This window comes from Helicobacter pylori HUP-B14 (assembly GCF_000259235.1).
Lineage (GTDB): Bacteria > Campylobacterota > Campylobacteria > Campylobacterales > Helicobacteraceae > Helicobacter > Helicobacter pylori_CU.
On record NC_017733.1, the window covers coordinates 980,182 to 1,095,524 of the forward strand.

Below are 115,343 nucleotides of genomic sequence, written 5' to 3' on the forward strand. Positions count from 1 at the left end.
ATGCATGCTAAAGCAAACCCCTGAAGTCAAAATGACGCCATTTTTGATTGCTTTTTCAAAAATCTCTCGTTGGTTAGAGTAGTTTTCAATCAATTTTCCCATGATATTATTCAATTGAGATGAAAGGGATTTTTGTGCGTTTTCAAAGGCTGTAGGGAGGTGTTGGTTGGATTTTTCCACTTCACTCATAGAGCCAACAGCGCTGTCGGCTTGGCTTGCCACAAAATAAATTTCTTGAAGGCCTTCTTTGTTAGAAACCCTGTCAAACAAACTCATATCGCTCTCCGTTAAAAACTGACCAGAAGGGCTTACAATAAACACCACATCGCAATCTTTCAATAAGGCTTTAGTGCGCTCTTCTCTGGAAGCGATGGGATCATTCACTCCCGGGGTGTCAATCACTTCCAAATCTTTAAGGTTGGGGTTATTCAAAGAAATTCGCACCGCTTTAGTGTAGGGCATATACTTCCCGTCCGCGCCCACGAATTGGAGCAATTTTTGATTCAGCTCTTGTAAATTATTGGCTTGAATGCGCGGATCCAAGTTTTTCGTGTTGAGCGATCCGCTTTTTTTCATTTTTTCGTATTGATCGTATGATGAAACGAGTCTCGCATCCTTTTCTAACTCGTTTTTAGCGATCCTTTCAGCCTTTTCGTTGATTTCTTCATCGCTTAAAACCCTCTCTTTGGGCGCTACTTCAGTGCTTTTGTTTCTGCTAAACTTGTTGCTAAGATTCTTAAATCCCTCTTTAGCCCTATTTGACAAACTCTGTTTTTCTTTTTGTTTTTTGACTTCTTCATCAACAATCCTATTAAATTCCCTTACATACCTTTCATGTTCGTTCTTAAGCTCTAAAATATCCTTTGGGCTATAAAACTCCACTTCAGCGCTCAGGGTATCAGCGTATTTTAAAATGGTAAGGCTAGCGGTCATGGGCGTTGCCGCTTTGGGTAAAACCTCTACACCCTCAAAAATCAAAGCGTTCAAAAGCGAGCTTTTGCCCGCTTTCACGCGCCCGATGATACCAACTTTAAGATCCCTATTTGTATCTTGCAACTCTTTTAGCGTTTTCTCTAACTCTTCGGTTTTGATCACAGCGTTTTCGCTCATAAAAGGCCTCGCTCTTTCTTGCAAGCCTTGTTCTTTTAGAACCTTTTCAATTAAAGCGCTTTTTTTGATGAGTTCTTGAGCGTTCATTATTAATCCTTTAAATATTGTTGTTCTAGATCGCTTAAAGCGTTGATCTTGTTTTCTAAGATTTGTTTTTGATCTTCTAAATCGTTTAAGTGTTTTTCTTTTTCCTTTTGAGCGAGCGCGATTTCTTGTTTTTTATGCGTGATTTCTAATTCGCACCGATCTTTTAAACCTTTTAGGGAATTTTCCAAGCATTCATTAAACAAGCCCGGTAAAACTTTTTTAAGCTTGTATTGAACCTCTGGTATCACTTTGACTTCAATCAGATTTTCTAATTTCGCCCGCTCTTTTTCCTCATTTCTAAAGAATGAAGCGATGATATTAGGCAACAAGGTTAATAAATCTTTTAAAAGAGGTTTCAACCCTTGTAAGATCAGCGCGAAGGGTCTTGTAACCGGATTCTTGGATAAAATCACGCTTAAGGCGTTGATCCCTAATTCAAGGCTATGCTCTAAATTTACAGAAAAACCGCTAGAAAGCTGCGTGTTGTTCAAGCTTGCAAATTCCGTGCAAAAATCTTTTGAAAAAGAAAGGTTGATCTTTTCAATCTCTAATTTAGCGTTTTTGATCAAGCTTTGTTGCATGATGCTTTCTATTTCGCTATTGAACTCGTTAGGCTTGTTGATTAAAGAGGCTAAATAGGGTTTTGCTCCCTGACCTCTTCTATGACTTTTTTAACCACCGATCCCACAGCCACGCTAGAATATTCTTCTTCTAAATTAGCCCTTAATTTTTCATAGGTTTTTTCAATGTCTTTAACGCCCAAATCCAAAGCTTGTATTTCTTCTAAAGCCTTTTCTTTAGAGTAATCAAAGCTTTCCATCACGCTTTTTAGGCTGTTTTGTAACTGGGAATTTAAAAACTTCAATCGTTTCAAATACAAAGCGCTAAAAAGCTTTTCAGCGTCTATTTTATCCGCCACCTCTAAAAGAGCGTTATTGTCTTTATTAGAATAAATAAGATGCGTTGTCAAATCAAGGTGATCCTGGATTTGATCTTGAATGTAGCGAGAGATTTCTTCCACTTGCGAGGGCGTCCTTAAATTCGTTTTACTCAAAATAAAGCTAAGGCCTTTGTCAAACTCTAAAAGGTTTTTCAATTCCCTAACCATGCGTTTGGTAAGGTTACCCTCTTCTACGCTTGTGAGAATGACAAAATGCACGCCCCTTTCCAAATATTCCAAAATGGCATGGGTGTGGCTTGAAATGGGGCTATCAAAGCCTGGCATATCCACAAACACTAAAGGCGCACTATCTTTTAGGGCTTCATTATTCAAATAAACCTTAAGGTAGGAATACTTCGTGGCATTGTCTTTAATCGCTTCAAAACTTTGCTCATTCAATTCAAAACTCTCTGCTTTTTCATCATTGTTTGAAAAAGCCTCTATGCGTTCATTAGCGCTATAGTGTAATTCAGTGGCTAAAGAAGTCTCTGGCGTGATACCGGTAGGCAAAACGCTACTGCCTAAAAAGCGGTTTAATAGCGTGCTTTTGCCTGCGCTAAAATTCCCCACAACGGGTATCACAAGCTGTTGTTTTTGAATGCTTGCTAAAAGAGTAGAGCATTCTGTTTTATCAATCTCTACTTCTTTTAAAACTTCTAAAACCTGTTCTAAAAACTCCACAAAATTCGTCTGTGCGCGTAAAATCATTACCAATCCTTTAAAATTAAAAACTAAAATCTAAACAAGACGCAAAAATCCCTAAAATATAGATAGGGTTTATATGGGTATGGGTTTATATGGGGGTGAAAAGATAAAGCGGCTGACTAGAGAGAGAGAGAGAGAAGCGAATTTTTAAGAATAACAACCATTACAAACTCCTAGCACCATTTAATGGCTCTCATTATACTCAATTTTGATACTCTATTCAAGGTTCTTTTTATTAATCAAAAACTCGTTTTTTCTTTCATTTTGATATGGTCAAACTTCTTTCCTTAAGGGGATGAGGGGGGATTTTGCGATAACCCCCCCTTAACCCCCTTAAAAACCCCCCTATCCCCCAAGACCGCTTAAAGAATTATCGCTTGATTAACATCAAGCTCTTTTGATATTTGATTGCAAAAAATGCTTCAAGCATTTTTATTGCCTTACATTTTATTTGATTGTAGAAATTTTTTATAAAGCCCGATTTCTTTCTTTTTAGCTCAAACCCTTCCCCCACTTTAAGAAACTATCGCTTAAACAAGTATTCTACAACCCATGCGTTTGAGAATAAAACAATTTCATTTCTTTAGAAGCGAACTGGTTTTTTAAAGCTTGAGCCAAAGATAAAGCCACTTCATCGCTTAAAAAAAGCTTGAATTTAGCGTAGTCTTTACGCCCGCTCACCTGCTCTTTTTGGCTTAAAAGCAGCGAAGAAGCGGCGTATTTATAGCATTCCACATAAAAAAAATCATCAAAGCCTTTTTCAAACAAATAATCTATTAAAGCGTCTTTCAAGCAAATATCAATATAAATTTCTAAAGCGAGCATGTGAAATCCCTTAATTGATTTTAATCTTTTTAGCGATGAGCATGAACATGGGCGGCAGTAGGAGTAAGGTTAGAGCGCTTGAGGTAACCAAGCCTCCAAGCACCACGATCGCTAAAGGTTTTTGGACTTCTGATCCCACGCTATGAGAAAATAATAAAGGGAGCAAACCCAAACCGGCAATGCAAGCGGTCATTAAAACCGGCCTCAAACGCCTTTTAGCGCCCAATAAAACGCATTCTTCTACGCTTTTTCCTTGCAAGAGAAGCTCTTTAAAATAGCCTATCATCACCACACCGTTTAAAACCGCAATCCCAAAAAGAGCGATAAAGCCCACGCTCGCTGGCACGGAAATATACTCCCCGACCGCAAACAACGCAATAAGCCCTCCAGTAACCGCAAAAGGGATATTCAAAAGAATGAGCAAGGCTAAAGGAATGCTTTTAAAAGTGAAAAAAAGAATGAAAAAAATCGCTAAGATGCTTAAAGGGATAACGGTGGAAAGCCTTTTATTGGCCCGTTGCTGGTTTTCAAACTGCCCCCCATAAGTGATATAGTAGCTAGGAGGGAGCTTGATGTTTTGAGCGATCACTTTTTTAGCCTCTTCTACAAAAGAGTTCAAATCGCGCCCCACCACATTACTGCGAACCACGCTCATGCGCATTGAATTTTCACGCACGATAGAAACAGGGCCATCCACTTCTTCAATCTTAGCGATAGAAGTGATAGGCACTAAAACGCCATATTTTGAAGTCAAGGCCAAACTTTTGATTTTAGTGATAGAGCTTGCAAAATCGCTCTCTTGGCGGATCATCACCGGGGTTCGTGAAATCCCTGTAGGGATCACATCCACGATCAAACCCTCTAAAGCGGATTTTAAAAACTTGGAAAATTCATCGCTAGTGATCCCCACATCCGCCATCGATTCTTTATTAGGGGTTACATACAAATAATTCACGCCCTCATTAAGCGTGGTTAAAACTTCACTAGATCCTTTAATCCCTTTTAAAGCTTGCGCGATTTGAAAACTCAATTCATTCAATTCGCTAATATCATCTCCAAAAATCTTAACCGCTAAATCCCCCCTAACCCCTGTCAGCATTTCAGAAATCCTCATTTCAATGGGTTGGGTGAAAGAAAAGTTAATCCCCTTAAAGTCTTTTAAAGAATCCATGATTTTTTCTAATAATTCATCTTTATTTTTCACGCTCCATTCTTTTTTAGGGATGAAAGAAATAAAAGTATCGGTTTGATTCAATCCCCCTAAATCCAGCCCCAATTCATCGCTCCCTGTGCGCGCGACAATGGTTTTGACTTCTTTGACATGCTTTTTAATCGCGCTCTCAATGTTTAACATGAGATCTTTAGATTGATCTAAAGAAATAGAAGGGGTGGTTTCCACGCTCAAAACCACATCGCCCTCATCTAAAGCGGGCATGAAATTCTTCCCCACAAAAGGGAATAAAGAAAGGCTTGCGATTAAAAAAACAAACGCTCCTAAAATCACTTTTTTAGGGTTATGCACAAAAAATTCCAATAAAGGGGCGTAGATTCTGTTTAAAAACCTCGTTAAAAAGGTTTCGCTATGGGGCGTGGCTTTTAAGACAAGAGAGCTCACTACAGGAATGATAGTGATGGATAAAACTAAAGTGCCTAAAAGTGCATACACAATGCTTTGCGCTAAAGGCCTAAACATCTTGCCCTCTAACCCCTGTAAGGTTAGAATCGGCACAAAAAACACAATAATAATCACCACCCCGCTCACCACTGAAACAGCGATTTCTTTGCATGAGCGATAGATCGCATGGAGTTTAGTGGTTTTAGTGTTAGCGCTCAATTTTTCAAAAGCGTTTTCCACCACCACCACGGCTGAATCAATGAGCATCCCTATAGCGATAATCAACCCCCCTAAGCTCATCAAGTTTAAAGTCAGATCGCTAAACTTGATAAAAATAAACGCCACAGACAAGCTTAAGGGTAAGATCACCCCCACAGCCACGCTCGCCCTCAAATTCCCTAAAAATAAAAAGAGCGTGATGATGATTAAAACAACGGCTTCAATGAGGGTTTTAGAAACGGTGGCAATGGCTTTTTGCGTGAATTCAGAGCGATCATAAAAAACATTAATGGACACGCCGCTCGGTAAAAGGGGTTTTAATTCTTCTAATTTTTGATACACTTGAGTGATGATTTCTTTGGTGTTAGCGTCTTTTAAAGAAAGCACCAAGCCCTCTGTGGTTTCGCCCACGCCATCTTTAGTAACAAACCCCAAGCGGGTGCGAGACTGGCTGATGACTTTCGCAAAATCCTTAATGTGCAAATGCCCTAAATTCGTGGAAACGGTGATTTTGCCAATGTCTTCTAAACTCAAAGAAGCGGTTTGGATTTTGACTAAAAAGGTTTCGCCATCTCTATCCACGCGCCCCGCTCCGCTGTTTCTTAAATTCACTCTCACAGCCGATTCTAAATCAGAAATGCTCACCCCAAGCCTTGCCATGTCGTTAAAATCCGGCACAATCACAAACGCCCTGCTAAAGCCTCCAATGGAATTGACATCCGCCACACCGCTAATCATTCTTAATTGTGGGCGGATCACAAAGTCTAAAAGCTGTCGTTTTTCTATCTCGGTGATATTGCCATCAATGGTGAACATAAAGATGTCTGATAGCGGCGTAACAATGGGCGCCATGCCCCCTTCAACCCCCACGGGTAAATCTTTCATCACGCTGCTCAAGCGCTCATTGACAATGTTTCTCGCTAAATAAATATCCACGCTGTCATCAAAATCTATCGTGATGTCTGAAATAGAATATTTTGAAATACTTCTTAAAGATTTTTGCCCCTTTAAGCCTAAAAGCTCCAATTCTAAAGGGCGCACGATGTTGTTTTCCATTTCTTCAGGGCTAGAGCCGGGGAGTTTTAAAATGATTTTAACTTGAGTGGGCGAAATATCTGGGAAAGCGTCCACTGGAGTGTTGATAAAACTATAAGTCCCAAAAAATAAAATAAGAATCGCGCCAACAATCACGATCACTCTTTGGCGTAAGGAAAATTCAATGATAGAAGCGAGCATCATTCTTCCCCTAAATTGTTGATCATGCCTTTTAACCCTATCAATGACCCCACTGCCACGCTGTCATTAGGGTGTAAATTTTGAGCGTTCACGATAAAAATCTTGCTGCGCTCTTCTAAAACTTGAACCACCACAGGCCTAAAACCTTTAGGCGTTCTCACAAACACTAAGTAATCTTTCCCGTTTCTGATTAAAGCGTTTGAAGGGATTAAAACCGAGTCTTTGGGTTGAGAGCCTTGAATATACATTTCTACCATTTCCCCCACATGGTAATTGCCCTCATCTAATAAAGCGGTGGCTAAAATCGTGTTAGAGCCTTTGTCTAACACCACCGAAACGCTTTGGATTTTCCCGATTTTTTCCCCCTCTTCATTATAGACTGGTGAATCCCTTTTAATGGATTTAGAAACGCCTACAGGCAATTTGATTTGAGCGATTAAATCATCGCTTTTTGAAATACGCACATAACTAGTGAAAGCTAAAATCTTCTCGCCCACATTTTTAGGCGCTAACGCTAAAAGACCGCCATCTCTAGCCACAATCCTAAAACCATACTGCCCTTTAGGGTTTTTAGGATCCACGCCAAAGCTTTTAAAAGTGGATTCTAGTTGATTGACTTTTAAGCCCATTTCTTCACTGGCTAGAAAGCTCGTTTGATACTCCCTTTTAGGGATCACCCCCGCCCTATAAAGCTCTAAATCTTTTTTAGTAATATCTTTAGCGATTTTTAATTTATTTTGGTTGTTTTGCAATTCAAAATACAAATTGCTCAAATCAATAGAGCTCACTTCACAGATCGCATCTCCAGCCTTCACCTGCTCGCCCTCTCTTTTATAAACAGCGACCACAGACGCATCAAAACTCAAACTCTGCACTACAGAGCTTTTACTATCAAAATCAATATAAGCGTTAAAAGGAAGCCCTTTACTAAAGATTTCTTTATCTAATTTAATCACCTTTAACCCCATGGGTTGCAAGTTTTTTTCTTCTAAAACGATTTCTGGATACTCTTTGGCTTTTAAAGAAACACCCATTAAAAAAACGCTTATCAACGTAAGCCACCATAACGCCCGCTTCAATGCAATTCTCCTAATCTGGTCAAGCTCTCCCCTAAAGTCTCTTCTAAAAGCGCGCTAATATCAATGTATTCAATCTTGGCTTCCGCTAGAGTGATGAGGGCGTCCATGTAAGAATTTTGATAAATCAAGTATTCAAAAAGCCCGATTTTTTGGGCTTCATAAGCGATGCGCCCCATTTCCATCAAACGCTTCTTATTGGCAATGGCTTCTTTTTGGGTTTCAATGTATGCTTCTTTGGTTTTGAGCTGGTTTAAGTAGGAGTTGGCGTTGATTCTAATGTTTCGTTTCATCACTTCATTTTGCGCGAGCGTCCCGCTTTGCAAATCCAAGAATTTACGCTTTTGATAGATGTTTTTAGGCGTTACCGGCAAAGGGATACGCACTTCTACAGAAAGATTAGTGGAAGAGTTATAGCTTTCAGAGCCAATCCCGAATTCAAATGCATTAAACACATCTCTATTAGCCAATTTCGCGTTCACCTGATAATCTTTAGCCGTTAGATCCAAAATATCCACATACAACGAGCGATCCAATTTAAACTTTAAAGCTTCAGGCTCTAATCGCACATATTCAAAATCCAAACCGATCACCTTGACATCATGCAAATGGTCTAAATAAGTGTCAAAATGCGCCCCCTCTTTGACCGGCTCCATAATCGCTAGCATCGTGTCTAGCATTTTTTCTAAATCTATGAGTTTGGTTTCCACATTGGTTTTAGCGAGTTTGGATTCCAAATAAGAATTATTGAAGTTGATATAATCTTTTTCGCTCATGCTGCCGGCTTTGACTTTTTCTTTAGCGATTTTGAGCTGCGAATAAAAGTTCGCTTCTCGTTGCACATACACCTGATACTTTTCTTTAGTCATCACATAAGTCAAATAAAGGCGTTTAGCGCCAATAAAAGCGAGATTTTTATTCAATTGATAGCTTTTATCGTATTGAATGGTTTTAATAGAAAGGCTTTTGGATAAAAGCGAACTCACCCATGGGAGCTTGGGTCTTACCACTAAAAGGGTTCTGGGTTGCGCTTCTACAATGCCTTGGAAGTTTTTCACCATAGAAGTTTCATTCTCAATGTAAGGGAAATCCCAAGCATTCACGGAGCGTTGCTCATTCAAACGGCTTTTAAAATCGGCTTTTTTGCCGATCAGCTCCATAGAGTTGGTTTCCACTTCTTTAAAAAACTCTTGCAGGGTAAAGATTTTCGCGCTAAGCATGCCCGCACTAAACATGCTCATTAAAAAAGTTACCCCCAAAAAACGCTGGACTTTGCGTTTGATAGCATTAAATCGCAATTTCTTTAATATCCCCAATTTCTAAGAAACTTTGATACACGCCCCACAAGAAATTTTTACGATTTTTTTGGATTTCTATATCTTTATCCATCACTAACACGCTTTTAAAATATTCTTCCAAAGGCGCATGCAAACTGAAATAAGCCTCTATTTTGCTATCCAAACTCTCAAAAGCGCTCATTTTGATCGCGTTGAACGCTTCAAAAAGGGCATGCTCTTGCGATTCTTTGAAAAGATGGGTAGAAAACTCGCTTTTCTCGTTAGGGTTTCTGTCTTTATTGATATTGGCTAAGCGTTTGAAAGCGCTAAAAAGCAACTCTTTTTTTTGAGCGTTCTTGGGATCGTCTAAAAAGCGTTTTAAGGCTTTGACTTTTTGAATGATTTTAACAATGTCTCGCTCGTTGGTGTTTAACACGCTCCTTATAATAGAGGGGTTACAATCTATTAAATTATGAAAGCGTTCCAGTAAAAACTTTTCTAAAACCTCTAAATCAAAGCTTTGATAAACGGCCACTTTTTGAAAAAGGTTTTTTAAATCCGCTTTTAAATCAAATTCTAACCCGTAATGCACGATGATTTTCAATAGCCCAAAACTCAAGCGCCTTAAAGCAAAAGGATCTTTAGATCCGCTAGGGATTTTACCCACGCTAAAAAGAGAAAACAGGCTGTCTAATTTCAAGCTCAAAGCCACGATTGCACTAAAAACGCTAGAGGGCAAGGGGGCGTTTTCGCTTGCGGGCAGATACTGCTCTTTCAAGCTCAAAGCGACTAACTCGTTTTCATTTTGTTTCAAAGCGTAGTAATAGCCCATGATCCCTTGAAGTTCGCTAAATTCATACACCACTTCACTGAGTAAATCCGCCTTAGCGATTTGAACGGCTCTTTTAACCAACTCAAGGGCTTTTTCTAAAGGCATGTTTAAAGATGAAAGGTATTTTTGCGTCAAGTATTGAGCGATGATTGATTCTCGCTCCATTTTATCTTTTAAAGTCCCTAAACCTTGCACAAAAACCACGCTCTCTAAAGGGGCGTTATCTAAAGGCTTTTTAAGATCGTTTTCATAAAAGAAAACCGCATCGCTCAAACGGGCTTTTAAAACCTTTTGATTGCCTAAAATGATTTTTTGCTTGTCTTTATTGATAGCGTTGCTCACCACAATAAAGCCGTTATGCAATGTTGGGCTTTCTTCTTGGCTTTTTTGACAAAAGGCTGCAAAATAGCGCTGGTTTTCTTTCATGGAGGTGGTGATGATTTCACTGGGTAATTTTAAAAACGCCTTGTCAAACTCCCCAAAAAGCGCGCTGGGGTATTCCGTGATCGCTACAATCTCATCTAATAGATCTTTGTCTATTTCTACGATGATGTGGTGCTTTGTTTCTAGCTCTTTGATTTCTTGTAAGATTTTAGCTTCGCGCTTTTTAGGGTCTAAAATGACATGGTTTTTTTCTAAAACTTCAAAATACGCCTTAGGGCTATCCACCTGGATAAAATCAAAACCCTCTTGTCGGTGCGCTTTGGTGGCTTGCTTAGTTTTAAAACCATACTCTTTAACTTCAATATCGTTAAAATTTTCCCCATTAAACAACACGCAAATATTATGAATGGGCCTGATAAAGCTTTTTTCCACATTGCCCCAACGCATGGACTTCCCGAAATTCAAACCCTCTAAAAACTCTAACACAATGGGCATGATCAGATCTTTTGTGGGCTCTTTTTCATGGATTTTAGCGTGATAAAGCACTTCTTTATTGTTTTTAAACGCCGTTTGGAAATTTTGGGGATCCTTTAGTCCTAATTTTTGATAAAACCCTAAACCTAGAGCGTTCAGCCCTTGCGTTTTATCTTGATGATTGCATGCGATTTTAACCGGAGGCCCAAAAAATTCCTCTTTAGTTTCTTGGGTTAAAAGAGGAAAGTCTTTGATAAACAAACACAAGCGCCTAGGGGTGTAAAAAACCTCTATATTTCCCACTTCTAAAGCGCGTTTTTGAAAAAGAGCGTGGAGTTTTTTAGGCATTTCTTTATATTCATTCAACAACGCTTGCGCGGGCAATTCTTCAACTAAAATCTCTACTAACAATTCATCTGAATGCAAAATCTCAATTCTCCCTAAAAAACAAAATCACTTTTAAGACTAAATCATGTTAGAATTATACTTGAATTTATTTTTAGTTTAGTTTATTTTTTAAATACAAAAGGTAGGCGTTTTGAAACATTTAACCCCACTCACTCACACCCTTTTTAAAGCCTTATGGCTAGGTGTAGCTTTAAGCACATCTTTAAGCTTAGTTGCAGCAGAAAGCCCCACTAAAACAGATCCTAAGTCCGCTAAGGGGGTTAAAAACAAACCCAAATCGCCCATTACTAAAGTCATGATGACCAATTGCGACAATCTTAAAGATTTTAACGCTAAGCAAAAAGAAGTCTTAAAATCCGCTTATCAATTCGGATCTAAAGAAAATTTAGGCTATGAAATGGCAGGCATCGCATGGAAAGAATCATGCGCAGGGGTTTATAAAATCAATTTTTCGGATCCGAGTGCGGGCATTTACCATGCGTATATCCCTAGCGTTTTAAAAAGCTATGGGCATAATAACAGCCCCTTTTTGCGTAACGTGATGGGGGAATTGCTCATTAAAGACGATATGTTTGCTTCTGAAGTGGCCCTAAAAGAGTTACTCTATTGGAAAACGCGCTACCACGACAATCTAAAAGACATGATTAAATCTTACAACAAGGGCAGTCGTTGGGAAAAAAACGAGAAAGCTAACGCTGATGCTGAGAAATATTACGAAGAGATACAAGATAGAATCAGGCGTTTGAAAGAATCTAAAATCTTTGACTCGCAGTCTAGTAATGACCAAGAATTGCAAAAAAGCGCTAATAGCAACTTGGATTTAGACCCTATCGGCAACGCCATGCCCCAAACTTTAGCTAAAACAGAGACCAAAGAAACTCAAATAGAGGAAGCTCAAACACAAAAACCCCAAGAAATGAAAGAGGCAGCTAGCGAGCAAGCCATTAAGAAGCCGCTAGAAAAAGAAAAAGATAAACCCATGTATTTCGCTCAAATCAATAGCGCTGATTTCACACCCGCTAAAAAAAGCCCCAAAAAACCGGCTAAAGCGAGTCCAAAACGCTCCTCTAAAAATAACACTAAAAGCCACGCTAAAACCGCTTCCAAAAATTCCAAAAATAAAGAAATGTGCAAAAATTGCTCTCCAGGGCAAAGGAACGCGATTTTAGCCAACCATATCACTCTCATGCAAGAGCTTTAAAAAGTCCTAAAAATGGCGCAAAAAACTCTTTTGATTATCACTGATGGTATTGGGTATCGTAAAGATAGCGATCATAACGCATTCTTTCATGCCAAAAAACCCACTTATGACTTGATGTTTAAGACCTTGCCTTATAGCTTGATTGATACGCATGGCTTGAGCGTGGGCTTACCTAAGGGGCAAATGGGAAATTCTGAAGTGGGGCATATGTGTATTGGGGCTGGTAGGGTGCTGTATCAGGATTTAGTCAAAATTTCTTTAAGCCTTCAAAACGATGAATTAAAAAACAACCCCGCTTTTTTAAACACGATCCAAAAAAGCCATGTGGTGCATCTTATGGGTTTAATGAGCGATGGAGGCGTGCATTCACACATTGAGCATTTTATCGCTCTGGCTTTAGAGTGTGAAAAATCCCATAAAAAAGTCTGTCTGCATTTAATCACCGATGGGCGCGATGTCGCTCCTAAAAGCGCTTTAACTTATTTAGAAACCATGCAAAATATCTGCAATGAAAACATTCAAATCGCTACTATAAGCGGTCGTTTTTATGCCATGGATAGGGATAAGCGCTTTGAAAGGATTGAACTTGCATATCATAGCTTAATGGGGCTTAATCACACTCCTTTAAGCCCTAGCGAATATATCCAAAGCCAATACGATAAAAATATCACTGATGAATTTATCATGCCCGCTTGTTTTAAAGATTATTGTGGCATGCAAGATGATGAAAGCTTCATTTTTATCAATTTCAGGAATGATAGGGCTAGAGAAATCGTGAGCGCTTTAGGTCAAAAGGAATTCAGTGGTTTTAAGCGTCAAGCTTTTAAAAAACTCCATATCGCTACCATGACCCCTTATGACAACACTTTCCCCTACCCTATTTTATTCCCTAAAGAAAGCGTTCAAAACACGCTCGCTGAAGTGGTGTCTCAACACAACCTGACCCAAAGCCATATCGCTGAAACTGAAAAATACGCGCATGTAACCTTTTTCATCAACGGCGGAGTGGAGACGCCTTTTAAAAATGAAAACCGAGTGCTTATCCAAAGCCCTAAAGTTACCACTTATGATTTAAAGCCTGAAATGAGCGCTAAAGAAGTAACCCTTGCGGTGTTAGAGCAAATGAAACTGGGCACGGATTTGATCATTGTGAATTTTGCCAATGGCGACATGGTGGGGCATACAGGGAATTTTGAAGCGAGTATTAAAGCGGTAGAAGCAGTGGATAAATGCTTAGGGGAAATCCTTTCACTGGCTAAAAAATTGGATTACGCCATGCTTTTAACAAGCGATCATGGGAATTGCGAGCGCATGAAAGATGAAAACCAAAACCCCTTAACCAACCACACTGCCGGTAGCGTGTATTGCTTTGTTTTAGGGAATGGAGTCAAATCCATTAAAAACGGAGCCTTAAACAATATCGCTAGCAGCGTGTTAAAACTCATGGGCCTTAAAGCCCCAGCAACGATGGACGAACCCCTATTTTAAACTAAAGGAAAAGAATGCAAATTGATGACATGTTATTGCAACGCTTGGAAAAATTGAGCATGCTAGAGATTAAAGACGAGCGTAAAGAGAGCGTTAAAGGCCATTTAGCGGAGGTTTTAGGCTTTGTGGAAAACATCTTCGCTTTAGAAACTCATGATTTAAAAACAGATGCAGAGCTATGCACCCCCTTAAGAGAAGACGAACCCAAAAGCCAACCTAACATTGCCAAAGAGATTTTAAGCCACAACAAACACAGCCAAGATCATTACTTCGTTGTGCCTAAAATCATTGAATAGGTTTGATTGAATAGGCTTAATATCAAGTGAAAAGCTTGATTTTTAAAATCAAAGAGAAAAAGAGGTTATCTCTTGACTAAAATTCAAGCTCTTTACTATTTGTTTTCAGCCTTTTTTAATTCATCAATCACTTCCACTAACCCCGCAACCGCCTTTTTGATTTCTTCATGCGTGATAATATAAGGGGGCATGAGGTAGATCGTGTTGTTTAAAGGGCGCAACAACAAACCTTTTTTTAGAGCTTTTTTAAAAACCGCCAAACTCAAACGCTCTTTAGTTTGAATAAAGACTTCAAAGGCAAAGACCATGCCCAAACGCCTTAGATTAGACACCACTTGTCGCTCTATCAAGGGTTTTAATGCGTTTTGGAGCGTATTAAAAATAAACTCGCTTAAAGCCTTGTTTTTTTCAATAACATTTTCTTTTTCAAAAATATCCAGCGTGGCGTTCGCGCATGCGCATGCTAGGGCGTTTCCTGTGTAACTGTGCGAATGCAAAAACGCTTTATTTTCTTCATAGGGAGCGTAAAATTGGTTATAGATTTCATTGCGGGTTAATAGTGCGCTTAAAGGCAAATACCCCCCGCTAATCCCTTTAGACAAGCATAAAAAATCAGGCTCAATTTCGCATTGTTCATAAGCAAACATGCTCCCTGTGCGCCCAAACCCGGTAGCGATTTCATCAAAAATAATGTGGATATTTTTTTGCTTGCATAATAAAACGGCTTGTTTTAAATACTTCGCGCTATAAATATGCATATTCCCTGCGCATTGCAAAAGCGGCTCTGCAATGAAGGCGCAAATTTCTCCACCATGTTTATCTAACAAACGCTTTAAAGCGTTCAAACTATTTTCTATCTCGCTGTCGTTTTTAGGAACGGGCGTGATGAGATTCTTGAGCAATAAGGGGGTGTAAGTGTCTTTATAAAGTTTCACATCGCCCACGCTTAACGCTCCCAAAGTCTCGCCATGATAGGAATTAGAAAGCGATAAAAAAAGCTTTTTAGGGCGTGTTTGATTCTTTAAAAAATGGGCGTGATAGCTCATTTTCAAAGCGATTTCAATACAAGATGAGCCGTTATCCGCATAAAAGCATTTATCCATACCGGTGAGCTGGCAAAGCCTTTGAGAGAGCGTGATAATGGGCTTATGGCTAAAAGAAGCCAAAAGGACATGCTCTAAATTATCAATTTGATTTTTGAGCTGCTGGCTGATGTAGGCGTTATTATGCCCAAAAAGATTCACCCACCATGAGCTGATTAAATCCATGTAAGCGTTATCATTAAAATCATAGAGATAAATCCCTTGAGCCTTTTTAATGGGGATAATGGGGAAATTTTGATGCTCTTGCATTTGCGAACAAGGGTGCCAAAGATACTCCAAATCCAAAGCGGCTAAATTTTCTTGAAAATTCATGTTAAAAACTCTCTATAATAAGGATAATTTTAATAACCTTTGGTTAAAATAAGGTTATTTGATTTTACTATAAGGTTGTTTAAACCTGAATTTCACATTTTTGATTTTTTAAAAGGGATTAGAGTTCTTATGATTGAATGGATGCAAAATCATAGAAAGTATTTAGTGGTTACAATATGGATAAGCACGATCGCTTTTATTGCCGCTGGGATGATAGGCTGGGGGCAATACAGCTTTTCTTTAGATAGCGATAGCGCTGCCAAAGTGGGACAGATTAAGATTTCTCAAGAAGAATTAGCCCAAGAATACCGCCGCCTTAAAGACGCCTATGCTGAGTCTATCCCTGATTTTAAAGAACTCACTGAAGATCAAATCAAAGCCATGCATTTAGAAAAAAGCGCTCTAGATTCGCTCATCAATCAAGCCTTATTGAGGAATCTCGCTTTAGATTTAGGGCTTGGCGCTACGAAGCAAGAAGTGGCCAAAGAGATCAGAAAAACGAGCGTTTTTCAAAAAGATGGCGTTTTTGATGAAGAATTGTATAAGAATATCTTAAAACAAAGCCATTACCGCCCCAAGCATTTTGAAGAAAGCGTTGAAAAGCTTTTAATCCTTCAAAAAATCAGCGCTTTATTCCCCAAAACCACCACCCCTTTGGAGCAATCCAGTTTATCGCTTTGGGCAAAATTGCAAGACAAATTAGACATTCTTATTCTAAACCCTAGTGATGTTAAAATCTCTCTTAATGAAGAAGAGATGAAAAAATATTACGAGTCCCATAAAAAGGATTTTAAAAAGCCCATAAGCTTTAAAACACGCTCTTTATATTTTGACGCCAGTTTAGAAAAAACTGATTTGAAGGAGTTGGAGGAATACTACCATAAAAACAAGGTGTCTTATTTGGATAAAGAGGGGAAATTACAGGATTTTAAAAGCGTTCAAGAGCAAGTCAAGCATGATTTAAGCATGCAAAAAGCGAATGAAAAAGCCTTAAGGAGCTATATCGCTCTAAAAAAAGCGAACGCGCAAAACTACACCACGCAAGATTTTGAAGAGAACAACTCCCCCTATACTGCTGAAATCACGCAAAAACTCACCGCTCTCAAACCCCTTGAAATCCTAAAGCCAGAGCCTTTTAAAGATGGTTTTATTGTGGTGCAGCTTGTCTCTCAAATTAAAGACGAATTACAAAATTTTAATGAAGCTAAAAGCGCTCTTAAAACCCGCCTAACTCAAGAAAAAACCCTTATGGCGTTGCAAGCTTTAGCTAAAGAAAAGCTTAAGGATTTTAAAGGCAAAAGCGTGGGCTATGTAAGCCCTAATTTTGGAGGCACTATTAGCGAACTCAACCAAGAAGAAAGCGCTAAGTTTATCAACACCCTTTTTAACCGCCAAGAAAAAAAAGGGTTTGTTACTATAGGCGATAAAGTGGTGCTCTACCAAATCACAGAACAAAATTTCAACCACTCCTTTAGCGCAGAAGAAAGCCAGTATATGCAGCGTTTAGTCAATAACACTAAAACGGATTTTTTTGATAAAGCGTTGATAGAAGAATTGAAAAAACGCTATAAGATAGTCAAATACATTCAATAAATGCAAGGGGAAATCATGGAACATAAAGAAATCGTTATAGGGGTTGATATAGGCTCTAGAAAGATTTGTGCGATAGTGGCTGAATTTAAAGAAGGGATTTTGCGCATCATTGGCACAGCCCATCAAGACTCCAAAGAAATCAATTCAAAAGCCATTAAAAGAGGGCGTATCAATAGCCTTGCTCACGCTTCTAACGCCATTAAGGAAGTGATTAATAGCGCTAAAAAAATGGCAGGTTTGAACGCTGATGAAGACAGAAATAACCCCATTTCCTCCTTTAGAGAATCGTATCACCCTAAAACTAAGGCGATCGTTTCTTTTTCTGGGGCTTATACTGAAAGCATTAGAGATGTTACCGGTGTGGCCAGCACTAAAGACAATGTGGTTACTATAGATGAAATCAATCGCGCTATCAATAACGCATGCGCTAAAGCAGGCTTAGATAATGATAAACATATTTTGCATGCCCTCCCTTATCGCTTCACTTTAGACAAACAAGAAGTGAATGACCCCTTAGGGATGAGCGGGACTCGCTTAGAAGTCTTTATCCACATTGTCTATACAGAAAAAAACAACATTGAAAATTTAGAAAAAATCATGATCCAATCTGGGGTGGAGATTGAAAACATCGTGATCAATTCTTATGCAGCCTCGATTGCCACCTTGTCTAATGACGAAAGGGAATTGGGCGTGGCTTGCGTGGATATGGGCGGAGAGACATGCAACCTTACGATTTATAGCGGCAATTCCATACGCTATAACAAATACTTACCCGTAGGCTCTCACCATTTAACCACGGATTTATCGCACATGCTCAACACCCCATTCCCTTACGCTGAAGAAGTTAAGATCAAATACGGGGATCTTTCTTTTGAAAGCGGAGAAGAAACGCCCTCTCAAAATGTCCAAATCCCTACCACCGGCTCTGATGGCCATGAAAGCCATATTGTGCCGCTTAGTGAAATCCAAACTATCATGAGGGAAAGGGCTTTAGAAACTTTTAAAATCATCCACAGGAGCATTCAAGATAGCGGATTAGAAGAGCATTTGGGCGGGGGCGTTGTGTTAACCGGTGGGATGGCTTTAATGAAAGGGATCAAAGAACTAGCCAGAACCCATTTCACTAATTACCCGGTGCGTTTGGCGGCCCCTGTGGAAAAATACAATATCATGGGCATGTTTGAAGACTTGAAAGATCCTCGCTTTTCAGTCGTGGTTGGCTTGATTTTATACAAAGCAGGGGGGCATACCAATTATGAAAGAGACTCTAAAGGGGTTATCCGCTACCATGAAAGCGATGATTACACAAGAACAGCCCATCAATCAAGCCCTACCCCCCATATCCATTCATCGCCCACAGAAAGGAATTTGAGCGATTTAAAAACCCCTAACGCTCCTTTAAACACCGCTAAAAACGATGACTTCTTGCCTATAAAACCCACCGAACAAAAAGGTTTTTTTAAAAGTTTCCTTGATAAGATTTCTAAACTCTTTTAAGATACAGCCATTTCTTTATGCGATAAAAACGCCTTGATAGTTATCAAAAGCCAGAAAACATGGTATAATCCTTTAGCTATTTATCAAAGTTTAAGATTTGCAAAAATCGTATCTCAAGGGGAATGTGGCTATGGTTCATCAATCAGAGATGGAAAATTATAATATTGGTCAAGCGAGCATTGAAGAAGTAAGCGATCCAGCTTATAAAGGGGCTAAGATTGTCGTTATCGGTGTTGGAGGTGGGGGGTCTAACATGATTAAACACTTGGTTGAATACGGCGTGCATCAAGATGTTACCCCCATTGCAACGAACACTGATGGCCAACACCTCAAAAACAATCCCGCCCCAGTTAAAATCCTTTTAGGCAAAGAATCTACCGGAGGTCTAGGCGCTGGAGGGGTTCCTGATATTGGTAAAAAAGCCGCTGAAGAAAGCGCTGATGAAATTAGAGAAGCGATTAAAGACGCGAAATTAGTCATTGTCTCTACAGGACTTGGAGGAGGGACTGGGACTGGAGCCACCCCTACTATCGTTAAAATCGCAAAAGAAGTGGGAGCGCTCACGATTGCTATCGTTACTAAGCCTTTCAAATACGAAGGATCTCAAAAAAGCAAGAAAGCCGAAGAGGGGTTAAAGGAGTTGGAGCAATCTAGCGATTCTATTTTGGTTATCCCTAATGATAAAATTCTTTTGACCATGAAAAAAAACGCCAGCACCAAAGAATGCTATAAGGAAGTTGATGATGTCTTGGTTAGGGCTGTGAGCGGCATTTCTACGATCATCACTAAACCCGGTGATATTAATGTTGATTTTTCCGATTTAAAAAGCGCTCTTGGTTTTAAAGGCTTTGCGTTAATGGGTATTGGTGAGGCCACTGGCGAAGAATCCGCTAAATTAGCAGTGGAAAATGCGATCCAATCGCCTCTTCTTGATGACGCTTCTATTGATGGGGCTAAGAGCATTATTGTCTTTTTTGAGCACCACCCTGATTATCCTATGTATGCTTATTCTCAAGCTTGCATATCTATTCAAGAACGAGCCAATCAAGATGTTGATGTTAAGTTTGGCCAACACACGAGCGAGAGTATCCCCATTGATCATGTGCGCGTTACTATCATTGCAACCGGTGCTGAAAGAAACAGCGGTGGAGCGGGTTTGGAATCTATCGCTACGCCTTCTCAGCCTGTGGTGAAACAAACAAGAAAAGTGGGTAATAGCGATTTTTTAAGAATCCCTACTGAAGAAGAACTATCCACACCCACAGCCATAAGGATCCAGCAAGATTAATTGCAGATCTCGCTTTTTCCCCTATTTTTATAGGGTCATAATAAAGCGGTTTGTTGAGTTTGCTCTCATTTAGAATAAAATTAGGAGGCTTTGATTTTGGTGTGCTGACTTTTAGGGCGTTTGGGGGTTTTTAAAAACACTTAGAGGGGAATATCCCAAAGCACCCCTTGGTTAATGAAACTCTAGAAACCCATTTGGCAAAAACCAAGAGCTTTCATGCTTGCGTAAATTCATAAGCTCCGTTATAGATTTGAGAAATCAATGCATTTTTAACTTGATTGAGCTTCGCATCTCATCAAATACAGATAATATTTTTCCTATCAAAATAATTGATAGCAACAGTGATTTTATCAGGCAAGTCATCACTTGCTTTGATAATCTTTTTCAAAAGATCGCGTGCATCAGTGAAAAATTCTCGCTTATTAGCTTTACTTCTAACATGCTCGCAATAAGGCCAACGCTCACGCTCTTACCTTGTGATAGAGCGTTAGAGATTTTAATGATTTCAAGGTTTTGTTTCGCGCTCAATCTATACCTTACTCAAATTCCGCTTCTCATAGTCTCGGCTTTTAATGGTTTCTTTTTCTTATTTACTCATCTCATCAATGGCTCTGACTTTTTAGAGCCTTCAATTCTTTCTAAAAATCATAGTTTAGTAACAATTTGCTAGAGCTAACCACTCTACCACTTGCACTATACTTTAACACTGACTTTTTCTTATCATACTCGTTTAATTGAGCGGATAGGGGTTGGTTAGAGTTGACAGAGATTTTAAAGAGAGGTAGTTGGCTTTTAGCTTCCTTGTATTCCTTAAAGGCGGGCATCAATGAGAGATGATAACGAGTTAGAATGGATAGGGTTTTTTTCGCTATTAAGCTAATTTGGTGCGTTTAGAATTATTAGCACCGATGAAAAGGTTTTTAAAATCGCTTGACACAAGGTCTCCTTTAAATTTTAAGTATCACTGCAATCAATGCATCTCACACCAATCACTTAGAAGAGTCTTGATTTTTAATGGCAATATCTAGCTTGTTGAAAGGGATTTCAATGTGGTTAGCGTCTAGGGCGTTTTTGATGCGTTCAATGAGTTCGCTCCTCACATTAAAGATCCCATCTTCAATCTTTGCCCAAACCCTAATGGTGAAATTCAATGAACTTTGTCCAAAATCCGTGATCCCAATAAAAGTGGGCATGTTTTTATCAATTTTTTCCATTGCGTCAATAACATCTTTTATAGTCTTATGCACCAGTTCAATATCACTCCCATATCCTACTCCACAAACCCATTCAATGCGCCGACACGCCGTGTTATTGCTATTGATAATATTAGAATTAGCGACACTTCTATTAGGCAAAACCGCCAAGCGTCCGTCATGCAAGCGTAAAGAAGTGTTAAAAAAATTAAGCGCTTCTACTTTGCCCTCTAGGCCAGAGATTTCAATGATGTCTCCTTTTTTGAAAGGGTGTAAAATAATAAGGATTATCCCTCCAGCAATGCTTGAAAGGTAATCTTTTAAAGCCAACGCCACCGCAATCCCCACCGTTCCTAAAACAGTGATAATAGAAGTGGTTTGCACGCCTAGCGTGCTGAGCGCAATGATTGTGGTGATGATAAGGATTAAGATAAAAGTAACCTGTGCGACAAAATTCGCTAAAATCTCATCCTTTTTGGATAAAAGTTTCATGGTTTTGTTCCGTAAGAAAAACGAAAAATAAAAACCGATACAAAAGACAACAATAGCCTTGATTAAGATTATCCCAAAATGCTTTGCCTGCGGGAAAAAATCCACTAACAGCGTTTTAATTTCATCCATAAATCTTTCCTTGCAAATCACAAAATCGCTAAAAGAGACAAGATAACTTACCCTTATGTAGCTAATTTTGACATGTTAGCATGTTTAGGACTAACCTTATTACCACAACTCAAACGCTCAATCCGGTGCCAGTGTCAAAGGGATTGGCTTTTAGCACGCTATCTAATGAAAAAGGGTTTTTGAGTGTTGAACCTAGAGATTACTTTACGCACACCCCCTACTTGATGACTACCGCTCACTTTATGTCAATGGTTTTTCCCTAGCTTGGCTTTAATGGATTTTATCGTTACGCTATCAGCAGATACCGCTCTATAAGATTTTCGCATAAAAGCTATGGTGTGTTTAAAAGCCTCTGAGTAATTCTTTAAGAATTTAGGGGAGTTGGGGCTTTCTCAATTTTGGTCAATATTGATGTGGTTAGCAATCTTAATTTTTTGACCCCTTTTATAAGGCTTATAACCTTCACCCTTCCTTTTTCTCAAAGAATGCGGATTTTAAAGGGTAGTGAAATACAACCACGCTTCAGAGCTGTTGCTAGTAGAATACACCACGCTATCTTGTTTGTATTGGTATCCAAGCTCTCTAATGGTTGTCAATAAATCCACACCTAATGCGTAGATAAGAAAGCTAGGTTCTTTACTGCCTTGATAAACGCCATTGACTTTAATATAACCGATTTTTGGGTATAGCTTTTTAATATCCGCTTCTCATTCCTTGTTTCTTTGGACATTCTCTGCATCGCTCATTAGGTATTTAGAAAGGATAGTACCAACAGACCCACTTATAATAATCCACAACCATATCAGCGGCGGTATCAAATCCGTAATCTTGCCATAAGCTCAACTTAAACCCTCTGTTAGCTGAAAGACACCCATACTTATATAGGTGTTTATACAACCTAGAAAGACCTGAAGCACTCAAGTCAGCTTCTTCTCTTCTGTGAAAGCTATTGTTCTTTTTAAGTTAGGGTTACTCGCTCTCAATTTAGCGAATTTTTCAGCCGTCCCATAATGATTAATTCAGGTTCAGTGCCATTCTTTAACTCTGACTTTTTAACATTTTAAAACCACTAGACATTAGCTACCCTTTCAAACTTATTTATTATAGTTGTTATCTTACACTAATTATATAGGGATAAAAACCCAAAAAACTAAAAAATAGCGATACTATATAAAAAAAACTTCTTAAACAAAGCAAAACATACCAATGCGTGTTATCAAACCATTAAAAACAATAAAAAAACTTAAACAAAATAAGCAAACAAAAACCTTTGAACAAAACAATAAAACCCCAAATCAAAACAACTAAAAATAAAAAAAAATGAAAAAAACAACAGAAAAATAAAGCACTAAAATATAATCAATGATGAAATTAAATAAAAAAGCAAGACTAAAAAACATTTCCCTATCCCTGCACCGACCTACATTCCCACTCTTGAAAAGAGCAGTATTATCAGCGATGAAGAGCTTGACTTCCAGGTTCGGAATGGTTAACTGGGTAGTTCCTCTTCTCTAAAGGCACAAGGAAAAGGGAGCTAAAGATAAATCGCATTTACCCTTAACTCCCCTTTCTCTTTAATAGGGAGCTGTTTTTCAACAAAGAAGATTGTTAATAACCTTTAACTTTAAAAAGAATGGATAGTCTCTCATTCCTCATTAAAGTTTAATCCTATAAAAGTCTTTATAAAACTCCAACTCTCTTACACTCAGTAAGGCAGTGGTAACTTATTCGCACTCTATTGTCGTTATCTTATCAAAAAGCAAAAAACAAGCCAAACGCTCTATTAGTAGTAGTCAGCTAAACGCATTACTGCGCTCACACATCTACCCTATCAAGCACATAGTCTTTGTGCGAGCTTCAGGGAAAGTTCATCTTGGAGTTGGCTTCCTGCTTAGATGCTTTCAGCAGTTATCACATCCGTGTGTAGCTACCCAGCGATGCTCTTGGCAGAACAACTGGTGCACCAGTGACACGTCCATCCCGGTCCTCTCGTACTAGGGACAGCTCTCCTCAACTTTCCTACGCCCACGGCAGATAGGGACCGAACTGTCTCACGACGTTCTGAACCCAGCTCGCGTACCGCTTTAAATGGCGAACAGCCATACCCTTGGGACCTGCTCCAGCCCCAGGATGCGATGAGCCGACATCGAGGTGCCAAACCTCCCCGTCGATGTGAGCTCTTGGGGGAGATCAGCCTGTTATCCCCGGGGTACCTTTTATCCTTTGAGCGATGGCCCTTCCACACAGAACCACCGGATCACTATGACCGACTTTCGTCTCTGCTTGACTTGTATGTCTTACAGTCAGGCTGGCTTGTGCCATTACACTCAACTTGCGATTTCCAACCGCAATGAGCCAACCTTTGCAAGCCTCCGTTACTTTTTAGGAGGCGACCGCCCCAGTCAAACTACCCACCAAGCATTGTCCTGCCTGTGGATAACACAGGCCAGTTAGCTAACAGAAACATCAAGGGTGGTATCTCAAGGATGGCTCCATAAGAGCCAAAGCCCTTACTTCAAAGCCTCCCACCTATCCTGCGCATGATATTCCCATTAGCAGTGCTAAGTTGTAGTAAAGGTCCACGGGGTCTTTCCGTCTTGCCGCGGGTAGGAGGAATTTTCACCTCCACTACAATTTCACTGAATCTCTGGTTGAGACAGCTCCCATCTCGTTACGCCATTCATGCAGGTCGGTATTTAACCGACAAGGAATTTCGCTACCTTAGGACCGTTATAGTTACGGCCGCCGTTTACTCGGGCTTCAATTCAACGCTTCATCTTGCGACTGACGCATCCTCTTAACCTTCGAGCACCGGGCAGGCGTCACACCTTATACTTCCTCTTACGAGTTGGCAAAGTGCTGTGTTTTTGGTAAACAGTCGGGAGGGACTCTTTGCTGAGACCGCATTGCTGCGGCACACCTTATCGCGAACTTACGGTGCTAGTTTGCAGAGTTCCTTAACCAGAGTTCTTTCACGCGCCTTAGAATACTCATCTCATCTACCTGTGTCGGTTTGCGGTACGGACGACTATGGATATGCTTAGAGGCTTTTCTTGGCACGACGGTATCAGCGATTCTCCCTTTGTCCTAAAAGGACTCAAAGAGCCTGTTTGGGTTTCAAATACAGAGGTGGATTTGCCTTCCCTCCAATCTACGCCCTTAGACTAGCGCTTCCATCAGCTAGCTCGCTTAACCCTATGCGTCCCCCCATCACGCTCCATAGTCGGTATTGGAATATTAACCAATTTGCCATCACCTACCCCTTTCGGACTCGGCTTAGGACCCGACTAACCCTACGATGACGACCATCGCGTAGGAAACCTTAGATTTACGGCGGATACAATTCTCATATATCTTATCGTTACTCATTCCTGCATGCTCACTTCATACCGCTCCAGCACTCCTTACCGGTATACCTTCAACGCTGGTATGAACGCTCTTCTACCACTGTGTTTAATACAATCTACAAATTCGGTGTCTATCTTAGCCCCGTTATATTTTCAGCGCATGACCACTAGACCAGTGAGCTGTTACGCTTTCTTTAAAGGATGGCTGCTTCTAAGCCAACCTCCTGGTTGTTTGAGTAGCCACACATCTTTTTCCACTCAGAATAGAACTTAGGGACCTTATTTGGTAGTCTGGGTTGTTCCCCTTTTGACGATTGATTTTATCACCCACCGCCTGACTCCCAAGATACGATAAAAGGTATTCGAAGTTTGATAGGGTTTGGTACCGCGGCGAGCAGCCCTAGCCCAATCAGGGCTCTACCCCCTTTTATTATCACTTGAGGCTATACCTAAATATATTTCGAAGAGAACCAGCTATCACTAAGTTTGTTTGGCCTTTCACCCCTATCCACAGCTCATCCCAACCCGTTTCAATGGGTACGAGTTCAGTCCTCCACGCGCTATTACACGCGTTTCAACTTGGCCATGGATAGATCACTTAGCTTCGGGTCTGCAGCATCTGACTTGTTCGCCCTATTAAGACTCGCTTTCGCTACGGCTTCGCATTCGCTTAACCTTGCCAGATACCACAACTCGCAGGATCATTATGCAAAAGGCAGTCCATCACCCTGATAAATCATAGGGCTCTGAATGATTGTAAGCAGATGGTTTCAGGTTCTATTTCACTCCGCTCACTGCGGTTCTTTTCACCTTTCCCTCACGGTACTTGTTCGCTATCGCTCAAAGAGTAGTATTTAGGGTTGGAGAGTGGTCTCCCCGGCTTCAACCTGGATTCCTCGTGTCCTGGCCTACTCTGGATACTGCTACCTAAGAACGCCTTGTCGCATACAAGGCTATCACTTTCTATGGCTTACCTTTCCAGGTAACTCTGCTAAAGCGTTCTCTTGGACGTTGCAGTCCTCAACCCCGAATGCAAGCACTCGGTTTGCCCTTTTCCCCGTTCGCTCGCCACTACTTAGGGAATCTCGTTGATTTCTTTTCCTCTAGTTACTGAGATGTTTCACTTCACTAGGTTCGCTCTCTAAATTAGAGTAACTAATATCTCTATTAGTTGGGTTACCCCATTCGGACATCTACGCATCAAAGCTCCTTGACAGCTCCGCATAGCTTATCGCAGTCTAGTACGTCCTTCATCGCCTCTCTTTGGCAAGGCATCCGCCATCTGCTCTTAAAAGCTTGTTTTAAATTTTAAAATATCCTTTAAAACCCGCCCTTTTATAATGAATAACGACAATTGCACGAATATTCTTCAGCGCTACCACTGCCTTAATGAATATAAGACAGAGTTATTGTAGTTTTACTTTACTTTTACATAGGCTATTAACAATATTAAATCAAATAACTTCGTTTTTCTTTAAAAACCCGCTATAATCACTCTTAATATTAAACCCTTTAAGAAGACTAAAAATGCTTGATCCCTAATCTTTTTTAATGCTCAAGTTTTACTAGCTGACGGGCTTTATATTTAAAGCTTTTAGCTTTTACAACTTGCTTGAGTGGTTTCAAATTAAAGAACTTTTTAAAGCTTGTCTTTAAAAACGAAATGTAATTATAGACATGCAATGCTTAAAGTTTGCTTAAAGTTTTGAGAGTTTGGAAGAAAATTTAGAGTTTGAAAGGAATTTTAAAGTTTGAAAGAAAATTTAGAGTTTGAAAGAAAATTGAGAGTTGGAAAGGAATTTTAGAGTTTGGAAGGAATGGATAAAAGTTATTGGAAATGATTGGGGAGTGATTGGAATTAGGGGGTAGCAAAATAAAGCTTTAAGATAAAAACACATTATTATAAAATAAGATAAAAACACATCATCATTAAATCAAATCAAACACATCATAAAATTAAATAAAATGCATCATTAAAAAATAAATACGCATCATTAACCATTGATTAAATACCACTAGATACAACACTCCAAGTCATCTTTTTTTCAAAAAAGGGGTAGAAATGGCATTCAATCATTCAATCATTCAATCATTCAATCATTCAATCATTCAATCATTCAATCATTCAATCATTCAATCATTCAATCATTCAATCATTCAATCATTCAATCATTCAATCATTCAATCATTCAATCATTCAAGCAATCAATCAATCATTCTATCAATCAATCATTCTATCATTCTATCATTCTATCATTCTATCATTCTATCATTCTATCATTCTATCATTCTATCATTCTATCATTCTATCATTCTATCAAGCAATCAAGCAATCAAGCAATCAAGCAATCAAGCAATCAAGCAATCAAGCAATCAAGCAATCAAGCAACGCTACCATAACTTTTATCGCTTTTACAAAAACCTATTTAAAAATCCCCTATTTTTTATTATTCCCCCTTTCATTAACCCTTTTATTCCCTCTTTTATTCCCCCTTGCATTAACCCGCACCACATTTTTAAAAAATTTGATTCCATAAGCCCCATTTTTAAACCAGTGGGGCTTACAGAGTTAAATTCAAAGGAGAAATGATGGCTCAGTTAGAAGATTTAAAAGTGCATGAAAAATACAATTTGTTGTTGTGCTTATTCAAAAGCGATTATTACAACGATCCAACAAATACGGATTTAGAAGGCAAGCCTTTCAAACAAGCTTGTGAGGAATGCACTTTGACTTTTTTTCGCCCAAGAAGGGATGAAGTGGCTCAAGAAGAGGATTTTCAAAAGGTGCGTAAAGCGGATTATGCTGTTGCTATTGTGTATGAGAAATCAACTAAAGAAGCTATAGTCCAACGGAGCGTTTTTGCCCTAAAGATTGACCATGACACTATCGGGACTGATGAAGAGGGAGCGTTAAAGGTTGAGGGCGTTTGCGCTCAAAAAGGGAGCCAAGAATACGAAGAATTAGTCAATAAAAACACTTGGCACTTCACGCACAGCACAAGACTTGGACAACCAAAATTGATTGAGCGAAAAAATTAAGGGGTTATGGGTTCTTAACCCATAAACTTATGAAAGGATTTTAATGGAATTGTTAAATTTAGACGGAGTGATTGAAAAAGGCGTGTTTGAAATCCCCAGCTATCAAAGGGGGTATGCATGGCAGGAAAGGCAATTGAAGGATTTTTGGAACGATTTAGAGCATGTCTCTAAGCTGGGAAACAAATTCCATTACATGCACAGCCTAACCTTAAGAGGGCTTGAAAATGAGCTTGAATATAGCGCTTTTGAAATCATAGACGGCCAGCAACGATTGGCTACAAGCCTGATTTTACTGAGCCTTTTAGCCAAAACCACTAAACATAAAGACCCAAAGTATTATTCAATGAATCTCGAACCCGTTCTGTCCTATAAGTATTATGGTTTGAGTGAAGCTTTTGGGGCGATCATGGGAGAAGAAAAAGATTTAGAAAGGTTTCAAACTTCTTTTTACGCTAAAAATTTGATTGACACTTGTGTGGTTTTTAAAGAAAAAATCAGCGATACGCCTATGGAAACGCTTGAAAAAATGTTTGACGCTCTCACTAAAAAAATGCTTTTTAGCGTGGTGGAATTGAACGATAACCGAATCGATCCGTTCAGCTCTTTTGAAACGATCAACAATCGTGGCAAGGATCTATCCACTTTAGAATTGTTAAAAAACCGCTTGCATTTTGTGGTGCACAAGATTTGCGATGAAGAAGATTTAGAAAATCTTCAACAAGAGATCAATGACACCTACACCAGGATTTATCACGATTTGAGATTCTTTAAAGACGATCATTTAGAGAGTTTTTTAAAGCATTTCGTGGAGTATTATTATGGCGAGAAAAGGGATTTTAAAAGGAGGTTATTGGAAATGGAGTTTAACGCTCATAAAAGATATACCCATAACACACCCTTTAGCGATGAATATGACAAAATAGACGAGCTGTTATTTTATCTTTCTTATTCTTCTAAGGTTTGGTATTTCTTGCACACGCTTGATGATGAAGAGCTTAGGATTGAAATCACGCCTAAAACGCTCATCTTGTTAGAAAAAATGCGGCGCTTAAACGCTTTGAGCGATAACGCTTTTCTGCCCTTATTGCTCTCTCTTTTAACCATACAGCTTGTTGGAAGGAGTGGCGATGAACAGCATTACACGACCAAAGAGTTGGAAGACCTATTAGAATATTTAGAGCGTTTTGGGTTTTTAATCTGTGGGGTTACTGGCAAGAATACGGCTAAAAAAGAATGGATTAGATTAGCCTTCAAAGCGATTCAAGCGTGTAGATTTTGGGGAGATAAAATAACCATTGAAGATCTTCCAACGCTAGAAAAAGATTTTTTCAAGGGAGATCATAGTGGCTTAAAACTGCTTGAGAATAATATTAATTTTAATAATGCTAAAAAATGGTATGAGTGGAAAAATGCACTGAATTACTTGCTTTATGAATACGAGCTATACCATAACCCTGAAACGACTCTGAATTTTGATAGCAGTATAGAAAGCATTGAGCATATCTTGCCCCAAAAACCCGATCAAGGCTATAGCACTAAAGAAAAAGATTGGGCTAAAAACCCCCATATCGTGCATGCTTTAGGGAACTTGCTCTTAATTGCTAAAAACGCTAACAGCTCTTTAAGCAACAAGCCTTTTGAGGAAAAAAGAAAGGCATACCTTAAAGGCTCTTATAGTGAAAAAGAAGTGGCTAAAAACGCTTCTTTTGGGGTTGTAGAGATTCAAGAAAGGAGCGAAAAATTATTAGACTTTTTAATCATGCGTTATAACATCGCTGAATTGGTAGGTGAAAGCGCCATTAAAGCTTTTAAAAACGCTCTTTTGAAAGAGATCAAATGAAGCGATCACTCAAAAATAAGGGGGCGTTTGAAAAGTGCTTCACCCCACCACAAGGAGGAACAAGCCATGCCAAAAAGATAAAAAACATTAAAAAACATTGAATGACCGATTATAGCGGAATTTAAAACAAATTTTACCAAGGAGTATTTTATGGGTTTTCAAAATGAAAATCAGTTAAAAGTAGGGGCGTTAGTCAAAGCCACGATCAACGACAAAGTGGTGGAGACTAAAGTCATTAATATTTGGGTTTAATCGTGTAACCTTAAGGAGTCAAAAAGGCAACGAAGCCACTTACGCTTTCAATAGCGATAAGTTCTTAAAATGGTTCAATAAAGTTCCATTGACCGAGCATATGAGACTTCACGCTGAAAACGATAAATCGGATATTTTAGATGGCGTTAAAGTGGTAACTAGCGGACCAAGTGTTAAGGACAGGACTTCTACTCCTAAAGAGCCTAAAGAGGATAAGTATAAACTCTCTTTTGGTTTTGAGGAAAAAAGCGAGTCTAGTTTCTCGGTGGTAGCTAAAGATTATTTCTTTACTGATAGAAAAAGTAGGATTGGTGCGTTATTAACCCCTATGTTTTATCAAGGAAAAGGACATCAAGCGTCTGCTATCATTCTTACCGCTTTATCGTGTGCGGAGGGCTTAAATAAGCATAGCGACCTTGAGTGGGCTAAAATGCTTGAAAATCGTAATTTGGAAAATTGTTATTACGACACTTTTGATAATATGAATTTAGGTAATCTTACCCTTTTCTGTAAGCTTATTAAGTTGTATGCGAGGGGCGAGATGGCGGAGGCACAAGATTTAGGAGGTATTTGGGCTGAAATGTTACCTACTAATAAAGAGGAGGCGTTGTTTATCGCTCAACTCTTATGCGATGGTGGTATCAATAAGTATAATCTCTCATGTGCGGGTTTAACTAAAAACCTGTTAAACGATTTCACGCCTTATATGGGGCTTATGGATCAAGAGTCGCTTGATGAGTTTCTTGCTAAAGAAAACGAGTTGGCTGAAAGTTTAGAAAGCTAACCGCACCCCCCCCTCCCCCCTTGTGGGGTGGCTCTCTTTTTTTAATCTCTTTTCTTTTTTAATCTTTAATTTTCTTGTATCATAAGCGTTATAATTGATTTATAACGATTAAAGTCGTTTAAGAAATCGTGCGCAGATACCCGTTTTCGCTCAGCATGACATACAAGCGCCCCATGATTTCTTTCTTTTCTTCCATGTCTAGTTGGTTGTTGTCTTCAATTTTTTGTTTTAAAAGGCGCTCGATCTCCTTAGTGTCATAGTCCAAATCGTCTAGCACGTCTAAAATCGTTTGGGCTTCACAAATATCTTCCACTTCATAATCGCCTTTTTCATCAAAAACCACGCTAAATTCTGTAGGGTGCGTGAATAAATTGTGCTTCATGCCTAAAACTTCTTGATACGCTCCCACCAAAAAGAACGCTAAAAAGTATTCTTCTTCATCTATATCTATATCGTGCAAAAACAAGGGCTTCGTGGAATCAAAAGCGATTTCCCCATCGCTATCGCAAGTAATATCCCACAAGCTCGCGCTCCTGGTGGGCTTTTCATCTAATTTATTCAAGGGCATGACCGGGAAATTCTGTCTCAAGCCCCAATAATCCGGCAAGCTTTGGAAAAACGAGCAATTCAATAAATAGCGCTCTTGGACCTGCTCTTGAATGCGTAAAATATCGTTGTGATCCTTAACATAAAGCAACTGCACCGCTTTTTTGACGATCAAATGGGCTAAAACTTCAGTGTTGCTCCTGTCAATCAAATCAATATAGCCCAGATCAAAAAGCGTGAATAGCGACTCGGTGTGATCAAAACTATCATGCAAGTATTCAATGGCATTTTTTTCATTGATATTAGCGAGCAAGTCTAGCATTTCATCAATCAAGGGGGGGTTATTATTTTCTTTGATTTTTAGGGATTTTTCATTGTATTCATGCGAAAACAATTCTAATACCGGGGCCACTAAAACGGCATGGTTAGCGGAAATATAACGGCCTGATTCAATGAAAATATCCGGCTCGATTTCTTGCTTATTTTTCACAATTTCCCTCAATAAAAACACCACATCAGCGCTGAATTCTTCTAAAGTGTAGTTCTTGTCTTGGTGGTGCTTGTGCTGGGTGTATTCTACGGCTAACCCCCCTCCAATATTCACGCTATTAAGATTTTTAGCGCCCATTTTACGCAATTCTGCATACAAGTTTCCCGCTTCTCTTAAAGCCTTTTTTAAGGGCGAAATATCGCTGATTTGAGAGCCTATATGAAAATGTATCATGTGGAAATGCTCTAGTAAGTCGTTTTCTTCTAAAAGGCGCATCGCTTCTAAAACTTCAGTGCTGCTAAGGCCAAATTTAGAATTGATCCCCCCACTCTTTGCCCAAACACCAGTGCCAGCACTGTGCAAACGGATACGAATGCCAATTTTAGGGCATGCTACAAAATCGTTTTGTTTAGCCACGGCGATAATGGTTTTTAATTCATTCAAACCCTCAATTGTTAAAGTGATCTCATGCTGCATGCTTTTAGCGATAAAGCCAAGCTCAATCATTTCCTTGTCTTTAAAGCCATTCACGGTGATAGGGGCCGTGGGGTTCGTGTAGCTCATCGCAATGATGAGTTCGGATTTGCTCCCGGCCTCTAACCCGTAATTCAAACCCTTAGCCCCTTGCACTAAAGGCAAAACAAACGAGGGCATTTGATTGACCTTTAAAGGGAAAACCGCCTTAAAAGCCCCGCTGTATTGATACTCTTTAATCGCTGAAGAAAACGCATCAAACAGGCTTTTGATTTGTTTTTGCACCAAATGGGGGAATCGCACCAACAAAGGCCCTCTATATCCCTTATCGCGCACGCTTTGAACGATTTCTAAAAGCGAGGGGTTTTTGCCATGACAAACTTTAACCAAGCCTTTTTCTATCTTAAATTCGTTATTGCTCCAAAATTTAATCCCATAATCATGGACTTCTTGCATTTTCTATCCTTTTATCACGATAAGGTTTTAAAGAGGTTGGGGTTGTTTTTAAAATCTTTGATCGCTTCTTCATAAACCTTTTCAATTTGAATGACTGAATTTTCTAAAGTGTAGTTTAGAGCGCTTTTAGCGTATTCGTTTTGCATTCTTTCTCTTTCAAGCTTGTTTTCTAACCACCAATCTATTTTAGCGCTCAAATCTTTAGCGTTATTAGGCTCAAATAACGATCGTTCATCTAGCGCGAATTGCCTGGTCGCGCTTAAAGGGCTATTGGCGATAACAGGCACAATCCCCACGCTAATAGCCTCTAAACACGCAATCGCTTCGCTCTCCACATTGGCTGTGTGCACATAAAGGGTGCAAGTTTTTAAAATCTCTAACAATTCATTGGAATTGACAAACCCAAACTCCGTTTTTACGCCTAGTTTTTGGGCTAGAAGTTTGATTTTTTTCTCATCAGGCCCTTTGCCTTTGAGTAATAATACAATGTCTTGTTTGTATCGGCTTAAAGCAACCGCTTTGATTAAAACGCTTTGGTTTTTTTCATTAGAATAGCGCCCTACCATAGCGATTTTAAAGGGCGTGGTGTCAAAAAGGCTTTTTTGCGGGTGTTCAAATCTAAACATGGGATCAAAGCCGTTAGAAATAGCGTATTTTTTCCCTCCATAGTTGTATTTTTCTAATTCTTCTACAATGAATTTTGATGGGCAATGGATATGGTGGATATAGCGGTAATGCGAAGATTTAAACCATGAAAAAAGCATCATGTTAAACCAAGAAAATTGCCCCAATTTCATGTTGTAAGAAATATGCTCTGGCTGTAAATGGAAAGAGCCAATGTAAGGCACTCGCATTTCTCGCGCGATTTTTACGGCTGTTTTTTCTAGCAAAAAAGGCAAGTAAGTATGGATCATATCCGCTCCCTTAAAAGCCTTTCTTAAGATTTTTTCATCCGGTTTAGCAAAAAGGATGTGTTGTTTGTGTGAGATTTCTGTAACTAGGGGGATATAGCGCTCTTTAAGGTTGTAATACCCTTCTTCTTCACTCCCTAAATTATCCACATGGGGGGCAACCACTCTCATCACATGCCCTCTTTTTTTCAGCGCTTCAAAAAAACGAAACGCTGTCATAGAAGTGCCATTACTGGTGTCTTTAAAGCTATCCACGACTAAAACAATAACCATTTAACTACTCTTCTTTAAAATTGAATTTAAAAGGCTTTTTATCAAACACCACGATTTCTATCATTCCCTCTAAAACCTGAATGTCTAACACAAACGCCTCTATTTTTATTTCAGCTTTTTTCACGCCATCTTGAATCACTTGCGCTTTAATGAGCGCTTCTTGATTCAATTCTAGGGGGGCATAAAAATTGATGTTATTAGAAACCACCACGCTGTGCCTTTTATTCAACGCGCACAAGGCCGCATAATTGCACGCAATAAGCACAAACCCGGCATGCACAAAATTTTCTTCATACACCATGCTTTCATTGCCCTTGAAACGCGCATGGGCTATATCTTTTTCTAAAACGACTAGTTCAGTGCCAACGCTTGGTTTGAAATTCTTACAAGTCTCTAAAGAGTCATAATCCACACGAACGACTGATTCTTGCACTATTTAATCCTTTATTAAAGCTTGCTTGGTTTAAGCATTTTAAAATACCCCCTTAAAGGAGCGTCATACCCCTCTAAAGTTTTAGAGTGATCCGTTTTATCCAAAAAATCTTCCAAACTTTGCCCCAAAATAAAATCCGTTTTACGCTGTTCTTTAGGCGTGGTCTTTGAAACGCTAAGAATCTCAAAATTTTCAAACCCCACCCTTTCACACCACCCTTTTAAAGCGCTAACGCTAGGGATAAAATAAACATTTTTCATTTTAGCGTAAGTTTTTTTAGGGCAAAGAGCGATGTCTAGGGGCGAATCAATAATAAGTGTATCCAACACTAGCTCCCCTTTTATCTTTAAAGCATGATACAAGGCTTTTAAAGCTTCTAGCGGGCTTTTCCTGTGGTATAGCACCCCTAAGCAAAAAATGACATCAAAAGCGTTAGGGTATTTTTCATGCAGATCCTCTACCCCCAAAGACTCGTAAATGATTTTTTTTTCTTTATCAAAAAAGGGGGCTAAAAATTCAAATTGTTTTTTGACTAAAACGCCCGGATCAAACCCCACCAAGCTTTTAGGCTTATATTCTAGCATCTTAAACAAGTAATAGCCGTTATTGCAACCCACATCAGCCACTATTTTGTCTTTTAAAGGAGTGGCGTTTTTGACTAGATCCCATTTAATGGAGCTATCCCATTCGCTATCAATCTTGATTTGAGAAATTTCAAAAGGGCCTTTACGCCATGGCCTTAACGCCATGATTTCTTCTAAAAGGGTTTTTGGATTAATTTTATCGTTACAAGTGAGCATGACTTACCATAGCGTGGGGGTTTTTTTAAAAAGGGGGGGGTTTAAAAGGGATTCTAAATGATGAGAGCTAATCCCATAAATAAAAGCGAAATTAAACGCTAAATTTTTTAATTGCTCTTTTAAGTTGTTTTGGGTGGTGTAACAATAAGGGTTGGTTTTTTTAAAGAAAGCCGCGCTGTTTTTACGACAAAACACGACAATTTTCCCCCACGATAAAGTCTCAAGGGCTTTTTGAAGCATCATTTCAAACAATTCTTTTGAAGTCTCAGCGACAACCACCCTTGCCGTTGCGCCATAGGGGGCTATTTCTAAATTTTTATTCACAAAAAAGGGTTTGCAATGATCTAGTGGGTATTCTTTTTTGCCTAAAAGATTCAAATCAAATTCAATTTGTAATTTCTCGCACAATTGAATCACCCTTTTTAAAGGCTCTAAAAAGATGCATGGCATTTTGAATTCGTATTCTTGTTTTTCATAGACTAAAGCGCTGCAAAAAAAGGATTGGTTGAGAATGATTAAACGGCTTTCTTTTAAATCTTCTTTCAAGCGCTCTTGCTTATAAAACAAATGGAGCCACTCCAATTTATCAAAAAAGGCTATTTTACACCCCTCTATAATGAACAAATCTTCAAGGCTCTCTTTCAAGCACCACACAAATCCGCTCACCATGATTTTAGAAGCGATCTCTAATTCTATGGGGCTTAACAGCACCCCGACCACGCGCTCATTCAACAAGCAAAATTTAAACAAATGATTCAAAGAATGCTCTATATCTTTAAGCTTGATCCATGCCACATCCCTATCGCTTAAAGGATATTCTCCTGTGTATAAGATCCCATAAGCCCCTAACTCTAAAGCTTTAGGAATGAGCGTGTGATCTTTAGCGGCAAATAAAGAGCCTTTTTGGACTTTGCTTAAAGACAAAACAATAGAATTAAAATAGCTGATTGAGGGCGTGTTTTGCAATTCGCCCAAACTCAATTCTACGGCTTCATTCACCCCTAATCGCATTTAGCTGATCAAACTTCCTGCAATTTTTTCTCTGGTAGGGCTGATTAAAGCCAGATTATCGCTATCTCGCACCGCTAAAATCATGCCCTCACTCATTTCGCCCATAAGCTTTGCGGGTTTTAAATTAGCCACCACGCACACCATTTGCCCCACCAAACTTTCAGGCTCATAATCCAAAGCGATCCCTGAGATAATCTGCCTCAAACGATTTTCGCCTAAATCCACTTTTAAACGCAGTAATTTATTGGACTTTTCAATCCTTTGAGCTTCTTTGATAAGCCCCACTTTAATCTCTACTTTTTTGAAATCCTCAATGCCGATATAGTTTTCTTGTTTTGGTGGGGCTTTTTCTTTTCTATCTTTTTTTTCTTTTTCGTTTTTTTCTGGTGAGGCTTCTCCCGCTTTTTCAGCCTTTTCAATTTTCTCCATTTTGGAAAATAAAGGTTCGGTGTCTTGTAAAATCATATCTTGTAATTTTTTAGCTTTAAAAAAGCGTTCGTAATTATTGGGCGTGATTTCTGTGTTGAAAGCATTCGCTAATTTCATAGCGCTCTTTGGCATGAACGCATAGAGTAAGAAGCTTGATTGCAACAGCGCGTTTGCGATCAAACTCAATAAGGCTTCTAGTTTTTCTGATTCGTTGTTTTTGTGCAAAACCCATGGCTCTTCTTTAGCGATGAGTTTGTTTAAAAAATCATAAACGTTAAACAATTCCTCTAAAGCTTTATGCAATTGCATTTTAGGCACAAAAGAATTAGCGTTATCTAAAATTTGATGCGCTTTTTCTAGCTCTTTAGAATAATAAGCGGTGATTTTGGCACTTTTTAGAGAATAATTGAAATATTTTTTAGCCATGCCTAACAAACGATTCAATAAATTCCCTAAATCGTTATTCAAATTCGCGTTGATCCTTTCTATTAACGCTTTTTTAGAAAAATCCCCATCTTGCCCAAAAGGCACTTCACGCAATAAAAAATAGCGTAATTCTTCAATCCCATACTCCATAGCGATTTTTTGAGCGTTTAAAACATTACCCAAGCTCTTACTCATTTTCACGCCCTCTATCGTCCACCACCCATGCACGCAAAGCTGTTTGAATAAGGGCAAATTCAAACTCATCAAAAAGGCTGGCCAATAGATGGCATGGAAGCGCAAAATATCCTTACCCACAATATGCCTAGCGCGTTCAAAATGCACCATTTTATTGTCTAAATCGTTCAAATACCCTAACGCGCTCGCATAATTCAATAAAGCGTCCAGCCAAACATACACCACATGTTTAGGATCGTTCATTTTTTTAGGCAAAGGAATGCCCCATTCAAAGCTCGTGCGCGTGATAGACAGATCCAATAAACCCTGCTCAATAAAAGAAGTTACCTCATTTTTACGATAAATAGGCAAAATCGCTTCAGGATTTTTAGCGTAAAAATCCAATAAAGGCTTTTCATACGCGCTCAATCTGAAAAAATAGCTCTCTTCTTCTAAAAGCGCAGTCTCCCTCAAGCAATCAGGGCATAAGACTTTATCACTCGTGTTGTCCGCTTTAGAGATCGCGCAATAACTCTCACAGCTCACGCAATAATACCCACTATAAGTGCCTTTATAAATATCCCCTTTTTCAAACATGATTTCAAAGGCGTTTTGCACGCATTTTTGATGCTCGCTGTCTGTGGTGCGGATAAAACCATCATAATCCAAATTGAAAAAATCCCACTGGTTTTTAAAAATCGCGCTAATGCTATCGGCGTAAGCTTTGGGGCTTTGATTCCTCAACCTCGCGCTTTGTTCGATCTTTTGCCCATGCTCATCGGTGCCGGTTAAAAAAAAGACTTCTTCGCCTTGGAGCGTGTAATACTTCTTTAAAGTGTCCGCAATCAAAGTCGTATAAGCATGGCCAATATGAGGGATGTCATTCACATAATAAATGGGGGTTGTGATCAGTGATTTTTGCATCTTTATAATCGTGTTACCTTAAATTTGTTTAAATCTCTTAATTTTAACATGCTTTTAAAAATTTAGAGAATAGAGGTTGAATTTATGCTTATTCATGGGGTGTTTTTAGCTTAAAATTCATTATAATTGACGCTCAAAAAATTGAAAAATGAGTTCAAGGAATTACAGATGATTTCAAAATTTTTGCTCAAAAGCATGTTCAAGCAGTGGAAAAACGGCGATTATCAGGTCGTTTTTTGGGACAATAGCGTTTATAGGAATGGCGAACATTCGCCTAAATTCACCCTTAAAATCCATCGCCCCCTAAAATTTAGCGATATTAAAAAAGACATGTCTTTGACGATTGCTGAGGCTTATATGGACGGCGTGATTGATATTGAAGGCTCTATGGATGAGGTGATGCATTCTTTGTATTTGCAAACCAATTATGAGCATTTGCACAAACATGATAACGCTAAAGCTATCCAAAAACCCATCAAAGAAAGCTCCAACATTTCTAAACATTACGATCTAGGGAATGACTTTTATTCTATCTGGCTAGATGAAACCTTAAGCTATTCATGCGCGTATTTCAAAAAGGACGATGACACCCTCCATGCCGCCCAGCTCCAAAAATTAGATCACACTTTAAAAAAACTCCACCTAAAGCCTGGCGAAAAACTGCTGGATATAGGCTGTGGCTGGGGCTATCTCTCTGTAAAAGCTGCGCAAGAATACGGGGCGGAAGTGATGGGGATCACCATTTCTAGCGAGCAATACAAACAGGCTAACAAACGAGTCCAAGAGTTAGGATTAGAGGATAAAGTAACGATCAAATTATTGAATTACCAGGATTTAGACGGGCGTTTATACCGCTTTGATAAAGTGGTGAGCGTGGGCATGTTTGAGCATGTGGGTAAGGATAATTTGCCCTTTTATTTCAAAAAAGTTAAAGAAGTGTTGAAAACGGGCGGGATGTTTTTGCTCCATTCCATTTTATGCTGTTTTGAAGGCAAGACTAACGCATGGGTGGATAAATACATCTTTCCAGGCGGTTATTTGCCCTCTTTAAGAGAAGTGATGAGCGTGATGAGCGAATGCGACTTCCACTTGCTCATGGCTGAAAGCTTACGCATCCATTACGCTAAGACTTTAGACATTTGGCGAGACAACTTCAACCACAACCTAGACCAAGTGAAAAGACTCGGCTATGACGAACGCTTTATCCGCATGTGGGATCTGTATTTAAGGACTTGTGCATCGGCTTTCAGGGTGGGGAGCGCGGATTTATTCCAATTGCTTTTAACCAACAGCGTGGATAACACTTTCCCCTTAACCAAAGAATACATCTACCAATAATTTCAGATTTTAGCCCCTTCTTTCAGGCTAACTTCTGGCAAACTCTCCACATACAAACTCTGTGATGGGAAAGCAAAACTCAAATGGTGCTTTTCTACGATCCCCATGATTTTTAGCATCACGTCTTCTTTGACTTCTAGCCACTCTTCCCAAACCACCGTCTTAGAAAAACAATACACCAAAATATTAATAGAGCTGTCCGCAAACTGATCTAAAAAGACAAACAGATTGTTTTTATACCCTAAAAAATCGTCAATAGAGACAATATCTTTTTTAAACATGTAGCGGTAATCGCTCGCATTTTGCAAAGCACTATCGGCTCCATTGGCGATTTTAGGGTGGTTTTCTAGCATTTCTTTAATGTCTTTCACGCAAAGCTGTAAAGCGCTTTGACTGGAGCTATAGGTTAAGCCTATTTCCATTTTAATACGCCTTCCCACTTTACGCCGGCTCCAATTCCTGATGGGTTTTCCGGCTAATTCTGAATTAGGCACGGACAAAAGAGCGTTATCAAAGGCTCTGATCGTGGTGCGTCTTAACCCCATTTCCACCACCGTGCCCTCCACTTCACCGCACACGATCCAATCCCCTTGAGAAAACGAATTGTCTAACAATAAAATGACCGAAGCAAAGAAATTCGCCAACACATCTTTAACCGCCAAAGCCACCGCTAACCCCCCAATCCCTAAAGAAGCGATGATGGCTGAAACGTTAAACCCTAGTTGTTTCAAAACCCCTAAAAGCGCGACAATGAAGATCAAAAAATACACGACTTTTAAGATCAAGTTGATCACTTCTTTTCTAAAATTGTGCGTGCTTTTGGTAGCCATATTCGTAACTAACGCTTCCCCATAGCCTTTAAAGAGTGCTATCACTAACCATGCTAAAAGCATGATATACACCGCACCCACCCACATAGAAACTTTAGGAGGCGATGCGTTAGGGTAGTAGAAAATATCTAAAGCCACATCGCAACTAAATAAGGCTAAAAAGACAGAAACCGGCGAAACAATGCTGCTTTGCACATTGACATGCATTTTTTTATTGCGCTGCATGATTTCAAAAATACGATCTAACAATAAGGCTAAAAGCCAAGTGATCAATTTCCTTAAACCCAGCAATAAGGCTAAAATCGTCAAAGCCAGCACGATTTTACTCACTTGCAAGCTATGGGTTGTGAAAGGCAAAACCTTGCTGATTTTGTTTAACACAAAATCCATATTCACTTCCATGATCAAGTTTTTAGGAAGCACTTCTTTAGGGTGGTTTTTAATGTAACGCAAGACTTCGGTGTAAGTGTTCAAACGCAATTCATAATCGCTAAACATCTGCTCTAATTCATGCATTTTGACATTGCCTAAATTTTTAGGGAAAGTGTAGAGTTTGAATTGCCCTAAACGCAAAAGAAAAGCATCGCTGATACTTTCCACATCTTTTTGTTCGCTAAAAATATCAATACTGCTCCTGATTTTATCTATAAAACGATACAAAATTTCATCTATCAACAAAATATCTAAAGACAATCTATCTTTCATGAAAGTGTAGAAATCATCGCCCTTAATGCTTTTAGACAAACGCTTTTTGATTTTTTCCTGTTCTTTTAAATTTTGGTTTATATCAATCCCGATCTTATCCCTTTCATTCAACACTTTAGAAGTCAAACTTTTAATCAAATCATTCTTTTGGGTGTTATACAGAGAGACTTCAGCACTTCTTTCAGGGTTTTTTTTGTAAGTTTCAATGACTTGATTGAGCTGGTTGATTTGATTGAAAATCAAAAACAAATCCACCGCATCTGTTTCATGCTCTTCAACCGCTCTCAAAGGATTTAAAAAGAGCGATAATACCAATACCCACCACAATAATAAACGCATGCAAAACCCCACTCAAACAAGATAAAATCTTTCTCATAATTTCTAGCGATTATACCAAAAATTAGAAACGCTTCGCCCCATAAAGTTACCCATGCAATTTGAAAACGCTTTTTATTTATCCCTAAAAAGCGGGCTTTAGCTCAATTGTGAGTCTCTTTTCAGATCGCTATATTGCTTGATGCGATGCTTTGAGTATTTTTACATTTTATGATTGAAATTCAATTAAAAACGGAGCCTTAATTTTTAACAAGTCTTGCTTTATTTAATATTTTTATAGTAGGATTTTGCATAGGCCGTAGTCAAAAAGCTTTCCCTGTTCGGTGCGATAAAGTCACGGATAATGTGCATGTCTTTTATTCTTACATGTTTCACTTTTTAGGTTTTTATAACCGCTTTTATTGAATGTTTTCATATAAGATCTATGTTTTAGAGATTTCCAACTCTATCTCTTGTCATTGGGCTATTTTGATGATCAATCTTTAGAAGAAAGAACCATAAAAATGTAGTATCCTATGCCTATAAGAAAAACAAGAATTAAGAAAATGAGTAATCCCCACTCTAAAGAATCCATAACTCCTCTTTAAAGAATGTCAAAAGTGGTGCGCTTGGCAGGACTCGAACCTGCGACCTACGGCTTAGAAGGCTGTTGCTCTATCCAGCTGAGCTACAAGCGCATGGTATTGGTGTTAGGTGGTGCGCCCGAAGGGAGTCGAACCCCTAACCCCCAGATCCGAAGTCTGGTGCTCTATCCAATTGAGCTACGAACGCTTACAATTCAAATAAAGGAATGACTAACATAAAACTTGGTAAAACGCTTATTTAATGAGATGGGGTGGAAGATGGGAATTGAACCCACGACCCTCAGGACCACAATCTGATGCTCTAACCGACTGAGCTACTCCCACCATTCAACGAAAGGAAGCGACATTTTACCAAAGAATCTTAAACAGAACAACAAATTACGCAAAAAAGTGGTCGGGGCGAAAGGATTCGAACCTTCGACCCCTTGGTCCCAAACCAAGTGCGCTAACCAGACTGCGCTACGCCCCGAAATTTTCACATGAAGCGTTATTATAACTGAATTTTTTGATTTTTGAGCGTAATTTTTCAAAAATGCCGCTAAAATCAAAAGTGGCACTCAAAAATTGTATTAATTCCAACTCCCCCACCCTTTTAAAAGCTGCTTTTTTAAAAACAGCTCTCAATGATTTTTGAGCTTTTTGTTTCTAAAAAACTACTTTCGCTTTTTCATCTCGCTAGAAACTTTTTCATAATGTTCCATGTGTTTTTTGCTTAACTCTTTGGTGATCTGCACCATCACTTTGTGATAAGCTTGATTCATGATCTTTCTAATGGCTTGATCATGGTCGGTTTCTTTAATCTTATGCACAAAAGTTTTGGGGACAAAACCTCCAGAATTGGTGCGCCGCAACTCCACTCTTTCAATCACAGCTTTAAGCTTTGAAACATCAATACCAAAACTATGGATGATATCTTCACTTTTTGGCTCAACAAAATTCAAGTTCAAATACCCTGAAGACATGTCTATCACTCTTTCTTCGCTAAGCGCATCGCTCTCTTCTACAATATCTTCTAAGATAGCCACATTCCCATCCATGCGTAAAACGAGCAACGCTTTTTCTTTGATGTCTTGAGGGATTTCGCTAGCATCTTTAAATTGTGAAACGCTATAGCCTTTTCTCTCTAAAAAACTACTCAGTTGGAGGAATAAAGACTTCTCAAACTCTTTTTGATAATTTTCAGGGATAACTTTATTAGTCTCTATCTTAGGATCGATTAAGACAACTAAATGGCCGTTTTTAGGCTCTTGTTTGCCTTTAATAGGATAGTGGAAATGCAAATCCACGGACTCACCCATATTATTGTGCTGCTGCTTCATAGGCATTCCATCAGCTAGAGCCGTATAAAACGCCCCACTCGCTAATAACGATCCTAAAACGATTGCTAAACTACCTTTTTTCATTAAATTCCTTTCTTTCTTTTTCTTTAAAATCAATTCCTAATCTTACCCAAAAAATCCCACTTTTAGCGCTATTTTTAAGATAATCATTCCCATTCAATCGTTCCTGGTGGTTTAGAGGTAATATCATACACCACCCTATTGATACCATTCACTTCATTAGTGATGCGGTTAGAAACCTTTTCTAAAAAAGAATGCTCTAAAAAAGAAAAGCTCGCTGTCATGCCATCGCTCGCATTCACCGCTCTTAAGCAAATAGCGTTTTCATAAGTGCGATTATCCCCCATAACCCCCACAGAATTGACATTCAATAGCACGCAAAAAGCTTGCCAAACCTTGTCATACAAATGGGCTTTTTTAAGCTCCTCTATAAAAATAGCATCCGCTTCTTGCAAGCATTTGATTTTATCCTCACTAACCTCGCCTAAAATCCTTACAGCAAGCCCAGGCCCTGGAAAAGGGTGGCGCATTAAAAAATCCTGGCTAACGCCCAATTCCTTACCCAACAAACGCACCTCATCTTTAAACAATTCCCTTAAAGGCTCTATGAGTTTAAAATCCATCCATTCAGGCAGTCCGCCCACATTATGGTGGGTTTTGATCACCTTTGAAGGCCCTTTAACGCTCACGGATTCAATCACATCAGGGTATAAAGTGCCTTGGGCTAAAAATTCAATTTTGCCTTTTAAATGGTGCTTTTTGGCTTCTTTTTCAAACACTTCAATAAAGGTTTCGCCGATGATTTTTCGCTTCAATTCAGGCTCGCTCACGCCCTTTAATTTAGACAAAAAGATTTCTTTAGCATCTATCGTGTTTAAAGGGATTTGCAAGTCTTTAAACATCGCTTGCACTCTTTCTTTTTCATTTTTACGCAACAAGCCATGATCTACAAAAACAGCGATCAAATTATCCTTAATGGCTCTGTATAATAGCGTAGCGACCACCGTAGAATCCACGCCCCCACTCACCGCGCACAAAACCTTAGCGTTAGCAATTTTTTCTTTCAATCGCGCGATTTCTCTTTGAGCGAAATGCTGCATCCCCCAAGTTTTTTCACAGCCGCAAACCAAAAGGGCAAAATTTTCTAAAATCTTACCCCCTTCTTCGCTTTGAATGACTTCTGGGTGGAATTGCAAGCCAAAAATCTTGCCGTTTTCAATCGCGCAATGGGGGGAATTAGGGCTTTTTGCAAGGGTAGTAAAGCCTTTAGGCAGTTCTATGACTTTATCCATATGACTCATCCACACAAGGCTTTTAATCTTCACGCCTTCAAAAATCACGGAATTTTGAGCGATTTCTAAAACAGCCTTACCAAATTCTTGCTCATTCGCACAAGCCACCACGCCCCCAAAAAAATCCACCAAATACTGCATGCCGTAGCAAATCCCTAAAATCGGCACATTCAAATCAAAGATTTTCTCGTTAGGCTTGTAAGCGTCTTTAGCATACACGCTCGCTGGCCCCCCACTCAAAATCAAACCTTTAGGGGCTTTTTTTTGAATGTTTTCTATGCTTTCAAAAAAAGGGACTATTTCTGTATAAATCCCGCTCTCTCTCAATCTTCTAGCAATCAGCTGTGTGTATTGGCTCCCAAAATCTAATACTAAAATCATCGCTCATTCTTTATTTTTGTGGGATCTGTGTTTTATTGTATTGATTTTTGTAATTCACCCTATAGCTTTCAGCCAACTCAGGAGCTTTTTGCACAAACCAGCGTTCTAATTTTTCTAGTTCGTATCTGTAATTTCCACCTTTTGAGCAATATTGAGAATCAATGAGCGAAAACGCATAAAGCGTTTTATTTTCTTTAGACTGGAATAAAAACTCCTTATGGAATAGCGCTTTTTTAGGCATGCCGCTCATCAGAGTCTCAGGCAATAAAAAAGCGTCAAAATCACAAAGCACTTTTTTACTCAATTTGTTGCTTTTGGTAACCACAAAAATGATCTCTTTTTTCATGTCTTGTTTAAAAGCTAATGAAAGCACATTCAAAAAGGGCGGAGTCAAACTTTTATCCACCCTAACCTTAAAAGCTTTAGAATCCCCTAATAAGACCCCCATAAATAAAACCAACCCCACGCAACATTTCAAACTCGTTTGAAAAATATTCATCTTTTATCCTTTAAGTGTCAATATTGAAAACAGAAATTAAACGCATTGATTGGGTATTATAATATAAAATTGAGAATTAGCCCACGCTTTAATCTGGCTAGCTGTCAAGTCTTTAGTTATTAAGTCTTTATTGGGTAAAAACACTCTCATGCTAGTATTTTCACTCCGTTTAAGCCCCAATGATGCTTGGTGTTGAAATAGAATGATAGGGCTTGACTAATTCATACCTTCTAAGTCTTCTGATATTGACTAAAGCGGTATTGGCTGAAATAGCTTGTGTCATGCTGCTTGTGGGGCGTAAAGAAGTGAGCGTATTCACATGCCCTGCATTGCATCGTGGGTTTCTAACCCTCCCATCTTCTGGGTCATACCATGCCCCTTTTTGGATACTCAAAACCCCTTGACGGATATTCTTAGTTACAAACGCCCCTGCTAACAACCTCCCCCTAGCGTTAAACACTTCTACAATTTCACCATGCCTAATGCCTAATTTATTAGCGTCTAGTTCGTTGATCATTACAGGCTCTCTGCCTTGAATTTTATACACATTCCTAACCCAAGTGTTATCAAGCTGTGAATTGACACGGTATTTTGGGTGCGGAGAGATTAAATGGAACGGATAAGTCTCAGCCATTTTAGAGCCTAGCCACTCAGCTGGCTCAAACCAAGTAGGATGCCCTTTAAAATCAGCCAGTTTAAAATCCGCGCATTTTTGAGAAAAAATTTGAATTTTCCCGCTCTCTGTATCCAGTTTATTGTTAATAGGGTCTTGCCTGAATTTCGCATGACGCACAAACTTTCTCGCATTTTCAGGGATTTCAAACTCCACAAAGCCATCCCTCCAAAATTGATCAAACGATTTCAAAGTAGGGCCATCGCTTTTTTCATAAAGGCTCTTAATCCATTCCATGTAACTCTTAGATTCAGTGAATTTCTGCTCTGTTTCATTGCCCCCAATGCGTAAAGCGAGCTGTCTGAAAATCTCATAATCGTCTTTGGATTCATAAACAGGCTCTACCACCTTACGCATGGCATAAACCACATTCTTAGAATAACTCCCTCCAAAAGTAATATCATCTCTTTCCATGGTGCTAGTGGAAGCAAAGACAATATCAGCAAATTTTGCCGTAGGCGTCCACCAAGGCTCATGCACGATCACGCAATCTAAGGTCCTTAAAGCGCGAATCAGCTCGTTTGTATCAGCTTCATGCCCCAATAAATCCGCCCCACAATTATAAATCATTTTGATTTTAGGCAATTTGAGTTTTTTGCCCATAAAATCAATTTCTTTATCCGGATTTAAAATCGCTTCAGAAACTCTAGATGCTGGAATAACGCTTTTTACAGAATTATGCCCTTGCGAAATCATAGGAACAATTCTTGCCCCAGAGCTCGCTTGAGCGTTTCCTCCATAATGCATAGAAAAGCCAAAGCCCCCACCCGATAAGCCCACTTGACCAATCATACTGGCTAAAACAATTAACGCCCAATCCGGTTGCTCGCCATGCTGAGCTCTTTGCATGGCCCAATTACCCGCTAAAAAAGTGCGTTTAGAGACAAATAAATCCGCTAATTCTTTGATCTTTTCTGCGCTCACTCCAGTGATTTGAGACGCCCATTCTAAAGTCTTAGGCGCCTTATCGCTCTCTCCTAGCAAGTAGGGTAAAAATTTATCAAAACCATCAGTGTATTTAGCGATAAACGCTTTATCGTATTGATTGCTTGTATAAAGATAATGCATCATACCTAGCATTAACGCTACATCAGTATTAGGGCGAATGGGTATCCATTCAGCGTTAAAGGCTTGAGCGGTTTCGGTATAAATGGGATCAATACTAATGAATTTAATACCGGCTCTTTTATACTTAGGGTAGTAGCTGTCATTGACATGGTTTGGCACAAAATAATCAATGCGGTTGCACTTGAATAAATCCGCCCCCCACATGACATACACCTTACAATTTTTAATCATCTCTTCATGCGTGGTTTGTTGCGAATAAACTTCCATATCCCCTACAATCATAGGGTTTATTCTTGCAGCCGCACCATTGCCATATTCCCCATCAGTGCCAATAGCCCCCCCCTAAAGTCGTATTAAAAAAACGCCATGCTAAATGATGGCAACGATGCAAGCTGCCCGCATGCCCCCAACCACCATAACTGGCATTATAAATGTTTTCTTTAGGGATTTCTTTAAGCTTTTTAGCCGCTAAATCCAACGCCACATCCCAACTCACACGCACAAACTCTTCTCTCCCGCGCAATTCTTTGTGGTTTTTTTTGTTTTCTAAAAAGCTCTTGCGCACGCAAGGATACTTCACCCTACTATCTGAATACACCCTATCTGCCATCGCTTTTAACATCATGGTAGGGTTATAATCGCTCTTTTGGGGGATAATATCTTTAATCACTCCATTTTGAACCTTTGCAATAAAGGGGCCAAAATGCGTTGCATGCGGAATGGATTCTACCTTTTCAAAAACACCAACAGCTTTTAAAACATTAGCGCTAGCGAGCGCGATTGGGATTTTTGTTAGGATACTTCTGCGTGAAATGGACATGGTTCTCCTTCAAGCTTGCATTCTGTTAAAACACCCCAAATTCTAACATATATTCACCTAAAATTACCGCTAATAAGCCCTCAAAACATGGGCGTTAATTGAAAACTACTTTTTATTCACGCTGCTCATGTCAGCGACTTTCCCCCACATCAAGCGGTATTTCCTCTTCATAAATTCAATTTCTTCTCTCGCTTGATTGAGTTCATCTCGCAAAAGATCGATGGTTTTTTTATCTTCTTCATAGACTTCTTGCATAGAGATTAAAGCGTCTTTTAAAAACATGTTTTCATTTTTAAAGGCTGAAATCGTTTCATCTTTAGCGCCAATGACCTTATCATGCAAGTTTAAAATCGTGTTAATGGTTTTTTCCACAAACACAGGCTCTAAAGAACGCCCGTTCATATCCATAGAAATCAAATTATTTTCTACCTTTTTGATTAGAGCGTTTGTCCCACTGCTCGCATCAATTAAAAGCTTGTTGTGGCTTATTTTGCTTTTAATCTTACCAAGATTCACTAATTCCAAAATCCTTTCTTTAGGAAGTCCTGAAAGGCGGCTAAACTCTTCTAATTCAAGCCATGCTAAAGCGCTCAAATCTTCTAAAACCACCGGCTCTTTAGACTCTTTTTCTTTATCCTCTACTTCTTGCTCATTTTGTTGTGTCGCTTGCGCTTTATTCAAATCTAAAATATCCAAATTTTTCCTTAAAAATAGTTTTAGCTTAACGCAATTTTTTAACCGCTTTTTTCAAGCTGTCTAGCAAATAATCAATATCGTTTATGGAATGCGTGAAGTGCAAACTCACCCTAAGCCATCCGGGTTTAGCGTTAAAATCGCTTGACTTTTGGGCGTTAAGATTCAATAAATCATGCCCATAAGGCCCCGCGCAAGAGCAACCCGCCCGGGTCTCAATAGCGTATTCATAGCTTAAGACTCTCGCTAAATCATAGGGCGAAATCCCCCCAATATTAAAAGCCACTACCCCCACACGACTCGCTGTTAAATTCCCATAAATATTAATAGCGGGCAAGTCTTTTAAGCCATGCATTAGCACTCTTAAAAGGTTGTTTTCTTTTTTATGGATAAAATCCAAACCGCATTCATCTCTCAATTGATACGCTAGAGCGCTCCTGTAAAATTGCAACAATCCTGGCGTGCCAAACTCTTCTCTTAAAGGCAATTCATCAATAAATTCATGCCGTGTGCGATTAGCGTATTTAATCACGCCCCCTGCGCTAAAACTCGGGGCGATTTGCGTGTCAATCAAATCTTTAGAAATGCCTAAAAGACCGCACCCTCCAATACCCCCTAAAAGCTTATGAGGCGCATAAAAACCGGTTTGGTATTCGCAATCTTTAGGGTTAGCATGCGCGCTAAAATTCGCTAAATCCAAAGCCAAAGTAGCCCTATATTTCTTACACAATAATGAAACTTCTTTTAAGGGCGTAAGCAGTCCTGTTACATTAGAAGCCGCGCTCATAGAAACCAAGCTGTTAGGGGATTTTTTTAAAGTTTGCTCTAAAATTTCTAAATCCAATAGGCCATGTTCATTCAAAGGGATACGCACCACTTCACACAAGCCTTCACGCCAGCTAATTTCATTAGAATGATGTTCATAAGGCCCTACAATCACACGCTTTAAAGCCATATCTTTCAAATACGGCTCTAAATTTTTCTTCGTTTTTGAAGGGATGCACACCCCTAAAATTTCTTGAAATTTCTTAATCGCTGAACTCGCCCCATACCCCGCGCTCAAGACGCAATGATTATCGCTCAAATTTAAAGAACGCTTCAACTTTTCTTGGCACTCTTTTAAAAGCATGCCCATTAAAATCGCATGTTTAGAGGCGATGGAATGAGCGTTCGCGTAATAAGGCAGTAAGGATTTCACGCGCTTTTCCACTAAAGCACTCGCCAAGCCTGAAGCCCCCCAGTCAAAATAAGACACCCCTTTTTTTAAAATGATACTGGATTTAACTTGCTCTAAAGGATTCTCGTTAGGGTTGAGTAAGGGAGCAAAACTCCTGTTTAAAAACGCTTGCACGAAATACCACCAACGCTTTTAATGTTTATCCCCGCTTAAAATATGAAAATGCAAATGCATCACCTCTTGCCCGGCGTTTTTACCCACATTCGTTAAAAGCTTGTATCCCTCTTCTTTGATGCCTAATTTTTCCACCACTTCAAAAATAAAACTTGTCATTTGAGCCATAAGCTCTGGGGTGATGCCATTAAAATCCTGAATGCTTTGTTTGGGGATCACCAACGCATGCACTTTAGCTTTAGGGTTAATGTCATAAAAGGATAAAAAATTCTCGTTTTCTAAAATCTTAGAACAAGGGATTTCGCCTTGGATTATTTTTTCAAACACATTCATGCTTTTTTGCTCCCTTTTAAGGTTTTTCTTTTATTAAAGTTGTATTATAGCTTTTTAAAAATAAAATATAAGGATCGTTATTGCACACCTTAATAGAGCGATTAGAAAAGGTTACTAATAGCAAAGAGTTAGAAGAAGTGCGCTTGAATGCTTTGGGTAAAAAAGGGGTTTTTGCGGATAAATTCAACCAGCTCAAAAATCTAAACGGCGAAGAAAAAAACGCCTTTGCTAAAGAAATCCACCACTATAAACAAGCGTTTGAAAAAGCCTTTGAATTGAAAAAAAAGGCTATTTTGGAGCTTGAATTAGAAGAACGCTTGAAAAAAGAAAAAATTGATGTGAGCTTGTTTAACGCTATTAAAACAAGCTCTTCTCACCCTTTGAATTATACTAAAAATAAAATCATTGAATTTTTCACCCCATTAGGATACAAGCTTGAAATCGGCTCTTTAGTGGAAGATGATTTCCATAATTTCAGCGCTTTAAACTTGCCCCCTTACCATCCTGCAAGAGACATGCAAGACACTTTCTATTTTAAAGATCACAAGCTTTTAAGGACCCACACTTCGCCCGTTCAAATCCACACCATGCAAGAACAAACCCCACCCATTAAAATGATTTGTTTAGGCGAAACCTTTAGGCGCGATTATGACTTGACCCACACGCCCATGTTCCATCAAATTGAAGGGCTTGTCGTGGATCAAAAAGGGAATATCCGTTTCACACATTTAAAAGGTGTGATCGAAGACTTTTTGTATTATTTCTTTGGGGGCGTGAAGTTAAGGTGGCGCTCTAGCTTTTTCCCTTTCACAGAGCCAAGTGCTGAAGTGGATATTAGCTGCGTGTTTTGCAAGCAAGAAGGCTGTAGGGTTTGCTCGCACACAGGCTGGCTGGAAGTGTTGGGTTGCGGCATGGTCAATAATGCGGTGTTTGAAGCCATAGGGTATGAGAATGTGAGCGGGTTTGCTTTTGGCATGGGGATTGAAAGATTAGCCATGCTGACTTGCCAGATCAATGATTTGCGCAGTTTCTTTGAAACTGATTTGAGGGTGTTGGAGAGCTTTTAATGAAACTGATCGTCAATGATTTGAATGTTTTTGTCAATACGCCTAAAGACATAGCCAAACTCTGTGAGGATTTGAGTCGCTTAGGTTTAGAAGTGGAAAGCTGTATCCCTTGTATCGCTCCTAAAAATGTGGTTGTGGGTAAGGTTTTAGAAAAAGCCCCCCATAAAAACGCCGAAAAACTCAGCGTGTGTCAAGTGGATGTGGGTAAAGAAGTGTTGCCAATCGTGTGCGGGGCTAAAAATGTCGCGCCAAACCAATTCGTGCCAGTCGCCCTCAAAGGAGCGATCATAGGCTCAACCCCAATCGCTAAAACTGAGCTTAGGGGGGTTGAAAGCTGTGGCATGATTTGCTCTAGCATTGAATTAGGCTTCCCTAAAATCAATGATGGCATCTTGGAATTAGATGAGAGCGTTGGGGAGTTGGTTTTGGGGAAAGAATTAAATGAATACGCCCCTTTCAACACGCATGTTTTAGAAATTTCATTGACTCCTAATCGTGGGGATTGCTTGAGTGTTTTAGGCGTTGCTAGAGAGGTCAGCACATTTTATCACACGCCCCTAAAACCTATTAAGGCTTTAAATTTTACGCCAAAAAGCGATTCAATCGCGCTTCATGCAGATGAAAATATTGAATCGCATCTGGCTTATTATTTGATTTATAATCATTCTTTAAAAACCCCTTTAAATATCAAACTTTCGCTCGCTCATAATAATGCCTTAAGCGAGAACGATCTGAACAATTTCATAGAATTCAGCACGCATTTTAGTGGGGTAATAATGAACGCTTATAGCCTGAATAAAACCCCTATGGATTTGAGCGTGAAAAACGATGAAAATAACCTTGAAAGCGTTTATATCAACCATCAAAAACGCTCCACTATCGCTATCAAACATCAAGATCAAAAAGATTTGAGCGAGTATTTGCTTTTAGAAGCGAGCTATATTGATCCGATAAGCCTGTCTTTAAAATTGCACGCCCTAAAAGATAAAACGCTTCAAAAAGACAACGCCCTTATTTATAGGAGCGCTAGGGGGAGTAACCCTAATCTATCAGACGGCTTGAATTTTTTAAGCGCTCATTTGAAAGCCACGATTTTAGAAAGCAAACAAACTGAGCATTCTTTAAAAGATCGCACCCTTACATTCCAGCTTGAAGACATTACTGAAATTTTGGGGCTTGCTGTAGAGAAAGAAAAAATTCAAGACATTTTAAAAAATTTAGGCTTTAAAGTCAGCGCAAAAGAGCCAAACTCAAAACCCCAAATTTTAGAGGTTATTGCGCCAAATTTCAGGCATGACATTAAAACGATCCAAGATATTGCTGAAGAAATTTTGCGCTTTGTAGGGATTGATAATCTAGTCTCAAAGTCTCTTAATTGTGTCAGTAGCAAAAATTCAAACCCCCATTATGACACGCACCGCTTTTTTGAAAACCTTAAACACAAGGCTCTCGCTTGCGGTTTTAAAGAAGTCATTCATTACGTGTTTTACTCTAAAGAAAAACAGCAAAAACTGGGCTTTGAAGTTTTAGAAGATCCCCTAGAATTGCAAAACCCTATCACAACGGATCTCAACACCCTGAGAACAAGCCTTGTTTGCGGGCTTTTAGACGCTAGCTTAAGGAATAAAAATTTAGGGTTTAAAAGCATCGCCCTTTATGAAAAAGGGAGCGTGTATAACGCTAAAAGAGAAGAGATCCAAAAACTAGGCTTTTTAGTAAGCGGCTTACAAAAAAAAGAAAGCTATCCTGACGCTAAGGGCAAGGCTTGGGATTTTTACTCTTTCGCTGAATGCGTTTCAAAAGTTATAGGGGATTTCAGCTTGGAAAAACTAACCGCTCAAACCCCCATTAACCACCCCTACCAGAGCGCTAAAATCATTCAAAACAATGAAATCATCGGCACAATTGCTAAAATCCACCCTAAAGTGATCCAAGAATGGGATTTGTTTGAAAGCTATTACGCTGAGATAGACGCTTCTAAACTCAAACGCCATGCCATGCTGTTAAAACCCTTTAGCATTTACCCTAGCAGTGTTAGGGATTTGACTCTCATCATTGATGAAAATACCGCTTTTAGCAAGATTAAAAAAGCCCTAAAGAACGCTCAAATCCCTAATTTAAGCGAGATTCTACCCCTTGATATTTTTAAAGAAAGTCATAATTCCATAGCCTTAAGCGTGCGTTGCGTGATCCATTCTTTAGAAAAAACCCTGAATGATGAAGAGGTCAATTCAGCCGTGCAAAAAGCGCTTAAAATTTTAGAAAAAGAATTTAACGCCCGCCTTAAGGGATAATATAAAGATAGCAAAGGATAATATGTGATAGAGCTTGACATTAACGCTAGCGATAAATCGCTCTCACACAGAGCCGTTATTTTTAGCCTGCTCGCTCAAAAGCCTTGTTTCGTGCGGAATTTTTTAATGGGAGAAGATTGTTTAAGCTCTTTGGAAATCGCTCAAAATTTAGGGGCTAAAGTGGAAAATACCGCTAAAAATTCTTTTAAAATCACGCCCCCAACGGCTATAAAAGAGCCTAACAAGATTTTAAATTGCAACAATTCTGGCACTAGCATGCGTTTATACAGCGGGCTTTTAAGCGCTCAAAAAGGCCTTTTTGTTTTAAGCGGGGACAATTCCTTAAACGCACGCCCCATGAAAAGAATCATTGAGCCTTTGAAGGCTTTTGGGGCAAAGATTTTAGGGAGAGAGGATAACCATTTCGCCCCCTTAGTGATCTTAGGGAATCCTTTAAAAGCTTGTCATTATGAAAGCCCTATCGCTTCAGCTCAAGTCAAAAGCGCTTTTATTTTAAGCGCCCTACAAGCTCAAGGCTCAAGCGTTTATAAAGAAAGTGAGCTTAGCCGTAACCACACAGAAATCATGCTTAAAAGTTTGGGAGCTAAGATTCACAATCAAGACGGCGTTTTAATGATTTCACCCCTAGAAAAACCCCTAGAAGCCTTTGATTTTACGATAGCTAATGATCCGTCTAGCGCGTTTTTTTTCGCCCTCGCTTGCGCGATTACGCCAAAAAGCCGCCTTCTTTTAAAAAATGTCTTGCTCAACCCCACTCGCATAGAAGCTTTTGAAGTTTTGAAAAAAATGGGTGCTTCCATAGAGTATGCGATTCAATCCAAAGATTTAGAAATCATTGGCGATATTTACATAGAACATGCCCCTTTAAAAGCGATCAATATTGATCAAAATATCGCCAGTCTTATTGATGAAATCCCTGCTTTAAGCATCGCCATGCTTTTTGCAAAAGGCAAAAGCATGGTGAGAAACGCTAAAGATTTACGAGCCAAAGAAAGCGATAGGATTAAAGCGGTTGTTTCTAATTTCAAAGCTTTAGGGATTGAGTGCGAAGAGTTTGAAGACGGGTTTTACATAGAGGGATTAGAAGATACAAGCCCATTAAAACAGCGCTTTTCTAGGATTAAACCCCCCCTTATTAGAAGCTTTAATGATCACAGGATTGCGATGAGTTTTGCTGTTTTAACTTTAGCGTTGCCTTTAGAAATTGATAATTTAGAATGCACAAACATTTCTTTCCCGCAATTCAAACACCTACTCAATCTATTCAAAAAAGGGAGTTTTAATGGAAATTAAAATGGCTAAGGATTATGGTTTTTGTTTTGGCGTCAAAAGAGCGATACAAATCGCTGAAAAAAATCAAAACAGCTTGATTTTTGGATCGCTCATTCATAACGCTAAAGAAATCAATCGTTTGGAAAAAAACTTCAATGTGAAAATTGAAGAAGACCCTAAAAAAATCCCTAAAAATAAGAGCGTGATCATAAGAACCCATGGCATTCCTAAGCAGGATTTAGAATACTTGAAAAATAAGGGGGTTAAAATCACCGATGCGACTTGCCCGTATGTGATCAAACCTCAGCAAATTGTGGAATCCATGAGCAAAGAAGGGTATCAAATCGTGCTTTTTGGGGATATTAACCACCCTGAAGTCAAGGGCGTGATAAGCTATGCCACTAACCAGGCTTTAGTCGTCAATTCTTTAGAAGAATTGCAAGAAAAAAAACTCCAACGAAAAGTGGCTTTAGTTTCTCAAACCACCAAACAAACCCCAAAACTCTTGCAAATCGCTTCTTATTTGGTGGAAAGATGCACTGAAGTGCGTATTTTTAACACGATTTGCAACGCTACTTCCTACAACCAAAAAGCCGCTTTGGATTTGAGTAAGGAAGTGGATATTATGATAGTCGTGGGCGGTAAAACTTCTTCAAACACCAAACAGCTCCTAAGCATCGCCAAACAGCATTGCAAAGACAGCTACTTGGTAGAAGATGAAAACGAATTGGAGTTAGCGTGGTTTAAGGATAAAAAATTGTGCGGGATTACCGCTGGGGCTTCCACGCCGGATTGGATTATAGAAAATGTCAAGCAAAAAATCAGCACGATTTAACACATTTTGAAAATTTTCTTTAAAAAAACCGCTAATTGTTAGTTTTTAAACGATTTTGTAAGCCAAAAAAGGATACAATACCCTTAAGGATTTTATATTTATTTTATAGTAAGGCAGTCAATGAGCAAGATAGCAGATGATCAGAACTTTAATGACGAGGAGGAAAACTTCGCAAAACTCTTTAAAAAACAATTAGAAAAAGAAGAAACCCTAGAAAAAGGCACTATCAAAGAAGGGCTAATCGTTTCCATCAATGAGAATGATGGTTATGCCATGGTGAGCGTGGGTGGTAAGACAGAAGGCCGTTTGGCTTTGAGTGAGATCACCGATGAAAAGGGGCAGTTGCTGTATCAAAAAAATGACCCCATTGTCGTGCATGTGTCCGAGAAAGGTGAACACCCTAGCGTTTCCTACAAAAAGGCCATTTCCCAACAAAAGATTCAGGCTAAAATTGAAGAATTGGGCGAAAACTATGAAAACGCCATTATTGAAGGCAAGATTGTAGGCAAGAATAAAGGGGGTTATATCGTGGAGTCTCAAGGCGTGGAGTATTTCCTCTCCCGCTCGCACTCTTCTTTAAAGAATGACGCAAACCATATCGGCAAACGCATTAAAGCGTGCATCATTCGTGTGGATAAAGAAAACCATTCTATCAATATTTCTCGCAAACGATTCTTTGAAGTCAATGATAAACGGCAGCTTGAGGTTTCTAAAGAATTGTTAGAAGCTAAAGAGCCGGTATTGGGGGTTGTGCGCCAGATCACCCCTTTTGGCATTTTTGTAGAAGCTAAGGGGATTGAGGGCTTGGTTCATTATTCTGAAATCAGTCATAAAGGACCAGTAAACCCTGAAAAATACTACAAAGAGGGCGATGAAGTCTATGTCAAAGCCATCGCTTATGATGCAGAAAAAAGACGCCTTTCACTCTCCATAAAAGCGACCATAGAAGACCCATGGGAAGAGATCCAAGACAAGCTAAAGCCCGGATACGCCATTAAGGTGGTGGTGAGCAATATTGAACATTACGGGGTGTTTGTGGATATTGGTAATGATATTGAAGGCTTTTTGCATGTTTCTGAAATCTCTTGGGATAAAAATGTCAGCCACCCTAGCCATTACTTGAGCGTGGGGCAAGAGATTGATGTGAAAATCATTGACATTGATCCTAAAAACCGTCGCTTAAGGGTTTCTTTAAAACAACTCACTAACAGGCCTTTTGATGTTTTTGAATCCAAACACCAAGTGGGGGATATTGTAGAGGGCAAAGTAGCGACTTTAACGGATTTTGGGGCGTTTTTGAATCTGGGTGGGGTGGATGGTTTGCTCCACAATCACGATGCTTTTTGGGATAAAGATAAAAAGTGCAAAGACCACTATAAAATTGGCGATGTGATCAAAGTCAAAATCCTTAAAATCAACAAAAAAGATAAAAAGATTTCTTTGAGCGCGAAGCACTTGGTGACTTCCCCCACAGAAGAATTCGCTCAAAAGCATAAAACAGACAGCGTGATTCAAGGCAAAGTGGTGAGTATTAAGGATTTTGGCGTTTTCATTAATGCTGATGGCATTGATGTGCTGATCAAAAATGAAGATTTGAACCCCTTAAAAAAAGATGAAATCAAAATAGGCCAAGAAATCACATGCGTGGTGGTTGCGATTGAAAAATCTAATAACAAGGTGCGCGCTTCTGTGCATAGGTTAGAGCGCAAAAAAGAAAAAGAAGAATTGCAAGCTTTTAACACGAGCGATGATAAAATGACTTTAGGGGATATTCTTAAAGAAAAATTCTAAAGAGTGATTTTAAAAGCATGAGAATGGCATGAGATTTAAGGGTGTTGTTGCTTTTATTTCCCTAGCTGTCGCTCTTGGCGTTTTAGCCTATTTGTTTTTAAGCGTTAAAAAAGAAATGCCCGCTACTTCTCATGCGATCTCTCAAACACATGCGATCTCTCAAACCAATGAAGGCCTCTCTCAAACAGATGCAAAAAGCCATGAAATCAACCTAGAAGAAAGCCCCAATAATCCTAATACCCCTAACGATGAAAAAGCCTCCCATAACGAAGAAGATCGCAATAACGCCCTTTCTCAAAACCTTGATGCACAAGATTCCATTAATTACCCCGTTGTGGAACATTATTTTGAAATCCCTTTTGAAGAAAAAAAAAGGGAGTATTCAAAGCTTATCATTAAGGATTTAAAGGACTATCAATGGTGGTGTTTAAAAGAAATCCTTAAAAAAGAACAAATTGATTACGCTTACGATAGCACCAAAAACCAACCCAACCTCATCATCTATTTAGATGAAAATAAAAAAGAACGCTTTTTAGCTGATTTAGACTATTATAAAATACGCTATCATGCTGTTTTTTAAATTCAAAGGATAAAAATGTATCAAGTAGCCATTTGCGACCCCATCCATGCTAAAGGCATTCAAATTTTAGAAGCTCAAAAAGACATTGTCTTGTATGATTATTCCAAATGCCCTAAAAAGGAGCTTTTAGAAAAACTCACTCCCATGGATGCGCTCATCACTCGCAGCATGACCCCTATCACAAGCGATTTTTTAAAGCCCTTAACACACTTAAAATCCATCGTAAGAGCGGGCGTGGGAGTGGATAATATTGATTTAGAAAGTTGCTCTCAAAAAGGGATTGTAGTGATGAATATCCCTACCGCTAACACGATTGCCGCTGTGGAATTAACCATGGCGCATTTGATCAATGCAGTGCGTTCGTTCCCTTGCGCGAATGATCAAATCAAACACCAACGGCTATGGAAAAGAGAAGACTGGTATGGCACGGAATTGAAAAATAAAAAGCTAGGCATCATTGGTTTTGGGAATATTGGCTCTAGGGTAGGCATTAGGGCTAAAGCCTTTGAAATGGAAGTCCTAGCCTATGATCCTTATATCCCTTCTTCAAAAGCCACTGATTTAGGGGTCATTTACACAAAAAATTTTGAAGATATTTTGCAATGCGATATGATCACTATCCACACCCCTAAAAACAAAGAAACCATTAACATGATAGGCGCTAAAGAGATTGAACGCATGAAAAAAGGGGTTATTTTGATCAATTGCGCTAGAGGGGGGCTTTATAATGAAGACGCTCTTTATGAAGCTTTAGAAACCAAAAAAGTGCGTTGGCTTGGCATTGATGTCTTTTCTAAAGAGCCTGGCATTCATAACAAGCTTTTAGACTTGCCCAATGTTTATGCGACCCCCCATATTGGCGCGAACACTTTAGAGTCCCAAGAAGAAATTTCCAAACAAGCCGCTCAAGGGGTTATGGAGTCTTTAAGAGGTTCAAGCCATCCGCATGCTTTGAATTTACCCATGCAAGCTTTTGATGCAAACGCAAAAGCCTACTTGAATTTAGCGCAAAAACTGGGTTATTTTTCCAGTCAAATCCATAAGGGCGTGTGCCAAAAAATTGAACTCAGTCTTTGTGGGGAGATCAACCAATTCAAAGACGCCCTTGTCGCTTTTACGCTAGTAGGGGTGTTAAAACCTGTTGTAGGGGATAAAATCAATTACATTAACGCCCCCTTTGTGGCCAAAGAAAGAGGCATTGAGATTAAGGTTAGCCTTAAAGAAAGCGCTTCGCCCTATAAAAACATGCTCTCTTTAACTCTCAATGTGGCTAATGGCGCAATCAGCGTGAGCGGCACGGTGTTTGAAGAAGATATTTTAAAACTCACTGAGATTGATGGATTCCATATTGATATAGAGCCAAAGGGTAAAATGCTTTTATTTAGGAATACGGATATTCCAGGCGTTATTGGGAGTGTGGGGAATGCGTTCGCTAGGCATGGCATTAACATCGCTGATTTTCGTTTGGGGCGTAACACGCAAAAAGAAGCCCTAGCGCTCATTATTGTAGATGAAGAAGTTTCTTTGGAAGTTTTAGAAGAGCTTAAAAACATTCCTGCGTGCTTAAGCGTTCATTATGTGGTTATTTAAGGTAGTTGGATGCGAGATTTTTTAAAGCTTTTAAAAAAACATAATGAATTAGAAGTCATTGACACCCCCCTTGAAGTGGATTTAGAAATCGCTCATCTGGCGTATATAGAAGCGAAAAAGCCTGATGGAGGCAAAGCCCTTTTATTCACGCAACCCATAAGAAAAGAGCATGACCAGATCAAAACCTTTGGCATGCCTGTTTTAATGAACGCTTTTGGCTCTTTCAAACGCTTAGATCTTTTATTAAAAACCCCTATAGAGGATTTACAACAACGCATGCAAGCCTTCTTGCACTTTAGTGCTCCTAAAAATTTTACTGAGGGTTTGAAAGTCTTAAAAGATTTATGGGATTTAAGACACATTTTCCCTAAAAAAACCACTCGCCCTAAAGATCTCATCATCAAGCAAGACAAAGAAGTTAATTTGTGGGATCTACCCGTTTTAAAAACTTGGGAAAAAGATGGCGGGGCTTTTATCACTATGGGGCAAGTCTATACCCAAAGCCTGGATCATAAAAAAAAGAATTTGGGCATGTATCGTTTGCAAGTTTATGATAAAAACCATTTAGGCTTGCACTGGCAAATCCATAAAGACTCCCAACTCTTTTTCCACGAATACGCTAAGGCTAAAGTCAAAATGCCCGTCAGTATCGCTATTGGTGGGGATTTGCTCTACACATGGTGCGCGACAGCCCCCTTACCTTATGGGGTTTATGAACTCATGCTCTATGGGTTTATTAGGGAGAAAAAAGCGCGCGTGATGCCATGCTTGAGCAATCCTTTGAGCGTGCCAAGCGATTGCGATATTGTGATAGAAGGGTTTGTGGATTGCGAAAAATTAGAGCTTGAAGGGCCTTTTGGGGATCACACTGGCTATTATACCCCCATTGAGCCTTACCCTGTTTTAGAAGTCAAAACCATTAGCTATAAAAAAGATTCCATTTACTTAGCCACTGTGGTTGGTAAGCCTCCTTTAGAAGATAAATACATGGGGTATTTGACTGAACGCTTGTTCTTGCCCTTACTCCAAATGAGCACCCCCAATCTCATAGATTATTACATGCCAGAAAATGGGGTGTTCCATAATTTGATTTTAGCCAAAATACACACGCGCTATAACGCTCATGCCAAGCAGGTCATGCATGCTTTTTGGGGCGTTGGGCAGATGAGCTTTGTCAAACATGCAATTTTTGTCAATGAAGACGCTCCTAATCTAAGAGACACCAACGCTATCATTGAGTATATACTAGAGAATTTTTCTAAAGAAAATGCGCTCATCTCTCAAGGCGTATGCGACGCCTTAGATCATGCAAGCCCTGAATACGCTATGGGAGGGAAACTCGGTATTGATGCGACCTCTAAAAGCAATACCCCCTACCCCACGCTTTTAAACGATAACGCCCTACTAGCGCTTTTACAAGATAAAATGCAAAATATCGTTCTTTTGAAGCAATATTACCCACACACCCGTAACCCCATTTGCGTCATTAGCGTGGAAAAGAAGGACAAAAGCGTCATTGAACTGGCTAAAAACTTGCTCGGTTTTGAAGAGCATTTACGCATTGTCATCTTTGTAGAGCATACCAGCAACGATTTAAACAACCCTTACATGTTGTTATGGCGCATTGTTAATAATATTGATGCGCAGCGCGATATCCTCACCTCTAAACATTGTTTTTTTATAGACGCTACCAATAAGGGCGTTATGGATAAACATTTTAGAGAATGGCCCACCGAAACCAATTGCTCCATGGAAGTCATAGAAAATTTGAAAAAGAAAGGGCTTTTAAAAGATTTTGAAACTTTAAATCAAAAATTCCATCTCACGCATTCTTTCAGCACGCATAAAGAAGATCTATAAAGAAGAAGCCATAAAGAAGGATTATGTTAGATTATCGCCAAAAAATTGATGCTCTCATCGCCAAAATAGAAAAGGCTCGCATCGCCTATTCAAGGCACCATATTGTCAAAATCGTGGCTGTTTCAAAAAACGCTTCCCCAGAAGCTATCCAACATTACTACAACTGCTCTCAAAGGGCTTTTGGAGAAAATAAAGTTCAAGATTTAAAAACTAAAATGCATTCTTTAGAGCATTTGCCCCTTGAATGGCACATGATAGGCTCTTTACAAGAAAATAAAATCAATGCGCTTTTGAGTTTAAAACCCGCCCTTTTGCATTCTTTAGACTCTTTAAAGCTCGCCCTAAAAATAGAAAAGCGTTGCGAAATATTGGGCGTAACTTTAAACGCTCTTTTACAGGTTAATAGCGCGTATGAGGAAAGTAAAAGCGGGGTGGTGCCTGAAGAAGCGCTAGAAATTTATTCTCAAATCAGTGAAACTTGCAAGCGCCTCAAGCTTAAGGGGCTGATGTGCATAGGGGCTCATGCTGATGATGAAAAGAAAATTGAAAAATCCTTTATCACCACGAAAAAACTTTTTGACCGATTAAAGAATGCGAGCGTTCTTTCAATGGGCATGAGTGATGATTTTGAATTAGCGATTGCTTGCGGGGCGAATCTTTTAAGGATTGGCTCTTTTTTGTTCAAAGAGTGAGATGCTAGAAACTTATACGCTTAAAAGTGGGGCTGTTTTTATCTCTGATGCGCATTTTTTGCCCAAAAGCCCTCATTTAATCCATACGCTTCAAGAACTTTTAAGCGCCAAACCCTCACAAGTCTTTTTCATGGGCGATATTTTCCATGTGCTTGTGGGCTATTTACCCCTAGATAGAGATCAGCAAAAAATCATTGATTTAATCCATGCGTTAAGCGAAATTTCACAAGTCTTTTATTTTGAAGGCAACCATGATTTTTCCATGCGTTTTGTATTCAATTCTAAAGTAATGGTTTTTGAGCGCCAAAACCAGCCCGTATTATTCCAATACGATAACAAACGCTTTTTACTAGCCCATGGGGATTTATTCATCACTAAAGCGTATGAATTTTACATCACGCAGCTCACTTCCACTTGGGCTAGATTTTTTTTAACTTTTTTAAATTTATTAAGTTTTAAAACCTTATACCCTTTTTTTAAAAAACGCATCTATAAAAAACCCATCCGCCTTTGGGAATTAGAGCCAAAAGAATTGCAATCTTTTATTGAAAAGCGCCTAAAAGCCTATCAAAACTACATTAAAGATCTTAACCTTGGTAGGATTGATGGCATTATAGAGGGGCATTTTCACCTCAAAAGCGGTGCAAAAATCCCCTTGAATGCACCGATTTATTGCCCACTGCCTTCCTTTTATTACGAACAAAGCCTTTTTAAGGTATCATCAAGCGTTTTAGAACCATCTCAAAATAAGGACGCCTAAATCATGGCAGAAAAAACAGCTAACGATTTAAAACTAAGCGAGATAGAACTCGTGGATTTTCGTATTTATGGCATGCAAGAGGGCGTCCCTTATGAGGGGATTTATGGCATTAATGTGGCTAAAGTCCAAGAGATTATCCCCATGCCCACCCTTTTTGAATACCCCACGAATTTGGATTACATCATCGGCGTGTTTGATTTGCGCTCCACGATCATTCCGCTTATAGACTTGGCTAAATGGATAGGGATTGTCCCGGATAAAAGCAAGGAAAACGAAAAAATCGTCATTATCACGGAATTTAATAATGTCAAATTGGGTTTTTTAGTCCATTCGGCTAGGCGTATCAGGCGCATTAGCTGGAAAGATGTTGAGCCTGCATCCTTTAGCGCCTCTAATAGCATCAATAAAGAAAATATCACCGGCACGACACGCATTGAAAACGACAAAACCCTGCTTATTTTGGATTTAGAAAGCATTTTAGACGATTTAAAACTTAATGAAGACGCCAAAAACACTAAAGACACCCCTAAAGAGCGTTTTGAAGGCGAAGTGTTGTTTTTAGACGATAGCAGAACGGCGAGAAAAACCTTAAAGAACCATTTGAGTAAATTGGGTTTTAGCATCACGGAAGCTGTGGATGGGGAAGACGGGTTGGACAAATTAGAAATGTTGTTCAAAAAATACGGGGACGATTTGAGGAAACATTTGAAATTCATTATTTCAGATGTTGAAATGCCTAAAATGGATGGCTATCATTTCTTATTCAAGCTCCAAAAAGACCCTAGGTTTGCTTATATTCCTGTGATTTTTAATTCTTCTATTTGCGATAATTACAGCGCTGAAAGGGCTAAAGAAATGGGGGCTGTGGCGTATTTAGTCAAGTTTGACGCAGAAAAATTCACCGAAGAAATTTCTAAAATTTTAGATAAGAATGCGTAATTTTTATTTATAAAATTGTAAAATACTCTTATCTCAAACGCTAAAAAGGGTTTTAAAATGGATGATTTGCAAGAAATAATGGAAGACTTCTTGATTGAAGCCTTTGAAATGAACGAGCAGTTGGATCAGGATTTAGTGGAATTAGAGCATAATCCTGAGGATTTGGACTTGCTCAATCGCATTTTTAGAGTCGCTCACACCATTAAAGGCTCTAGCTCGTTTTTGAATCTTAATATTCTCACGCACCTCACGCACAACATGGAAGATGTCTTAAATCGCGCCAGAAAGGGCGAAATCAAAATCACGCCTGATATTATGGATGTCGTGTTGCGCTCCATTGATTTGATGAAAACTTTACTCGTAACGATTAGAGATACCGGATCAGATACCAATAACGGCAAGGAAAACGAGATTGAAGAAGCGGTCAAACAACTTCAAGCCATCACGAGCCAAAATTTAGAGAGCGTTAAAGAAACTTCAGGGACTAAAGAAGCCCCCCAAAAAGAAAATAAAGAAGAAGCGAAAGAAGAAAATAAAGAAAACAAGGCAAAAGCCCCTACTACAGAAAACCCTACAAGCGATAATCCGCTAGCCGATGAGCCGGATTTGGATTATGCTAACATGAGCGCTGAAGAAGTGGAAGCGGAAATTGAACGCCTACTTAACAAGCGCCAAGAGGCTGATAAAGAACGAAGAGCCCAAAAAAAACAAGAAGCCAAACAAGAAGTTACCCCAACAAAAGAAGCCCCTAAAACAGAAACCCCCAAAGCCCCTAAAACAGAAACTAAAGCTAAGGCTAAAGCCGATACTGAAGAAAATAAAGCCCCCTCTATTGGCGTGGAGCAAACCGTTAGGGTGGATGTGCGCCGATTAGACCATTTGATGAATTTAATCGGTGAGCTTGTGTTGGGCAAGAATCGCTTGATTAGAATCTATAGCGATGTGGAAGAACGCTATGATGGGGAAAAGTTTTTAGAGGAATTAAACCAGGTGGTTTCTTCTATTTCAGCGGTAACGACAGACTTGCAACTTGCGGTGATGAAAACCCGGATGCAACCAGTGGGCAAAGTGTTCAATAAATTCCCTCGCATGGTAAGGGATTTGAGCCGGGAATTAGGCAAGAGCATTGAATTAATCATTGAGGGCGAAGAAACCGAATTAGACAAATCCATTGTAGAAGAGATTGGCGATCCGCTCATCCACATTATCCGCAACTCATGCGATCATGGGATTGAGCCTTTAGAAGAAAGAAGAAAGCTTAACAAGCCTGAAACCGGTAAAGTGCAATTGAGCGCGTATAATGAGGGTAATCATATTGTGATTAAAATCTCTGATGATGGCAAGGGGTTAGACCCTGTGATGCTTAAAGAAAAAGCGATTGAAAAAGGGGTGATTAGCGAAAGAGACGCTGAAAGCATGAGCGATAGGGAAGCGTTTAACCTCATTTTCAAGCCAGGCTTTTCTACCGCAAAAGTCGTTTCCAATGTCTCAGGCAGAGGCGTGGGCATGGATGTGGTGAAAACCAATATTGAAAAGCTCAATGGGATCATTGAAATTGATTCAGAAGTGGGGGTAGGCACGACTCAAAAGCTTAAAATCCCTCTCACTCTAGCTATCATTCAAGCTTTACTCGTGGGCGTTCAAGAAGAATATTACGCTATCCCGCTTTCTTCAGTTTTAGAAACCGTGCGTATCAGCCAAGATGAAATCTACACCGTTGATGGCAAGAGCGTGTTGTGCTTGAGAGATGAGGTGCTTTCTTTGGTGCGCCTTTCTGATATTTTTAAAGTGGATGCTATTTTGGAATCCAACTCAGATGTGTATGTGGTCATCATTGGATTAGCCGATCAAAAAATTGGCGTGATTGTGGATTATTTAATCGGTCAAGAAGAAGTGGTCATCAAATCTTTAGGCTACTACCTTAAAAACACTAGAGGCATTGCTGGCGCTACGGTGAGAGGCGATGGGAAAATCACTCTTATTGTAGATGTGGGGGCGATGATGGATATGGCAAAAAGCATCAAGGTCAATATCACTACCTTGATGAATGAATCCGAAAACACCAAGAGCAAAAATTCCCCTAGCGATTATGTCGTCTTAGCGATTGATGACAGCAGCACGGACAGAGCGATTATCCGCAAATGTTTAAAACCATTAGGCATCACGCTTTTAGAAGCCACCAACGGGTTAGAAGGCTTAGAAATGCTTAAAAATGGCGATAAGATTCCGGACGCTATTTTAGTGGATATTGAAATGCCTAAAATGGACGGCTACACTTTCGCTTCTGAAGTGCGCAAATACAATAAATTCAAAAACCTGCCTTTGATTGCAGTAACCAGTCGGGTAACTAAAACCGATAGGATGCGTGGCGTTGAATCCGGCATGACTGAATACATCACCAAACCTTATAGCGGCGAGTATTTAACCACCGTAGTGAAGCGTAGCATTAAATTAGAAGGAGACCAATCGTGAGCAATCAATTAAAAGATTTATTTGAAAGACAAAAAGAAGCTAATGCAGGTTCTAAACAAGAAGATAATGAAGAAATTTTGCAATTCATTGGCTTTATTATTGGCGATGAAGAATACGCCATTCCTATTTTGAATATTTTAGAGATCGTCAAACCCATTGGTTACACGCGAGTCCCTGAGACCCCAAACTATGTGCTTGGCGTGTTCAACTTAAGGGGTAATGTCTTCCCGTTGATTAGCCTGCGTTTAAAATTTGGCTTGAAAGCTGAAAAGCAAAACAAAGACACTCGTTATTTGGTGGTGCGCCATAACGATCAGATCGCTGGGTTTTTCATAGATCGCTTAACTGAAGCCATTCGCATCAAGCAAACGGATATTGACCCGGTGCCAGAAACTTTGAGCGATAACAATAACTTAACTTATGGCATTGGGAAACAAAACGACAGACTCGTAACCATTTTAAGAGTGGAAGAAATCTTAAAAAAAGACTTTTAAAACCTTTTCTATCAAACCCTTATGGGTTTTGAGAAAGACCTACCCCATTAAAAGCTTGATTTTAATCAAGCGATAATGTTTGATTGAAAATAGAGTCTTTTTTAATCTTTTCTCTTAAAAACAGCGTGAAACTTTTTTAAGCGGATTAAAAAAACCTCTCATTTTTTAGTTTTTATCACCAACGCTTTTTAACGAGTGGGGATTTTTGCGTTGAGATTCACTAAATTGTAGCCCCCTCCTTTTAATTTTCCTATTTCAACACTTTTAAAAGCGCTTCATAATTGGGCTCTTCTAAAATGTTTTGAACGATTTCTTTATAGATAACCACTCCCTTATCATCAAGAACAAACACCGATCGAGCGAGCAAGCCTTGCAAAGAGCCTTTGCCCAACAGCACGCCGTAATTTTCCCCAAAAGCCTTATACCTAAAATCGCTTAAGATTCTTAGGTCCTTAATGCCTTCAGCACCGCAAATTTGCCCTTGAGAAAAAGGTAAGTCCATAGAAATAACGCTAAAACTCACAGAAGGCAGTTTGCCGGCTTGCTCATTGAAGTGTTTGGCTTGGAGCAAGCAAACCGATCCGGTTAAACTAGGAAGCGCGCTAACGACTTGAAAACGCACGCCTGACTTCAATAAATTGACTTCTTGTAAATCGCCATTGACCAATTTCACATCAGGGGCTTTATCGCCCACTTTTAAGGCTTTCCCTTCTAATTGGTATGTTTCTTCTTTAAAAGTAACTTTTTGCATGGTTAAATCCTTTCTAATGAATTGCTATATTGCGTTAGAATAGTAGCCCATTAAGATTAACTTTTAACAAATTTAAAAAGAATTTGTTTAAAAAGTCGTTTTCATTTTAAAAAACCCCTTAAAATCTACAAAATTTGCATAACGATTTAATTTTTAAGAAAAGATTTACCAAAAAGTATTAAAAAATGATTACAATACGGCTATTCTAATCACAAGGAGAAAACATGTTTACATTACGAGAGTTGCCTTTTGCTAAAGACAGCATGGGAGATTTTTTAAGCCCTGTGGCGTTTGATTTCCACCATGGGAAACACCATCAAACTTATGTGAATAATTTGAACAACCTCATCAAAGGCACGGATTTTGAGAAAAGTTCTTTGTTTGCTATTTTGACGAAGTCTAGCGGAGGCGTGTTCAATAACGCCGCTCAAATTTACAACCACGATTTTTATTGGGATTGCCTAAGCCCCAAAGCGACTGCCCTAAGCGATGAATTAAAAGGGGCTTTAGAAAAAGATTTTGGCTCATTGGAAAAATTTAAAGAAGACTTCATTAAGAGTGCGACCACTCTGTTTGGCTCTGGTTGGAATTGGGCGGCGTATAATTTAGACACTCAAAAAATTGAAATCATTCAAACCAGCAACGCTCAAACCCCAGTTACGGATAAAAAAGTGCCGCTTTTGGTGGTGGATGTGTGGGAACATGCTTATTATATTGACCACAAAAACGCACGCCCTGTGTATTTGGAAAAATTCTATGGGCATATCAATTGGCATTTTGTCTCTCAATGCTATGAATGGGCGAAAAAAGAAGGCTTAGGCTCAGTGGATTACTACATCAATGAATTGGTGCATAAAAAAGCTTAAGCGTTATTTTGATAGGGTGGTTTAAAGGTTTTTAAACCACGCTTCTTTTTTGAATGAAAGACACTCTGTTTAATCAATCCCTAAACAAACGCTTTTGCTTTGATGAGAAAGTCGCCCATGTTTTTGATGACATGCTGGAGCGCTCCATCCCCTATTATCATGAAATGTTGAATTTGGGGGCGTATTTTATCGCTCAAAATTTAAAAGAGAATATCTATTCTAAATCCTTGCCTAAGCCCTTGATTTATGATTTGGGCTGTTCTACCGGGAACTTTTTTATCGCACTTAACCAACAAATCCAACAAGATATTGAGCTTGTAGGGATTGACAATTCCATGCCCATGCTCAAAAAAGCGCAAGAAAAATTAAAAGATTTTAACAATGTCCGTTTTGAATGCATGGATTTTTTAGAGGTTGAGTTTAAAGAAGCGAGCGCGTTTTCATTGCTTTTTGTGTTGCAATTTGTCCGCCCCATGCAAAGAGAGGTGTTGCTCAAAAAGATTTATAACAGCCTTGCGTTGAATGGGGTTTTATTGGTGGGCGAAAAGATCATGAGCGAAGATCGGATATTAGACAAACAAATGATAGAGCTATACTACCTTTATAAACAAAATCAGGGTTATAGCCACAATGAAATCGCTTTCAAAAGGGAAGCGTTAGAAAATGTGCTTGTGCCTTATAGTTTAAAAGAAAATATCGCGCTTTTAGAAAGCGTGGGGTTTAAGCATGTGGAAGCGCTGTTTAAATGGGTGAATTTCACGCTGTTAGTTGCCAGAAAAACTTAAGTTTTTTGAAACAATAAATATATAAAACATGAGTTTTTAAAAAATATCCACAGGATCCATGTTCACGCTGCAAGGGATATTAGGGGCGGTTTTTAAAAACGCATGCACGCTTTTGATTAGGCTTAAAGGGTCTTTGGAACGCAATAAAATCAGGTAGCGGTAAGAAGAGGCGATTTTTTCAATGGGGGCTTTGAAATTAGAGAGTGTTACGCCCTTTTCTAAACACAAAGAAAGGGTTTGAGAGGCTTTTAAGCTCAATTGTTGGGCTTTTTCTTCGTTTTTATGCTTAAACTCCAACAAACACAGCCTTGAAAAAGGCGGGTAGAGTTCGCACCTTTCTTGCAATTCGTATTGTAAAAAATCTTCATAATCTTCTAAGAAATTTTCTAATAGATCCGTTTCGGTGCTTTGAATGAACACTTGGCCAGAAATTTGCCTAGCGCTCCTCCCAGCGATTTGATAAAGTAACGACACGCCTTCTTCTAAAGCCCTGTAACTATTGGATTTGATGATATTGTCTATGCCTAAAACAACCGCTAAACTCACTTTAGCGTAATCATGCCCCTTGCTTATCATTTGAGTGCCGATTAAGATATTAGTTTTTTGAGCGTTGAAATCGTTTAAAATATTGTGGAGTTTTTTTGGCGTGCTGGTGTGATCTTTATCCAAAATCGCTATTTTAGCCCCCTCTAAAAGGCCTTCTAATTCGTTCAACACTTGCATGGTGCCTATCCTTTTACCCACTAAAACTTCGCTTTGGCATGCGTTGCAAATTTTAGGGATAGGGCTTGAAAAATGGCAATAATGGCACATGAGTTTGTTGGTCTTTAAATGCAAACTCATATTCACGCTGCAAAAGGGGCATTGAACGCTTTTGTAACAACTTTGGCACAGCAAGGTTTTGAAATTAGCCCTTGTAGGCACAAAAATAATGGCTTGCTCGTTTTTGTCTATCACTTGTTGCAGCGCTTCTAGGAGTTTGGGCGTGATAAAATGCTCGGTTTTTTCAAAAATAATGTTTTTTTGCGTGGGGGTGTAGCGCCCCTTTAGGCGCACTAAAGCCTTATCTTTAAAGCGTTTATAACTACTCAAACTTGGCGTAGCAGAGCCTAAGATCACTTGGATAGGGAATTTATGGGATAAATACAAGCATAAATCCCTAGCGTTATACATAGGGCTTTGATGGGATTTATAAGAAAAATCATGCTCTTCATCTACAACAATCAAACCCAACTCCTTAAGGGGTAAAAACAACGCGCTTCGTGTGCCTACCACTAATTTGATTTCTTGCGAATAAAGCTTTTCTAAAAATTGCTTTTTTTGATTTTGAGAGAGTTTGCTATGCCACAAGCCTAAATTCTCTTTAAAAACCCTTTTAAGGCGTTGCTGCATTTGAGGGGTGAGGGCGATTTCTGGCACTAACAACAAAGCGCTTTTTTTTTGCTCTAAAGTTTGAGCGATTGCATGCATATAAATCTCGGTTTTCCCGCTACCCGTATCGCCAAAGAGCAAGCTTGCTGGATGTTTTTGCAATTCTTTTAAGGCGTTGGTTTGCGTTTGGCTCAACGCATTAAGAGTAGGCTCAATTTTTTCTAACCCCACTAAATCGCATTCTTTAAAAGGGGTAAAAAGGCTTAAGACTGAAGAAAGATTAGCCGAGTAATATTGAGCGATAAAAATAGCTAGCTCTATTTGAAAAGGGAGTAAAAAATAAGGGGTTTTTTCTAGCTCTAGGCATTCAAAAGAGGGTTTTGAAACTTCTTCAAGGACGACGCCCAAAAGCGTTTTATTCCTTAAAGGGATATTGACTAACGCCCCTTTTTGGTGCTGTTCTTTAGAAAAATAAGTTAAAGGGGGGGTTTTATTTTTTAAGGGAGCGATCAAGTGATAGAACATGATGAGATTTTTTCTAAAAGCTTTTGGAGTTCATTGTGCAAATACTCGTTCTGGCAACTTTCATGCAAATAATCCTTTAAAAGCTCTAAAGCGTTTAATTCTTGGTTATGGAAACGCTCCTTTAGGGTGCGTTTCATCTCATCGCTAAAGGTGTTATTGAGAGAGATTTTATAGCGTTTGCCCAAATAAGTGATTTCTAAGCTATCGTTTTCTAAAGACATGTTTTTAATGGTTTATGACAATAAATCAGAGATTTTGTCATAAAGACCTTGAATACCCTTATCTTTAGCGCTCAATTCATCGTATAAAATAGCGATTTGAATGTCTTTTTCTTCATTTTGCGCATTCAGGGTGGTGTTTGCTTGGCGTAAAGCGTTCAACTCTTCTTCTTGTTTTTGGATTTTTTCAATCAATTCATCAATTTTAGCGCCCAACTGGTTTAATAAACTTAAAGATTGCATCATAAGCCTTTCATGGTTTTTAAAAGTTATTATATCAAAGCTATTAAATTATCGCAAAATACCACTATCCCCTTAAGGTAATGGCTTTTACTATAAAATAAAGTAACTAAAACCCCATGTTTTAAACAATTCTTATGGCGGTATTTAGTATTATTTTTGATTACCATAAAGCAACAAGATAGAAAGCTTGACATGGGAGTGGTGAATGCAAAAAAATATATTAAAAATGACTCTGTTGTTGGTTTTCCTCTTTTTAAGAAACGCTGTTGGTTTAGAGGATAAAAAAGCCGATCCTAAAAGCGTTCAAAATACGCCCAAAAATTTACCCCCTATCCAATTAAGGCTCGATCAAGCCCATGAAGATCTGATTAAAATGTTAGACAATATGGGAAAAAGCACGCAGTATGAGTTCCCTAAAATCAAAGAAATCCTAGAGCAAAGCGAAGAAGAATGGCTCAAAGTCGCCCATGAAGAATGCGTGGCGTTGGTTATGTTAATAAGCCCCAAAGCTCCTATTGAAAATAGCCCGATTTATAAGAATTGCTATGAAGCTTATGTGAAGCAAAGAATCCATGATTTATATGATTTTTATATAGAAAGCAAAAAGGTGAAAAGAAAAATCAAGAAAGCCCATAAGCAAGAGACCGCTATTAATCAATCCCAGCCCTTAAAAAAAGAGTCGCCTAAAAACGAGAATAAAAAAAGCTTAGTAAAACCTAGCTTAAAAGATGCGAGTGTCCCTAAAGGGTATTATTTGCAAATTGGGGCTTTTTTGAACGCGCCCAATAAGGATTTTTTGCAAACGCTCAAAACTTTCCCTTACCAAATAAAGAAAAAAGACTCCCTCACGCATTATTTGATTGGCCCTTATAAAACCAAAGAAGAGGCCCTAAAACAGCTTGAAAATGCAACTAAAAGCTTTAAAAATAAGCCTGTATTGGTGGAAAAATAATCGTTTTAACTATCCTTATTTGAAAATAAATCTATAGTTTTATTGGATTTTATAAAGCCACATGGCTATTAGCGCAACAAACAAACTCGCGCCCAAGAACACATAGCCTATCATTTTATAAAGGGGGATAAAGGTTTTTTGAATTTCTTCTTCTGCAATAATGATTTTAGAAACCCCTAAGCGGTTAGTTGGGGCGCTGTCTGTGAGATAAAAGCCCTGTTTTTTAAGCGCAAAATAAGGGGTTTTGATCAAGGCGTCATTTTTAAAAGAGGCCACAAACGCCCCGATATTAGAAAACTTGACTTTGTTATCCGCATCCAATAAGACAAAGGGGGTGTTTTTGAATCGTTCTTCTAAGATTTTTAAAGGCTCTAAAGAAGAGGCATTATCCAACTCTAAAAGGCTTTTAGCGATAATATCAGCGGTGTATTGCATGCGTATTTGGGTGTTTTCTAAAAGGTTATTTTTCGCATAAAAGAAAAATAACGCTAACAAAACCCCCACTAAAAGCAAGGTAGAAAGGGTATAAAGGATTAAAAAACGCTTTTTAAAAGAATAGGGCATGACAAACCTTTTTATTGATAGCGGGTTGGATAACACAGCTTTTTATGATTGGATTAAAAACGCTCAAAAACAGCCTCTTTTTTCTACCATACTTATTTAATTTTATGGTAAATTTTTGAAAAATTGTTATAATTCCTACACTTTTATTGGTAAATTTAATGGAGAAAGGAGTTTGGAATATGCTTGACATATGGATAGATATGATAATTTGTATTTTTTATTTGCTCTTTTTTACGACTCCTTACATTGTAGGCGATATTTTGCAATTGAAATTTATCCGCCAAAAGCTCTGCGAGAAGCCCGTTTTACTCCCACAAAAGGATTATGAAGAAGCGGGAAATTATGCCATTAGGAAAATGCAATTATCCATTATTTCTCAAATTTTAGACGGGATCATCTTTGCTGGTTGGGTCTTTTTTGGTTTGACGCATTTAGAAGATCTCACGCATTATTTAAATCTTCCTGAAACGCTAGGCTACTTGGTGTTTGCCTTGTTGTTTTTAGCGATTCAAAGCGTTTTAGCTTTACCCATTAGCTACTACACCACCATGCATTTGGATAAGGAATTTGGCTTTTCTAAGGTGAGCTTGTCGTTGTTTTTTAAGGATTTTTTCAAAGAGTTATTGCTCACTTTAGGCGTGGGATTGTTGTTGATTTACACCCTTATTATGATCATTGAACATGTGGAGCATTGGGAAATTAGCTCGTTTTTTGTCGTGTTTGTTTTCATGATCTTGGCTAATCTTTTTTACCCTAAAATCGCCCAGCTTTTCAACCAATTCACCCCCTTGAATAACCGGGATTTGGAGAGTCAAATTGAGGGCATGATGGATAAGGTGGGTTTTAAATCTCAAGGCATCTTTGTGATGGACGCTAGCAAGAGGGATGGGCGTTTGAACGCGTATTTTGGGGGCTTGGGTAAAAACAAGCGGGTGGTGTTGTTTGACACTTTGATCTCTAAAGTTGGGACAGAAGGGCTTTTAGCCATTTTAGGGCATGAATTAGGGCATTTTAAAAATAAGGATTTGTTGAAAAGTTTAGGGATTATGGGAGGCTTGCTCGCTCTTGTTTTTGCTTTGATCGCTCATTTGCCGCCATTGGTTTTTGAAGGCTTCAATGTCTCGCAAACGCCAGCGAGTTTGATTGCGATTTTACTCTTGTTTTTGCCGGTGTTTTCTTTTTACGCCATGCCTTTGATCGGGTTTTTTAGCCGAAAGAACGAATACAATGCGGACAAGTTTGGGGCGAGTTTAAGCTCTAAAGAGGTTTTAGCCAAAGCGTTAGTGTCCATTGTGAGCGAAAATAAAGCGTTCCCTTATTCGCACCCTTTTTATGTTTTCTTGCACTTCACGCACCCGCTCCTATTAGAACGCCTAAAAGCTTTGGATTATGAAATTGAATGACCCTTTCACAAGCCCTAAATAAAGCCAAAAAAGGATTATCGCAAAAAGGTTTTAGGGGGGGCTTAGAGTCTGAAATTTTATTAGGCTTTGTCTTGCAAAAAGAAAGGGTTTTTTTGCACACGCATGCCTATTTAGAATTAACCCACGAAGAAGAAACACGCTTTTTTGAATTGGTAGGAAAGCGTTTGAATGACTGCCCCATAGAGTATTTATTAGGAAGCTGTGATTTTTATGGGCGTTCTTTTTTTGTGAATGAGCATGTTTTAATCCCACGGCCTGAAACCGAGATTTTAGTCCAAAAAGCCCTTGATATTATTTCTCAATACCATTTAAAAGAAATAGGCGAAATCGGCATAGGGAGCGGATGCGTGTCTGTGAGTTTGGCTTTAGAAAACCCTAAACTTTGTATTCATGCGAGCGATATTTCACCAAAAGCTTTAGAAGTGGCGTTAAAAAATATTGAACGCTTTTGTCTAAAAGGGCGTGTTTTTTTAAAACAAACGCATCTTTGGGATCGCATGCCAACGATAGAAATGCTTGTCTCTAACCCGCCCTATATCGCTAAAGGTTATCCTTTGGAAAAATCCGTCCTCAAAGAACCGCACGAAGCCCTTTTTGGGGGGGTTAAAGGCGATGAAATCTTAAAAGAAATCATTTTTTTAGCCGCTGGATTAAAAATCCCTTTTTTGGTTTGTGAAATGGGGTATGACCAGTTAAAAAGCTTGAAAGAATGCTTGGAGTTTTGCGGTTATGATGCAGAGTTTTACAAGGATTTGAGCGGCTTTGATAGGGGGTTTGTGGGCGTTTTAAAAAGTTTTTTAAGATAAAGTTAAAACTTAATTACCCTTTTAGTGTTACAATAAAAACACTTAAAATAATAAAGGAATGCCGCTCATGTATGTTGAAAAAATTCTCCAGTCTTTACAGAAAAAATACCCCTATCAAAAAGAGTTCCATCAAGCCGTTTATGAAGCTATCACTTCGTTAAAACCCCTTTTAGACAGCGATAAAAGTTATGAAAAACATGCCATTTTAGAGCGTTTGATTGAGCCTGAAAGGGAGATTTTTTTTAGGGTGTGTTGGCTAGATGATAACCATCAGATCCAAGTCAATCGAGGGTGTAGGGTTGAATTCAATTCAGCCATTGGCCCTTATAAGGGGGGCTTGAGATTCCACCCTAGCGTGAATGAAAGCGTGATCAAGTTTTTAGGCTTTGAGCAAGTGTTGAAAAATTCGCTCACCACTTTGGCTATGGGGGGCGCTAAGGGGGGGAGCGATTTTGACCCTAAAGGGAAGAGCGAGCATGAGATCATGCGTTTTTGCCAGGCGTTCATGAACGAATTATACCGCCACATTGGGGCCACGACTGATGTGCCAGCTGGGGATATTGGAGTGGGCGAAAGAGAGATTGGCTATCTGTTTGGGCAATATAAAAAATTAGTCAATCGTTTTGAGGGCGTATTGACCGGTAAGGGACTCACTTATGGGGGGAGTTTGTGCAGAAAAGAAGCTACCGGTTATGGGTGCGTGTATTTTGCTGAAGAAATGTTGCAAGAAAGGAACAGCTCTTTAGAGGGTAAGGTTTGTAGCGTTTCTGGGAGCGGTAATGTCGCTATTTACACCATTGAAAAACTGCTTCAAATAGGAGCCAAACCGGTAACGGCGAGCGATTCTAATGGCATGATTTATGACAAAGACGGCATTGATTTAGAGCTTTTGAAAGAAATTAAAGAGGCGCGTCGTGGGAGGATCAAAGAATACGCTTTAGAAAAAACTAGTGCAAAATACACGCCCACAGAGAATTACCCCAAAGGGGGGAATGCCGTATGGCATGTGCCTTGTTTTGCGGCTTTTCCTAGTGCGACTGAGAATGAATTGAGCGTTTTAGACGCTAAAACCCTCCTTTCTAACGGGTGTAAATGCGTGGCTGAAGGGGCGAACATGCCCTCAAGCAATGAAGCGATTGAATTGTTTTTACAAGCTAAAATTTCTTATGGCATAGGCAAGGCGGCTAATGCTGGGGGGGTGAGCGTGAGCGGCTTGGAAATGGCGCAAAACGCGAGCATGCACCCTTGGAGTTTTGAAGTGGTGGATGCGAAATTACACCATATCATGAAAGAGATTTATAAGAATGTCTCTCAAACCGCTAAAGAGTTTAAAGACCCTACTAATTTTGTTTTAGGGGCCAATATCGCTGGTTTTAGAAAAGTGGCGTCTGCGATGATAGCGCAAGGGGTTTGATTACCCCCAATTTTACAAACCCAATTTTTTAACCCATCTCCTTATTGCACGCAATAAGGGTAAGGATTTGTGATAAATTTTGCGATAGATTTTAAAAGTGGTGTTTTGAGAGAGTTCCAATAAAGGCGAAGCGTTTTGTAAAAGCCGCTCATAATTAACCCTCAAATCATCATAATTAACCCTCAAATCATCATAATTAACCCTCAAATCATCATAATTAACCCTCAAATCATCAATAGATATTAAAGGCTCATTCAAATCACGATGAAGAGCAGAATAATGATGGGCATCGCAATGGTAAATCGTGTCGTTTTCTAAAATCGTTTTAAAAAAAGCTAGGATTTTTTTAAAACTCAAATCTTGGTAAAAGTAAGCTTTCCCATCAATAGTGTTTAAAGGGTTTTCATAGAGCATGTCTAAATAGGCGTTTGGGTGCGTGTGCAAGTATCTCACATAATCAATCGCTTCATCAAAGTTTTTGAAATCATGCACATTCACAAAACTTTTAGGGTTAAAATCTTTCGCCACGCTGGGACTCCCCCAATAAATAGGAATGGTATGGCTGAAATAAGCGTCAATGATTTTTTCAGTTACATAGCCATAGCCTTGCGAGTTTTCAAAACACAGATTGAATTTGTATTGGCTTAAAAACTCGCTCTTGTTTTTAACGTTATAGCCCAAAGTGTTTCTCACGCTCCCTCCCCCAGTAACTGGCTCAATAGAATTTAAAGCGTCATAGAAAGCGTTCCTTTTAGGAGCGTTAGGGTTGCTTGCGACAAAACTCGCAAACCCTCTTTTCAAAGGATCGATCTCATCATTCACTACTGCGCATAAATTAGGGTGGTTTTCTTTAAAATGATGGGAAGGTTTTTTTAAAGTATAAAGGCTGTTAGGTTTGAGTTTGTAGGGCGCAGTGGTGTCATTCACGCTCTCGGCTTTATGGTGTAGTCTATCATAATATAAAGGCATTCTCAAATAACGATCATTAAAATCCAATTCATCAAAGCCTATGGCGTAATCAAAGAGATTGAAATTAGGGACTTCGTTTTCACCGGTGTAAAACACCCTTTTAGTGTTTTGATAGGATAGGATTTTTCTGGCCGATCCAAGGGGGTTACCAAAAACGATGTCCGCAGGTTTATCAGGGTTTTGGTGGAGGGTGATTGCGTAGCGTTGGCTTAAGATGAAATAAAGAGCACTCTTTTTAAATTCTTCAGCGCCTCCCCACCAATTCGCCACAGCGATTTTTAGGGGGGGGGGGGAACTTATATGCAATTTTTTTTTAATTGGAGCGCTTTCTATAAAGGCGTCTAATAGGGGCTGGAACATGGTTATCCTTTAAACCAATTTAGGCAAACTCAAATGGCGTTTGAAATACGCCAAGATCACGAGTAAAAAAGGTATCGCTACCAAAAAGTATAAAAAAGTAGGGATAGGCAAGGGATCGCCTGCGGCATAGCTGTGCAAGCCAGAAAGGTAGTAATTCACGCCAAAATAAGTCATTAAAACCGAATAGAACCCTAGCACGCTGCTGCTCGCTAAAATAAAGGGCCAATTTTGAGAGCCTAGAAAACGCAAATGCAAGATCAAAGCATAGACGCAAATAGAAATCAATGCCCAAGTTTCTTTAGGGTCCCACCCCCAATAGCGCCCCCAAGATTCATTCGCCCACACCCCGCCTAAGAAATTCCCGGCTGTGAGCATGAACAAGCCTAAAATCATGCTCATTTCATTGATAGCGCTAATGGAAAGAATGGTTTTGTCCAAATTGAAACGCCCTTGTTTGCGCAAAATAAACAAAACCAAACTTAAAATCCCTAGCACAAAACACAAGCCCAAAAAGCCATAACTAGCGGTGATGATAGAGACATGGATATTGAGCCAATAGGATTTTAACACCGGCACTAAAGGACCGATTTGAGGGTCCATAAAGCCTAAATGAGCCACAAAGAGCGCGATACCGGCTAAAAAGCTAGAAGCCGATAGTGCAAGTTTGGAGCGTAAAATAAACCCTGCGATAACAGAAGCCCATGCGATATAAAGCATGGACTCATAAGCGTTGCTCCAAGGCGAATGCCCGCTCACATACCAGCGCAAGATTAGCCCCATAGAATGAGCGATCGCGCAAAGCAAGATAGCCATATAAAGGATTTTAGTGAGCCAAATATTTGGAATCGTGTTTTTAACCAAAGAGGTGATCACAACGATAAAAAGCAACAACCCAAGAAAGATATAAGGCAAGGTCAGGCTGTTAAAAAAATTGGTGTGGTTTAAGAAAATTTCAGAATCCACTTTAGAAGAAGATAAATAGAGGTTTTTGGCATGCTCTTGCTGATAGACGCTTAAATCTTTTAGGGTTTTTCCTACTTTATCCCATTGGTTGGTTTTTAAAGCGTCATCAAATCCGCTAAAAATATTTTTTAAAAACGCCGTTGCCACGCTTGAAATTTCTTTATTGGGGCTGTTGATCGCTTCAATGGGCGAGAGCCAAGCGGTGGTTTTATCGCTAGGGAAAATGCGTAAAAATTGAGCGCTAAAAAGCGTATAAACTAAGTTGATGCGTTCATCTACTTTTAAGACATCTTTATCCAACTCGTTGCGCGCGTTAGGGGATTTTTGATTGACTTCTTCAACCAGATTTTTTAATTTATACCCACGGCTATCAAACGCATCTCTAAAAGCGATACGGCTTTCGTCTAAAGGCGTGCCAATAAGCTTCCTTAAGGCTTTATTGGAAGTGTAAATCATCTTAATACTGCGCCAATCATTGGGGAAAAACATGATCCCTAAAAGCACCTGCATGGCGTTTAGCCCTTGAAAATCATCTTTTTTTAAAATCTTATGGACGTATTCAATGCTGATGGTATCAAGGGGTTTGATACGCCCGTCAAAATCCTGGACTTGAAGCCTTTGAAAGGCTTTTAAATGGTCTTTGGAATACTCTCTTAAACGCTTCAAACGCTCTAAAATCGCGCTTTTAGAATCTTCTTTATTGGCGGAATTTTCTATCTTTTGTCGCTCAATTTTAGCGCTTTTGCCCCCATGCATGTCAATTTGGCCTTCATTGGCGAACGAAGAAGTAAAAGGGCTGATTAAAATTAAAGCGAGCAAGAAACTAGCAACTTGTTGGGATTTTAAAAAGCGTGAAAGCTTTAAAAAACGCCCGTTTTTATCCAAAAGCAACCACAAAGCCCCTAAAATAAGCATCGCATACCCTAAATAAGTGGGGATTTTACCCGGGTCTTTATTGACAGAAAGGATCGTGCCTTTTTCATCCATGTCATAAGAAGATTGGAAAAAGCGATAGCCTTCATAATCTAAAACATGGTTCATAAAAATCCTATAAGGTTTGATTAAAGTGTTATCCAATTTCAAAACTTCCACTTCTGAAGTGTAAGATGAAGGGCTCATAGAGCCGGCGTAACGTTCTAATTCAAAACGCTTCAGTTTGATTTGAAAGGGCAATTCAATGTAAGCGGATCCAAAACTTAAAGAGAGCTTGTCGTCTTTAAACACCTCGCTTTCTTCTATGCCTTCATTCCTGTTGTTTTTAATGAGGTTGAATTTGTGGCTCACGCCGTTATAGGTCGCTTTTAACACTAAAATAGTAGCGTCATCTTTTTTAATGGCGTTTTGCTTGTAAATCTCTAAGGGTTCTAAAATCAAAGGCTTGTGATCTAAAGTGGCATGAATGGGTCTTAATCGTTTGGAATGATAAAAAGTTAAAGGCGTTTTTAAAGAAAGTTTTTTTTCGTCGTTTAGGGTGATATTAAGGTAAGTGTCCGCGCTTTCAAAAGAGCTTTGCGCGCTATTTTCTCGCACATGCATAAGCCCTTCTACGCCAAAAAAACGCGTGATGGCTGCCCCTAAAATGATTAAAATCAAGGAGCTGTGGAAAAAAAGGCTCGCATACCTTTTGCACTCCAAAGCTTTAGATTTAATGAATGTGCCTATTAAAACCACCAATAAATACGCATGCAAGAAATTAAACCAAGGGGTGTTATACACAATCGCCTTACTCGCGCTCGTGCCGTAATCGTTTTCTATAAAAGTGGCTATCGCGCACGCTAAGGCATAGAGCGCGATTAAAGGGATAGCGACCCAAAAAGAAGCCAGCAAAAAAGAAAGCAGGCTTTTGAGATTCTTCATTAGACTTTCCTAGTTAGACTTGCTTTTAGAAAGGTTGGTTTTATACTTGATGTAAGCCTTTAATTTTTTAGTGAGATCCTCATCGTTTTTTGTGTCTTGATACTTCCCATCGCCGATAAATTCTAACACGGCTAAAAATTGTGTGGAGGGCATATAGCCGGGCAATTCATAGATGGTTTTACCGGTTTTATCGGATAAAACAATCGTAGGGGTGGATTGGACGGCATAAATTTGCGCTAATTCTTCTGTGGACATTTTGATTTCTTTTTCATCATTTTTATCCTTATCGCCGACTTTAAAATCATGCTCTTTGGAGTAGCTGATATTGACATAGTAAGCGCTAAAATGTTCTTTAATGTAGTCGTGCAATTCTTTGACATTTTTGAGATCTTTTTTAAGCCTTTCGCAATAGAAACAACCATTACGGCCAAAAACTAAAAGCATGTATTTATCGTTAGGGCTAATGGACTTATTGTCTGAAAAAACATCTTCTAAACCGGCGTAACTCTTTTTGTCTATGTTGTCTCGCTCATCATTTAATTCTTTGGAGCTTTGAGAGCCAGAGCTTAAAAGATTTTCGTCTAATTTGTCTTTATTGTTGGATTTGCAAGCGCTTAAAAACAGCGAAATCAATAGCAACACGCTTAAAAATTTCTTGGAAACATAAGAGAGTGAAAACATGTAATAACCTTTATTGTTTAATAGATTTGGAAACTTGGTATTTTACTATAATAATCGCTTTTTTATGCAGATTTCACTCACTTTTAAGGTTTTTCACTAATTCAATGATAAATTTAGCGAACTCTATGGAATCGTTTAAGCATGGGCAAACTAAATATTCTTTAACCGCCAAGCGCTCTGCCATCAAGCGGTATTGCATGTCTAATTCATAGAGCGTTTCAGAATTATCAATCGTGAAAGCTAAAGGGTAGATAATGATATTAGACTTGCGGTGCTTTTCTATCAGCTCTTCAGTGCTTGGCTCTAGCCATTTCATAGGCCCTAGCTTGGATTGATAAGAGAGTAAAACTTCTTTAAAAGGGATATTTTTTTGTTGCATCAACTCTTTTAACAAACTCACATGGTGTTCGCATTCTTGCTGGTAAGTATCGCCGGCATCAACAATGCTTTTAGGTAATCCATGGACGGAAAAGATTAAGACAAAATCCTGGCTTTTGCGGTTGTTTAGGGCGCTTGAAATCGTGTTTAAAATGATTTCATTAAGCTTTTTGTCAGCATAAAAGCGTTCTATCACTCGCACTTTGGGGCGGAAAGTTTCTAGGGATTTTAGGGCGTTAAAAGCGTCATTGAAACTAGAAAGGGTGGTGGCGCTAGAATATTGCGGATACATGGAAAAAAACACCAAGCTTTCTACCTCTTTTAAGGCTAAATCTTGCAAAACCATAGACGCATAAGGGGGGGTATAACGCATCGCATAAGTGTAAAAACGAGTAGGATCCAATTCGTTCAAACGCTCTGTAAGGGCGAACGTGATAGGCGTTAAAGGGGATTTGCCTCCTAATTTTTCATAGATTTTTTTGGATTTTTCTATGCGGCTATTGACGATCATTTTACCCACCATTTTACGCATGAAATTATTTTTAATGGTAAGGATAAAGGGGTCATCAAACATGTTTTTTAAAAACACCCCCACTTCATAAAGGCTGTTAGGCCCTCCCATATTCAAAAGAACAACCGCTTCTTTGGGGGATTTTGCGGCGTTATTTTCTAAATTATTAAGCTTTTCATTGATCAAATTCATTAGTGCATGCTAAAATAAAACGATTAATAAAAAATAAATCGTTAGAAAGAAGTTAATGTTAGAGATGAGTTTGCAAGCATTAAATACACAAGATTCTTCTGTGATGGCTCAATCCTTGCTGATCCATGCCTTTTTTGCCGCCTTGCTCGCTCTAGCCTTTATGATCAATCTTTACACCCTTTTTAAAGAAAAGAATTTTATCCAATTGAACAAAAAAATCTATCTTGTCATGCCAGCGATTTACATTCTTTTAAGCATCGCTCTTTTGAGCGGGATTTTTATTTGGGCGATGCAACAATTTGAATTTTCTTTTAGCGCTGTTGTCATGCTTTTAGGGTTGTTGTTGATGCTGATAGCAGAAATCAAACGCCATAAAAGCGTGAAATTCGCTATCACTAAAAAAGAAAGGATGGAAGCGTATATTAAAAAAGCTAAAATCCTGTATTTTTTAGAAACGATTCTTATTGTTGTGTTAATGGGTCTTTGAATGCGTTTTGTCTACCACCCTTTAGCCAAAGAGCCTACTTTAAAAATAGAAGGCGAGAGTTATATCCATTTATACCGCTCAAGGCGTATCAAAAGCGCGAGTCGTTTGGATTTAAGGAATTTAAAAGACGGCTTTTTATACACCTATGAGCATGCAGAAATCACTAAAAAACACGCCCTTTTAAAGCTAGTGGGCGCGCGATTATTAGAGGTTATGGCCAGTAAAAAAACGCATTTGATTTTAAGCGTGATTGAAATCAAAAGCGTTGAAAAAATCCTACCCTTTTTAAACCAGTTAGGCGTGAGCAAGTTGAGTTTATTCTATGCGGATTTTAGCCAGCGTAATGAAAAAATAGACAGCGCCAAATTAGAGCGTTTTCAAAAGATTCTGATTCATTCTTGCGAGCAGTGCGGCAGGAGCGTTTTAATGGAATTGGAAGCGTTTTCAAACACCAAAGAGGTGTTAAACGCCTACCCAAAAGCGAGCGTTTTGGATTTTAAGGGTGAAATACTACCCGCAAGCGCAGATTTTGAAAAGGGCGTTATCATAGGGCCTGAAGGGGGCTTTAGCGAGCAAGAAAGAGGGTATTTTAAAGAGCGTGAAATTTATCGCATCCCATTAGATATGGTGCTAAAGTCTGAGAGCGCATGCGTGTTTGTAGCGAGTATCGCGCAAATTCAGGGGGTATCGCAAAAGTTTTAAAAATAAAATTTTAAAAACTTAAGATCTTAACTTTTTGCTAAAAAGCTTGAGTTAAAGCCAATTTTTAACCCCTAGAAAATCCACCCGTAATTAAAAAACACTTTAAAATGGCTGCCCCCCTCATTCAAAACAACAGAGTTCGCATAGATGCCATTATTAGAAGCGATTTTAATACCGCTTTGGATTAAAGGAACGCTAATGCCTATGGAATATTTAGAATGCTTGTAGCGGTAATTAAACCCGGTTACTATATCTAAATTACCGCTTCCTTTGACTTGATTGAAAACATAGTAGCTATTGTATAAGCCCCTTAACCCCCCAAACACCCCAAAAGAGGAAGCAAAAACTTTTTTAGTTGGATTGCCTTGCTTTTTATTAGCATAATTGGTGATGAAATCAAACAACACATCCATTCCCCCACCATAGCTTAATTGCTGGATTTTTTCATCGTTAGCCTGAGCGTAGTTGTATTTGATGATGCCGTAATAGGCTAACCCGATGTAGTCATTGAAATAATGTTGGTAGCCTATTTTAACATTAACCCCTAAAATAGGGCTTCTAAAATTCTTACTTGAAGAGCGGTAAGTGGTGGTGGAAGTGGTGGAAAAATTTTGCACGATCGTGCTGACCATAGAGGTTGCAAAATTTTGTGCATTCAACCCAGCGTTTAAATGGTTGGTTTGGCTATTTAGGTTAGCGAAATTAATAGGCAGGGCGTTTTGATTGATGAGCTGTTGCCAGACAGCGGTAGTAACCCCTATAAGCCCAGCGGGGACTTGAGCACAATTCGTATAAATGGAATTGGGGTAATTGCCCGCTGTATAGACTTGGTGGTTGTCCTTATAAAAAGAACATACATTATAGGTGTAACCATCCTGATCTTTTACTTCTTTTCCGTTTGTAAATTTTAGTTCTTCTTTTCCATTGACCAATTCTTCTTTTCCACCCTCACATTCTTGTATGGCTCCGCCGTTTTCTTGACACAAGCGCACCCTTTGATAAGTCATGTTCCCATTATGCGTATAGCCTTTAGTGTGGCTAAATTCATGGATAATGTCTCTTAATTCCACAATATCAACTTTGTTCAAAGTTTTACCAAACAATTTTTCAGGATTTAAGGCAGAAGCTTCTATCCCTAGATTACCATCATTATCATCAAGTTCATACCCTAGCCCTACAAACCCTGATTTTAGGATATTCACTTCAAGATTGATCGTTCTTCTAAACGCATCTATAACGGATTGTGGGGTTAGCACATATTTTTCATAGATGGGAGCGACACGCCCGTTATTGAAAGGATTCACGCACTTAGGAAAGTCAGAGCCGCACTCTGATGGGCTGTTAGAAAATTGGAAAGGAGCGTTTAAAACGGCTTCTTCCCACGATTTAGAGTCAAACACCGCAATCATATCCAACATTAAATTGGTCAATTCTTCTGCGGTTTGTGGGGTGAAATCTGACACACAATCATGGCAATTACCTTTAAAATTGTTGGTATCGGCGTTTTCATAACTCATCGTTACATTGGTCGTGATTTGGCTGAGCTTTTCAAACAAACTTTGCGTGTTAGCATCAGAAAATTGTGTGGCAGTGGCTTGAAGTTGTTGGTAATTAAAGCTATCAGCTTGTTCAAATTCTGAATCATTAAACAAGCTTGCAGGCAAAATAATTTGAGAATCTTTGGGGATAGTCTCTATCACGCCTAAATTGACTACCTTGCCTTGAGCGTCTTTAAAACTCAGTTCAACATTGTTTAAATTATAAGGCAGAAAGTTTTGTATGGTTACGCTCCCATTAACCATATTCGCATACACAGGGTTTTGAGAATAAAAAGTTAAGCCATTTTCTATATTGTCCGTGGTGAATAGTTCGGTCGCTTTTTCTAAAATGGTGCTTTGGGGTATGTAGTATCTCCCATAGACGCTTTGTGGGGTGGCTGTGTCGCTTTTGTTTTGTTCTTTAGGCTGTTCTTTAGTTTGGGGGTGGGTTAGGGGGTTTTCATAGACTTTTTGGGTGGTTATGACTTCTTCTTTAGTTTGCGTTCCTTCTAATAACCCGGTTTCAAACCCGGCTTCTATAAAAAAGCCGTCTTTTTGGTTTTTTTGAAAGGCTTTTAAAGGGTTGAATAAGCCGATTAAAGACAAACAAATCGTTTTACTAACGAATCTTAGCATGGTAATTTCCTAAATGGTTTAGCGTTTTGTTCTCAAAGAGTTTGCAACTCAATCAAACTGAAGTTTCTTATTATAATATATTTTTGAGAAATTGCGGTATTGTTTGTATTAAAAAATAAACAACGCCCAAAGGATAAGCGCTTTTATCTTTCTTCAAATCACTTTAAAATTTTAGGCAAAGTGATACCCACTTGCCCTTGATACTTACCGCCTCTGTCTTTATAGCTTTGCTCGCACATTTCATCGCCTTGTAAAAACACCACTTGCGCGATCCCCTCATTGGCATAGACTTTAGCCGGTAAATTAGTAGTGTTAGAAATTTCAATCGTGATATAGCCTTCAAATTCTGGCTCAAAAGGCGTAACGTTCACAATGATCCCACACCTGGCGTAAGTGCTTTTGCCTAAACAAATCGCTAAAGTGTCTTTAGGCATTTTAAAATACTCTATCGTATGGGCTAGGGCGAACGCGTTAGCGGGCAAGATAAAATACCCTTCTTTACTCGCATCAATTTTGGTTGCGTTGTTAGGGTCAAAGTTTTTAGGGTCAATTAAAGCGTTTTTGTTATCAAAGAGCATGAACTCACTCCCCACTCTAATATCATACCCGTAACTGCTCAAACCATAGCTGATCACATTCTTACCGACTTGCTTTTCGCAAAAAGGGCTAATCATGCCATGCTCTAAACTCATTTTTTTAATCCAAGAATCCGCTTTTAATCCCATATACACAAAGCCTTTAAAGTTTGTTAATAATTATGTTATTATAACAATAATTTTTTGCTAAAAACGCTTATGGTTAGTAAGATGATGTGTTTGTAGCATATTTTAAAATTAATATAAGGAATAAATCGTTATGAACCTTTCTGAAATTGAAGAGTTGATCAAAGAATTTAAAGCTTCTGATTTGGGGCATTTGAAATTAAAGCATGAGCATTTTGAGTTGGTTTTGGATAAAGAATCCGCTTATGCGAAAAAAAATGCGCTAAATTCCGCTCATTCTCAAGCCTCCATCCAAGCCCCCATCATGGTAGAAGCGAGCATGCCAAGCGCTCAAACCCCTGTGCCTATGGTATGCACCCCTATTGTGGATAAAAAAGAAGATTTCGTGCTTTCGCCTATGGTAGGCACTTTTTATCATGCGCCCTCCCCTGGGGCTGAGCCTTATGTCAAAGCGGGCGATACGCTTAAAAAAGGGCAAATCGTGGGCATTGTAGAAGCGATGAAAATCATGAATGAAATTGAAGTGGAATACCCTTGCAAGGTGGTTTCTGTTGAAGTGGGAGACGCTCAACCGGTAGAATACGGCACGAAACTCATCAAAGTGGAAAAGCTTTAAAATCCATGAACAAAGTGAATAAAGAAAATAAAAAGGTAGAAAAAAAAGAGCTTTCACGCATTTTGATCGCTAATAGAGGCGAGATCGCTTTAAGAGCGATCCAAACCATTCAAGAAATGGGTAAAGAATCCATAGCCATTTATTCTATCGCTGACAAGGACGCCCACTACCTCAATACGGCTAACGCAAAAGTGTGTATAGGGGGGGCCAAATCCAGCGAGAGTTACTTGAATATCCCTGCGATCATTAGCGCGGCGGAATTGTTTGAAGCGGATGCAATTTTCCCCGGGTATGGGTTTTTGAGTGAAAACCAGAATTTTGTAGAGATTTGCTCGCACCATTCTTTGGAATTTATTGGTCCGAGCGCGAAAGTCATGGCTTTAATGAGCGACAAATCCAAAGCCAAAAGCGTGATGAAAGAAGCCGGCATGCCTGTGATTGAGGGCAGTGAAGGGTTGCTTAAAAGCTATCAAGAAGCTGAAGAAATCGCTGATAAAATCGGCTACCCTGTCATCATTAAAGCGGCCGCTGGTGGGGGCGGAAGGGGGATGCGTGTCGTAGAAGATAAATCCAAGCTTAAAAACCTTTATTTAGCCGCCGAAACGGAAGCTTTGAGCGCGTTTGGCGATGGGAGCGTGTATTTAGAAAAATTCATCAACAAACCTAAGCACATTGAAGTCCAAATTTTAGCCGACAAGCATGGCAATGTCATTCATGTGGGCGAAAGGGATTGCTCGGTGCAAAGACGCCAGCAAAAGCTCATTGAAGAAACCCCGGCGGTGGTTTTAGAAGAGGGCGTGCGTAAGCGTTTGCTAGAAACAGCGATCAAGGCCGCTAAATACATCGGCTATGTGGGGGCTGGGACTTTTGAATTTTTGCTCGATTCTAACATGAAAGATTTTTATTTCATGGAGATGAACACTCGTTTGCAAGTGGAACACACCATTAGCGAAATGGTGAGCGGGTTAAACCTCATTGAATGGATGATTAAAATCGCTCAAGGCGAAGAATTACCTAAGCAAGAAAGCTTTTCTCTCAAAGGGCATGCGATAGAATGCCGAATCACGGCAGAAGATCCTAAAAAATTCTACCCAAGTCCGGGTAAAATCACTGAATGGATCGCCCCTGGTGGCGTGAATGTGCGCCTTGATTCGCATGCGCATGCCAACTATGTCGTGCCTACGCACTACGATTCGATGATTGGCAAGCTCATTGTGTGGGGTGAAAACAGAGAAAGAGCGATCGCTAAGATGAAAAGGGCTTTAAAGGAATTTAAGGTAGAAGGCATTAAAACGACCATTCCTTTCCACCTTGAAATGCTTGAAAATGCGGATTTCAGGCAAGCAAAAATCCACACGAAGTATTTAGAAGAAAATTTTTAAGTTTTAAGGGTTTTTTTAAGCATAGTTTAAGGGTTTTAAGCGATCAGAAAAAGTCAGCATTAAGTTTTATGGTTTTATAGTAAAGTTTTTTCATGCAAACCTTGTTTAAAGAAATTACCCCTAAACGCTATGTCAATGGCAATGAGATGAAAGAAAATTCTAGCAATGTTCTAGATCAGTATTTCACTAAGCCTAGCGTGGCTTTAAAATGCTTTCAAAAAGCTTGTGAAGTGATTAAAAAATACGAAAATCTAGATGACTTTATTTTTTTAGAGCCAAGTGTAGGCGATGGGGTGTTTTATGACTTATTCCCTAAAAATAGACGCATTGGTATAGATATTGAACCTAAAAGAGATGAATTTATTCAATGCGATTTTTTAAATTATAAACTGCCTATGCATCAAAAAGTGATTTGCTTGGGCAACCCTCCTTTTGGGCATCGTGGGGTTATGGCGTTAGAATTTATCAACCATGCTAGAAATTGTGATTTTGTGTGTTTTATCTTGCCCATGTTTTTTGAAAGTCAAGGAAAAGGTTCTATTAAGTATCGTGTGAAAGGTTTGAATCTGCTTTATAGCGAACGCTTAGAAAAAAATGCGTTTATAGACTTTAAAAATAAAGAAGTGGATGTGCATTGCGTGTTTCAAATTTGGAGCAAAAAGTATCAAAATAAAAAAAGTGAATTTTCTTGGTATAAGAATCGCCATAAAGAACCCTTTAGCGAATATATCAAGGTTTTCACGGTTTCATTAGCTAAAAACAGAGAATGCGGTAAAGAGTGGATTTTTAATCAAAAAGCGTCTTTTTACATTTCATCAACTTTTTATAAAAGCACACAAATTGTAGAGAATTTTGAGGAAGTTAAGTATCAATCTGGTATTGCTGTGGTATTTACTAGCGCTGACAAGGTTTTAAACGCTAAATTAAAAAAACTATTCAAAGAGATTGATTGGACAAAATACGCAAGTTTAGCGACTAATTCTTGCTATCATTTAGGAAAAAGCCATATTTTTCAAGCCCTACATGATCATTTGGATAGTTTAAAGGATAATTGATGGACTTAGAACAAACTTTTTTAAAAATTATTGAAAAAAAACATAAAGAATTGAATTTAGGGCAAGATTACAACGCTATTTTTTCAAAAATTAGAGATTTTGAAGCCAACGCTATAGGGCAGATTGGCGAAGAGTTTTTAAAAAGTGCGCTTAACGCTATAGATGGAGTAATTAACGATAGCATTATTCATGATGAATACGATATTATGACAAAAAGCGGTGTGTCCTTTGAAGTTAAAACAACACGGAAAGGCAGAACTAACAACACTTTTTTAGTTCAATGGTATAAACCCACGATACAACTATGATTTTTTGATTTGCTTAGGAGTGTGCGAGACCAATTGCTTTATAGAGTTTTTAAAAAAGATGAAATCAACTACATTCATAAAGAAAGAAAATACTTTATGAAACAAAATGAATTCACAAAGCAATTGGTGCCAATGAATCCTGATAATCAAGTCAATTATAAGCTCACCCTCAATCTTAAAGAACTGAAAGAAATTGCAAACCTCATCAAAGAGTTAGAAAGAATTTTAGAGTTAGATTAATATTTTTAGATAGAATTGAGTGGAATAAAATGTTTTTAGGAATAGAGTTTGCTTATCTTTAAGAAATAAAATGAAGTGGAGGATAGGATGTCTAAGATTTCAAATCACTATAACCCGTCTTTGATGATGAGGGATTACCACACCCAAAGGGTTAGTCCGCACGCAAGAAAAGAAGAAAATAAGGAAATTCAAAATCTTTCAGAGAATGATGAAAAGATCAAATTGGCCAAACAAGCTAAGCAGGATAACCTAGCCATAGGGGATTTAGAAAGCCGTCTCAAAAGCTTAAAAGGCATGGATAAAGACGCTAAGGAATTGGTGGGGATTTCTAAATCTTACGCTCATAACAATGAAAAAGATCGAAGCGATTTTGAGCGTTTTAAAAGCCGTTTGGATAAAGCGATTGATTCTTTCAACCAAAAATCAGGCAATGATAGTTTGAAACTCCCTAACAATATTGACATTGACGACACGAAAGCTTTGGAAAAATTTTCAAAATCATTAGAAAGTGAGAAAGAAAACATTCAAAACTCTTTGCACCAGTGGAAAAAACAGCTCGCTGAAACGAATCATTTAAACAAGGAATATAACACCTTAGATAAAACGAGACTGAACGCTCAAAAATTCCAAGATGTCCATGACACAAGCAAGATCACCCCATCTCGCTTGCAAGACTTGCTCGCTTGAAAGAGTTTGCTTATAGCGAGCCTTGTTTAGATGAAGAAGATAAAAAGGCTGTTTTAGAGGTTTTAAATTCTAAACAGCTCACGCAAGGCAAACGCTCTCTGTTATTTGAAGAAGCTTTGTGCGAATTTTTGGGCGTTAAGCATGCACTGGTGTTTAACAGTGCGACTTCAGCCCTTTTAACGCTCTATAGGAATTTTAGCGGATTTAGTGCTGATTGCAATGAAATAATCACCACCCCTATAAGCTTTGTAGCGACGGCTAACATGCTCTTAGAGAGCGGCTATAAACCCGTATTTGCCGAAGTCAAAAACGATGGCAATATAGATGAATTGGCCCTAGAAAAGCTTATTAACGAAAGAACCAAAGCCATAGTGAGCGTGGATTATGCCGGTAAAAGCGTGGAAGTAGAAAGCGTTCAAAGGCTTTGCAAAAAGCATTCTTTGAGTTTTCTTTCTGACAGCTCGCATGCTCTAGGGAGCGAGTATCAAAACAAAAAAGTAGGAGGTTTTGCACTAGCGAGCGTGTTTAGTTTCCATGCCATTAAGCCTATCACTACGGCTGAGGGGGGAGCGGTCGTTACTAATAATAGCGAATTATATGAAAAAATGAAATTGTTTCGCTCTCATGGCATGCTCAAAAAAGATTTTTTTGAAGGCGAAGTCAAAAGCATAGGGCATAACTTCCGTTTGAATGAAATCCAAAGCGCTTTGGGTTTGAGCCAGCTTAAAAAAGCCCCCCTTTTAATGCAAAAAAGAGAAGAAATCGCTCTAATTTATGATGGGATTTTTAAAGATAACCCTTATTTCACCTCTTTACACCCCTTGTTAAAATACAAAAGCTCTAACCACCTTTATCCTATTTTAATGCACCAAAAATTTTTTACATGCAAAAAACTCATTTTAGAAAATCTGCACAAGCGTGGCATTTTAGCCCAAGTGCATTACAAGCCCATTTACCAATACCAATTGTATCAACAGCTCTTCAACACAGCCCCATTAAAAAGCGCACAGGATTTTTATAACGCTGAAATTTCCTTGCCTTGTCATGCGAATTTAGATTTAGAGAGTGTTAAAAACATCGCTCATGGCGTTTTAAAAACTTTTGAGGATTTTAAAATAGATTGAGTTTCATTTAGGGCTTCAAATTTTAATCATTAAGAATGGTGCGGAAGAAAGGAATCGAACCTTCATGCCTTGCGGCGCTAGATCCTAAGTCTAGTGCGTCTACCAATTTCGCCACTTCCGCACACCGCACGCCATCGCATGCACATAAGAGTAGAAAATAAAGAAGCAGTATTTTAGCTGTTTAATCCTTTAAAAATACTGAAAAATTGAAGTTTTTTATAAATTTGGAGTTTTTTCTGGCTTTTAGGGGGTTTTAAATTCTTTTAAGGTATTCTAACGAGACTATATCATTAGGTAGTTTTAAGGAAATTAAGGAACACAATGGAAGTTTCACGCAAGAAAATTTACAACCCCGATTCTACAGAAAGTGTGAATGAAAGAAAGATTTTTGGGGGTAATCCTACAAGCATGTTTGATTTGAATAAAATCAAGTATCAATGGGCGGATCATTTGTGGAAAACGATGCTCGCTAACACTTGGTTTGCTGAAGAAGTGAGCATGAATGATGACAAAAGGGATTATTTGAAATTGAGTGCAGAAGAAAAGATCGGTTATGACAGAGCTTTAGCGCAACTCATTTTTATGGATAGCTTGCAAACCAATAATTTAATTGATAATGTCAATCCCTTTATCACCAGTCCCGAAATCAATTTGTGTTTGGTGCGCCAAGCTTATGAAGAAGCCTTACACAGCCATGCGTATGCGGTGATGGTAGAAAGCATTAGTGCAAATACTGAAGAAATTTATGACATGTGGCGTAACGATATGCAATTAAAAAGCAAGAACGACTATATCGCGCAAGTGTATATGGAATTAGCCAAAAACCCTACAGAAGAAAACATCCTCAAAGCGCTTTTTGCGAACCAGATTTTAGAGGGGATTTATTTTTATAGCGGGTTTAGCTATTTTTACACTTTGGCTAGGAGCGGTAAAATGCTAGGCTCAGCACAAATGATTCGTTTTATCCAAAGAGATGAAGTAACGCATTTGATTTTATTCCAAAACATGATCAACGCTTTAAGGAATGAAAGAGCGGATCTATTCACGCCAAAATTGATTAATGAAGTCATAGAAATGTTTAAAAAAGCGGTAGAAATTGAAGCCTCATGGGGGGATTATATCACGCAAGGCAAGATTTTAGGACTCACTTCAAGTTTGATTGAGCAATACATCCAGTTTTTAGCAGATAGCCGTTTGAGTAAGGTGGGTATCGCTAAAGTTTATGGCGTCCAACACCCCATTAAATGGGTAGAGAGCTTTTCAAGTTTCAATGAGCAACGCTCCAATTTCTTTGAAGCTAGGGTGAGTAATTACGCTAAAGGGAGCGTGAGTTTTGATGATTTTTAAGGGGCTTGTTTGAATAGTATTAAAAACCATTTGATGTGTGAAGAAATCCACAAGCGTTTCAATTTGCACCCCAAAGTGAGGAAAGCTATGGAGAGCATTGAAAGGGAGGTTTTTGTGCCAGCCCCCTTTAAACACTTTGCCTACACTTTAAACGCTCTTTCTATGCAAGCGCAACAATACATTTCTTCGCCCTTAACCGTGGCCAAAATGACGCAATATTTAGAAATCGATCATGTGGATAGCGTGCTAGAAATTGGCTGTGGGAGCGGCTATCAAGCGGCGGTGCTGTCTCAAATTTTCAGGCGCGTTTTTAGCGTTGAAAGGATTGAAAGCTTGTATTTAGAAGCGCGTTTGCGCCTTAAAAATCTCGGTTTAGACAATGTCCATGTCAAATTCGCTGATGGGAACAAGGGCTGGGATCAATACGCCCCCTATGATAGGATTTTGTTCTCTGCTTGCGCTAAAAATATCCCCCAAGCGCTTATTGATCAGCTTGAAGAAGGCGGGATATTAGTCGCACCCATTCAAGAAAATAACGAGCAAGTCATCAAACGCTTTGTGAAGCAAAATAACGCTTTGCGCGTCCAAAAAGTGTTAGAAAAATGCTCGTTTGTGCCTGTTGTAGATGGGGTGCAATAAAGATTAAGGCATGATTAAACACTATCTTTTCATGGCGGTTTCGCAAGTCTTTTTCTCTTTCTTTTTAGTGCTGTTTTTTATCTCTTCTATCGTGTTATTAATCAGTATTGCAAGCGTAACGCTCGTGATTAAAGTGAGCTTTTTGGATCTGGTGCAACTCTTCTTATATTCCTTACCAGGAACCATTTTTTTTATTTTGCCGATCACTTTTTTTGCGGCTTGCGCTTTAGGGCTTTCAAGGCTTAGCTATGACCATGAATTGTTAGTGTTTTTCTCTTTAGGGGTTTCGCCTAAAACAATGACTAAAGCGTTTGTGCCTTTAAGTCTGTTAGTGAGCGCGATTTTATTGGTGTTTTCGCTCATTTTAATCCCCACTTCTAAGAGCGCTTATTACGGGTTTTTGCGTCAAAAAAAAGACAAGATTGATATTAACATCAGGGCCGGTGAATTCGGGCAAAAATTAGGCGATTGGCTCGTGTATGTGGATAAGACTGAAAACAATTCCTATGATAATTTGGTGCTTTTTTCTAATAAAAGCCTTTCTCAAGAAAGCTTTATTCTGGCTCAAAAAGGCAATATCAACAATCAAAACGGCGTGTTTGAATTGAATTTGTATAACGGGCATGCGTATTTCACTCAAGGCGATAAAATGCGTAAAGTTGATTTTGAAGAATTGCATTTGCGCAACAAGCTCAAGTCTTTCAATTCTAATGATGCGGCTTATTTGCAAGGCACGGATTATTTGGGCTATTGGAAAAAAGCCTTTGGTAAAAACGCTAATAAAAATCAAAAACGCCGTTTTTCTCAAGCGATCTTAGTTTCCTTATTCCCTTTAGCGAGCGTGTTTTTAATCCCTTTATTTGGCATCGCCAACCCACGATTCAAAACGAATTGGAGTTATTTTTATGTCCTTGGAGCGGTTGGGGTTTATTTTTTAATGGTGCATGTGATTTCTACAGATTTGTTTTTGATGACCTTTTTCTTCCCCTTTATTTGGGCGTTTGCCTCTTATTTATTGTTTAGAAGATTCATTTTAAAGCGTTATTAAATGCGTTGTTTTAAGGCCACTATCGCTTATGATGGGGCGTATTTTTTAGGCTATGCCAAACAGCCTAACAAACTCGGCGTTCAGGATAAAATAGAGGGCGCTTTAAACGCACTAGGGATTAAAAGCGTTGTGGTTGCGGCTGGGCGCACGGATAAAGGCGTGCATGCGAACAACCAAGCGCTGTCTTTTCACGCTCCAAAACACTGGAGCGCTGATAAATTATTTTATTACCTAGCCCCCAAACTCGCCCCGCATATTGTCTTAAAAAAGCTAGAAGAAAAGAACTTTCATGCGCGTTTTGACGCTCAAAAAAGAGCGTATCGTTACCTTTTGACGAAGAATTTAAAAACGCCTTTTTTAGCGCCTTATATCGCTTGTGGGGATTATGGCTCACTAGATTTATTAAATACCGCTTTAAAACAATTCACAGGCAAGCATGATTTTTCCATGTTTAAGAAAGAAGGTGGGGCGATAACCAATCCTAATCGCATCATTTTTAACGCTTTGGCTTATAAAACTTTTATCATGGGGCATGAGTGCGTGGTGTTTAAAATCATTGGCGATGCGTTTTTACGCTCCAGCGTGCGTTTGATCATTCAAGCGTGCGTTCAATACTCCTTAGAAAAAATCACGCTCGCTGAAATTCAAGCACAAATCCATAACCTCAAAGCCACTATAAGAACGCCCATAATGGCTAATGGCTTGTATTTGCACAGGGTGTATTATTGAAACCTTAAAAGGTGTTCTTCCCAATCTAGAGCACTTTTGATAATGGTGTCTAGACTGTCATAAAGGGGTTTGAAAGAGGTGTTTTGTAAGATTTTAGCGTTATTGGCAATAAGGCTTGCTGGATCGCCCTGTCGTTTGTCTAAAATTTCCACTAAAAAATCGTTGTTTGAGATTTCTTTGACCTTTTCTATCACTTCTTTCACGCTATGGCCTTGATTGTAGCCGACATTATAGATCTCGCTCTTATTTTTTTCTAAAAGGGTTTGATAGCTCGCTAAATGCGCGTTAGCCAAATCATCTACATGGATATAATCCCTAATGCAAGTGCCATCTCTTGTGGGGTAGTTAGTGCCAAAAATCCCCATTTTTTTCCTTTTCCCCACCGCGCATTCGCATGCAATTTTGATCAAATGCGTGGCGTTAAGCGTGCGTTGCCCTAGCGTGTAAGGCGTGGTATAATCATTGCACATGCATGCCCCAGCCACATTGAAATAGCGCAAAATAACGCATTTAAAATCCGCTATTTTAGAAGTGTCCAACAAAATCCTTTCGCTCATCATTTTAGACGCTCCATAAGGATTAATGGGGTTTAAGGGGCTTTCTTCATTCAAGCTTGAACTAGATTCGCCATAAACCACGGCCGTGGAAGAAAAAATAAAACGCTTGATTGCATGTTTTAAACAAAGTTTGACAAGCTCTAAAGTGTTGAGCGTGTTGTTGGTGTAGTATTCTAAAGGCAAGCGCGTGGATTCTTCTACTGAGATTTTAGCCCCAAAATGCAAGACAGCTTCAATAGGATCTTTTAGCTGTTGCTTATTCAAAAAGGCGTCTAATTTGTGGGTTTCATTCAAATTCGCTTGAATAAAAGTAACCCTATTAGGGTAGTAATGCTCTAACGCTTTGATATGCTCTAAAAAACCGGTGCTTAAGTCATCTACAATAATGATATTTTCTTTGGTTTTTTCTAAAAACGCCCTTGCGGTATGCGAGCCTATATAACCGCACGCTCCTGTGAGTAATAATGCCATAAAACCCCTTTTAAAATGAAAAAATAACAACTATTATAACATCTTAATCCCATTTATCATTTAAGGATTTCTTAAGAAAATTTAATCTATAATTTCATCTTTATTGGCTTTTAAGGGCTTATAGCTCAGGTGGTTAGAGCGCACCCCTGATAAGGGTGAGGTCGGAGGTTCAACTCCTCCTAAGCCCACCATTTTTTACCATCTTTGGGGAATTAGCTCAGCTGGGAGAGCGCCTGCTTTGCACGCAGGAGGTCAGCGGTTCGATCCCGCTATTCTCCACCATTGTTTTCTCCTTAATTTTTTCTTTTTATCAGTCGTGTCTTGGTTGAGAAATCCTAAACGATTGGATCGTCTTTGTTTAACGCCGCAAGTCTTTTAACTCAAAGCTCCTTGATGGAATATTAAATTGGATTGAGATTTTTAGATTTTTTGTTTGCTTTGTTCTTTATATTGTGCAAAATCTCTTTTGCTTTATAATCTTTCGCTTTCTATCTTTGGCGGCTTTATCGGCTTATATTTGTTCTAGGGGGCTTAAAATTTTAGGGTTTTGGGTTTTTCAATGATTGTAAGCGTGTTGTTACTAAATTGTGGGTTTTGAGCGCTTCATTCTTTCTTTATTGGCTCAATTCAAGCCTTTCGTTAGAGCGTGGAAAAAATGTTAGAAACCCTTACAAAACAAGCTAATATATTCTATTCAATTTATTTCAAGGACAAACAAACATGAAAAAATTTCTTTATACCCTACTCGTGCTTCTTTTAATCGGCCTTTTAACAACCTATCTTATCCTTTTTACAGAATGGGGGAATAAGATCATCGCTTCGTATATAGAGAAAAAAATCAACCCGAACGAGCGTTATTTGAGCGTTAAAACCTTTAAATTGAGATTCAACTCTTTAGATTTTAAAGCTCAAGCCAACGATGATTCCACGCTCATTCTTAAAGGGGATTTCTCACTTTTAAAGCAAAGCGTAAATTTGAATTACCATATAGATATTAAAAATTTACGCTCTTTCAAAGAATGGATACCCTACCCTTTAAGGGGGGCTATTGTTACTTCTGGGAACATTAAAGGGCATAGAAAAGCCCTTGTGATTCAAGGCGTCTCTGATGTCGCTCAATCCCACACTGCCTACAACGCCCTTTTAAATGATTTCAAGCTTTCTCACTTAAGCTTGAACGCAAAAGACGCCAATTTAGAAGATTTGCTTTATTTACTCAACCGCCCCGCTTATGCGAACGCAAAAGTGTCCTTACAAGCGGATTTTAACTCTCTAAAGCCTTTAGAAGGGCATTTGATCCTAACAGCTAATGACGCTTTAATCAATAACGCCCTAATCAATCAAATCTTTCATTTAAACCTTAAAGACACGCTTATCTTCAACCTCTCGCACTCAAGCGATTTTAAAGAAAACAAAGCCATCAGCGATACCACCCTAACTAGTCCTTTAGCCAATTTCACAGCCCTAAAAAGCGAATATTCTTTCCCTACTTTAAAACTCAACGCCCCCTACACTTTAGAAATACCCAATCTAGCCAAACTCCAAAACATGATTAACCACCCCTTAAAAGGGAGCTTGACTTTAAACGGCAATATAGAGCAAAGCCCCAAACTTTTAAAAGTCAGCGGCCATTCAAATTTACTAGACGGCGCACTGGATTTCACGCTTTTAAATAAAGATTTGAAAGCCCGTTTTTCCAATATTTCCACTTTAAAAGCCCTAGATTTATTCCATTACCCTAAATTTTTCCAATCCGTTGCAGACGCTAACTTGGATTATGATCTTATCGCTAAGCAAGGCGTATTGAAAGCCCGCCTAAAAAACGCAAGATTCCTCAAAAATGCATTCAGCGATTTCCTCTACTCCATTTCTAAATTTGATATTACTAAAGAAATCTATAACGATACCAATCTGGTAAGCCAAATCAACCAGCAACGCCTACTCTCTGATTTGAGTTTAAAAAGCCCCAAAACCCAATTGAAAATCCATAACGGCTTGTTGGATTTAAACACCAAGCAAATTGACATGCTCATGGATGCGGAAATTTTAAAATTCGTTTTTAAAATGAAACTTCAAGGTAACATGCACCAGCCAAAATTTTCCCTCATTTTAAATGAGAAAGCCATCCAACAAAACCTGCAACAAGGCTTGAAAGAAATCTTAAAAAATGACACCCTTAAAAAAGGTTTAGATCATTTGCTTAAAGATGATAAGCTCAAAGAAAAGCTTGAAAAAGGGCTTAAGGGGCTTTTTTAAAATTTTAAAGGATAGAAATGGCGCACATTTTAGTTAGCGGGGCGACTTCAGGGTTTGGGCTAGAAATCGCTAAGGCGTTTTTACAAAAAAACCATGTGGTTTTTGGCACAGGGAGGCGAAAAGAGAATTTGCAAAAATTACAACTCGCTTACCCTAAGCGTTTCATTCCCTTGTGTTTTGATCTTCAAAACAAGCTTGAAACTAAGCGAGCGGTAGAGACTATTTTTTCCATGACGGATCGCATTGACGCTTTAATCAATAACGCCGGCTTAGCGCTAGGCTTGAACAAGGCTTATGAATGCGAGTTAGACGACTGGGAAATCATGATAGACACGAATATCAAGGGGTTGTTGCATCTCACCCGTTTGATCTTGCCCTCTATGATAGAGCATGACCAAGGGACTATCATCAACCTTGGCTCTATCGCTGGCACTTACCCCTATCCTGGCGGGAATGTCTATGGAGCGAGCAAGGCGTTTGTGAAGCAATTTTCTTTAAATTTGCGAGCGGATTTGGCTGGCACTAATATCAGAGTGAGCAATGTTGAACCCGGTTTGTGCGGCGAAACCGAATTCAGCATGGTGCGTTTTAAGGGCGATAAAATCAAAGCCCAATCCGTCTATGAAAACACCCTTTACCTCAAGCCACAAGATATTGCTAACATCGTGCTATGGATTTACGAACAACCCTCGCATGTCAATATCAACTGCATAGAAATCATGCCCACAAGCCAAACTTTCGCTCCCCTACCCACCCATAAAAACCCTTAAGGGGTTTAAAAATAAAGGCTTTGTTTTGGTTAAATACTTAAGGTTTTTTAAACTTTAACGACTCTTTAAGTTTTAAAAAAAAAAGAATTTTGGTTGCTTTATTTTAAACTCATTATCTTAAGGGGATAAGGGGTATTTTGAAATAATCCTCCCCTAAAATCCCCCTAACCCAAGAAGACCGCTTTTTTAAAGCCGTTTGATCAAGCCTTATTCAAACTAAACTTTGATTTTAAGCTGCTTGAGAATATCGCATGCCCCTTTAGCGCCTAATTTACAGCCTTTTTTAAAGTTTTCTATGGCTTGCTTTTCATTCCTTGTTACGCCTTCGCCATTGTATTGCATAGCCCCTAAATTGAAACACCCTCCGCCATTTTCCAATTCGCATGCTTTAGAATAACGAGCGAGAGCCTCTTTAAAATTCTTCGCCACGCCTTCGCCATGATGATACATATTCCCTGCGTTAAAGCACCCTGGGCTGTCTTTTAAATCGCAAGCTTTGTCATACGAAGCGAGTGCTTTTTTCAAATCTTTAGGCGTGCCTCTGCCTGCATCATACAAGCTCCCTAATATCGTGCAACCATCGCCATCGTTTAAATCGCACGCTTTAGTGAAATACTCCACCGCTTTTTTAAAATCCCTAGTTACCACTTTACCATCATGATAAATCCCCCCTAAGCTCGCGCACCCTTCAGCGTATTTCAAATCGCACGCTTTAGAGTAGTATTGTAAGGCTTTGTTGGTGTTTTGGGACACGCCTTGCCCGCTATAATATAAATTCCCTAGCAAATGACACCCATTGCTGTAATTTAAATCGCAAGCCTTAGCGTAAAAGGAGGCGGCTTTTTTCAAATTCTTTTCTACCCCCTGCCCTTGATAATAAAGCACCCCCAAATTAAAACACCCGCTATTTTCTTTCAGATCGCAAGCTTTTTCAAAATATTTCTTCGCTTGAGTGAAATCTTTCTCTTTGTAGCTCTTTGCACCCAAACCCACAAGCTCTTTAGGGTCTTGCTCTGCCATTAACCCCCCTAAACACAACGCTCCCAAGCACAAAACCCTAAAAAGGGATTTTTTGACATTTTCTAACATGATGTATCTCCTTATCAAAAATTTTATTATAGTGTTATTAAGCAAATACAAAATGCCATGATCTTTTTGTTATCTTAAAGCTAACGCTCGCTTGCAAATTTCTGTGATCTTATCCCACTCTTTGTTTTGAATTAAATCTTTAGGGGTAAGCCAACTCCCCCCCACGCATAAAACATTTTCTAAATTCAAATAAGAACGCATGTTATCTGCGCTAATCCCCCCAGTGGGGCAAAATTTCACCCCTTTAAAAGGGCCGTTAAAAGCGTTTAAAAGCTTAACGCCCCCACAATACTCTGCCGGGAAAAATTTCAAAGCGTTATAACCCAATTCTAAGGCTTGCATGACTTCACTACTGCTAGAAACCCCAGGTATTAAAGGCATGCCTTTTTTCTTTGCGTGTTCTAAAAGCTTTATCGTAAGACCCGGGCTAATCAAAAACTCTGCCCCCCTATTTTGAGCTTGCTCTAATTGAGTAAGATTTAAAATCGTGCCAGCGCCCACGCGCATTTTTGGCACATTCTTAGCGATAAGCTCTATGGCTTCTAAAGCGCAACTGGAGCGCAAAGTAACTTCTATGATTGGAATACCCCCCTCTATCAGGCTTTGCGCTAAAGGCACAGCGTCTTTTATATTCTCAATCACCACCACAGGGACAATGGGGCTGATTTGTAAAATCTCTATTATTTTATCTTGCATTTTATCTCCTTTATATTTTTATACCTTTATGCCAAAACTCATGCCACCCTCTTCAGCGGTATTGGCATTCAATCTCAAGCTTGTAAATAATTCCCTACCCAGCCCAAAAGTAGGCTTTTCTAAATTTTCTAAGGTTTCTAAAAACAAGGGGTTGATGCCTCTATCTTCAAAATCCTTTTCAAGCACATTCAAGGCGTTATTAGGAGCGTCTAATTCTATCAAATCGCCATCTTTAATCTTAATGATCGCCCCGTTTAACGCTCCCTCAGGGCTTAAATGGATCGCGCTAGGCACTTTCCCGCTCGCCCCGCTCATGCGCCCATCCGTAACGAGTGCGACCTTATAACCCATATCCTGCAAAGCCCCTAAATTCGTGGTGAGTTTATGCAATTCTGGCATGCCGTTAGACTTAGGCCCTTGGAAAGGCAAGACGGCCACAAAGTCCCTTTCTAATTCTTTATTTTTAAAGCGTTCTAAAAATTCGCTTTGGGTTTTAAAAACAATCGCTCTGGCCTTGACTTTCCTGTGCTCATCTTTAATGGCTGAGATTTTAATCACGGCCCTCCCTAAATTACCCTTTAAGATTTTAAGCCCCCCATTAGCGGCAAAAGGCTCGCTAACAGGGCGTAAAATATCCGTATTCAGGCTATGATTGATGGCGTCTTTATACACCAATTGGTCGTTTTCTAAAAAGGGGGTTTTGGTGTAATTTTGCATGCCTTTTTGCGTTTCTGTATCCATAATGGTATGCGTGTCTTCAAATAAAAGCCCCTCTTTTAACAATTCTTTGATCACAAACGCTAAACCCCCACAGGCTTCAAAAGCGTTCACATCCGCTGATCCGTTAGGATAGACTTTAGCTAAAAGGGGTATGAGATTAGAAACAGCGTCAAAATCGTCCCAATTGAGAATCACCCCACAAGATCTAGCGATAGCGATCAAATGCAAAGTGTGGTTGGTAGAACCTCCGGTTGCCATTAAGCCTATAAGAGCGTTAAGAATGCTTTTTTCATCAATGAGTTTGGCTAAAGGCAGAATTTTCCCGCTCGCTAATCTTTTGGCGCTCTCTTCTACTAAAACCTTTCGTAAGGGGTTGTTAGGGTTGATAAAACTAGAGTTAGCCACATGCAACCCCATAAACTCCATCATCATTTGATTGGAATTAGCCGTGCCATAAAAAGTGCAAGTGCCCACATCATGATAGCTTTGCATTTCCACTTTTAAAAGCTCTTCTCTGTTGATTTTTCCCATTGCAAAATCCTGGCGCGCTTTGGCTTTTTTATAATTTTCTATCCCGCTCACCATAGGCCCGCTTGGCACAAACACGCTCGCTAAATTCCCAAAGCTTAACGCTCCTATAAGCAAGCCTGGCACGATTTTATCGCACACGCCCAAAAAAAACGCCCCATCAAAAACATTATGGCTTAACCCCACGGCGGTGCTTAAAGCGATCACATCTCTACTGAATAAGCTCAATTCCATGCCATCATAACCCTGCGTGATACCATCACACATCGCTGGCACCCCACTAGCGACGCTCGCATAAGCGTTATGCTCTTGCAATTCTTTTTTAATCCAGTCAGGGTAATTTTTAAAAGGTTGGTGGGCTGAAAGCATGTCGTTATAAGCGGTGATAATCGCAAAATGCTTTCTTTTATGCGAACCTAAAGGCATCTTTAAATGCTCTGGCATGCTCGCCGTAACATGCGCAATATTCGCACAACCCAAGCTCTCAATCTTGGGCTGGTTTTTAGGGTTAAAGATATTTTCTAAATAAAGCTCTCTGGTTTTTTTGCTACGCTCTGTAATTTTTTCTTTGATTTGTTCTAAAGAATGCTTAGGCATGAACACCCCTTCAATTAAGATTTAATATATAATAATAACTCAAAAACACTCTAAAAGGGTTATTGATGTTAGATTTTGATTTGGTTCTTTTTGGCGCGACTGGGGATTTAGCCATGCGAAAGCTCTTTGTTTCGCTCTATGAAATTTATAGTCATTATGGTTTTAAAAAAGATTCTAGAATTATCGCATCAGGGCGTAAGGAGCTATCCAATGAAGAGTTTTTAGCGCTTCTTTGTGAAAAGACACAACTGCATTCAAGAGAAAAGGGTGAGGAATTTTTAGCCCATATCAGTTATTTGCGCGTCCGTTTGGATAACCCTAAAGACTTTGGAGAATTGAGTAAAATCGCTACAAAAAATAAACCCTTGATTTTCTACTTTTCTATCTCCCCTAGTTTTTTTGCAATGACCGCTCAACATTTAGCCCAAAACGCACTCAATCACACTAACACTCGCTTGATTTTAGAAAAGCCTTTAGGGCATGATTTAAAGACTTGTAAAGAGATTTTCCAAAGCATTAGCGCTTTTTTTAAAGAAGAACAAATTTTTAGAATCGATCATTATTTAGGGAAAAAGGGCGTTCAAAATATCCTTGAATTGCGCTTAAATAACCCTATCTTAAACATTTTATGGGATCAAATCAGCACGGTTGAAATCTGCGTGTATGAGACTTTAGGGGTGGAAGAAAGAGGCGAATTTTACGATAAAATTGGGGCTTTAAGGGATATGGTTCAAAACCATCTCTTGCAAGTTTTATCCCTTATCGCTACAGATTTACCCAACGATTTAAAGGATTTGAGGAAAGAAAAAATCAAGGTTTTAAAAACCTTACAACCCCCTAAAGATTTCAAAAAACAGGTTATTCGGGCCCAATATCAAGGCTATAGAGATGAAAATAAGGTTCATAAAGAGAGCCAGACAGAGACTTTTGTCGCTATTAAAGCCTTTTTGGATACGCCTAAATTTAAAGGCGTGCCTTTCTACCTTAAGCACGCTAAAAAAATGCCCCGCAATCAAGCGAGCGTGAAAATCCATTTTAACGCAATCAATACGCTAGAATTTTTCCTCTCTCAAGATAAAATCACCCTCACCCTAAAAGATCATCAAAACCCCCTTATTTTAGAAACCCACAACAAACAAGAATTTTTACAGCCCTACGCTAAATTGCTCTATGATGCGATACAAAATAACCACAACAATTTCGCCCACCAGTTGGAATTAGAAGCGTCATGGGTTTTTATTGACACGCTCATAGAAGGTTTTATGAATAACGCCACGCCCTTATATTCCTATGAAAGCCACAATCTCAACGAATCAGAATTTTTAAAACCACTCTATCAGTAAAAGGGATTTTCATGGGTTATCAATTATTTGAATTTGAAAATTTGAAAGATTGCCACAAGGCTTTAACAGAGCGTTTTAAAGAATTTTTTAACAACGCCTTAAAAAAGCACCATCAAGTTTCTATCGCTTTTTCTGGAGGCCGTTCGCCCATTAGCTTGTTGCAAAAATTGAGCGTTTTAGATCTCAAATGGCATGAGTGTGTAGTCAGTTTGGTAGATGAACGCATTATAGACACAAGCCACAAGGATAGCAACACCAAATTATTGCATGATTACTTGTTGCAAAATAACGCCTTAAAAGCTTCTTTCATCCCGCTTTTGCCCAAAAAGATTTCTAGCGATACAAATGCGCTTTTTCATTTTGCTAACCAGCATTTCAAACAGCCCCATTTAGCCATTTTGGGCATGGGGACTGACGGGCATACGGCTAGCCTTTTTCCCGAAACGAGCACTTTTTTAAACGAAGAAAAAGAAAATATCGTCTTGACTAAGCCAATTAACGCTCCTTATGAGCGCCTGAGCATGTCTGTTAACGCCTTAGAAAATTGCGAAAAACTTTTCTTAAGCGTTAGTGGAGTAGAAAAAAGGGAGGTTTTAGAAAAAGCTTTAAAAGAAAACGCCCCCTATTCTCTGCCGATTGCTCGGATTTTACATTCTCAAAAAGTTACCACGGAGGTGTTTTATGCCAAAAACTGAAACTTACCCAAGACTCTTAGCCGATATTGGCGGCACGAACGCGCGCTTTGGTTTGGAAGTCGCCCCACGACAGATTGAATGCATTGAAGTCTTGCGGTGCGAAGATTTTGAGAGCTTGAGCGATGCGGTGCGATTTTACCTTTCTAAATGCAAAGAAAGCCTTAAACTGCACCCTATTTATGGCTCTTTTGCTGTGGCTACACCCATTATGGGGGATTTTGTCCAAATGACTAACAACCACTGGACTTTTTCTATTGAAACGACACGGCAATGTTTGACTTTAAAAAAATTGCTTGTCATCAATGATTTTGTCGCACAAGCCTATGCCATTAGCGCGATGCAAGAAAACGATCTGGCTCAAATAGGCGGGATTAAGTGCGAAATCAACGCCCCTAAAGCGATTTTAGGGCCAGGAACCGGGCTTGGGGTAAGCACTCTTATCCAAAACAGCGATGGCTCTTTAAAAGTCTTGCCCGGTGAAGGGGGGCATGTGAGCTTTGCCCCTTTTGATGATTTAGAAATTTTAGTGTGGCAATACGCCCGCTCTAAATTCAACCATGTGAGCGCGGAAAGGTTTTTGAGCGGGAGCGGTCTGGTGTTGATTTATGAAGCCCTGTCTAAACGCAAAGGCTTAGAAAAAGTGGCGAAGTTAAGCAAGGCTGAATTGACCCCACAAATCATTAGCGAACGCGCTTTGAACGGGGATTACCCTATATGCCGATTGACCTTGGACACTTTTTGCTCCATGTTAGGCACGCTCGCTGCTGATGTGGCTCTCACTTTGGGGGCTAGGGGGGGCGTGTATTTGTGTGGGGGGATTATCCCACGATTCATTGATTATTTTAAAACTTCGCCCTTTAGAGCGCGTTTTGAAACGAAAGGGCGCATGGGGGCGTTTCTCGCTTCCATCCCAGTGCATGTCGTGATGAAAAAAACTCCCGGACTTGATGGGGCAGGCATTGCGTTAGAAAATTATTTACTGCATGATAGAATTTAGCAAATAGTGACGCTTTAAGATAAAAGCGATTAGTACAATGGGTGCGTTTGAGCGCGCCAAACAACGATACCATATAACCAAAAACTATAAAATTAGTTAAACCTATAAAAACATAAGCAAACCATAAAAACGATACAATAGCGGTATTTTAATCAAACAAGGAGTTTTAATGAGAGTTCCATCTAAAGGTTTTGCTATTTTTTCTAAAGACGGGCATTTCAAGCCCCATGATTTTAGCCGCCATGCTGTAGGCCCTAAAGATGTGTTGATTGACATTCTTTATGCAGGGATTTGCCATAGCGATGTTCATAGTGCTTATAGCGAATGGAGAGAAGGCATTTACCCTATGGTTCCTGGGCATGAAATTGCTGGGGTCATCAAAGAAGTGGGTAAGGAAGTTAAGAAATTTAAGGTTGGCGATGTGGTGGGCGTGGGCTGTTTTGTCAATTCATGCAAGGCATGTAAGCCATGTAAAGAACACCAAGAGCAATTTTGTGCCAAAGTGGTATTTACTTATAATTGTTTGGATTCTTTCCATGGCAACGAACCCCACATGGGCGGTTACTCTAATAATATTGTCGTGGATGAAAACTATGTGATTAGCGTGGATAAAAACGCTCCTTTAGAAAAAGTAGCCCCCTTGCTTTGCGCGGGCATCACCACTTATTCGCCCTTAAAATTTTCTAAGGTTACTAAAGGCACAAAAGTTGGCGTCGCTGGGTTTGGTGGGCTAGGAGGCATGGCGGTTAAATACGCTGTGGCTATGGGGGCTGAAGTGAGCGTTTTTGCAAGAAACGAACACAAAAAGCAAGACGCTTTGAGCATGGGGGTTAAACATTTCTACACTGACCCTAAACAATGCAAAGAAGAATTGGATTTTATCATTTCAACCATTCCTACCCATTATGATTTAAAAGACTACCTCAAGCTCTTAACTTATAATGGCGATCTAGCCCTTGTGGGACTCCCCCCTGTAGAAGTCGCCCCAGCGCTTAGCGTTTTTGATTTTATCTATTTAAGCAATCGCAAGGTTTATGGCTCATTGATTGGGGGCATTAAAGAAACCCAAGAGATGATGGATTTTTCTATCAAACACAATATTTACCCTGAAGTGGATTTGATTTTAGGCAAGGATATTGACACGGCTTATCACAACCTAACCCATGGGAAAGCGAAATTCCGCTATGTGATTGACATGAAAAAATCGTTTGATTAAAAATTGACTTTAGCTCTTTTTTAAGAGCTTGAGTTGGATTAGGATTTTTTTCACCAGTGCATGGAGTTTTAAAATTTTAAGGGTTTTACTAATAAGGCTCTTGAGCGGTATTGAAATGCAGTATTTGAATAGTCTTCGCCTTGCGTTTTGGGGAATCTCATGAATGTGTAAAAAATAATGTTTTAAAAACGTCTTAAAAGCGTCATGGGCAATCTGTTCTTCTGCTTTCCATAAAGGAAAGTAGTAATGATAAGCGGCAATGCTATGGTAGTGGTGCCATTTTTCTCCACCTATCTCCCCACCCCCTGTGATCAAATAAGACCAATCGCTCATAAATGGGGTTTTAGCCAAAGCGTTCAGCCATAAATCCGCTTTTAAACCAAAAGGATAGTCCCAAGGCTTGATTTGAAAATAAGGATGAGAGTCGTATTGTATAACGATAGGTTCTCTTAGGGCTTGTTTAATGGTGTTATGATAAATTGCATTGGCCACGCCCTTTAAATGCTCTTCAGAAAGACTATAATAGTGTGGGAAAATGCAATACTCTATTTTTAATGGCGCGATCTTTGAACGACAAAATTCTGTCAATTGCGGTTCTTTATCTATTTTTTGCGCGCGTATGATTTCTAATATTTTTTTACAAAATTGATTTTTTCGCTGGTAAGTTAAGTTGCAATAAAAAAAGCCTTCATACGGGTATATTTTGTCATAAACCCCATAAAAATAATTCTCATCATTTTCTTTAATGCTTAAGAAATCAGCGCTAAATTCATTGCAAAAGATAACATCCACATCGCTCCACACCATTTTAGAATATTTGGGGAATAAATCCGCTAGAAAATACTTCACTAACACCATTTTAGAAAAACGCTTAGTGAAATCCTCATCAAAAGGGTTAGGGATAGTGTCTAAAAAAGGTTCAATATCTTTTACTTCTAAAACAGCAAATTCTTTAAAAGGCTCTGTGATTTGATTAAGTTTTGCTTTATCTTCTTCATTCAAGCCTACCACTAAAGCGTGTAGGGTGTAACGGATTTTTTTATTGGCTTTAGCGATGCTTTCTAGCAAGGAATAAAGACACGCGCCCGCAGGAATGAGGTAATTCTTATCAAAAGCAAAAGCGATAGGAATATGAAAATCTTGTTCTTTAAAAGAATGATTTGAAGCTGAAGTCATAAAAAATTAAACACCCTTTTTTAATGGCTATTTTATCCAAAAAAAAAAAAACCGAACTTGAAAGGGTTCTGTTCTTTGGTTTTTATGCTGTTTTTAAAGCAAATTAATTTAAAGAAAGGTTTTAACCCCTTTACTCTAGCCCTTTCTTAAAAGCTTGAGTTTGATTAGGATTTTTTTAACAATCCCATGAAGCCCTAAAACTCTAAGGATCTTACTAACCACCCTTTTAGCTAACGCTTTAGGCATCAAAAACACAAAATAAATAAGCTTATTGAAAAATTTTTTCACTAAATTACAAGTTAATTCAAAAACTCTTGAATGGATTTTCCTTTCTTTAAACACAACAAACAGATACGATTTGAAAAACAAATACGGAGCCTTAAAAACAATTTCTTTTGAAGACTTTACTGAAGAAAAATAGTGCTGCTCAGCCATTTTTGTGGTATAAAAGCTCTCATTGGTGTGCATTTTTTTAGTGTAATCGCTCATAAATGGGGTTTTAGCCAAAGCGTTCAGCCATAAATCCGCTTTTAAACCAAAAGGATAGTCCCAAGGCTTCACCGCCCCCCACCAAGCGTCATAGTGGATAATGGTAGGGTTTTCTCGCGCCTCTAAAATGGTTTTCTTGTAATTCTCGTTTAAATACGCGTTAGAAAAATCTTTAATGGTGTAATAATAAGGGAAAACGCAATATTCAATCCCTAAAGCTTTCATGTTAGGCCAACACCATTTCGTAAAATCCAACTCCCCTTTAGCCTCATTCCCCTTTAAAAGATCATGCATTCTTAAGGTGAAATTTTTCTTGCGTTGGTAATCTAAATTACAAAACAAAAACCCTTCCATCATGTGGTGCTTTTCAACTTCTAAAACCCCATAAAAATAATTCTCATCATTTTCTTTAATGCTTAAGAAATCAGCGCTAAATTCATTGCAAAAGATAACATCCACATCGCTCCACACCATTTTAGAATATTTGGGGAATAAATCCGCTAGAAAATACTTCACTAACACCATTTTAGAAAAACGCTTAGTGAAATCCTCATCAAAAGGGTTAGGGATAGTGTCTAAAAAAGGTTCAATATCTTTTACTTCTAAAACAGCAAATTCTTTAAAAGGCTCTGTGATTTGATTAAGTTTTGCTTTATCTTCTTCATTCAAGCCTACCACTAAAGCGTGTAGGGTGTAACGGATTTTTTTATTGGCTTTAGCGATGCTTTCTAGCAAGGAATAAAGACACGCGCCCGCAGGAATGAGGTAATTCTTATCAAAAGCAAAAGCGATAGGAATATGAAAATCTTGTTCTTTAAAAGAATGATTTGAAGCTGAAGTCATAAAAAATTAAACACCCTTTTTTAATGGCTATTTTATCCAAAAAAAAAAAAACCGAACTTGAAAGGGTTCTGTTCTTTGGTTTTTATGCTGTTTTTAAAGCAAATTAATTTAAAATCGTATCTTGTCTTTAAGTGCCGCCATTTTAAATGCTGCAATTTTAAAAGATGATGAAAGGGGCTGTGTTTTAGTTTGATTTTCTTAAAAAAATCTCTTTATGCGTTGTTAATTTCAAGTTTTTCAATACCACCCTTAATGAAAGCGGCTAGTTTTGTCTATGATTTGAAGTTTATGAGCTTTAATTTCAATTTAGTGGCCCCAAATAACAACCCCTATTGGAATAGCCTAACCAAAATGCAAGGTCGTCTCATGCCTCAAATCGGCGTCCAATTAGACAAAAGACAGGCCTTGATGTTTGGAGCATGGTTCATTCAAAATTTACACACGCATTATAGCTACTTCCCTTATTCATGGGGGGTTACGATGTATTACCAATACATAGGGAAAAATTTGAGATTTTTTTTAGGCATTGTGCCGCGAAGCTATCAAATAGGGCATTACCCTTTAAGCGCTTTTAAAAAACTTTTTTGGTTTATAGATCCTACTTTTAGGGGAGGAGCGTTTCAATTCAAACCGGCTTATGATCCTAACCGCTGGTGGAATGGGTGGTTTGAGGGCGTTGTGGATTGGTATGGGGGGCGCAATTGGAACAACCAGCCCAAAAAGAAAAATTACGATTTTGATCAATTCTTGTATTTTGTTTCTTCAGAATTTCAGTTTCTTAAAGGGTATTTAGGTTTGGGGGGACAGCTTGTCATTTTCCATAACGCCAGCCATCATAGCATGGGAGATAACTACCCTTACGGCGGTAATTCTTACTTAAAACCAGGCGATGTAACCCCGCAATGGCCTAATGGCTACCCCTATTTCAGTCAAAAAAATAACCCACAAGGCGGAGAAACAGGGAAATACTCTAACCCTACCATTTTAGACAGGGTCTATTACCACGCTTATTTAAAAGCGGATTTTAAAAATCTCATGCCTTATATGGACAATATTTTCATGACTTTTGGCACGCAGTCGTCTCAAACCCATTATTGCGTGCGTTATGCTAGCGAGTGCAAAAACGCTCAATTTTATAACAGCTTTGGGGGGGAATTTTACGCCCAAGCGCAATACAAAGGCTTTGGGATTTTTAACAGATACTATTTTTCCAACAAACCCCAAATGCACTTTTACGCCACTTATGGCCAATCCCTTTATACCGGATTGCCATGGTATAGAGCCCCTAATTTTGACATGATAGGGCTTTATTATGTCTATAAAAATAAATGGATAAGCGTGCGAGCGGATGCGTTTTTTAACTTTTTAGGTGGGGGCGATGGGTATCATTTGTATGGCAAGGGGGGTAAGTGGTTTGTGATGTATCAGCAATTTTTAACCCTAACCATAGACACAAGAGAGTTGATTGATTTTGTCAAATCTAAAATCCCTAAATAACTATATCTAAAAATTATAGATATAATTGAAATAAGCTACCGGTAAGCGGTGCCATAAAGTAGTCGCGCTCAAGCCATCAACGATTTCGGTTCTTTTGTTAGGAATGACAGGGAATTTCAACCCGAAAGTGATTTCATTGTGTAAAAAGCCAAAACGAAAACCCACTTTCACAAGCAATTGGAAAAGCGAATTTTCTTTGCCTAAATTTTGAGCGATAATCCCATGCATAGCCCCTCCTGGCATGTAAGTCGCCCCAGCGATGCCTAAGCCAAACTCTAACCCTAAAAACATCTTTGGCGAATTGAAAGCGTCCCACAAACCGCTAAATTCTAAACCATAGGTAGAAATATAGGATTTGTGAGAAGAAAAAGTCTGATCATAAAACAACCCGTAACGGAAACCCACATGCTCTACAGCTTGCGTTTTAGCCACAAATTTCCCCCCTAACACCACACCAAAGCCATTGCCGGTCATGAAATACGATTTATCTATAGAACTGGTGCTAAAAGATGTGTTGATCGCGCTAAGCTGATACCCAACCCCTAAATAAAAGGTATTCCTGTCCGCAAATTTAGGTTTTTTTGATTTTTCATCAAGCTCTGCCTCTGCGGCTTGAAGCGATGATAATAACGCCATGCCCATTAATATTTTAATTGTTGTTTTATTCATAACCCAATTCCTCTTGTTATCCTGCCCCACACTTGCCCTAATAGACTAAGATCAAATCACGCCCTAATAATAACAAAGTTTAAAATAAATATTAGTGGTTTTGATTAAGAACGCCTATCTTTTTAGAATAAATAGCCATAAAATAGCCATAATTCTTGTGGGTATGCCCCCATTTTCCTATAAAAATTCCTAAAAAGATATTGTTATAAGACACATTAATGGTTTTTCTTGTATAATTTTGAGCTAAGTTCAATTTATTTTATACGATATTAAGGAGACATATTACCATGTTTCAAATTAGATGGCATGCGCGAGCTGGTCAAGGCGCTATCACCGGTGCTAAAGGGTTGGCTGATGTGATTTCAAAAACAGGCAAAGAAGTGCAAGCGTTCGCTTCCTATGGTTCAGCTAAAAGGGGGGCTGCTATGATGGCTTATAACCGCGTTGATGATGAGCCTATTTTAAACCATGAACGCTTCATGCAACCGGATTATGTGCTGGTGATTGACCCTGGTTTGGTTTTCATTGAAAACATTTTCGCTAATGAAAAAGAAGACACGACCTATATCATCACTAGCTATCTTAACAAAGAAGAATTGTTTGAAAAAAAACCTGAATTAAAAACCCGTAAGGTGTTTTTAGTGGATTGTTTAAAAATCTCTATGGAAACCTTAAAACGCCCCATCCCCAACACGCCCATGCTAGGGGCGTTAATGAAAGTGTCTGGCATGCTTGAAATTGAGGCTTTTAAAGAAGCTTTTAAGAAAGTTTTAGGCAAAAAACTCACGCAAGAAGTCATTGACGCTAACATGCTCGCTATCCAAAGAGCTTATGAAGAAGTTCAATAACATTAAGGATTAAAGATGAAAGATTGGAATGAATTTGAAATGGGGGCGGTGCTCTTCCCTTTTGAAAAAAACGCACAAAGCGAAATGGAAAAACACAATGATGAGCGCCATTACACCGATCAAAGCTACTTCACCACTTCAGTGGCTCATTGGCGCGTGGCTAAGCCTGTGCATAACAATAATATTTGCATCAATTGCTTTAATTGTTGGGTTTATTGCCCAGACGCTGCCATTCTTTCAAGAGAGGGCAAGTTAAAGGGCGTGGATTATTCTCATTGTAAAGGCTGTGGCGTGTGCGTGGATGTCTGCCCCACCAACCCTAAATCGCTATGGATGTTTGAAGAACAAATTGAGCCCGCTACCGCTCTCACTCAATGGCCGCAAAAACAAGAAAAGAAAAAATCATAAGGAAAAAATATGGCAAAAAGTATTGAATTGCAAGAGATAGAAGTGTGGGATGGCAATACCGCTAGCTCTAACGCTTTAAGACAGGCTCAAATTGATGTCATCGCAGCCTATCCTATCACCCCATCAACGCCCATTGTGCAGAATTATGGCTCGTTTAAGGATAATGGCTATATTGATGGCGAATTTGTTTTAGTGGAATCTGAGCATGCCGCCATGAGCGCATGCGTGGGAGCGGCTGCAGCTGGAGGGAGAGTCAGCACTGCGACTAGCTCTCAAGGTTTGGCGTTAATGGTAGAGGTTTTATACCAGGCTTCTGGCATGCGTTTGCCTATCGTTTTGAATTTAGTCAATCGCGCTCTAGCAGCCCCTTTAAATATCCATGGCGATCATTCTGATATGTATTTAAGTAGGGATTCTGGCTGGGTAAGTTTATGCACATGCAACCCTCAAGAAGCTTACGATTTCACTTTAATGGCGTTTAGAATCGCAGAACACCAAAAGGTGCGCGTGCCTACTATCGTCAATCAAGATGGTTTTTTATGCTCGCACACCGTGCAAAATGTCCGCCCTTTGAGCGATGCAGTGGCTTATCAATTCGTAGGCGAATACCAAACCAAGCATTCCCTTTTGGATTTTGATAAACCGGTAAGCTATGGCGCGCAAGCTGAAGAAGAATGGCATTATGAGCATAAAGCCCAACTCCACCATGCTATCATGAGCGCGTCTTCTGTGATTGAAGAAGTGTTCAATGATTTCGCTAAACTCACAGGCAGGCAATACCATTTGACTAAAACTTTCCAGCTAGAAGACGCTGAAATCGCTATCTTTGCGTTAGGCACTACTTATGAATCAGCGATCGTAGCGGCTAAAGAAATGCGTAAAAAAGGCATTAAGGCCGGCGTGGCTACCATCCATTCTCTGCGCCCTTTCCCTTATGAAAGATTGGGGCAGGATTTGAAAAATCTTAAGGCTCTAGCGATTTTAGATAAAAGCTCCCCAGCGGGCGCTATGGGGGCGATGTTTAATGAAGTAACGAGCGCGGTGTATCAAACGCAAGGGACTAAACACCCTGTGGTGTCTAACTACATT

General features: G+C 39.1%; 91 protein-coding genes, 7 tRNA genes, 2 rRNA genes and 5 pseudogenes (2 of these 105 only partly in view). 55 read left to right on the forward strand and 50 right to left on the reverse strand.

Features of this window, described 5'->3' with window-relative positions:
• The 7 genes and pseudogenes from HPB14_RS08275 to glyS form a co-directional block, all read right to left on the reverse strand.
• Window positions 1-1,197, reverse strand: partial view of a dynamin family protein gene (locus HPB14_RS08275; RefSeq protein ID WP_000993634.1) — the 5' portion only. The gene continues 1,140 nt to the left of window position 1, outside the view; 1,197 of the gene's 2,337 nt are visible here — the first part of the coding sequence; the start codon lies at window positions 1,195-1,197; its stop codon lies off the left edge, out of view.
• Between the two features lie 2 nt (window positions 1,198-1,199).
• Window positions 1,200-2,845 (reverse strand): annotated as a pseudogene (locus HPB14_RS08590) (dynamin family protein).
• Window positions 2,846-3,385: 540 nt separating this feature from the next.
• Window positions 3,386-3,667, reverse strand: coding sequence for a DUF3240 family protein (locus HPB14_RS04710; protein ID WP_000880319.1), 282 nt, complete (start codon window positions 3,665-3,667; stop codon window positions 3,386-3,388).
• A 10-nt stretch (window positions 3,668-3,677) separates the two neighbouring features.
• Window positions 3,678-6,737, reverse strand: coding sequence for a CusA/CzcA family heavy metal efflux RND transporter (locus tag HPB14_RS04715; protein ID WP_014658495.1), 3,060 nt, complete (start codon window positions 6,735-6,737; stop codon window positions 3,678-3,680).
• Entirely contained in the window at window positions 6,737-7,816 is a 1,080-nt protein-coding gene (locus tag HPB14_RS04720) for an efflux RND transporter periplasmic adaptor subunit (RefSeq protein ID WP_000816919.1), read from the reverse strand. Before HPB14_RS04720 ends, HPB14_RS04715 begins: the two co-directional genes overlap by 1 nt.
• Window positions 7,813-9,111: a TolC family protein gene (locus HPB14_RS04725; RefSeq protein ID WP_014658496.1), complete on the reverse strand. Its 1,299-nt coding sequence runs from the start codon at window positions 9,109-9,111 to the stop codon at window positions 7,813-7,815. The genes HPB14_RS04720 and HPB14_RS04725 overlap by 4 nt, the downstream gene beginning before the upstream one ends.
• Entirely contained in the window at window positions 9,101-11,206 is a 2,106-nt protein-coding gene (gene glyS / locus HPB14_RS04730; protein ID WP_000555223.1) for a glycine--tRNA ligase subunit beta, read from the reverse strand. Before glyS ends, HPB14_RS04725 begins: the two co-directional genes overlap by 11 nt.
• Before the next feature lie 112 nt (window positions 11,207-11,318).
• Here glyS and HPB14_RS04735 point away from each other — a divergent pair, with 112 nt between their 5' ends.
• From HPB14_RS04735 to gatC, 3 genes are read left to right on the forward strand one after another with little or no spacing between them, the layout of a single operon-like run.
• Entirely contained in the window at window positions 11,319-12,389 is a 1,071-nt protein-coding gene (locus tag HPB14_RS04735; protein WP_000682057.1) for a hypothetical protein, read from the forward strand.
• Between the two features lie 12 nt (window positions 12,390-12,401).
• Window positions 12,402-13,877 carry a 2,3-bisphosphoglycerate-independent phosphoglycerate mutase gene (gene gpmI, locus HPB14_RS04740; protein WP_000057733.1) on the forward strand — a complete coding sequence of 492 codons (1,476 nt, stop codon included), beginning with the start codon at window positions 12,402-12,404 and terminating at the stop codon, window positions 13,875-13,877.
• Between the two features lie 14 nt (window positions 13,878-13,891).
• Complete coding sequence (gene gatC, locus HPB14_RS04745; RefSeq protein ID WP_001165273.1) at window positions 13,892-14,173, forward strand: Asp-tRNA(Asn)/Glu-tRNA(Gln) amidotransferase subunit GatC; 282 nt, start codon at window positions 13,892-13,894, stop codon at window positions 14,171-14,173.
• A 95-nt stretch (window positions 14,174-14,268) separates the two neighbouring features.
• Here the strand turns inward: gatC and HPB14_RS04750 are convergent, their stop codons facing one another.
• A complete protein-coding gene (locus tag HPB14_RS04750) occupies window positions 14,269-15,588 on the reverse strand; it encodes an adenosylmethionine--8-amino-7-oxononanoate transaminase (protein ID WP_001010828.1) in 1,320 nt (439 codons plus the stop codon).
• 129 nt (window positions 15,589-15,717) lie between these two features.
• Between HPB14_RS04750 and HPB14_RS04755 the strand changes: the two genes are divergently transcribed.
• The 3 genes from HPB14_RS04755 to ftsZ all read left to right on the forward strand — a co-directional run bounded on the left by HPB14_RS04755 (window position 15,718) and on the right by ftsZ (window position 19,966).
• On the forward strand, window positions 15,718-17,181 hold the full coding sequence (locus HPB14_RS04755; protein WP_014658497.1) for a peptidylprolyl isomerase: 1,464 nt from the start codon (window positions 15,718-15,720) through the stop codon (window positions 17,179-17,181).
• A gap of 15 nt (window positions 17,182-17,196) precedes the next feature.
• Window positions 17,197-18,678, forward strand: coding sequence for a cell division protein FtsA (gene ftsA / locus HPB14_RS04760; protein WP_000400218.1), 1,482 nt, complete (start codon window positions 17,197-17,199; stop codon window positions 18,676-18,678).
• A 130-nt stretch (window positions 18,679-18,808) separates the two neighbouring features.
• Window positions 18,809-19,966 (forward strand): cell division protein FtsZ, encoded by a 1,158-nt coding sequence (gene ftsZ / locus HPB14_RS04765; protein WP_000233609.1) that lies wholly within the window; start codon window positions 18,809-18,811, stop codon window positions 19,964-19,966.
• 384 nt (window positions 19,967-20,350) lie between these two features.
• Here the strand turns inward: ftsZ and HPB14_RS08460 are convergent.
• The 4 genes and pseudogenes from HPB14_RS08460 to HPB14_RS04780 all read right to left on the reverse strand — a co-directional run.
• Window positions 20,351-20,585: pseudogene (locus HPB14_RS08460) on the reverse strand (hypothetical protein); the annotation flags it as partial.
• Window positions 20,586-20,955: 370 nt separating this feature from the next.
• Window positions 20,956-21,780 (reverse strand): small-conductance mechanosensitive channel MscS, encoded by an 825-nt coding sequence (gene mscS, locus HPB14_RS04770; protein ID WP_000343427.1) that lies wholly within the window; start codon window positions 21,778-21,780, stop codon window positions 20,956-20,958.
• 1,407 nt (window positions 21,781-23,187) lie between these two features.
• Window positions 23,188-23,305: ribosomal RNA gene (gene rrf / locus HPB14_RS04775) — 5S ribosomal RNA — on the reverse strand.
• A gap of 237 nt (window positions 23,306-23,542) precedes the next feature.
• Window positions 23,543-26,429, reverse strand: a 23S ribosomal RNA gene (locus HPB14_RS04780).
• A 760-nt stretch (window positions 26,430-27,189) separates the two neighbouring features.
• Between HPB14_RS04780 and HPB14_RS07755 the strand changes: the two genes are divergently transcribed.
• The 4 genes and pseudogenes from HPB14_RS07755 to HPB14_RS04795 all read left to right on the forward strand — a co-directional run bounded on the left by HPB14_RS07755 (window position 27,190) and on the right by HPB14_RS04795 (window position 31,042).
• Window positions 27,190-27,717: a hypothetical protein gene (locus HPB14_RS07755; RefSeq protein ID WP_014658498.1), complete on the forward strand. Its 528-nt coding sequence runs from the start codon at window positions 27,190-27,192 to the stop codon at window positions 27,715-27,717.
• The gene (locus HPB14_RS04785) at window positions 27,717-28,166 is read left to right on the forward strand and encodes a hypothetical protein (RefSeq protein ID WP_014658499.1); all 450 of its coding nucleotides are present in this window, start codon (window positions 27,717-27,719) and stop codon (window positions 28,164-28,166) included. The genes HPB14_RS07755 and HPB14_RS04785 overlap by 1 nt, the downstream gene beginning before the upstream one ends.
• 43 nt (window positions 28,167-28,209) lie before the next feature.
• Complete coding sequence (locus HPB14_RS04790; protein WP_000421838.1) at window positions 28,210-30,006, forward strand: DUF262 domain-containing protein; 1,797 nt, start codon at window positions 28,210-28,212, stop codon at window positions 30,004-30,006.
• Window positions 30,007-30,156: 150 nt separating this feature from the next.
• A pseudogene (locus HPB14_RS04795) lies at window positions 30,157-31,042 on the forward strand (hypothetical protein).
• 118 nt (window positions 31,043-31,160) lie between these two features.
• Here HPB14_RS04795 and speA read toward each other — a convergent pair.
• Genes speA through metG form a run of 6 tightly spaced genes read right to left on the reverse strand, consistent with a single transcriptional unit; the run spans window position 31,161 to window position 38,389 of the window.
• Window positions 31,161-33,008 (reverse strand): arginine decarboxylase, encoded by a 1,848-nt coding sequence (gene speA, locus HPB14_RS04800; RefSeq protein ID WP_001158567.1) that lies wholly within the window; start codon window positions 33,006-33,008, stop codon window positions 31,161-31,163.
• A gap of 14 nt (window positions 33,009-33,022) precedes the next feature.
• On the reverse strand, window positions 33,023-34,192 hold the full coding sequence (locus HPB14_RS04805; RefSeq protein ID WP_000237297.1) for a glycosyltransferase family 4 protein: 1,170 nt from the start codon (window positions 34,190-34,192) through the stop codon (window positions 33,023-33,025).
• Between the two features lie 4 nt (window positions 34,193-34,196).
• Window positions 34,197-34,625, reverse strand: coding sequence for a hotdog domain-containing protein (locus HPB14_RS04810; RefSeq protein WP_001158316.1), 429 nt, complete (start codon window positions 34,623-34,625; stop codon window positions 34,197-34,199).
• 14 nt (window positions 34,626-34,639) lie between these two features.
• A complete protein-coding gene (gene cmoB, locus HPB14_RS04815) occupies window positions 34,640-35,425 on the reverse strand; it encodes a tRNA 5-methoxyuridine(34)/uridine 5-oxyacetic acid(34) synthase CmoB (RefSeq protein WP_000954430.1) in 786 nt (261 codons plus the stop codon).
• A gap of 3 nt (window positions 35,426-35,428) precedes the next feature.
• A complete protein-coding gene (locus HPB14_RS04820; protein ID WP_001236554.1) occupies window positions 35,429-36,436 on the reverse strand; it encodes a hypothetical protein in 1,008 nt (335 codons plus the stop codon).
• Complete coding sequence (metG, locus tag HPB14_RS04825) at window positions 36,437-38,389, reverse strand: methionine--tRNA ligase (protein ID WP_001172537.1); 1,953 nt, start codon at window positions 38,387-38,389, stop codon at window positions 36,437-36,439. It lies immediately after the preceding gene.
• 168 nt (window positions 38,390-38,557) lie between these two features.
• On the opposite strand from metG, the gene cfaS reads away from it, so the two are divergent.
• Window positions 38,558-39,727 carry a cyclopropane fatty acid synthase gene (gene cfaS, locus HPB14_RS04830; RefSeq protein WP_000623800.1) on the forward strand — a complete coding sequence of 390 codons (1,170 nt, stop codon included), beginning with the start codon at window positions 38,558-38,560 and terminating at the stop codon, window positions 39,725-39,727.
• Window positions 39,728-39,729: 2 nt separating this feature from the next.
• Here cfaS and HPB14_RS04835 read toward each other — a convergent pair whose 3' ends face one another.
• From HPB14_RS04835 to HPB14_RS04900, 12 genes and pseudogenes are all read right to left on the reverse strand, one after another.
• The gene (locus HPB14_RS04835; protein ID WP_229018055.1) at window positions 39,730-41,577 is read right to left on the reverse strand and encodes a mechanosensitive ion channel family protein; all 1,848 of its coding nucleotides are present in this window, start codon (window positions 41,575-41,577) and stop codon (window positions 39,730-39,732) included.
• Between the two features lie 621 nt (window positions 41,578-42,198).
• Window positions 42,199-42,275: transfer RNA gene (locus tag HPB14_RS04845), tRNA-Arg, on the reverse strand.
• Window positions 42,276-42,292: 17 nt separating this feature from the next.
• Window positions 42,293-42,369: transfer RNA gene (locus HPB14_RS04850), tRNA-Arg, on the reverse strand.
• Between the two features lie 60 nt (window positions 42,370-42,429).
• A tRNA-His gene (locus HPB14_RS04855) sits at window positions 42,430-42,506 on the reverse strand.
• Window positions 42,507-42,573: 67 nt separating this feature from the next.
• Window positions 42,574-42,651 (reverse strand) — tRNA-Pro (locus HPB14_RS04860).
• Between the two features lie 184 nt (window positions 42,652-42,835).
• On the reverse strand, window positions 42,836-43,585 hold the full coding sequence (gene hpaA2, locus HPB14_RS04865; RefSeq protein ID WP_000715733.1) for an HpaA2 protein: 750 nt from the start codon (window positions 43,583-43,585) through the stop codon (window positions 42,836-42,838).
• An 83-nt stretch (window positions 43,586-43,668) separates the two neighbouring features.
• The gene (guaA, locus tag HPB14_RS04870) at window positions 43,669-45,195 is read right to left on the reverse strand and encodes a glutamine-hydrolyzing GMP synthase (protein ID WP_000604689.1); all 1,527 of its coding nucleotides are present in this window, start codon (window positions 45,193-45,195) and stop codon (window positions 43,669-43,671) included.
• A 10-nt stretch (window positions 45,196-45,205) separates the two neighbouring features.
• Window positions 45,206-45,694 (reverse strand): hypothetical protein, encoded by a 489-nt coding sequence (locus HPB14_RS04875; protein WP_001020233.1) that lies wholly within the window; start codon window positions 45,692-45,694, stop codon window positions 45,206-45,208.
• Between the two features lie 169 nt (window positions 45,695-45,863).
• A pseudogene (locus tag HPB14_RS04880) lies at window positions 45,864-48,255 on the reverse strand (molybdopterin guanine dinucleotide-containing S/N-oxide reductase).
• A 105-nt stretch (window positions 48,256-48,360) separates the two neighbouring features.
• On the reverse strand, window positions 48,361-48,951 hold the full coding sequence (locus HPB14_RS04890) for a DUF3972 domain-containing protein (RefSeq protein ID WP_000352034.1): 591 nt from the start codon (window positions 48,949-48,951) through the stop codon (window positions 48,361-48,363).
• A gap of 25 nt (window positions 48,952-48,976) precedes the next feature.
• Complete coding sequence (locus HPB14_RS04895; protein ID WP_001147576.1) at window positions 48,977-50,299, reverse strand: aminotransferase class V-fold PLP-dependent enzyme; 1,323 nt, start codon at window positions 50,297-50,299, stop codon at window positions 48,977-48,979.
• Window positions 50,300-50,317: 18 nt separating this feature from the next.
• Window positions 50,318-50,632 (reverse strand): histidine triad nucleotide-binding protein, encoded by a 315-nt coding sequence (locus HPB14_RS04900; protein WP_001100340.1) that lies wholly within the window; start codon window positions 50,630-50,632, stop codon window positions 50,318-50,320.
• Window positions 50,633-50,712: 80 nt separating this feature from the next.
• On the opposite strand from HPB14_RS04900, the gene pheS reads away from it, so the two are divergent.
• The 13 genes and pseudogenes from pheS (at window position 50,713) to cheW (ending at window position 67,299) form a co-directional block, all read left to right on the forward strand.
• Window positions 50,713-51,699: a phenylalanine--tRNA ligase subunit alpha gene (gene pheS / locus HPB14_RS04905; RefSeq protein ID WP_000557110.1), complete on the forward strand. Its 987-nt coding sequence runs from the start codon at window positions 50,713-50,715 to the stop codon at window positions 51,697-51,699.
• Entirely contained in the window at window positions 51,699-53,993 is a 2,295-nt protein-coding gene (pheT, locus tag HPB14_RS04910) for a phenylalanine--tRNA ligase subunit beta (protein WP_000767744.1), read from the forward strand. Before pheS ends, pheT begins: the two co-directional genes overlap by 1 nt.
• Before the next feature lie 24 nt (window positions 53,994-54,017).
• A complete protein-coding gene (aroA, locus tag HPB14_RS04915) occupies window positions 54,018-55,307 on the forward strand; it encodes a 3-phosphoshikimate 1-carboxyvinyltransferase (RefSeq protein WP_000570882.1) in 1,290 nt (429 codons plus the stop codon).
• Window positions 55,297-56,121 carry a 4-hydroxy-3-methylbut-2-enyl diphosphate reductase gene (locus HPB14_RS04920; RefSeq protein ID WP_000403575.1) on the forward strand — a complete coding sequence of 275 codons (825 nt, stop codon included), beginning with the start codon at window positions 55,297-55,299 and terminating at the stop codon, window positions 56,119-56,121. Before aroA ends, HPB14_RS04920 begins: the two co-directional genes overlap by 11 nt.
• A 120-nt stretch (window positions 56,122-56,241) precedes the next feature.
• The gene (locus tag HPB14_RS04925) at window positions 56,242-57,912 is read left to right on the forward strand and encodes a 30S ribosomal protein S1 (protein ID WP_000034011.1); all 1,671 of its coding nucleotides are present in this window, start codon (window positions 56,242-56,244) and stop codon (window positions 57,910-57,912) included.
• Window positions 57,913-57,940: 28 nt separating this feature from the next.
• A complete protein-coding gene (locus HPB14_RS04930; protein ID WP_001211135.1) occupies window positions 57,941-58,492 on the forward strand; it encodes a hypothetical protein in 552 nt (183 codons plus the stop codon).
• Between the two features lie 15 nt (window positions 58,493-58,507).
• A complete protein-coding gene (gene serA, locus HPB14_RS04935) occupies window positions 58,508-60,082 on the forward strand; it encodes a phosphoglycerate dehydrogenase (protein WP_000285160.1) in 1,575 nt (524 codons plus the stop codon).
• A gap of 9 nt (window positions 60,083-60,091) precedes the next feature.
• A pseudogene (locus HPB14_RS04940) lies at window positions 60,092-61,991 on the forward strand (menaquinone biosynthesis decarboxylase).
• Entirely contained in the window at window positions 61,966-62,634 is a 669-nt protein-coding gene (locus HPB14_RS04945; RefSeq protein WP_000888206.1) for a YggS family pyridoxal phosphate-dependent enzyme, read from the forward strand. Before HPB14_RS04940 ends, HPB14_RS04945 begins: the two are co-directional and overlap by 26 nt.
• A 1-nt stretch (window position 62,635) precedes the next feature.
• Entirely contained in the window at window positions 62,636-63,394 is a 759-nt protein-coding gene (locus tag HPB14_RS04950) for a UDP-2,3-diacylglucosamine diphosphatase (protein ID WP_000895014.1), read from the forward strand.
• A 3-nt stretch (window positions 63,395-63,397) separates the two neighbouring features.
• Window positions 63,398-64,333 (forward strand): chemotaxis protein CheV3, encoded by a 936-nt coding sequence (gene cheV3, locus HPB14_RS04955; RefSeq protein ID WP_000818683.1) that lies wholly within the window; start codon window positions 63,398-63,400, stop codon window positions 64,331-64,333.
• 57 nt (window positions 64,334-64,390) lie between these two features.
• Window positions 64,391-66,805 carry a chemotaxis histidine kinase/response regulator CheAY2 gene (cheAY2, locus tag HPB14_RS04960; protein WP_000342349.1) on the forward strand — a complete coding sequence of 805 codons (2,415 nt, stop codon included), beginning with the start codon at window positions 64,391-64,393 and terminating at the stop codon, window positions 66,803-66,805.
• Window positions 66,802-67,299 (forward strand): chemotaxis protein CheW, encoded by a 498-nt coding sequence (gene cheW / locus HPB14_RS04965; protein ID WP_000070759.1) that lies wholly within the window; start codon window positions 66,802-66,804, stop codon window positions 67,297-67,299. Before cheAY2 ends, cheW begins: the two co-directional genes overlap by 4 nt.
• Before the next feature lie 250 nt (window positions 67,300-67,549).
• On the opposite strand, the gene tpx is transcribed toward cheW, so the two are convergent.
• On the reverse strand, window positions 67,550-68,050 hold the full coding sequence (gene tpx, locus HPB14_RS04970) for a thiol peroxidase (protein ID WP_001174655.1): 501 nt from the start codon (window positions 68,048-68,050) through the stop codon (window positions 67,550-67,552).
• A gap of 224 nt (window positions 68,051-68,274) precedes the next feature.
• Here tpx and sodB point away from each other — a divergent pair, with 224 nt between their 5' ends.
• Window positions 68,275-68,916 (forward strand): superoxide dismutase [Fe], encoded by a 642-nt coding sequence (sodB, locus tag HPB14_RS04975; protein WP_000494623.1) that lies wholly within the window; start codon window positions 68,275-68,277, stop codon window positions 68,914-68,916.
• Window positions 68,917-68,969: 53 nt separating this feature from the next.
• Window positions 68,970-69,701, forward strand: a complete 732-nt coding sequence (gene cmoA, locus HPB14_RS04980) for a carboxy-S-adenosyl-L-methionine synthase CmoA (protein ID WP_000655618.1) — start codon at window positions 68,970-68,972, stop codon at window positions 69,699-69,701.
• A gap of 36 nt (window positions 69,702-69,737) precedes the next feature.
• Here cmoA and HPB14_RS04985 read toward each other — a convergent pair whose 3' ends face one another.
• From HPB14_RS04985 to HPB14_RS04995, 3 genes are read right to left on the reverse strand one after another with little or no spacing between them, the layout of a single operon-like run.
• Window positions 69,738-71,597, reverse strand: a complete 1,860-nt coding sequence (locus tag HPB14_RS04985; protein WP_000499251.1) for a primosomal protein N' — start codon at window positions 71,595-71,597, stop codon at window positions 69,738-69,740.
• A complete protein-coding gene (locus HPB14_RS04990; RefSeq protein ID WP_000051172.1) occupies window positions 71,582-71,818 on the reverse strand; it encodes a hypothetical protein in 237 nt (78 codons plus the stop codon). The genes HPB14_RS04985 and HPB14_RS04990 overlap by 16 nt, the downstream gene beginning before the upstream one ends.
• Window positions 71,819-71,830: 12 nt before the next feature.
• Window positions 71,831-72,058, reverse strand: a complete 228-nt coding sequence (locus HPB14_RS04995; protein WP_001191194.1) for a hypothetical protein — start codon at window positions 72,056-72,058, stop codon at window positions 71,831-71,833.
• Window positions 72,059-72,263: 205 nt separating this feature from the next.
• Between HPB14_RS04995 and HPB14_RS05000 the strand changes: the two genes are divergently transcribed.
• Window positions 72,264-73,010 (forward strand): SPOR domain-containing protein, encoded by a 747-nt coding sequence (locus HPB14_RS05000; protein WP_001171321.1) that lies wholly within the window; start codon window positions 72,264-72,266, stop codon window positions 73,008-73,010.
• A gap of 39 nt (window positions 73,011-73,049) precedes the next feature.
• On the opposite strand, the gene HPB14_RS05005 is transcribed toward HPB14_RS05000, so the two are convergent.
• Window positions 73,050-73,574, reverse strand: coding sequence for a hypothetical protein (locus HPB14_RS05005; RefSeq protein ID WP_001146989.1), 525 nt, complete (start codon window positions 73,572-73,574; stop codon window positions 73,050-73,052).
• Between the two features lie 179 nt (window positions 73,575-73,753).
• On the opposite strand from HPB14_RS05005, the gene HPB14_RS05010 reads away from it, so the two are divergent.
• From HPB14_RS05010 to gdhA, 3 genes are all read left to right on the forward strand, one after another.
• Window positions 73,754-74,977 carry a M48 family metallopeptidase gene (locus HPB14_RS05010; RefSeq protein WP_000884417.1) on the forward strand — a complete coding sequence of 408 codons (1,224 nt, stop codon included), beginning with the start codon at window positions 73,754-73,756 and terminating at the stop codon, window positions 74,975-74,977.
• The gene (locus HPB14_RS05015) at window positions 74,974-75,804 is read left to right on the forward strand and encodes a peptide chain release factor N(5)-glutamine methyltransferase (protein ID WP_000176083.1); all 831 of its coding nucleotides are present in this window, start codon (window positions 74,974-74,976) and stop codon (window positions 75,802-75,804) included. Before HPB14_RS05010 ends, HPB14_RS05015 begins: the two co-directional genes overlap by 4 nt.
• A 67-nt stretch (window positions 75,805-75,871) precedes the next feature.
• Window positions 75,872-77,218 carry an NADP-specific glutamate dehydrogenase gene (gdhA, locus tag HPB14_RS05020; RefSeq protein WP_000289171.1) on the forward strand — a complete coding sequence of 449 codons (1,347 nt, stop codon included), beginning with the start codon at window positions 75,872-75,874 and terminating at the stop codon, window positions 77,216-77,218.
• A gap of 12 nt (window positions 77,219-77,230) precedes the next feature.
• Here the strand turns inward: gdhA and HPB14_RS05025 are convergent, their stop codons facing one another.
• From HPB14_RS05025 to hemH, 4 genes are all read right to left on the reverse strand, one after another.
• On the reverse strand, window positions 77,231-78,547 hold the full coding sequence (locus tag HPB14_RS05025) for a glycosyltransferase family 10 domain-containing protein (protein ID WP_000487391.1): 1,317 nt from the start codon (window positions 78,545-78,547) through the stop codon (window positions 77,231-77,233).
• Window positions 78,548-78,556: 9 nt separating this feature from the next.
• Entirely contained in the window at window positions 78,557-81,367 is a 2,811-nt protein-coding gene (locus HPB14_RS05030) for a cytochrome c biogenesis protein (protein ID WP_000793240.1), read from the reverse strand.
• A 9-nt stretch (window positions 81,368-81,376) separates the two neighbouring features.
• The gene (locus HPB14_RS05035) at window positions 81,377-82,048 is read right to left on the reverse strand and encodes a SoxW family protein (RefSeq protein ID WP_000492202.1); all 672 of its coding nucleotides are present in this window, start codon (window positions 82,046-82,048) and stop codon (window positions 81,377-81,379) included.
• Window positions 82,049-82,121: 73 nt separating this feature from the next.
• Window positions 82,122-83,129: a ferrochelatase gene (hemH, locus tag HPB14_RS05040; protein ID WP_001049037.1), complete on the reverse strand. Its 1,008-nt coding sequence runs from the start codon at window positions 83,127-83,129 to the stop codon at window positions 82,122-82,124.
• A 55-nt stretch (window positions 83,130-83,184) separates the two neighbouring features.
• On the opposite strand from hemH, the gene HPB14_RS05045 reads away from it, so the two are divergent.
• Both HPB14_RS05045 and HPB14_RS05050 read left to right on the forward strand, forming a co-directional pair.
• Window positions 83,185-83,616, forward strand: a complete 432-nt coding sequence (locus HPB14_RS05045) for a hypothetical protein (RefSeq protein WP_000892090.1) — start codon at window positions 83,185-83,187, stop codon at window positions 83,614-83,616.
• The gene (locus tag HPB14_RS05050; protein WP_001213131.1) at window positions 83,617-84,318 is read left to right on the forward strand and encodes a 16S rRNA (uracil(1498)-N(3))-methyltransferase; all 702 of its coding nucleotides are present in this window, start codon (window positions 83,617-83,619) and stop codon (window positions 84,316-84,318) included. It abuts the gene before it with no gap.
• 71 nt (window positions 84,319-84,389) lie between these two features.
• Here the strand turns inward: HPB14_RS05050 and HPB14_RS05055 are convergent, their stop codons facing one another.
• Together HPB14_RS05055 and dcd are read right to left on the reverse strand one after the other, a co-directional pair.
• Window positions 84,390-86,492, reverse strand: coding sequence for an outer membrane beta-barrel protein (locus tag HPB14_RS05055; RefSeq protein ID WP_000943679.1), 2,103 nt, complete (start codon window positions 86,490-86,492; stop codon window positions 84,390-84,392).
• 158 nt (window positions 86,493-86,650) lie between these two features.
• Window positions 86,651-87,217, reverse strand: coding sequence for a dCTP deaminase (gene dcd, locus HPB14_RS05060; protein WP_000523106.1), 567 nt, complete (start codon window positions 87,215-87,217; stop codon window positions 86,651-86,653).
• A 130-nt stretch (window positions 87,218-87,347) separates the two neighbouring features.
• Here dcd and accB point away from each other — a divergent pair, with 130 nt between their 5' ends.
• The 7 genes from accB (at window position 87,348) to pseC (ending at window position 92,626) form a co-directional block, all read left to right on the forward strand.
• On the forward strand, window positions 87,348-87,830 hold the full coding sequence (accB, locus tag HPB14_RS05065; protein ID WP_001053787.1) for an acetyl-CoA carboxylase biotin carboxyl carrier protein: 483 nt from the start codon (window positions 87,348-87,350) through the stop codon (window positions 87,828-87,830).
• Window positions 87,831-87,844: 14 nt separating this feature from the next.
• Window positions 87,845-89,212: an acetyl-CoA carboxylase biotin carboxylase subunit gene (locus HPB14_RS05070; RefSeq protein WP_014658504.1), complete on the forward strand. Its 1,368-nt coding sequence runs from the start codon at window positions 87,845-87,847 to the stop codon at window positions 89,210-89,212.
• Window positions 89,213-89,304: 92 nt separating this feature from the next.
• Window positions 89,305-90,267, forward strand: a complete 963-nt coding sequence (locus HPB14_RS05075; protein ID WP_001193866.1) for a hypothetical protein — start codon at window positions 89,305-89,307, stop codon at window positions 90,265-90,267.
• On the forward strand, window positions 90,267-90,575 hold the full coding sequence (locus HPB14_RS08595; RefSeq protein ID WP_080011982.1) for a type II restriction endonuclease: 309 nt from the start codon (window positions 90,267-90,269) through the stop codon (window positions 90,573-90,575). Before HPB14_RS05075 ends, HPB14_RS08595 begins: the two co-directional genes overlap by 1 nt.
• 33 nt (window positions 90,576-90,608) lie before the next feature.
• Window positions 90,609-90,815, forward strand: coding sequence for a type II restriction endonuclease (locus tag HPB14_RS08600; RefSeq protein WP_080012002.1), 207 nt, complete (start codon window positions 90,609-90,611; stop codon window positions 90,813-90,815).
• 87 nt (window positions 90,816-90,902) lie between these two features.
• Window positions 90,903-91,502 carry a hypothetical protein gene (locus tag HPB14_RS05085; protein WP_000036555.1) on the forward strand — a complete coding sequence of 200 codons (600 nt, stop codon included), beginning with the start codon at window positions 90,903-90,905 and terminating at the stop codon, window positions 91,500-91,502.
• Window positions 91,499-92,626 (forward strand): UDP-4-amino-4,6-dideoxy-N-acetyl-beta-L-altrosamine transaminase, encoded by a 1,128-nt coding sequence (gene pseC, locus HPB14_RS05090; protein ID WP_000657285.1) that lies wholly within the window; start codon window positions 91,499-91,501, stop codon window positions 92,624-92,626. The genes HPB14_RS05085 and pseC overlap by 4 nt, the downstream gene beginning before the upstream one ends.
• Before the next feature lie 36 nt (window positions 92,627-92,662).
• On the opposite strand, the gene HPB14_RS05095 is transcribed toward pseC, so the two are convergent.
• Window positions 92,663-92,747: transfer RNA gene (locus tag HPB14_RS05095), tRNA-Leu, on the reverse strand.
• Window positions 92,748-92,947: 200 nt separating this feature from the next.
• Here HPB14_RS05095 and HPB14_RS05100 point away from each other — a divergent pair.
• Genes HPB14_RS05100 through truA form a run of 4 tightly spaced genes read left to right on the forward strand, consistent with a single transcriptional unit; the run spans window position 92,948 to window position 96,389 of the window.
• Window positions 92,948-93,973, forward strand: coding sequence for a ribonucleotide-diphosphate reductase subunit beta (locus HPB14_RS05100; protein ID WP_000453980.1), 1,026 nt, complete (start codon window positions 92,948-92,950; stop codon window positions 93,971-93,973).
• Window positions 93,974-93,982: 9 nt separating this feature from the next.
• Window positions 93,983-94,612 carry a protein-L-isoaspartate O-methyltransferase gene (gene pcm, locus HPB14_RS05105; protein WP_001084563.1) on the forward strand — a complete coding sequence of 210 codons (630 nt, stop codon included), beginning with the start codon at window positions 93,983-93,985 and terminating at the stop codon, window positions 94,610-94,612.
• A 10-nt stretch (window positions 94,613-94,622) separates the two neighbouring features.
• On the forward strand, window positions 94,623-95,660 hold the full coding sequence (locus tag HPB14_RS05110; RefSeq protein ID WP_000589948.1) for an LptF/LptG family permease: 1,038 nt from the start codon (window positions 94,623-94,625) through the stop codon (window positions 95,658-95,660).
• Entirely contained in the window at window positions 95,661-96,389 is a 729-nt protein-coding gene (truA, locus tag HPB14_RS05115) for a tRNA pseudouridine(38-40) synthase TruA (RefSeq protein WP_001203272.1), read from the forward strand.
• Here truA and galE read toward each other — a convergent pair.
• On the reverse strand, window positions 96,383-97,417 hold the full coding sequence (gene galE, locus HPB14_RS05120; RefSeq protein WP_001196419.1) for a UDP-glucose 4-epimerase GalE: 1,035 nt from the start codon (window positions 97,415-97,417) through the stop codon (window positions 96,383-96,385). The two genes, truA and galE, sit on opposite strands and share 7 nt — an antisense overlap.
• Before the next feature lie 114 nt (window positions 97,418-97,531).
• On the opposite strand from galE, the gene HPB14_RS05125 reads away from it, so the two are divergent.
• From HPB14_RS05125 to HPB14_RS05140, 4 genes are all read left to right on the forward strand, one after another.
• Window positions 97,532-97,608: transfer RNA gene (locus HPB14_RS05125), tRNA-Ile, on the forward strand.
• 15 nt (window positions 97,609-97,623) lie between these two features.
• A tRNA-Ala gene (locus HPB14_RS05130) sits at window positions 97,624-97,699 on the forward strand.
• 438 nt (window positions 97,700-98,137) lie between these two features.
• Window positions 98,138-99,673: a hypothetical protein gene (locus HPB14_RS05135; RefSeq protein WP_000714300.1), complete on the forward strand. Its 1,536-nt coding sequence runs from the start codon at window positions 98,138-98,140 to the stop codon at window positions 99,671-99,673.
• A gap of 17 nt (window positions 99,674-99,690) precedes the next feature.
• Complete coding sequence (locus HPB14_RS05140; protein WP_000940216.1) at window positions 99,691-100,443, forward strand: SDR family oxidoreductase; 753 nt, start codon at window positions 99,691-99,693, stop codon at window positions 100,441-100,443.
• Between the two features lie 216 nt (window positions 100,444-100,659).
• On the opposite strand, the gene hcpC is transcribed toward HPB14_RS05140, so the two are convergent.
• The 3 genes from hcpC to edd all read right to left on the reverse strand — a co-directional run bounded on the left by hcpC (window position 100,660) and on the right by edd (window position 104,073).
• On the reverse strand, window positions 100,660-101,532 hold the full coding sequence (gene hcpC, locus HPB14_RS05145; RefSeq protein WP_000892747.1) for a Sel1-like repeat protein HcpC: 873 nt from the start codon (window positions 101,530-101,532) through the stop codon (window positions 100,660-100,662).
• Window positions 101,533-101,601: 69 nt separating this feature from the next.
• Complete coding sequence (locus HPB14_RS05150) at window positions 101,602-102,228, reverse strand: bifunctional 4-hydroxy-2-oxoglutarate aldolase/2-dehydro-3-deoxy-phosphogluconate aldolase (protein WP_001152748.1); 627 nt, start codon at window positions 102,226-102,228, stop codon at window positions 101,602-101,604.
• 18 nt (window positions 102,229-102,246) lie between these two features.
• A complete protein-coding gene (gene edd / locus HPB14_RS05155) occupies window positions 102,247-104,073 on the reverse strand; it encodes a phosphogluconate dehydratase (RefSeq protein WP_001124067.1) in 1,827 nt (608 codons plus the stop codon).
• A 65-nt stretch (window positions 104,074-104,138) separates the two neighbouring features.
• On the opposite strand from edd, the gene HPB14_RS05160 reads away from it, so the two are divergent.
• From HPB14_RS05160 to HPB14_RS05175, 4 genes are all read left to right on the forward strand, one after another.
• Complete coding sequence (locus tag HPB14_RS05160; protein ID WP_000883552.1) at window positions 104,139-105,416, forward strand: glucose-6-phosphate dehydrogenase; 1,278 nt, start codon at window positions 104,139-104,141, stop codon at window positions 105,414-105,416.
• A gap of 11 nt (window positions 105,417-105,427) precedes the next feature.
• Window positions 105,428-106,111, forward strand: coding sequence for a 6-phosphogluconolactonase (pgl, locus tag HPB14_RS05165; protein WP_000542221.1), 684 nt, complete (start codon window positions 105,428-105,430; stop codon window positions 106,109-106,111).
• A complete protein-coding gene (locus tag HPB14_RS05170) occupies window positions 106,098-107,108 on the forward strand; it encodes a glucokinase (RefSeq protein WP_001126890.1) in 1,011 nt (336 codons plus the stop codon). Before pgl ends, HPB14_RS05170 begins: the two co-directional genes overlap by 14 nt.
• 169 nt (window positions 107,109-107,277) lie before the next feature.
• Window positions 107,278-108,324: an NAD(P)-dependent alcohol dehydrogenase gene (locus HPB14_RS05175; RefSeq protein WP_001265805.1), complete on the forward strand. Its 1,047-nt coding sequence runs from the start codon at window positions 107,278-107,280 to the stop codon at window positions 108,322-108,324.
• A 9-nt stretch (window positions 108,325-108,333) separates the two neighbouring features.
• Here HPB14_RS05175 and HPB14_RS05180 read toward each other — a convergent pair whose 3' ends face one another.
• Together HPB14_RS05180 and HPB14_RS05185 are read right to left on the reverse strand one after the other, a co-directional pair.
• The gene (locus tag HPB14_RS05180) at window positions 108,334-109,500 is read right to left on the reverse strand and encodes a glycosyltransferase (protein WP_000199665.1); all 1,167 of its coding nucleotides are present in this window, start codon (window positions 109,498-109,500) and stop codon (window positions 108,334-108,336) included.
• 135 nt (window positions 109,501-109,635) lie between these two features.
• Entirely contained in the window at window positions 109,636-110,832 is a 1,197-nt protein-coding gene (locus tag HPB14_RS05185; protein WP_000199664.1) for a glycosyltransferase family 8 protein, read from the reverse strand.
• Window positions 110,833-111,021: 189 nt separating this feature from the next.
• Between HPB14_RS05185 and HPB14_RS05190 the strand changes: the two genes are divergently transcribed.
• On the forward strand, window positions 111,022-112,329 hold the full coding sequence (locus tag HPB14_RS05190) for a hypothetical protein (protein ID WP_000576604.1): 1,308 nt from the start codon (window positions 111,022-111,024) through the stop codon (window positions 112,327-112,329).
• 6 nt (window positions 112,330-112,335) lie between these two features.
• Here the strand turns inward: HPB14_RS05190 and HPB14_RS05195 are convergent, their stop codons facing one another.
• Entirely contained in the window at window positions 112,336-112,998 is a 663-nt protein-coding gene (locus HPB14_RS05195; protein ID WP_014658505.1) for an outer membrane protein, read from the reverse strand.
• 91 nt (window positions 112,999-113,089) lie between these two features.
• A complete protein-coding gene (locus tag HPB14_RS08175; RefSeq protein WP_154079637.1) occupies window positions 113,090-113,251 on the reverse strand; it encodes a hypothetical protein in 162 nt (53 codons plus the stop codon).
• A 34-nt stretch (window positions 113,252-113,285) separates the two neighbouring features.
• Here HPB14_RS08175 and HPB14_RS05200 point away from each other — a divergent pair, with 34 nt between their 5' ends.
• The 3 genes in view from HPB14_RS05200 to HPB14_RS05210 are tightly spaced (at most 15 nt apart) and all read left to right on the forward strand, a layout consistent with a single transcriptional unit that may run on beyond the window.
• Window positions 113,286-113,846, forward strand: coding sequence for a pyruvate flavodoxin oxidoreductase subunit gamma (locus HPB14_RS05200; RefSeq protein WP_000486466.1), 561 nt, complete (start codon window positions 113,286-113,288; stop codon window positions 113,844-113,846).
• A 15-nt stretch (window positions 113,847-113,861) separates the two neighbouring features.
• A complete protein-coding gene (locus tag HPB14_RS05205; RefSeq protein WP_000656166.1) occupies window positions 113,862-114,254 on the forward strand; it encodes a 4Fe-4S dicluster-binding protein in 393 nt (130 codons plus the stop codon).
• Window positions 114,255-114,263: 9 nt separating this feature from the next.
• Window positions 114,264-115,343, forward strand: partial view of a 2-oxoacid:ferredoxin oxidoreductase subunit alpha gene (locus HPB14_RS05210; protein ID WP_001129851.1) — the 5' portion only. 144 nt of this gene lie beyond the right edge of the window; only the first 1,080 of its 1,224 coding nucleotides appear in the window; it begins with the start codon at window positions 114,264-114,266; its stop codon lies off the right edge, out of view.

What these genes read in the sequence shown, in the direction of transcription:
- HPB14_RS04710 (WP_000880319.1), bottom strand. Translation starts at nt 3,667, where the DNA reads ATGCTCGCTTTAGAAATTTATATTGATATTTGCTTGAAAGACGCTTTA.
- HPB14_RS04715 (WP_014658495.1), bottom strand. Translation starts at nt 6,737, where the DNA reads ATGCTCGCTTCTATCATTGAATTTTCCTTACGCCAAAGAGTGATCGTG.
- gpmI (WP_000057733.1), top strand. Translation starts at nt 12,402, where the DNA reads ATGGCGCAAAAAACTCTTTTGATTATCACTGATGGTATTGGGTATCGT.
- gatC (WP_001165273.1), top strand. Translation starts at nt 13,892, where the DNA reads ATGCAAATTGATGACATGTTATTGCAACGCTTGGAAAAATTGAGCATG.
- HPB14_RS04750 (WP_001010828.1), bottom strand. Translation starts at nt 15,588, where the DNA reads ATGAATTTTCAAGAAAATTTAGCCGCTTTGGATTTGGAGTATCTTTGG.
- HPB14_RS04755 (WP_014658497.1), top strand. Translation starts at nt 15,718, where the DNA reads ATGATTGAATGGATGCAAAATCATAGAAAGTATTTAGTGGTTACAATA.
- ftsA (WP_000400218.1), top strand. Translation starts at nt 17,197, where the DNA reads ATGGAACATAAAGAAATCGTTATAGGGGTTGATATAGGCTCTAGAAAG.
- ftsZ (WP_000233609.1), top strand. Translation starts at nt 18,809, where the DNA reads ATGGTTCATCAATCAGAGATGGAAAATTATAATATTGGTCAAGCGAGC.
- mscS (WP_000343427.1), bottom strand. Translation starts at nt 21,780, where the DNA reads ATGGATGAAATTAAAACGCTGTTAGTGGATTTTTTCCCGCAGGCAAAG.
- HPB14_RS07755 (WP_014658498.1), top strand. Translation starts at nt 27,190, where the DNA reads ATGGCATTCAATCATTCAATCATTCAATCATTCAATCATTCAATCATT.
- HPB14_RS04785 (WP_014658499.1), top strand. Translation starts at nt 27,717, where the DNA reads ATGGCTCAGTTAGAAGATTTAAAAGTGCATGAAAAATACAATTTGTTG.
- HPB14_RS04790 (WP_000421838.1), top strand. Translation starts at nt 28,210, where the DNA reads ATGGAATTGTTAAATTTAGACGGAGTGATTGAAAAAGGCGTGTTTGAA.
- speA (WP_001158567.1), bottom strand. Translation starts at nt 33,008, where the DNA reads ATGCAAGAAGTCCATGATTATGGGATTAAATTTTGGAGCAATAACGAA.
- HPB14_RS04805 (WP_000237297.1), bottom strand. Translation starts at nt 34,192, where the DNA reads ATGGTTATTGTTTTAGTCGTGGATAGCTTTAAAGACACCAGTAATGGC.
- cmoB (WP_000954430.1), bottom strand. Translation starts at nt 35,425, where the DNA reads ATGCTCACTTGTAACGATAAAATTAATCCAAAAACCCTTTTAGAAGAA.
- HPB14_RS04820 (WP_001236554.1), bottom strand. Translation starts at nt 36,436, where the DNA reads ATGCGATTAGGGGTGAATGAAGCCGTAGAATTGAGTTTGGGCGAATTG.
- metG (WP_001172537.1), bottom strand. Translation starts at nt 38,389, where the DNA reads ATGCAAAAATCACTGATCACAACCCCCATTTATTATGTGAATGACATC.
- cfaS (WP_000623800.1), top strand. Translation starts at nt 38,558, where the DNA reads ATGATTTCAAAATTTTTGCTCAAAAGCATGTTCAAGCAGTGGAAAAAC.
- hpaA2 (WP_000715733.1), bottom strand. Translation starts at nt 43,585, where the DNA reads ATGAAAAAAGGTAGTTTAGCAATCGTTTTAGGATCGTTATTAGCGAGT.
- guaA (WP_000604689.1), bottom strand. Translation starts at nt 45,195, where the DNA reads ATGATTTTAGTATTAGATTTTGGGAGCCAATACACACAGCTGATTGCT.
- HPB14_RS04875 (WP_001020233.1), bottom strand. Translation starts at nt 45,694, where the DNA reads ATGAATATTTTTCAAACGAGTTTGAAATGTTGCGTGGGGTTGGTTTTA.
- HPB14_RS04900 (WP_001100340.1), bottom strand. Translation starts at nt 50,632, where the DNA reads ATGAATGTGTTTGAAAAAATAATCCAAGGCGAAATCCCTTGTTCTAAG.
- pheT (WP_000767744.1), top strand. Translation starts at nt 51,699, where the DNA reads ATGAAACTGATCGTCAATGATTTGAATGTTTTTGTCAATACGCCTAAA.
- HPB14_RS04920 (WP_000403575.1), top strand. Translation starts at nt 55,297, where the DNA reads ATGGAAATTAAAATGGCTAAGGATTATGGTTTTTGTTTTGGCGTCAAA.
- HPB14_RS04925 (WP_000034011.1), top strand. Translation starts at nt 56,242, where the DNA reads ATGAGCAAGATAGCAGATGATCAGAACTTTAATGACGAGGAGGAAAAC.
- HPB14_RS04930 (WP_001211135.1), top strand. Translation starts at nt 57,941, where the DNA reads ATGAGATTTAAGGGTGTTGTTGCTTTTATTTCCCTAGCTGTCGCTCTT.
- serA (WP_000285160.1), top strand. Translation starts at nt 58,508, where the DNA reads ATGTATCAAGTAGCCATTTGCGACCCCATCCATGCTAAAGGCATTCAA.
- HPB14_RS04945 (WP_000888206.1), top strand. Translation starts at nt 61,966, where the DNA reads ATGTTAGATTATCGCCAAAAAATTGATGCTCTCATCGCCAAAATAGAA.
- HPB14_RS04950 (WP_000895014.1), top strand. Translation starts at nt 62,636, where the DNA reads ATGCTAGAAACTTATACGCTTAAAAGTGGGGCTGTTTTTATCTCTGAT.
- cheV3 (WP_000818683.1), top strand. Translation starts at nt 63,398, where the DNA reads ATGGCAGAAAAAACAGCTAACGATTTAAAACTAAGCGAGATAGAACTC.
- cheAY2 (WP_000342349.1), top strand. Translation starts at nt 64,391, where the DNA reads ATGGATGATTTGCAAGAAATAATGGAAGACTTCTTGATTGAAGCCTTT.
- tpx (WP_001174655.1), bottom strand. Translation starts at nt 68,050, where the DNA reads ATGCAAAAAGTTACTTTTAAAGAAGAAACATACCAATTAGAAGGGAAA.
- sodB (WP_000494623.1), top strand. Translation starts at nt 68,275, where the DNA reads ATGTTTACATTACGAGAGTTGCCTTTTGCTAAAGACAGCATGGGAGAT.
- cmoA (WP_000655618.1), top strand. Translation starts at nt 68,970, where the DNA reads ATGAAAGACACTCTGTTTAATCAATCCCTAAACAAACGCTTTTGCTTT.
- HPB14_RS04985 (WP_000499251.1), bottom strand. Translation starts at nt 71,597, where the DNA reads ATGTTCTATCACTTGATCGCTCCCTTAAAAAATAAAACCCCCCCTTTA.
- HPB14_RS04990 (WP_000051172.1), bottom strand. Translation starts at nt 71,818, where the DNA reads ATGTCTTTAGAAAACGATAGCTTAGAAATCACTTATTTGGGCAAACGC.
- HPB14_RS04995 (WP_001191194.1), bottom strand. Translation starts at nt 72,058, where the DNA reads ATGCAATCTTTAAGTTTATTAAACCAGTTGGGCGCTAAAATTGATGAA.
- HPB14_RS05000 (WP_001171321.1), top strand. Translation starts at nt 72,264, where the DNA reads ATGCAAAAAAATATATTAAAAATGACTCTGTTGTTGGTTTTCCTCTTT.
- HPB14_RS05005 (WP_001146989.1), bottom strand. Translation starts at nt 73,574, where the DNA reads ATGCCCTATTCTTTTAAAAAGCGTTTTTTAATCCTTTATACCCTTTCT.
- HPB14_RS05010 (WP_000884417.1), top strand. Translation starts at nt 73,754, where the DNA reads ATGCTTGACATATGGATAGATATGATAATTTGTATTTTTTATTTGCTC.
- HPB14_RS05015 (WP_000176083.1), top strand. Translation starts at nt 74,974, where the DNA reads ATGACCCTTTCACAAGCCCTAAATAAAGCCAAAAAAGGATTATCGCAA.
- gdhA (WP_000289171.1), top strand. Translation starts at nt 75,872, where the DNA reads ATGTATGTTGAAAAAATTCTCCAGTCTTTACAGAAAAAATACCCCTAT.
- HPB14_RS05025 (WP_000487391.1), bottom strand. Translation starts at nt 78,547, where the DNA reads ATGTTCCAGCCCCTATTAGACGCCTTTATAGAAAGCGCTCCAATTAAA.
- HPB14_RS05030 (WP_000793240.1), bottom strand. Translation starts at nt 81,367, where the DNA reads ATGAAGAATCTCAAAAGCCTGCTTTCTTTTTTGCTGGCTTCTTTTTGG.
- HPB14_RS05035 (WP_000492202.1), bottom strand. Translation starts at nt 82,048, where the DNA reads ATGTTTTCACTCTCTTATGTTTCCAAGAAATTTTTAAGCGTGTTGCTA.
- hemH (WP_001049037.1), bottom strand. Translation starts at nt 83,129, where the DNA reads ATGAATTTGATCAATGAAAAGCTTAATAATTTAGAAAATAACGCCGCA.
- HPB14_RS05045 (WP_000892090.1), top strand. Translation starts at nt 83,185, where the DNA reads ATGTTAGAGATGAGTTTGCAAGCATTAAATACACAAGATTCTTCTGTG.
- HPB14_RS05050 (WP_001213131.1), top strand. Translation starts at nt 83,617, where the DNA reads ATGCGTTTTGTCTACCACCCTTTAGCCAAAGAGCCTACTTTAAAAATA.
- HPB14_RS05055 (WP_000943679.1), bottom strand. Translation starts at nt 86,492, where the DNA reads ATGCTAAGATTCGTTAGTAAAACGATTTGTTTGTCTTTAATCGGCTTA.
- dcd (WP_000523106.1), bottom strand. Translation starts at nt 87,217, where the DNA reads ATGGGATTAAAAGCGGATTCTTGGATTAAAAAAATGAGTTTAGAGCAT.
- accB (WP_001053787.1), top strand. Translation starts at nt 87,348, where the DNA reads ATGAACCTTTCTGAAATTGAAGAGTTGATCAAAGAATTTAAAGCTTCT.
- HPB14_RS05075 (WP_001193866.1), top strand. Translation starts at nt 89,305, where the DNA reads ATGCAAACCTTGTTTAAAGAAATTACCCCTAAACGCTATGTCAATGGC.
- HPB14_RS08595 (WP_080011982.1), top strand. Translation starts at nt 90,267, where the DNA reads ATGGACTTAGAACAAACTTTTTTAAAAATTATTGAAAAAAAACATAAA.
- HPB14_RS05085 (WP_000036555.1), top strand. Translation starts at nt 90,903, where the DNA reads ATGTCTAAGATTTCAAATCACTATAACCCGTCTTTGATGATGAGGGAT.
- HPB14_RS05100 (WP_000453980.1), top strand. Translation starts at nt 92,948, where the DNA reads ATGGAAGTTTCACGCAAGAAAATTTACAACCCCGATTCTACAGAAAGT.
- HPB14_RS05110 (WP_000589948.1), top strand. Translation starts at nt 94,623, where the DNA reads ATGATTAAACACTATCTTTTCATGGCGGTTTCGCAAGTCTTTTTCTCT.
- truA (WP_001203272.1), top strand. Translation starts at nt 95,661, where the DNA reads ATGCGTTGTTTTAAGGCCACTATCGCTTATGATGGGGCGTATTTTTTA.
- galE (WP_001196419.1), bottom strand. Translation starts at nt 97,417, where the DNA reads ATGGCATTATTACTCACAGGAGCGTGCGGTTATATAGGCTCGCATACC.
- HPB14_RS05135 (WP_000714300.1), top strand. Translation starts at nt 98,138, where the DNA reads ATGAAAAAATTTCTTTATACCCTACTCGTGCTTCTTTTAATCGGCCTT.
- HPB14_RS05140 (WP_000940216.1), top strand. Translation starts at nt 99,691, where the DNA reads ATGGCGCACATTTTAGTTAGCGGGGCGACTTCAGGGTTTGGGCTAGAA.
- hcpC (WP_000892747.1), bottom strand. Translation starts at nt 101,532, where the DNA reads ATGTTAGAAAATGTCAAAAAATCCCTTTTTAGGGTTTTGTGCTTGGGA.
- HPB14_RS05150 (WP_001152748.1), bottom strand. Translation starts at nt 102,228, where the DNA reads ATGCAAGATAAAATAATAGAGATTTTACAAATCAGCCCCATTGTCCCT.
- edd (WP_001124067.1), bottom strand. Translation starts at nt 104,073, where the DNA reads ATGCCTAAGCATTCTTTAGAACAAATCAAAGAAAAAATTACAGAGCGT.
- HPB14_RS05160 (WP_000883552.1), top strand. Translation starts at nt 104,139, where the DNA reads ATGTTAGATTTTGATTTGGTTCTTTTTGGCGCGACTGGGGATTTAGCC.
- pgl (WP_000542221.1), top strand. Translation starts at nt 105,428, where the DNA reads ATGGGTTATCAATTATTTGAATTTGAAAATTTGAAAGATTGCCACAAG.
- HPB14_RS05170 (WP_001126890.1), top strand. Translation starts at nt 106,098, where the DNA reads ATGCCAAAAACTGAAACTTACCCAAGACTCTTAGCCGATATTGGCGGC.
- HPB14_RS05175 (WP_001265805.1), top strand. Translation starts at nt 107,278, where the DNA reads ATGAGAGTTCCATCTAAAGGTTTTGCTATTTTTTCTAAAGACGGGCAT.
- HPB14_RS05180 (WP_000199665.1), bottom strand. Translation starts at nt 109,500, where the DNA reads ATGACTTCAGCTTCAAATCATTCTTTTAAAGAACAAGATTTTCATATT.
- HPB14_RS05185 (WP_000199664.1), bottom strand. Translation starts at nt 110,832, where the DNA reads ATGACTTCAGCTTCAAATCATTCTTTTAAAGAACAAGATTTTCATATT.
- HPB14_RS05195 (WP_014658505.1), bottom strand. Translation starts at nt 112,998, where the DNA reads ATGAATAAAACAACAATTAAAATATTAATGGGCATGGCGTTATTATCA.
- HPB14_RS05200 (WP_000486466.1), top strand. Translation starts at nt 113,286, where the DNA reads ATGTTTCAAATTAGATGGCATGCGCGAGCTGGTCAAGGCGCTATCACC.
- HPB14_RS05205 (WP_000656166.1), top strand. Translation starts at nt 113,862, where the DNA reads ATGAAAGATTGGAATGAATTTGAAATGGGGGCGGTGCTCTTCCCTTTT.